Below are 112,351 nucleotides of genomic sequence, written 5' to 3'. Positions count from 1 at the left end.
CACTGCAGCGTCACCGTGCCCCACCCGGGGGCCAGGTCGGCCTCGACCACGAAGTCGACGAACCCGCCCCGGTCGCAGCGCACCTCGCTGGTGCGCCCGCCGACCTCGATGCGCACGAGCGCGTTGCTGACCGACACGGCGGTGAACGAGCGCCAGCCGCGCAGCTTCTTCAGCCGCTTGCCGGGCTTCGGGTCGATGCGGGCCAGCAGCACCCGGCCGAGGACCCGCACCCAGCCCGGCCGGGTGTCGGTCGCGGCCGAGCCGTAGCCGGTGTATGCGGTGACGGCGACCTTCCAGCCCCGCCGGCGCAGCCGCCGCTCCAGGACGCCGTGGAACGCGTCCTCGATGCGCGCCGCCCGGTGCAGCGGCAGGGGCGCGCTGGTCGGAGAGCTGGGGGTCAGGGACACTGTCCCACCCTGCCATACGCCTGCCACCCCTGCACCCGGCTAGCCGATCAACCCAACGTGACCAACAGGCGACCGTGGCATGAAACCGTGAGCCCGAACCGCCGCGGCACTTCTAGCGTGAATGTCATCAGGAACACACTGACAGCGCACAGGAGGTGCGAGATGGCTACCACATTCGAGGCCGTTCGGGCCGAGGCGCTGTTCGCCTCGGATCTGCAGGGCTCGCAGACCCCGGCGCGCGGCGAGATCCGCACGGCGATCGCGGCGACGCTGCGCCGCATGGGCGTGCAGGGTTGCGCGGCCCGGGTCGCGAGCGAGTTCGGCGACCACCCGGAGACCGCCGTCGCCCGCATGGCGTGGGCGCTGGCGCAGGTCCGGGCGACCTATCCGGCCGAGGGCTCCAAGACGCTGCGCGCGATCCACGCCCTGCGCCGGCCCGGCGCGGTCATCCGTACGGTGGCCGCCTGACCTGTGCCCGCATGAAATGTGCGGCAAAAGGGCAGTACCACGGCCATGCAGGAACTGCACGTCACCATCGACCCGGCCCACGCCGACCCCGCCGTCCAGCGGCTGCAGGAGCCGCTGGAGGCGCAGCTGACCTCGGCGCTGCAACGGGCCGCCGAAGTCATCGAGCACGACTACCACGGCGAGTCCGTGGAGCGGGTGAGCCACCGGCTCCTCGAGATCGCGCGCGCGAGCCTCCACCCCGACATCGCCGACGCCTGGCTGCCCGACGAGCGCGAGCTGCGCCAGGCGGCCCAGGCGATCGTGAGGGATTTTCACTGATTGCCCCGATCGTGCAACCTGTCCGCCCCACACTGTCTCCAGAGCCGCACCAACCCAGGAGGACAGCGTGGAGCAGCACAAACTCACGATCGACATGAACGAGGCCACGATCGACCAGCTGCGCGACCACCACTTCGCGCTCTTCGGGCTCCACGCGATCGCCACCTCGGCGAGCGGCGCTCCGACGATCTGGCTCTCCGCCCACTACCTCGAGCGGCACCTCGAGATCACGTGGAACGAGACGTACTCGATGTACACCACCCGCCAGACCCCGCACGCGCCCAGCACCAAGATCGTCGCCACCCACAACTACCCGGCCCCGCTGGGCAGCGTGCTGACCGTCTCGGGCAACGACGGCGCCGGCATCGTGACCCCGGGCGGGCCGGCCGGGCACATGGAGATCGACAACACGGGACGGATCGAGCTCGGCGCCGGGCTCTGCATCCACGACTCGCACGGGATGTACCAGCCGATGGGCGTCTTCGACCTGATCGACGTGGACCTGTTCCAGCCGATCCCGAAGGTCGCGTTCTTCTTCTCGCCGATCCCGCACATGGCCGGCGAGATCGCGACCCGCTCGCTCGGCCCCGGCGTGCTGCTGGACTACCAGATGTCGAGCAACGGGTCGCTGTCGATCGAGTACGACATCCACGACGGCTGGGCCACGAACAACCGCCCCTACGCGCGCGCGATCGCCGCCAACGAGCCGCTCAACCCGCTCCTGCTGATCCGCTCGTCGGCCCTGCAGGCCCTCGCGATGCAGCGCCAGCGGTCCGCCACCCGCGGCTAGACATTGCTGATCAAGCGGACCGAGTGCGCCTCCGTCGGGTCGGGCGGCTCCCAGCGCCCGGCCATCCGGTCGATCACGGCCGGCGGCACGACCCGGTCCCGCGCCCGGTTGCGCCGGTGCACGACGTCCGGCGGGGCCTCGACGCCGACCACCTCGACCCGCGCGCCGTAGTCCGCGGCCACCCCGATGGCCCGCGACCGCAGCGCGCGGGTCACGTTCGTGGCGTTCCAGACGTACGGGGAGCCGGCGCGCAGGTGCTCCTTCGCGCGCGCGTACGCCGCGGCCACCACCGGCCCCTGGTCCTGCGTGGGGCGCACGCCCAGCTCGTCGCGCAGGTCGTCGAGGCTCACCACGGGCACGCCGGGCCGGTTGGCCGCGACCCAGTGGTCCTTGCCGGAGCCGGGCAGTCCCGACATCACGGTCACGGTGAACTTGGTGTCGTCGAAGGCGGCGTAGTCCGGGTCCCGCCCCGGGGTCCGGAAATACTCGAACCGCGCATGATCGGAAGCAAACCCGCGTTCCGTTGCAAAACACCCCAAGCCGCAGGTGTACTCGCTGAAGAGCGCGACTTCCGCGAGCCGCGTCGGATCCCCCTCCGCCGCGGCCCTCCCCAGCAGCGCCAGTTCGTCGTTGCGGGCCAGCAGGCTCACCCGGTAGGCCGCGCGGTCGAGGTCGGGGTGCTCCAGCGCGTCGAACGGCAGACGGTGGAAACGCACGAGCGCGGCGACGTGCTCCCGCCAGGCGATCGGCGCCCCGAGCTCCCACAGCAGCTTCCGGGTGGCGTGCTCGCCGCGGTGCAGGAGCGCTGCCGCACAGTACAACCGCTGCCGTTGCTCCTCGGGTCCGCGCCGGAACTCCTCGAGGCGCTCGAGCGCCGCGGTGATCGGGGTCGGTTCCAGGCGCTCGAGGAGCTTCATGCCCGGACCCGGTTGGCCACGATCGGGCGGTCCTGCCAGTGGCTGCCCGAGTCGAGGATCGCCGTGTGGAAGCTCGGCCGCACCCACTTGTAGCGGCCCAGCACCGTGTCCGCGTCCTCGAGCTTGAGGTACAGCCCCTCCATCTCCTCGGACATGTCGGTCTCGCGCACGACCTGGTCCGGGTCGGCGCCCCCGGCCACGGCCGCCTCACGCAGCGCGTCCCGCCAGCCACCGGTGCGGCAGGTCGACGGGCCGACGAGCTTGGTCAGCGCCGCGAGATCGGGGAACGTGCCCTCGCCCAGCACCGGCACCGAGGCGATGCCGAGCCCGTCGAGCAGTTCCCGCCGGCGGTTCGTGGACAGAAACGTTTCGGATTGACGGTCGTAGACGTCGAACTCGCAGAAGTGATGCGGCAGCGCGTCATAGAAGACGGTGTGCTTCGCATAGAGCCACTCTCCGTACAGGATGAAACGCTCCCGCAACACGGGCCACAGTCCGTATTGCGCGCCCGCCGCCCACGCCTTGAACGGGGCGAACTGCCTCTCGCGCGGTCCGCCCGACAGATAGTGGCCGCGCGACTGCAGCCGCAGCGCGCCGTCGGCATCGAAGCTGATCGCGGCGTTGGCCCCGTCGAGCTTCTCCTCCACCACCAGCGCCCGCCCGGCCAGCTCGGCGAACGGCACCTGGGCGAGGTCGTGGTCCCCGGGCTGCAGCCGCGAGCCCTGCAGGTGCGGCGTCCGAGGGTACTTGCGCAGCATCACACCGTTGTACCGGAGCCCGCCGGTTGCCCGACATCGGTTTTCGTCGGGTGTTGGAAAGGGTGTTGCCGCTTCCGCGCGGCGGGCCGGGCCGAAAGCATCGGCGTGACATTGTTTGACCCGAATCAGCTGGCCACTGCACAGATTTGGGCAGATTGGGAGGGTTGTCTTGACGAAAAGAACCGTGAAGGGGCTGGTCCTCTTCACCGCCGCGGGCCTGCTCGCGGCCGTCGCCCCGGCCTCGGGCGCCCTGGCGGCACCGGGTTCGCCGAGCGCCGAGGGTTACTCGGCCTCGATCCCGTGGGGCCAGTGCGCGAGCGCCGGCATGCAGCGCCGCGGGGCCGAATGCGGCCTGCTCGACGTGCCCCTCGACTACAGCAAGCCCAACGGCAAGAAGATCCAGATCGCCGTCTCGCGCATCAAGCACAAGGTCGCGGACAAGGACTACCAGGGCGTCATGCTGGTCAACCCGGGCGGCCCCGGCGGGTCCGGGCTGACGCTGTCGGTGCTGGGCGAGTACGTCCCCAACGGCGCCGGCGAGGCCTACGACTGGATCGGCTTCGACCCGCGCGGCGTCGGCTCGAGCGTTCCCGCGCTGCACTGCGACGACGACTACTTCGCCGGTCCCCGCCCCGAGTACATCCCGTGGAACAAGAACCTCGAGAACCTCTGGCTGGACAAGTCCAAGGGCTACGCCAAGGCGTGCGGCAAGGCCGGCGGTGAGCTGCTCAACCACATGAGCACCGTCGACTCGGTCAACGACATGGAGTCGATCCGCAAGGCGCTCGGCGCGCAGCAGATCAACTACTACGGCTTCTCGTACGGCACCTACCTCGGCCAGGTCTACGGCACGCTGCACCCGGACAAGGTCCGCCGCATGGTGCTCGACGGCAACGTCGACGTGCGCAAGGTGTGGTACCAGGCCAACCTGGACCAGGACTCCGCCTTCCAGCGCAACGTCGAGATCTGGTTCGGCTGGCTGGCCAAGTACGACAGCGTGTACCACCTCGGCAAGACCGAAAAGCAGGTCGAGCTGCGCTGGTACGCCGAGCAGCAGAAGCTGCGGTCGGCCCCGGCCGGCGGCGTGGTGGGCGCGAGCGAGTGGACGGACATCTTCCTCTACGCCGGCTACTACCAGTCGACGTGGCTGGAGCTGGCCGACGCCTTCGCCGGCTGGGCCAACGACCACAACACCGAGGTCATCGTCGACGCGTACGACAACTACATCGCGCCCGGCGACGACAACGGCTTCGCGGTCTACAACGCGGTGCAGTGCACCGACGTGCAGTGGCCGCAGAGCTGGAACCAGTGGCAGCGCGACAACTGGCTGACGTTCCTCAAGGCGCCGTTCATGACCTGGTCGAACACCTGGTTCAACGCGCCGTGCCTCTACTGGCCGGCCAAGGCCCAGAAGCCGGTCAAGGTCGACGGCTCCAAGGTCAAGAGCGTCCTGTTCGTCGGCACCACCCTCGACGCGGCCACCCCGTTCGAGGGCAGCCTGGAGGCGCGGCGTCGCTTCCCGCACAGCGCCCTGCTGGCCGAGGTCGGTCAGACCACGCACGCCAACTCGCTCAACGGCAACGCGTGCATCGACGACACGATCGCGGACTACCTCTCCACCGGCAAGCTGCCGCAGCGCAAGTCGGGCGACCGCGCCGACAAGAACTGCGACTCCCTGCCGCAGCCGGACCCGACCGCGGCCGCCGCGGCGTCGGTCCAGACGCTGCGGGCGGACAACAGCGCCGTCGCTCGTGAACCGCTCTACCCCGTGCACCACTGAGCACCTCAAGAATGCAGTGAGGGGCGCGGCCATTGTGGCCGCGCCCCTCACCATTTTCGGCGCCGAGTGACCGAAGGCTGACTCTCCCGTGAACCGCACGCCTGCGGTGGCTACCTTGTGCGCCGCCGCACAGCGGTCCACCACCTACGGGAGAGGGCTCAGTGTCTGAGAAAACTGGCAACGCCGTCGAGGGACGTACGCAGTTCGTGCACAGAGGAAGCCGGACCGGCCGGGTCGCGGCCGCACTCGCGAGTGGAGCCGCCGCCGTCGCGCTCCTGCCCGCGCCCGCGGCCCAGGCCATGACGCCGGGCGGGATCATCAACGGCGGGCGCCTTTGCGCGGCGGGCCGGCAGGTGACCGGCGGCGGCGCGTCCGTGGTCGGCGAGGGCAGCGCCGACTTCGGCACGCGCATCGAGGGATCCGAGGTCCGGGCCCACTTCGACCACACCGCGAACGCGGTGGCCCGCCTGTGGGCGACCACCATCCGCAACACCGACGGCGCCTCGCACCAGATCGCGCTGTTCAGCGTCTGCGTCGACGGCCTCACCGGCTACCAGGTCGCCTCGAAGGACGTCACCGTGGCCGCGGGCGCGTTCGTGCGCGACGTCGCCGCGTGCCCGGCCGGAACGGTGGCGCTCGGAGGCGGGGCCAGCGACACCCCGTACAGCTCCAACCAGCCGGCCTCGACCGACCGCATCGTCCAGGAGTCCGCGCCCGGCACGGCCGGCAGCCAGTCGCTGTGGCTGACCGCCCTGCGCAACAACGACACGGTCTCCCACACGATCAGGCTGTTCGCCGTCTGCGCCGACGCTCCGGCCGGCTACCAGGTCGTGCACAAGGACGTCACCCTGGCCGCCGGCGGGTTCGTGCGCGACACCGCACCGTGCCCGGCGGGCTCGGTGGTGCTCGGCGGGGGTGCGGCGGTCGTCGGCTCGGGCAGCGCCGACTTCCGGACCCGCGTCCAGGAGTCGGCGCCCGGCGCGGCCGACGGCCGGTCGGTGTGGCTGACCGCCCTGCGCAACGGCGGCACCGCCACCCGCACCGTCAGCCTGTACGCCGTCTGCGCCGGCCCGCTCGCCGCATACGAGATCGCACGCTCGGACGTGTAGTCAGCACGATAAGTGAGGTTATAACCACTCTAAGTAATATCGGCCCCTATACTCGCGAACGGCGACTTCGCCGGATTTGTCGTTCGTGTGGGCGCGGGGGAGCCCGCCCACCATGGTGAAGGTGGTGGTGGGATGGTTCTCGCGCAGCGTTTGCGAGCGCGGTTGCAGCGGTCGGCCGCGGTGCTCGCCAGCGGGGTGCTGGCCGGGGGCGGGGCGTGCCTGATGTCGGCGGCCCCGGCCTCTGCGACGTCGTCGCCGTGCTCGGACGGGTCGACACCCGCCTCGCTGAGCACCGTGACGTGCACGACGGCCGGCACGTTCACCCTGGGCGTGCCGGCCGGCACCACGTCGGTCGACGTCGACGTGATCGGGGCCGGCGGGGGCGCCGGCTACCCGGCCCGCTCGCACATCGGGGGCAACGGCGCCGAGGTCGCCGGCACCACTGCGCTGCCGCTGGGAACGACCTACCTGTACGTGATCGTCGGGACGGCCGGGACCGGCGACAACCACGGCACGAGCAGCGGGGGCGGCGGCTCCGGCCTGTTCGCCCTCGACGCCGGGCACAACCTGCTGACCAAGCTGGCCATCGCGGGCGGCGGGGGCGGCGGCGCCTACAACGGCGACGGCGGCAATGCCGGCTCCGCCGGCACCAGCGACAACGCCCAGGCCACCTCCGGACCCGGGGCGGCCGGCAACGGCGGCACCGGCGGAAGCGGCGGCACCGGCAACTACGCCGCCGGCACGTCCGGCGGCAACGACAACGCCGCCGCCCTGACCATCGCGACGGGCGGTTCGGGCGGCCTGCTGCCCAGCAGCGCTCGCGGTGGTGGCGGCGGCGGGGGCTACGGCGGAGGCGGCGGCGGGGGCGCGAGCACCAACGGCATCCTCAACACCAACGTCGCCGGCGGGGGTGGCGGCTCCTCGCTGGCGTGGCCGGGCAACCTCGGCCCGTCGACGATCAGCGTCAAGAGCGGCACCGGCGGCGTCCAGCTGCCCGGCCTGGTCGCGGGCGACGGCGCGACCGGCTCGGTCACGCTGACGTTCAACGGCCCCGCGGTGCCGACCGCGCCCACGGCCGTCTCGGCGCAGCCGGGCAACACCCAGGCGGTCGTGTCGTTCACCGCCCCGGCCAGCGACAACGGCTCGCCGATCACCGGCTACACCGTCACGTCCAGCCCCGGCGGCATCACCGCCGCGTGCCCGGCCAGTCCCTGCACCGTCACCGGCCTGAACAACGGCACCGCCTACACGTTCACCGTCCACGCCACCAACGCCAACGGCGACTCGGTGGAGTCCGCCGCCTCCGCGCCGGTGACCCCGGCGCTGCCGCCCGGCGCCCCGACCGGGGCCTCGGCGACCGCCGGAGCCGGGCAGGCCATCGTGTCCTTCACCGCGCCGGGCGGCGACGGCGGCTCGCCGATCACCGGCTACACCGTCACGTCCAGCCCCGGCGGCATCACCGCCACGTGCCCGGCCAGCCCCTGCACCGTCACCGGCCTGACCAACGGCACCGCCTACACGTTCGCCGTCCACGCCACCAACGCCGCCGGCGACTCGCCCGAATCCACGGCGTCGGCCGCCGTGACCCCGATCGACGTGCCGCAGGCGCCCACCGTGACGGCCACGCCCGGCGACGGCCAGGTGTCCGTCTCGTTCGCCGCCCCGCCGGACGAGGGGTCACCGATCACCGCCTACCAGATCTCCACCGACGGCGGCACGACGTGGGCGCCGCTGTCCACCACCGCGTCGAACGGCGTGCTCACCGGCACCGTCACCGGGCTGGCCAACGGCACCGCATACTCCGTCACCGTCCGGGCGGTCAACGGCCAGGGCCCCGGCGCCGGGTCCACCGCGCAGTCCGTGACGCCGGCCAGGGTGCCGGGGGCGCCCGGCACCGTCGCGGCCACCCGCGGCAACGCCTCCGCCTCGGTCACGTTCACCGCCCCCGCCGACAACGGCGGCGCATCCGTCACCTCCTACACCGTGACCGCCACGCCCGGCGGGCTCACCGCGACCTGCCCGTCGTCGCCGTGCTCGATCACCGGCCTGACCAACGGCACCGCGTACACGTTCACCGTCCACGCCACCAACACCTCCGGCGACTCCGCCGAGTCCACCGCCTCGTCGCCGGTCACGCCGGCCACGGTCGCCGGTGCGCCGACGGCGGTCAGTGCCGCCCGCGGCGACGGCTCGGCCACCCTCACCTTCACCGCCCCCGCCGACACCGGCGGCGATGCGATCACGGGGTACGAGTACAGCACCGACGGCGGCACCACCTGGAACGCGCTGAGCACGACCGGCACAGCGCCCCTGCACGCGAGCATCACCGGCCTCACCAACGGCACCGCGTACTCCGTGCAGATCCACGCACTCAACGGCATCGGCGCCGGCACGGCCTCCGCGGCCGTCAGCGTGACCCCCTCCACCGTCCCGGCCGCTCCCACCGGCCCCTCGGCCACGGGCGGCGCCGGCCAGGCGACGGTGTCCTTCACCGCCCCGGCGTCCACGGGCGGCGCGGCGATCACCTCGTACACCGTCACCTCGGCCCCGGGCGGGGTGACCGCCACCTGCGCCTCGTCCCCGTGCACGATCACCGGGCTCACCAACGGCACGACCTACACCTTCACCGTCCACGCCACCAATGCCGCCGGCGACTCTCCCGAGTCCGCCGCCACCGCCGCCGTGACCCCGGCGGGGCCGCCGGGCGCGCCGAGCGCCGTCACCGCGGTGCCCGCGGCGACCTCGATGACCGTGAGCTTCACCGTGCCGGACAACGGCGGCTCCACGGTCACCGGCTACGAGATCTCCATCGACGGCGGCACGACGTGGACGGCCTTCGCGCCGACCGGGTCCCCGCTCACCGGAACCGTCACCGGCCTAACCCCGGGCACCACCTACCAGGTCACGGTGCGCGCCACGAACGCCCTGGGCACCGGAGCGGCCGCGGCCGCCACGACCACGACGACGCTTCCGGCACCGGTGAGCGCGCCCACCGCGACCGCGGGCACCGCCTCGGCCACCGTCAGCTGGGCCCCGTCCGCGACGACCACGGTGACCGGGTACACGGTCTACGCGAACCCCGGCCCCGCCACCTGCACCACGACCGCCCGCACCGCGACGTCCTGCGTCATCGGCGCCACCGCGGGCGTGTCCTACACCTACACCGTGGTCGCGCACACCGCCGGCGGCGACTCGGCCGCCTCCCCGGCGTCGGGCGCCGTCACCGCGGCCCAGCCCGACGTCCCGGCGAGCGTGCCGCTCAGCGCGCCGACGACCCTCACCACCACCGAGGGCGTCCTGTCCAAGGTCGAGCCCGCGCAGCGGATCACCGTCGTCGGCACGGGCTTCGCCCCGTACTCCACCGCGTCGATCATCCTCTACAGCACGCCCGTCGTGCTCGGTACCGTCACGACCGACGCCGCCGGCGCCTTCAGCCAGCCCATCACGATCCCGGCCGGCGTCGGCCTCGGCGCGCACGACGTCGTCGCCGCCGGCGTCGACCCGACCGGCACGATCCACCAGATCCGCATGGCCGTCACGGTCCAGGCCGCGAGCACGACCGGCGGCGGCACGCTTCCCGTCACCGGTCCGCAGGCGCTCATCCTGGCCGTCTGGGCCGGCATCATCACCGCGCTCGGCGCGGCCCTGCTGGCGTACGGCCGCTCCCGGCCCATCGCCTGACCGTCCACAAAGGAGGGGGCGCGGCCGTTACCGGCCGCGCCCCCTTCGTCATGGCTGCACGATGAACTCGACCCGCCGGTTCACGGCGTTGGCCGCCGCGTCGCTGCCCTGCACCTTCGGCCGGCTCTCGCCGAAGCCCTTGGAGCTCAGGCGGTCCGTGGAGATGCCCAGCGAGACGAGGGTGTCCAGCACGGTGCGGGCCCGGTTCTCGCTCAGCACCTGGTTGTTCGCCGCGGTGCCGGTGAGGTCCGTGTGGCCCTCGATGCTGACCTTCACGTCCGGGTTCGCCTTGAGGATCGAGGCCGCGTTCTCCACCACGGCCCGGCCCTGCGCGGTCAGCGTGGCGCTGTTGTTCTCGAACTCGACCGTCGGCAGCGCGATGAGCTGCTTCTGCACCTGCTCGGGCGCGGCCGCCTGGCCGACCACGAGCTCGTTGCGGACCGTCCCGGACTTGGCCGCCGCCTTGGCCGCGGCCTCGGCCTTGTCCTTGGCGTCCGGCGACGCGACGGTACCGGTCAGGGTCACGACATGCTCGGTGAGGTCGACGACCCCGGCCTTCGCGTCCTTGCCCAGCGCCGCCGCGACCGCGCTCAGCCCGGCCAGGTCGGTATCGTCGGCGGCCCGCGCCGCGTCGACGGTCAGCTCGTCCTGCACGTTCTCGGCGCCGAACGCCTGCTTGGCCGCGTCCGCGATCTTCGCGCGGTCGGCCTCGGCCGGCACGGTGCCGGTGAGCGTGATCTTGCCGTTGTCGACCAGCAGCTTCACCGACACTGACTGCTGTTGCTGGACGGCGGGGGTTTCCACCTTCGGCGGCGCCTGTACGTCCACCACGCGCACGCCCTCGACGCCGAGCGTGACCTGGCGCGCCTTGTCCTTCTCGTCCGCCGAGCCGACCTTCACGGTGCCGTCGCGACCGACGAACCGCACGTCGGCGTCGATGCCCGCGTTGGTGAGCGCGACCTTGGTGCGATCGGTGAGGTTGTCCTCGACCGAGTGCCGATGCGGTACCTCGAACGCGATCACCAGCGCCGCCAGCCCCACGACGGCGACGCCGAGCGGGATCAGGGGGTTCCGCTTGCGGATCTCCCAGCTGGTCGTCGACGTCGCCATCAGGCGCGCCCGGTGTCGCGGCCGGCGACCAGGCGCCGGGTCAGGTCGGCGAAGCCCTCCTCGTCCCCGTCGGCGAGGTGCCGCGCCTGCCGGGACCAGGTGACGATGCTCGGGGCGAAGCGCAGGCCGGCCGCCTCGATCGCCGCGCGGAGCGTGTCGACGTCGGCGTCGGCCAGCTGCTGGTACGTCTTGATGCCCGACGCGATCAACGCCGCCGACATCTTCGGCCCGATACCCTCGATGCGCTTGAGATTGTCGGGCTTGACGTCCTCGGCCGCGACGACCGGCTCGGGCTCTTCCACGACCGGCTCCGGCTCCGGCTCCGGCTCGACCACGACCGGCTCCGGCTCCGGCTCCGGCTCCGGCTCGACCACGACCGGCTCCGGCTCCGGCTCGACCGCGACAGGCTCGGGCTCGGCCACGACCGGCTCGGGGTCCGGCTCGACCGCGACCACGACCGGCTCAGGCTCAGAATCCAGCTCCGGCTCGACGTCGGCGAGCGGCGCGGACTCGGCAGCCGCCTTGGCCGCCACCTCACGGCCCGCGATGAGCCGGTCGGTCAGCTCCTTGAAGCCGGCCTCGTCCCCGTCGGCAAGTAGCCGCGCCTGCCGCGACCACGTCCCGAGGCTGGGCGCGAACCGAAGATTCGCCCGCTCGAGCGCAAGCTCCACAGTGGACCGCTCGGCGTCGGCCAGCTGCGCGTAGGTGGTGATGCCCGCCGCGCGAAGCGCCGCCGCGATCTTCGGCCCGATGCCCTCGATCCGCTCGAGCTCGTCCTGCGCCGGCTCCTCGACCGGCTCGGCCGCGAACGCCGACTCGACCTCGGCCACGAGAGCAGCGTCGACGGGCTCAGCGTCCGACTGGTCCTCGGCGACGGGCTCCGCGACGGGCTCGTCTTCAACGACGGCAACCGGCTCGGCGACGGGCTCGTCCTCGACCGCCGGCTCTTCTTCAACAACGGCGACGGGCTCTGCTTCGACAACGGCAACGGGTTCGGGCGCGGGAGCCGGCTCCGCGATAGGTTCGGGATCGGCGACCGCCGCCGCGATGGGTGCCGCCGAAGCAGGAGCCGCGACCGGCGCGACCGGCGGAACTGTGGTGGACTCGGTGGCGGATTCGGACGACCGGACCCGGCGCAGGCGCAGGCCCCACCAGAGGTAGCCGACCAGCAGACCGAGCAGGAACGCGAGCAGGATCAACAGGAGTGACTGGTTGGTGTACCAGACCACGACAGGCCTCCGGGAGAAAGTGACCTACGCGATGCATGCGCGTGAAGAGGGAGTTCGCGGGCAGCCTTGCACACCTGGATGTCCGGCAACAGGGCCCCGCTCCAGGCGTACACCTGCTCGTTATCCCGGCCCAAACCCCTGCTGATCGACGTTTCCGCAGATCGGAGCCCTTCGAAGGGGCTCTGCCGGTGTTCGGCCGACCGGAGGGCCGAGAGAAAATCGAAACGGACGGGTGCTGAACCTCACCACAACTGGAGGCGACGGAGCAATGGGCAAGACGACTCGGGTGCTCGCGTGGGCCGCGGTGGCGGCCGCCGCCGGTGGCGTCGCATGGGCGCTGCGTGACCTTCCGGCGCAGCTGGGGGCGGTCCCGGCGGGGGCGCGGGCGGAGCGCATGCGGCGCTCGCCGCAGTTCGGCGACGGCAAGTTCGAGAACTCGGTGCCGGCCGAGATCCTGCCACCGCACGCGATGCGGGACGCGTTCGTCGAGTTGCTGGTGGGCAAGCAGCGCCGCAAGCCGCTCGGCGTGATCCCGGTGACGCGCCCGCAGCTCGGCGGCCGGCTCGACCCGGACGGGCTGCACGTGACCTGGCTGGGCCACTCGACCGCGCTGGTGGAGATCGAGGGCGTGCGGGTGCTGTTCGACCCGGTGTGGAGCGACCGCTGCTCGCCGACGTCGTTCGCGGGCCCGAAGCGCCTGCACCCGATGCCGCTGCCGCTGGAGGAGCTGCCCCGCATCGACGCCGTGGTCATCTCCCACGATCACTACGACCACCTCGACCTCGCCTCGATCCGGGCGCTGCAGCGCACCCAGCAGGCGCCGTTTCTGGTGCCGCTCGGCGTCGGCGCCCACCTCGAGCGCTGGGGCGTGCCGTCGGACCGGGTGATCGAGCTGGACTGGGACGAGCAGCACGAGGTCCGCGGGATCACGCTCACCGCCACGGCGGCCCGGCACTTCTCCGGCCGCCGGTTCACCCGCGACGGCACCCTGTGGGCGTCGTGGGTGGTGAAGGGCGCCCGCCGGAGCCTGTTCTACACGGGCGACTCGGGCTACTTCGAGGGGTACAAGCAGATCGGGGAGCAGCACGGGCCGTTCGACGCGTCGCTGATCCAGGTGGGCGCGTACAACGACGCCTGGCCGGACATCCACATGAAGCCCGAGGACGGGGCGAGCGCGCACCTCGACGTGCAGGCGCGGGTGCTCATCCCGCTGCACTGGTGCACGTTCAACCTGGCGCTGCACGCGTGGTCGGAGCCGGTCGAGCGGCTGATCGAGGAGGCCCGGGCCCGGGACATCGAGCTCGTGGTGCCGCAGCCGGGTGACCGGGTGAACATCGACGCGTTGCCGGCTCTTGAACCCTGGTGGCGCGCCATTGCGTAAGGGTTAAAAGAGCAGCTCAGGACACGTGTTGCGGCCCACATGCCAGGACCCGACAAAACCCTGGCAGGGCCGCGCACGCCGACGTACTGTATCGATATAGAAGGACTGGATCGATACAGAAAGGGGGAAGCATGCCGGCCACGCTGCAGACCATCGCCGACGAGCTGGGCGTGTCGCGGAGCACCGTCTCCAACGCGTACAGCCGCCCGGATCAGCTCTCCCCCGAACTGCGGTCCCGAATCCTCGCGGCGGCGGAGCGGCTGGGCTACTCGGGCCCCAACCCGACGGCCCGCTCGCTGCGCCGTGGCAAGGTCAACGCGATCGGCGTCCTGCTCACCGACAACCTGTCGATGGCGTTCACCGACCCCTACGCGGTGGCCTACCTGCGCGGGCTGGCGGAGGCGGCTTCGGCCCGGGAGACCTCGCTGCTGCTGCTCAACCTGCCCAAGGACGAGGAGGCCGGCCGGCGGGTGGTCGGCAACGCCGCGGTCGACGCCTTCTGCCTCTACTGCGTGCCCGACTGGCACGGCGCGCTGGACCTGATCCGCGCCCGGGGCGTGCCGATCGTGATCGGCGAGGACCCGGACGCGTTCGGCCCCGACGCCGGCTACGTCGGCATCGACGAGCGGGCGGCCGCGCGCCGGCTGGGCGAGCACATCGCCCGGCTCGGCCACCGCCAGATCGCGATCGTCGCGCACTGGATCGTCGACGGGGGCGTGACCGGGCCGGTCGACGCCGACCCGGACGCGCTGCGCTACTACGTCACCGGGCAGCGGGTGCGGGGCTTCCGCGACGCGCTCGTGGCGGCCGGCGTGCCCTGGGACCGGGTGCTGCTCATCAACGCGGCGAACAACGCCCGCGACGAGGGCGGGGCGGCCGCGGCGCACGCGCTGGACCGGCTCGACCGGGCCACGGCGATCCTGACCACCTCCGACGTCCTCGCGCTCGGCGTGCTCGACGCGCTGCGCGCCCGGGGCCTGCGCCCCGGCCGGGACGTGTCGGTCACCGGCTTCGACGACATCGACGAGGCCGAGCCGGCCGGACTCACCACCATCCGCCAGCCCAGCGTCGAGCGCGGGCGGCTCGCGGGCGAGATCCTGCTCGACCCGCCCGAGGACCCGGCGCGGCGTCGCCTGACGCTGCCCGTATCGCTGGTGGTCAGGGCGACCACCGGCCCGAACACCAAGGAGCTCGCATGACCCCGATCGCCATGATCGTCTCGCTCGAGGCCGTCCGCCTGGAGGCACACTCGGCGATGCCGAACGCCCCGGTCGTCGACGACCGCCGGCCCGAGTCGGCCACGTTCAAGAAGGTGCGCGGCTTCGCCGCCCGCCAGCTGCGCGCGGCCGCCGACCGAGTCGAGCCCACGCCGGCGCTCACCTATGGGTAACACCCCGCGGTAGGCGTATGGAGAAGACAGTGGGGAGGCCGGCCACCGCCGGCCTCCCCACTGTGTGGTTTCAGCGAACCTCGACCGACTCCGCGGACTCGAGGCGGGCGGTGTTGGCCCGGGCGCCGAGGCCGATCGCGTCGTAGTCCTGCCGGTTGAGCCCGCGCAGGATGAGCGCCCAGACGATGCCGATGACCGCGGCGACGCCGTAGGCCGTCGGGAACGCCCACACGGCCGGGTTGGGGTCGTCCGGGGCGATGCCGAGCAGCAGGCCGAAGTTGTCGAACACCTGCCACATGACGTAGGCGAGGGCGATCGTCGACAGGACCGGCGCGATGAGCCGCGACCAGGCGCTCTCGCCGCGGCCGTCCCGCACGAAGTAGAAGATCACCGAGATGGACGTGGCCGCGACGAGCAGCAGCACGCCGACGCCGCCCGAGGTGCCCAGCCAGAAGAACAGGTTCACCAGCGGGTCCCAGCCGGCCACCGCGAACACGACGATGGTGGCGGCCGCGATGATCGTCTGGAACAGCGAGCCGGCCATCGGGGCGCCCGAGCGGGCCCGGGTGCGGCCGAAGAACGACGGGAGCACCCGCTCACGGCCCAGCGCGAAGGCGTACCGCGCCGTCGTGTTGTGGTAGCTCAGCGCCGCCGCCGCGATGCTCGTGATGAGCAGGACCGTGCCGACATCGCCGGCCCAGCTTCCGCCCTTCTCGATCAGGGTCGGGAAGAAGGGGCCGCCGGTCGCGAGCGTGTCCTGCGCCTTGGCCACGGTCTGGTCCACGCCCATGCTGGCCGACGCGGCCCAGCTCGTGAGCGAGTACGACAGGAACATGACCCCGAGGCCCAGGAAGGTCGCCAGGGCCACCGTCCGGTTCTTGCTGCGGGCCTCCTCGGCGAAGACCGGGGCGGCCTCGAAGCCGACGAACGCCGTGGTCGCGACCGCGAACGCCGGGCCGGCACCGTCCTTCAGCGCGCTCCAGGTCCACGGCTCGACGCTCAGCGAACCGCCGGCCGGGTGGCTGAAGAAGATCACGTCGAAGATCGTCACGACGATCAGCTCGGCGCCGAGCAGGATCATGAGGACCTTGCTGTTGACGTCGACGCGCAGCAGGCCGAGGACCGCGATGAACAGCCACAGCACCAGCGCGAGGATCCACCAGTCGACGTTCAGGTTCGCCTTCTCGGCGAGGAACTGCGACAGGAAGGCGCCGAACGCGCCGTACAGCCCCACCTGCAGCAGGTTGTAGGCGAGCAGGGCCACCATGGCCCCGCCGACGCCCAGCGGCCGGCCCAGCCCCTGCGCGATGTAGGAGTAGAAGGCGCCCGCGTTCGTGATGTGCCGCGACATCGCGACGTAGCCGAAGCTGAACACGGCCAGGATCGCGGCGATGATCAGGAACGCCAGCGGGAAGCCGGTCGTGCCGACCACGCCCCAGCCGGTCGAGACGAGCGCGCCCACGACCATCAGCGGCGCTGCCGCGGTCAGGGCGAACATGATGACGGAAGGCACACCCAGCCGGTCGCGGGCCAGTGCCTGGGATACCACGCTCGGTCGCGTCGGCGACGTTGCGGACATCGGTCCTCCAGGGGGATTTTTGAGGGGGGAAGGGGAGAGGGAAGTCCGAGGCCGCGCCGTCACCCGCGTTGCGACATCACCGCGTCGCCGATCGCCGACTCGACCTGCAGGATCAGGTCGCGCAGCGGCGGCGGCAGGGAGCTGATCGCGTGTTGAAGCCTTCTGCCGCCCGAGGGGTCGCGGTCCCAGAGGATGTGACCGGTCAGCCCGGTCGCCTCCGCCAGTCCCGCCAGGGTCGTGTCCGCGACCCGCATGGGCTCGAATCCGGTGAGCAGGCGGCGCAGGCGCACCACCCGCCCGGCCGGCAGGTTGATGTCCGTGGGCAGCCACCGGGTCTCCGACCGCAGGAGGCGCCGCACGAGAGTCTTCTCGACCAGGCCGACGCGGGCCAGCCGCGTGCCGACCTCCTCGACCGCCGAGAACCCGAAGAACTGCAGCCAGGTGCGCACCTCGCGGTGCTGCACCTCGGCGACCATCGTGGCCAGGTTGGTGTGCGCGAGCGGGTCGGCGGGCGGCTCGCTGCTGAGCACGCGCAGCCGCGGCCCCTCGACCGTGATCCGCTGTTCCAGCACGAGCTCGCCGAGCATGGCGCCGGCCAGCCCGAGCTCCACCGCGCGCGCGGACAGCCGAGGCTTGCCGTCGCGGTCGTCGTGCGCAATCAGAAAGAAGTCATCGGCCAGCAGCATCGGACTGCGTCCCCGTCACCCAATCGTCGGCCTCGAGTTCCCCCAAAACCCGAGATCAGGACAGTTAGGGCCCGAAAGACCGTGCGACCCGAAGCGAAAGCATGCCCTCTGCATTGACCGACCGCAACTATCCAGGCGCAAAATCGGATTAACGCTGACCACCAATGTCGAATTGACGGATGTTGCCCACGTAATATTTCACTCTCGGTGATGTCCGGAATTCCCGAGTTCATCGCCGCCGATTACACAGCGAATTGCCGCGCCATTGCGGAAGCACGGGTGATCGGCGGACGACCAACTCACCGTCCGCCGAATTGCTGCGCTGCGTGACCAGGGGCGGACTACAGTGTGTGACCGCCCCGATGCGGTGCCGAAGTGGTCGCCTCGGCCGCCCGGTCGACCGCCTCGAGCAGGTCGTCCAGGGAGTATCCACCGTCGTGCCGGACGCCGTTGACGAAGAACGTGGGAGTGCCGCCGACCCCGCTGCGCACGCCGCCGACCAGGTCGCGGCGGACCCGGTCCAGGTAGAGGTGGGCGCCGACCTCGTCGCCCACCTCGGCCGAGGGCAGGCCGAGGCGCTCGACGCCGACCATGAGCCGGCGCGGGTTGATGCCGGACTGGTTGGCGAAGAGCCAGTCGCGCATCGGCCAGAAGGCGCCGCGCACCGCCGCGGCCTCGGCCACCTCGGCGGCGAGGTCCGCATAGGGGTGCACGTTGGTCAGCGGGAAGTGCCGGAAGGTGTACCGCACGGTCTCCCGCCGGAGCCGCAGAAGGTCCTGCAGGATCGTGTGGGCCATGGCGCAGTACGGGCACTGGAAGTCCCCGTACTCGACCATGGACACGGGGGCGCCCGCCGGACCGGAGGTGTGGTCATCGGGGCCCACGGGGATCGTCAGCCGGGGGGTCGTGACCTGGAAGGGCGTGGTGGTCATTCTTCAACGGTTCGCCAGCCTCGGCCCCGGCACGTCACCCCGCGGGCGCGACGCTGGAGACGAGCAGCGGGCTGCCGGTGCACCCGGTCTCGCGGTTCGGGTCGGGCACGCCGGTCGCCGTGACCTGCTGGCCGTCGCGCAGCTGGGCGGCCGCGGGGCCGATGAGCACCCAGTTCAGCTGGTCGGTGATCAGCTCGACGCACGTACCGCTGACACGTATTTTGCCCTTGGCCACGACCTGCTGGAAGTCATCGGTCATCGGCTCGGACTTCGTGTTCTTGGGCAGCTTCGGCGGAAGGCTGATCGAGGGCTCCGCGCTCGGAGGCGTCGAGGCGGTCTGTCCGGGCGCGGCGCTCGGGGGCGGTGCGGCGGTCTGTCCGGATTCGTCGGTCTTGGCCGCGCAGCCGGAGAGGACCAGAACGGCCAGAAGGAGGCCCAAACGAGCTTTCATGCCCACTTGGACCTCCTCCTGGTTCAAACGGTTCCCGCTCAGCCGGTGACGAGCACCGCCATCGACGTGCCGTTCTCGAGCAGCGCGAAGATCTTCACGCCGTTCTTCGGAACCTTCACGCCGTAGTACGTGCTGGTCGCCGGGTCCTCACGGTAGTAGCTCTTGCTGTCGTCGAACAGCGGGTTGCCCCACTGCCCGCCCAGCCGGCTCGGCGCGTTGGTCGCGCCCGAGTGCAGGGTGAACGAGTCCGTCTTCGCGAACGAGAACGGCGCGTCGAAGCCCTGGACCCGCGGCCGCCACGGCGTGCCGTCGGCCTTGAGCATCAGGTCGGGGTGCGAGTCGATCGGCAGGATCAGGCCCTCACCGTGGTGCTGGCTGGTGTTGTTGTCGCGGTACGAGGTGTCCCAGTACGTGACCAGCAGGCCGGTCTCGTACGGGAAGTGCTCGACCATCTGCGGCTTGTCCGCGAAGCCGAAGTTGTACGGGCCGGTCTTCATGTACTTGTCGTACGACTCGTACGTGCGGTGCGAGGCGATGTAGAAGTTGTCGTACTCCGTCGTCAGCGACGCGCCCACCGCCGTGAAGCCCACCGCGGTCCAGCCGTTGAGCCCGTTCTCCGCGCCGTCGGCGAACACCGTGGTGGCGCCGTTGGTGATGCGGATGTCGTCGGCGAAGAAGCCCAGGCCGCCCGCCGCCGGGTCGGTCAGGTACCGGAAGCGCAGGCCGACCGTCTTGCCCGCGAACGCGGACAGGTCGAACGTCGCCGGCACCCAGCCGTTGCTGGTGTCGTCGATGCCGTTGCCCTCGTCGGCGACCGTGATGTTGCCCGGGATCGCCTTGAAGCCGGTGCCGTCGTTGACCTCGACGTACGCGTAGTCACACGCGTCGGAGCCGCACTGCTCGATGTCCCAGCTGGCCTGGAACGTCAGCGTCGTGGTGCCCGCCGGGATCGAGACGTTGCGGGTCAGCGTGTTGTCGAGCATGTTGCCCGCGCCGCTCCACCACGACTTGGTGCCCTCCGGCGGGGTCGCCAGCGGCGTGGTGACCTTCTTCTTCGGCAGGTTGACGACGACCGCCTGCGGCTTCTTGCTGTTGTACTCGTGCGGGCCGAGGTCGACCAGCTTCGTCTTGCCGGCGTTCACCGTGGTGTAGTCCAGCCAGCCGAGCTGCAGCTTGTCCCAGGCGCCGAGGTCGGCGGCGCGGGCCGCGATCCCGTTGTCGCTGGGCAGGCTGACCCGGCTCTGCGCCATGATGGTCCACCAGCTCACCGGGTTCTCGGCGTTGCCGCCCGCGCCCGAGGTGTCGTAGTGGTCCGGCAGGCCGAGGTCGTGGCCGTACTCGTGCGCGAACACGCTCAGGCCGCCGTTCTCCGGCTGCATCGTGTAGTCGCTGACCCACAGACCGGTGGTGCCGATCTGGTAGCCGCCGCGCATGTTGCCCGCCGGGCCCTGGTCGGAGCGCAGGTTCGCCTGGGAGCGGTGGCTCCAGATCGCGTCCTCGCCCTGGATCAGGTCACCGTCGGCCTGGTCGCCGCCGGCGTGCACGATCTGGAAGTGGTCGATGTACCCGTCCGGCTCGTTGAAGTCGCCGTCGTGGTCGTAGTCGTTACGGTCCCACTGGTCGTAGGAGGCCAGCGTCGCCTTGATGTCCGCGTCGGACTTGCCCTGGGCGTGCTGCGAGTCGACCCACGCCGCGATCGCGTCCTGGATCAGGGCGTAGCTGTTGCTGCAGACGTTCGCCGTGCACGGGTAGCCGTTGCTGCGGCCGTAGCGGGCCTCGTTGTACGGCACCTTCACCCAGTCGGTGACCATGCCGTCGACGCTGTACCGGCCGGAGGACTGCTTCTCGTAGTACGTCTTGAGCGACTCCGCCCCGGTGCCGGTGGCGAAGTACATGTTCTCGAAGTACTGCTTGTTGAAGTCCTGCTTCCAGATCGTCGAGTTGTCCTTGGCGCGGTCCGGCTGCGGGATCTGGTTGTGCAGCGGGCCGTCGAACTTCGCCGGGCCGGGGATGGACGGGTTGGTGTCCTGGTCCGGGTAGTTCGGGTGACGCTGGTCGCCGAACTCGGCCAGGATCACGAAGATCTTGTCGGTCCGCTCGCGGCTCAGCTCGACGTATTTGTCGACGTGACCCTTGCTGCGGTCGGCCTTGCCGATCTTCACGACCGTGCTCGCGCCGCGCTTCTCCGGCTGGGCCTCGCCCTTCAGCACCTGCGAGAGGGCGACCTCACGAGCAGCGCGCTGCTTCTGCTCGTCCGCCGAAATCAGCTCGTCGGAGGGCGACGATGCGTCGACGGACGGCGACTGCGCCGGCACGGCATGGGCCGCACCCCCGCCGACAAACACCCCCATCCCCGACGCGAGCGTGAGACTGAGCAGTCCCACGGTCAACTTACGCACAGGTACCTCCCTGGTGGGGCTTCAGCACCGAGGCCCTGCGTCGATGCCTCGATGCACCTGACGCGGAAGACTAGGGTCTGTTCAGCCCCAATGAAGATCAACAGTGCGGTATGCGCATAGTTGCAAGGGTCAAATCGAGGGTGACGGGATTATCGAGCCCGATCTCTGAGTGCATCGAGATCATGGACGATCACGTGGAGTCTTCCCGTCTGGATCAAGCCCTCTTCACGCAGCGTGCGCAGGGCCTTCGTGACCGCCTCGCGCGAGGAGCCGGTCCAGCCCGCGAGCTCGTCCTGCGACAGCGGCAGGCTGATGCGCAGCCCCTCCGGCGTCGGCTCGCCGAAGCGCTCGGCCAGTTCGACCAGCCGCGCCGCGACCCGGCCGGTGGTGTCGTAGGCGCCGAACTCGATGCGCTTGCGGTCGGCGTCGCGCAGCCGGCGGGTCAGCTCGCGCATGAGCAGGAACGAGACGCGGGCGTGGCCGAGCAGGTACCGCTCGAAGTCCGGCGACGGCACCGACAGCGCGCTCACCGGCTCCAGCGCGGTCACGGTCGCCGACAGCGGCCCGCCGTCGATCGCCGACAGCTCCCCGAGCAGCGCCCCCGGCCCCCGCACCGCCAGCACCACCTCGGTGCCCGACGCCGTGTCGGAGGAGACCTTGACGCGGCCCGAGCGCAGGATGACCACCGCCTCGGAGCGGCTGGCCTCGCGGAAGATCACCGCCCCGCGCCGCCACTGCCGGCGGTGCCCGGCGGCCTCCAGCGCGGCCTGCTCGTCGGCGTACAGCAGATCGAAGAACTCCGTCACGCCAAAGCCTCCACCACGTAGGCCCGGACTGTCTGCCGGCGACCCTTCACTTCCAGCTCCCCGAGCGGCGTGGCGGTGGCCCGCCCGGCGATCGCGTCGTACGTCACCCCGCCGATCACCACCTGCCCCGGCTCGGCGACCGTCTGCAGCCGCGCGGCCACGTTCACCGCGTCGCCCATCGCGTTGAAGCCCCGCAGCAGCTCGCTGCCGATGTTGCCGACCAGCGCCGGCCCGGTGTTGGCCCCGACGCGGAACCGCGGCCAGTCGGGGTGCCCCTCGGCGATCCCGCGCACCGCCTCCTGCATCTGCAGCGCCGCCCGCACCGCCCGCGCCTCGTGGTCCTCCTGGCGCGCGGGCGCGTTGAACAGGGCGAGCAGCGCGTCGCCGACGAACTGCACGATCGTCCCGCCGTTGTCGAGAATGCAGGGAACGGCGACGCCGTGGTACCGGTTGAGCATCTCCACGATGTCGCCCGGCTCCACCGCCTCGGAGAACGTGGTGAACCCGCGCAGGTCCGCGAACAGCGCCGTCACGTCGACCAGCCGCCCGCCGAGCGCCGCCTGGTCCGGGTCCGCGAGCAGCGCCGCGGCCACGTCCGGGGACATGTACTGGCGGAACAGGGTCGACAGCTCGCCGTAGAGCCGCGCGTTCTCCAGCCCGATCGAGAGCTGATTGGCGAGCGTCTGGCGCAGCTCGGGCCGCGTCTCGGCCGGAATCGTGACCGCGCCGGCCTTGATGTTCTTGACCGTCAGGGGCAACGAGTCCGGGCGCTCCTCGATCTCGCCGTCAGAGACAAGGGCGATTTCGACGGTACCGAATGAGCCCCGCACGGCCTCGAGCGCGCTGCGCAGGAACTCGTCCTCGCCGGCCCCGACCCGCGCCCGCTCGCCCACCGCGACCAGCGCGCCGAGCCGCTCCGACAGGTCCCGCTCCGCCACGAGGGCCGCGGCCGCCCGGTCCAGCACCGCCGCCTGCTTCTCGGTCAGCCCGAACCGCTCGGCCATCCGGACCGCCAGCCGCTCGGGCGCCGCCCCCTGCTCGGACTGCTGCAGCGCGGCCACCAGCTCCTCGAGCGCGGCCTCGTACTGCGCCTTGATCCGCCGGTTCGTCGCGGCCATCGCGATCCCGTCGAAGAGCCCGGAGGCGCTGCCCTCGCGGCGGTACTGCACGTAGGCGCTGTACGCCACGAACAGGAACGCGGCCGTCAGCATGAGGTGCCACTCCCACCAGGAGAGCCGCCACTTGTCCGCCAGCGTCACGTTCACCATCGCCTCGGCCAGCAACGCGAACGCGGTCACGACCGAGATCAGGACCGCACCGGGACTGCGCCGGTACAGCACGAAGAAGCGAACCGCCGCCGCCACGTACAACGCGACGGCCACCCACGACACCCAGACCAGCGGCCCCTCGACGTCGCGGATCTGATCCTGCCGCGACAACGGCGGCAGGTCCGACAACGACCACACGATCCACACGAACAGCAGCAGCCCGAGCGCGCCCCGCAGCCCGCTCTGCCACCCGGTGATGCGAGCCGGAAGCCGCAGCGACGAGGCCACCGCGAGCCCCGACCCGACGATCAGCCCGACCGCCATCGACTGGTCGAAGCCGGCGTTGGGGTGCCCGATGAGCACGCCCGGCGTGGCGAGCGCGTGCGCGAACAGGAACCCCGCCGCGGCGAGGAACACCAGCGACACCAGAAACAGACGCCCGTCGGCCCGCCGCTTGGCCGCGACGCTCATCGCGACGCCGACGATCACGTTGACGGCCGCGACCACCAGGACGAGCCAGAAGTGCGTCTGGTGATGCTGCCAGACGAGATCGGCTCCCGGCCGGCTGAGCAGGAACCAGAGCCCCACGAGCGGCAACGCGAGATGCGCCGCCCAAACAATGACGCGTGGCATCGTGCCCCTCCCTTTGCGCCGCCGTTCTTGCACTTGCTCTCGGCCGTGCACTTGCTCTCGGCCGTGCGCTTGCTCCCGCCGTGCACCTGCTCTCGGCCGTGCACTTGCTCTCGGCCGTGCACCTGCTCTCGGCCGTGCGCTTGCTCCCGCCGTGCACCTGCTCTCGGCCGTGCGCTTGCTCTCGGCCGTCGGCCCTGCTCAATCGACCGCGATAAGGGTCGCACCTCCACCCGGTTCCGGACCGTCTCGTTACGGACATTCAAGGCACCGGCTTCTGCGTCTTAAGACGCAGACACTCCCCCGCAACCTCGGTCTCATGGAGACGAAGTCAACCTGTGGGAGTTACCGATGAACATCAAGGCACCGCTCATCACCCTGGGCGCAGGCCTGGCCGTGGCCGGCGTGCTGTACGGCATGAACGTCAGCGTCACCAACAACGCCGCACCTGCCGCATTGCCCCCTCCCTCGGCGGGTCCCTCTTCCAGTCCCCCGGCCGGTCCCTCGTCTGGTCCGTCGTCTGGTCCCTCGTCCAGTCCCTCGGCTCCGCCGGGCGACGGCACCGGCAACGCGGCGAAGCAGGGCACCATCACCTACGCCGGCGCGGTGGACGGCGGCGCCGCCTCCTTGGGCGTGGTCGTGAACAACGGCAAGGCCATCGCGTACGTCTGCGACGGCCGATCCGCCGAGTCCTGGCTGGACGGCGAGATGTCCAACGGCGAGGCGCAACTGAACAGCGCCAAGGCGACGGGCACCCTGACCGCGACTTACACGGCGGCCCAGATGAAGGGCACGGTGACGGCCGGCACGAAGACGTGGACCTTCACCATCAAGGCCGTAGCGCCCCCGTCGGGCCTCTACCGCTCCCAGTCGAGCCTCCGCAAGAAGCTGGACGCGAGCTGGATCGTCCTGCCGGACGGCAAACAGGTAGGCGTGGAAAACAACAACGGCGTCCTACAGCCGGCACCTCCATTCGACGTGACGACCAGATCGGCATCGGTGGACGGCACCACCGTGACCATCGAACCAACCACCCCCGCGACCGGATACTGACCCAGGAGCCCGAGCGATGACCGCCCCGACCAACGAAGGCGCCCCGGAGCCCAGGCCCAGTTCCCGCCCGGACGCAACGCCGATCAAGCGCCTGGAGTTCCCCCCGATCCCCGCCCCGTCTCCACTACCTCCCTCCGGCACGACCCCCTTCGCGCTACAACCCCAGGCGTACACGGTCGACCCGCTGTACCCGGACGCAGTCACTCCTTCGCTCGCTCTTCCAACACCTCAGCCCCCGGCGCCTCCCATTCCTCCCGCTCCTCCCACAGCGCCTCCCACTCTTTCCGCTCCTCCCACGGCGCCCGCATTCGCCGCCCCGACCTCGATGCCGATCACCGCCCCGACGTCGGCGCCGACCATCGGCACTACACCGATCGCTGCCACGGCCCACGCTGCTCCGGCCATCGCCTCAGCCCCGGCCGCCGCGATCCCGGCCGCCTCGATCCCGTCGGTCGCCCCCACGACCCCGAAGACCGCAGCGACCCTGATCGTCCCGTTCCTGGTCGCCTGCCTAGTCGCCGCCGGCCTAGGCGTCTACGGCAAGCTCCACGAACCGACGGGCGTCGCCGTGAACCTCGCCGGCTTCTCCAGCCCCGCAACGGTCAAGGTCTGGCTGGCCACCCTCGCCTTCGTCCTGGCCCTCTTCCAGCTGTTCACCGCCCTCGTCATGTACGGCAAGCTCTCGGTCTTCAAGGACGCCCCCTGGCTCGGCCCCGCCCACCGCTGGTCCGGCCGCCTGGCCTTCATCACCTCCATTCCCGTGGCCCTGCACTGCCTCTACGCACTCGGCTTCGACGACTACGACACCCGAGTCCTGCTGCACTCCCTCCTCGGCTGCTTCTTCTACGGCACCTTCGCGGCCAAAATGCTGATCCTCGCCAAGAAGGGCGTCCCCAACTGGGCGCTGCCGCTGTTCGGCGGCCTGGTCTTCACCGCGTTGTCCGGCCTGTTCGTCACCTCCGCCCTGTGGTTCTTCACCACGTTCGGCGTCAAGCTCTGAGAGGGGCTCGAAGAACCATGTGCACTCCCACCCGACGTACCCTGCTGGCCGGGGCCACCGCGGCCGGCCTGGCGACGGCCCTCTCCGGCTGCGCCGCGTACGGCCTCGACAGCGCCAACCCGGCCGCCCCCGAGGACAACGCCGCCGGCACCGGCGACCAGAGCGGTGCCGGCCCGAACGGTGCCGCCGCCAACGCCGCGAGCTTCGCCAAGACGAGCGACATCCCAGTCGGCGGGGGCAAGATCTTCGCCGACCAGAAGATCGTCGTCACCCAGCCCACGGCCGGCACCTTCCGCTGCTTCACCGCGGTCTGCACCCATGCCGGCTGCGTCGTGGGTGACGTATCCGAGGGCACCATCAACTGCCCCTGCCACGGCAGCCGCTTCAAGGTCGCCGACGGCTCGGTGGCCGCCGGCCCCGCCAAGAAGGCGCTCGGCGCGATCGCCATCAAGGTGACCGGCGACGCCATCTCCAAAGCCTGACTCCCACAGGGTCGAGTGCCCGTCGACTGTCCGAAGGGGACGGACGGCGGGCACTCGGCTGCCCCCTTGGCAACGCTCCCCGGACTCACCGTCGTTCGCCCTCCCCTGGACGCGGCTGCCCTGGCACCAACCCGCATCACCGCTCGCGATCGTCCGGCTCATGACGGCATCCGGATCGCACGCTCCCGCAGCATCCGCCGAGTGGGCAGCACCCCGGCCAGCAGCGCGAGCAGAAGACAGAGCCCGACCACACCGCAGATGACCGGCCACGGCACCACGAGCTCCACGGCCGCCCCGACCTGTTGACTGAGCCCGGCCCGGATGCTCACCAGAGCCCCGAACGCGACCACCCCGCCGAGCACCGCCCCGATGAGCACGACCAGCGCCGACTCCGCCGCGACGTACCCGGCCACCTGCCTCCGCGTCGCCCCCGCCAGGCGCATCACCCGCAGGTCGGCCGCGCGCCCCTGAGCCGCCATCAGCAGCGTGCTCGCGACCGCGAGCGCACCGTAGCCGGCCGAGACCCCGATCAGCATCAGCGTGAACAGCCACACCAGCCGGTCCTCGGAGCTGTCCGCCTCGGCGGCCCACGTCGCCACGTCGATCACCCGCGCCCCGGCGCCCGGCGGCGCGCTCACCGCTGCGTCCCCGCCTCCCGGCAGATAGATGGCTGACGTCAGCGCCGACGGATCGTGCCGCCGAACGGTCTCCCGTGCCAGCAACACATCCGCTCGTACCGAGCGATCGGCCACCACCGCCACCACGCGCAACGTCACCCGCTCACCGTCGGCGAAGACGACCGGATAGGAGTCCCCCACCTCGCGGCGCACCGACTCGGCGACCACCGCCGTGTCCGTCTCCCTGAGGTCCTCGAGCGAGCCCGCGACCACCCGCGCCCCACGATCGGTACGGATGAACGCGGTCGTGTCCACCCCGAGCGCGCTCCAGGCCCGCGGGGTCGTCCCGCCCCCGTTCTCCGGCGCGAACACCGTCGTCGGCAGCATCGCGGCGCCCGGCACCGCGGCCACGGCGGCGTCGGACAACCCCGGCGTCCGGTCCGGCACCAGAACCTGCCCCGCGTCGACGTCCGCGGCCCGCCCCGCCGCGTACGCCTCCGTCGTCGTGCGCACCATCCCCGCCACCAGCACCGCGAACGCGACGGTCAGCAGCACCGGCGCGGCCGTGGACGCCGTCCGCCGCGCCGCGGTCGCGGCTCCCTCGCGCACGAGCAGCCCGATCGCGCCACCGCCCCGCCGGAGCGGCAGGCGCCACAGTCCGACGATCGGCCGTACCGCCGTCGGCGCGAGCGCCACCATCCCGGTGATCAGGGCCATGGCGGCGTACAAGGCGAACGTCGCCCCGTCCTGCGCATCGTCCGCGGTCGCCGTGCCGACCGCCAGCGCGATGCCCGACGTCGTCAGCAGCCCACCGGCAACCCACCGCAGCCGCCCCATGCGCCGCCGTTCGACGACCGCCTCACGCAGTGCCTCCAGCGGCCGGACCCGAGCCGCCCGCCGAGCCGCCGACCACGCCCCCAGCACCGCGACCACCGGCCCAAGCGCAAGCACAGCCACGAACGGCAGCAGCTCATACCGCACCTCATACGCCGCCGGCTCCAGCCCCGCCTCGACCAGCGCTCGTCCTACGGTCGGTGCGGCAGCCGCCCCGACGATGCTGCCGAGGACCGCTCCGATGCCGCCGACGAGGAGCGCCTCGCCATAGACCATCCGCCGCACCTGCCGCGGCGTGGCCCCGATCGCCCGCCGGAGCCCGAGTTCCCGCCTGCGCTGGGCAACGGAGAACGCGAACGTCGACGCGACCACGAACACCGTGACGAACCCGGCGAGCGTCGCCACCCCCGTGAGCGCCTGCATGCCGATCCATCGCGCTCGTGCGTCGTCCCGCGGCTCCAGCGCACCCCGTTCGCCGCCGGACAAGACCCGTCCGTCGTCACCCACGATGTCCCGTGCGGCCGCCGCCACCGCGCCCGGGTCCGCGCCCGGCTCGAGCACCAACCCGATTGCCCGCACTCCCGGCGCCAGCTCCGCCGCCACCGCGTCCGCCACCAGATAGCCGGGCGCGTCGACGAGTCCCGTCACGGTGTACGACACCGGCCCCGTCGCGGTCAGCAGCGTTACCGAGCTCCCGGGACGGAACCCGAGCGCCCGATCGACCACGACTTCGCCCGGCCGCCGCGGCTGCGCACCCGAGACCAGCACCAGTCCGCCGAGCCGGGCCGACGACCAGCCATGCCCCTCGTACGTGTCCTGTCGCTGCCCCTCCACCGCGGGCGGCCGCCCGTCGACGAGGGCTTGAACGTAGAAGCTCCGATCTGGCACAACGGCCTCGACACCGGGCACCGCACCAAGCCTTCGGCTGAGATCGTCGGTCTTCGCCGCCGACCACGGCACCGTTGGTGGGAAGGCCTCGGCCGGACTTCGGCTCTCGGGCGCCTGCACGACGACGGCCGTGGCGGCGAGCCGGTCCGGAACGATCGGACGCCCCGCGAGGAGCAACATCAGGGCGAGGAGGACGAGCGCGATCCCGACCACGACGGCCACGAGCGCACCGGCCATCCGGCGGATCCTCAGCACGGGTCCTCCAGGTGTGTGGTGCGTGCCGCGATCTCCTCCGCCGTGAGCGGACGGCGGACGTCGTCGGCGATCCGGCCGTCCGCGAGGAACACGATTCGGTCGGCACGGGCAGCCGCCACTGGATCGTGGGTCACCATCACCACCGTCTGGCTGTGCTCGTCGACGAGCGCCCGGAGCAGGCCGAGGATGTGGCGCGAGGTCACGCTGTCCAGCGCGCCCGTCGGCTCGTCGGCGAACACGACCGCCGGCCGGCTGATCAGTGCCCGGGCGACGGCCACCCGCTGCTGCTCGCCGCCGGAGAGCTCGCTCGGGCGATGCCCGAGCCGGTCGGCCAGCCCGACCGCGGTGAGCGCGGCCACGATGTCGGCAGTCGGCGGGCGGCGACCAGCGAGCCGCATCGGCAGTGCGACGTTCTGCTCGGCGGTGAGCGCGGAAACCAGATTGAACGCCTGGAACACGAAGCCGATCCGGTCGCGCCGCAGCCGAGTCAGGTCATCTTCGCTCAGCCCGTCGAGCACGACTCCGTCGACGGTGACGGAGCCGCCGGCCGGACGGTCGAGACCGGCCGCGCAGTGCAGCAGTGTCGACTTGCCGGAGCCGGACGGTCCCATCACCGCCGTGAAGGTGCCGCGCTCGAAGGCCACCGATACTCCGTCGAGCGCGACGAGCTGCCGTGCGCCGTCGCCAAAAGTGGCCCGGACGCTGTCCAGAACAACGGTCTGCGTCGTCATGGTCCGCAACTTTGCCCGGCGCGGCGGGGTCGCACATCGGACCGGGATGGACACTTTTCGTTCCGACCGCTGTGGTACGCCGAGGCGGAAAATGCCCGCTTCTCATACCTGGGTATGACGGCTCGCGGGCCGACGCGCAAATCCGCCCCGACCGCTACCGTCGAGCCCATGGAACTCCCACCGGTGCTGACCCGGAGGCTGACTCCGAAGGGTCTCTACGCACTCGACGCAGTCGCGGCGATCGTCGTCGCGGTGATCTGCTGGGCCGCCGCGCTCGAGGTGCCCAAGCAGGGACTGCGGGAGCCGGCCTGGGTGTCAGCACTCGTCGCGGTGGTGTTCGGTCTGAGCGTCGCACTCCGGCGGCGCTGGACCTACGCGATGGCCTTCACCGCCACGGCCGCGGCGGTGATCAGCCTGGCCACTCAGATCATCCCCGTCTTCGCGTCATTCGGACCCGCCTGCGCGCTGTCTCTGGTCTTCTACACCTTCGGCGCCTACGCGCGAAACTGGAAGGGCATGTTCGTCATCATCACGTGCGGCGCACTGGTGAGCGCGAGCATGGTCGGCTCGATACTCCTCTCTGACGAGCCGCCCTCCAGCGACTCCCCGTCGACGTTCTTCGCCGCGCTCTTCGGCTTCCTCGTCATCGCGCCGGCCCAGACACTCGGCTTCGCGATCGGTGAGCGGCGCGCCCAGACCATCGAGCGCAACCAGCACATGGTGCGGCAGGCCACCGTCGAGGAACGGCTCCGAGTGGCCCGCGAGCTGCACGACGTCATCGCCCACACGATGACGTTGATCGTGGTGAAGGCGTCGATCGGCAACCACGTCGCGGAGGCCAACCCGGCCGAGGCCCGCGACGCGCTCCAGGTCATCGAGTCGACCGGCCGAGCGGCGATGCTCGAGGTGCGCCGGGTGCTCGACATCCTGCGGGAGGACACCCCCTATGCGCCCACCCGCGGCCTGGGTGACCTGCCGGCCCTCGTCGAGCTGGCGTCCGTGGGCGGGGTTCAGGTCCGGCTCGACGTCGAGCGACCGGAGGGACCCGCGGTCGGAGAGATGCCGGAGGCGGTGGAGCTGGCGGTGTACCGGATCGTGCAGGAGGCGATCACCAACGTGGTCAAGCACGCGGCGCCGGCCCAGTGCCACGTGAGCGTGGTGGTGAACGCGGAGGAGGTGCGCATCGAGGTGAACGATGACGGGAAGCGCCCGTCTCGCCCCGATGCCGTCGGGCACGGATTGACGGGGATGCGCGAGCGGGTGACGTTGCACGGGGGGGACGTTCGCCGCCGGACCGCGGGCCGAGGGCGGCTACTCGGTGCGGGCGCTGCTACCGGCCGGAGGAGCAGCGTGAACCGACGGCCGGGCGTGAGCCAGCGAACGAACGCAAACCAGCAGACGAACGCAAACCACCAAACGAACGCCAGCCACCGGACGGACGCGGACCAGCGAACGGACGCGGACCAGCGAACGGAAGCGGACCAGCGAACGGGCGCCCACCAGCAAGGCAACGCGAATCGGCAAGGGGGAGTGGATCACACCGCGGTCGGGGGCTGGGGTGGGCGGTTGTGGGGGCGCCCGTCCGCGGTGGGTGTCGGGCACGGGGGTGGCTCGTGATTCGGGTGTTGATCGCGGACGATCAGGCTTTGTTGCGGGGGAGTTTTCGGGCGCTCATCGACCTCAGTGGGGACTGCGGCACGGTTGGGGAGGCCGGCACCGGGGACGAGGCGGTTCGGCTCGCGGGTGAGCAGCGGCCGGATGTGGTGCTCATGGATGTGCGGATGCCGGGGATGAACGGGATCGAGGCGACCCGGACGATCTGCGGGGATCCCGAGCTCGGCTCCGTGCGGGTTTTGATGTTGACGACCTTTGATCTCGATGAGTACGTGTACGGGGCGTTGCGGGCGGGGGCCAGTGGGTTTCTCGTCAAGGACACGCCGCCCGCGGAGTTGCTCAATGGGATTCGGGTTGTGGCCGGTGGGGAGGCGTTGTTGTCGCCGTCGGTTACTCGGCGGCTCATCTCGGAGTTTGCTCGGTGGCCGCAGCCGGAGCGGCCGATTCCTCGGCGGCTTGAGGGGATTACGGACCGGGAGCGGGAGGTGCTCATGCTCGTCGGGCGTGGATTGTCCAACACCGAAATCGCCGCGCATCTCGGGTTGAGCCTCGCCACGGTCAAGACGCATGTCGGGAGGGTTCTTGCCAAGCTCGAGGTGCGGGATCGGGCGCAGTTGGTGATCGTCGCGTATGAGACGGGGTTGGTTTCGGTGGGCATCTGACTACGGGTGGTGTCGGCCTCGGCGAACGGCGTGGCCCGGGCCGCCACCGGAAGGGGTGGAGTTGGGCTGGACGCGGGGAGACGGAGAAAGCAGATCCAGGGAGGAGCGAGGAGCGGGGCGTAAAGGAGAGCAGCAAAGCCGGCCGTGCGGGGAGAGTTAGCGGGCTGGGTTCAGCAAGGGGATTCGCACTCGGAAGGTGGCGCCCTCTTGGGGGGCTGTCTTCAGGGTTACCTCGCCGTTGTGGGCGGCTACCAGGGCGGCCACGATCGACAGGCCCAGGCCTGAACCGCCCAGGGCTCGGGTTCGGCTCGGGTCGGTGCGGTAGAAGCGTTCGAAGACTCTTGCCGCGTCCTCCGACGTCATGCCGGGGCCGTTGTCCGAGACCTCCAGGATGGCCTGGTCCGCCTCGGTGCCCACGTAGACGGTGACCTCGGTGCCGGCGGGGGTGTGGTTCAGCGCGTTCGACAGGAGGTTCTGCAGGACCTGGCGGAGGCGGGCCTCGTCGCCGAGGACGATTGGGGCCTCGGTGTCAGCGTCGGCGTCGTCGCTGTTCGGGGTGCGCAGGCGTAGGCGGTGGTGGTCGCCGGCCGTTACTCGGGCGTCGATCATGGCGTCGGTTGCCAGGGACAGGAGGTCCACCGGCTTCTTCTCCAAGGGGCGCTGCTGGTCCATACGGGCCAGGAGCAGGAGGTCGTCCACCAGGAGTCCCATGCGCGTCGCGTGGTGCTCGATTCGGCCGATGTTGTCGTCGTGGTGGCCGGACTGGCGGTACAGCTCGGCGAAGCCGCGGATCGAGGTCAGCGGGGTGCGGAGCTCGTGCGAGGCGTCGGCCACGAAGCGGCGCATTCGGCCCTCCGAGGCCAGCGCGGACTGCTCGGAAGCCAGGGCCGCCTGCTCCGAGGCCAAGGCCGCTTCCTCCGAGGCTCGGCGCTCCTCGAAGGCGGTCTCGATCTGGCCCAGCATGGTGTTGAGGGCCCGGGCCAGGCCTCCGACCTCGGTGCGGGGGTCGGCCTCCGGGACTCGGCGGCTCAGGTCGCCGGCGGCGATGGCCTCGGCGGTCTCCTCGACCTCGACGAGGGGGCGGAGGGTGGAGCGGACCAGGATGTAGGCGACCACGGCCAGAATCAGCAGGACGAAGCCGCCGATGGTGGCGCTCATGACGACCAGGCGGTTGACCGTGTTGTCGATCTCGTCGAAGCTGATGGCGATCAGCACCGGCGGGCCGTCATTCGTGCGGCTTCCGGGCTTGACGTGTGCCGCCACGAGCACGCGCCAGGAGTGGCCGGTGCCGTCGCGTGACTCGGCGGTGGAGTAGGTGCCGATGACGTCGGGCCCGAGCATCGACAGGCCGTCGATGCCGTCCCACGTTTCCGGGGTCACGGGCTTGGCCTGGTCGGCGGAGCTGCGGGTGAAGACCTGGTCCTCGAACGTGCCGTTACCCCGGCCGCACGCGACGAAGTAGCCGCTGCGCAGGACCGGTGCGCCGTAGCCGCGGCCCGGATTGGGGCCGTTCGAGCCGGTGTCGCAGCCGCGGGACGCGTCGTTGTAGCTCTGCAGCAGCTGGTCGTCGACCCGGTTGATCAGGTAGTCGCGGGTGCTGATGACGCCGGCGATGCCGGTTGTGGCCAGGGCCGCCGCGAGCAGGACGAGCATGAGAACGACGAGCTTGACGCGCAGCGGCCAGGATTTCATGTGCGTGGCAACCGCAGTGAGTAGCCGACGCCGCGCAGGGTCTGCAGGAGGCGGGGCTCGGTGGTGTCGATCTTCTTGCGCAGGTAGGAGACGTAGGACTCCACGACGCCCGCGTCGCCGCCGAAGTCGTACTGCCACACGTGGTCGAGAATCTGGGCCTTGGACAGGACGCGGCCGGGGTTCGTCATGAAGTACCGCAGCAGCTTGAACTCGGTCGGCGAGAGCTGGACCTCCTGGCCCGCCTTGAACACCTCGTGGGTGTCCTCGTCGAGCTCGATGTCGGCGAAGTTCAACCGCGACGTCTGCGCCGACGCGCCGCCCGCGGGGTCGGCGACCCGGCGCAGGACGGCCTGGATGCGGGCCAGGATCTCGGAGAGGCTGAACGGCTTGGTGACGTAGTCGTCGCCGCCCAGGGTGAGGCCCTTGATCTTGTCCTCGGTGGCGTCGCGGGCCGTCAGGAACAGCACCGGCACGCGGGTGCCCTCGCCGCGGAGCTTGCGCAGCACCTCGAAGCCGTCGAGCTCGGGCATCATGACGTCGAGCAGGATCATGTCGGGCCGGAAGCGCCGCGCCTCCTCCATCGCCTGGCGGCCGCTGGTGGCGCTGGCGACGTCGTAGCCGTGGTACTTGAGGCTCGCGGAGAGCAGTTCGACGATGTCCGGCTCGTCGTCGACCACAAGCAGCCGCGTCATGATTCGCTCCAGATTGCGTCAGAATTTTCCTGAAGTTCCCTTGTCACGTCTCAGACTGCCGCCGCTACCTGACGGCCCGATGCGGTTTTCCTGAAAACCGGCTGTGAACCGCCTGCGACGGCCGCGAGCAGCACCGGGAACTCGAGGTAGGCGTGGTAGGACGCGAAGGCGCCGTAGAGCGCGCGGCCGGTGGCGTAGTCGATCGCGAACGGGATCGCGAGCAGCGCGGCGAGGCCGAGGCCGAGCAGCCAGGCGCGGCGGCCCAGCAGGAAGCGCGGGGCCTCCGGGGCGTACCGCGGCAGGAAGAAGACCCACACGAAATAGTGCATGGTCTGCAGGAAGGCGAACACGACCAGGAAGCGGGTGCCGACCAGGGCCGACGACCCCGGCGGGGCGATCGACGCCACGACCGGCGACGACACCAGCCCGCGCAGCGCGAAGTCGAACGCGCCGGCCAGCACGAGCGCGGGCAGCACCAGCACCCACGCGACCTGCGTCCAGCGGAACGGCCCCGGCCGCCGCAGCCGCCCGGCCCACTCCCACAGGAAGAACAGCGGGACGACGTTGTGCAGATGAGCCAGGACGACGAAGTGGTACTGGCTGAAGGCCAGCGACACCAGGGCCGCGACGAGCAGCACCAGGAGCCCGAGGACGAGCCGGGCACCGCGCAGCGCGTGCACACAGGCGGCCGCGAGCACGGCGTAGCCGACGAGGATCTCCGCGTACCGGGCCGGGTCGCCGACGACGAGCGCGGCCAGGCGGCACAGCACGATCGCGGTGATCAGCCCGAGCAGCACCGCCAGGAAGCGCCCGGTCAGCAGGAACGAGAACCGCCCGGCGACGTACCGCAGCTCGAGCACGTTGTGCAGCGCCCCGAACGCGATCAGCCCGCCGACCGTGACCGCCAGCGGCGCGCCCAGGGCCAGCCCGAGCGCGGCGGCCGCGGCGGCGACGAAGAGCAGGCTTATCTTCATCGGGTGCTCCGGGCGCTGCTGCTGACGCTGGCGGTCGAGGTGCCGCTGTACGCGGCGGCCCTGACCGCCCTGAGGCTCGCGACCGCGACGAAGGCCCTCGTGCTCGGCGTGGTGGTCAACCTGGTGACCCATCCGGCCCTGTGGCTGTTCCTCACCCGCCATCCGGGCGCGCTCTGGCCGGCCGAGGCCGTGGCGACGGCGGTGGAGGCACTGATCCTCGCGATCGCCGTCAACAGGGACAGACCGCTGCTCGTCGCCATCGCGCTCGGGGCCAACGCCGGCTCGCTGCTCATCGGCCTGACCGTCGCCTGAGCAACCACACGAGCAGCACGACCAGCGCGGCGATGAACACCACGCAGGCCAGGCCGATCACGACCAGCGCCGACGAACCCGAGACAGACGGCTGCGGCGCCACATCAGCCAGCAGAATTTCCATGCCGAGCAGTCTGCGGCGCCGCGGCGCGAAAATGTAGCTACTCCCCGACCTTGCTCGCCGCAGGAGTGTCCGCCGGAGGGATGTCCGAGGCCTCCGGCGGCTCGGCCGGTCGCAGCCACTGCCACAGCAGGAACAGCAGCCCGAGCGTGAGCATCCCGAGCCCGATCCACAGGTTGATGCGCACGCCCGCGGCCTTGTCGATCTCGGCCTGCGAGTCGAAGATGCCGAGGACCGTCACGATCACGCCGTACACCGTGAACAGGCCCCCGATGACCCGCCGCACGTCGAACAGCCGAGCCGCCCGGGCGGTGTCGACCTTCTGCTCGTCGTCACTCATCACAACCCCCTTGGCCTACAGGAACGGCAGGTAGAAAGCGAAGGCCAGCACGAGGGCCCCCGTGCCGAGCAGCACCGGCGAGCGGTACCACGCGGTGTCCCCGGCGATCGCGTCGGCCCGCAGGTCGTGCGAGCCCACGCCGTAGACGAGCCCGTCGAGCTCCGAGTCCTCCTTCGGGCGGGTCAGCGGCGTGACGATGATGGCCACGATCGCCACCACCACGAACGCGATGCCCGCGCCCCAGAACGACTCGTCGAGGTCGGAGCCGAACGTGAACCAGCCGAACCACTTGTAGCCGGCGTAGGTGATGAACGCGGCGACCGTGCCCAGCAGCAGCCCCCAGAATCCGGCCCAGGCGGACATGCGCTTCCAGAACATGCCGATGATGAACGCGGCGAACAGCGGGGCGTTGAACAGCGAGAACAGCGCCTGGATGTAGTCCATGATGTTGCTGTAGCCGGAGGCGATGAACGCGGTGCCGATGCCGACCACGACGCCGGCGACGGTGATGAGCCGCCCGATGCGCAGGTAGTAGCCGTCCGGCTTGTCCTTGGCGATGTACTCCTGCCAGATGTCGTAGGTGAACACCGTGTTGAACCCGGACACGTTGGCCGCCATGCCCGCCATGAACGACGCGAGGAGCCCGGTCACGGCGATGCCGAGCACGCCGTTGGGCAGGAAGTCGCGCATGAGCAGCGGGACGGCGTTGTTGTACTGCAGGTCACCGGTCTCCGCCCCGAGCCCCTTCACCGTCACCAGCGCGACGAGGCCAGGGATCACCGTGACGAACGGGATCAGCAGCTTGGGGTACGCGGCGATGATCGGCGTGCGCCGCGCCGCGCTCATGTTGCGGGCCGACAGACCGCGCTGGACCTCGGCGAAGTTCGTCGTCCAGTAGCCGAAGGAGAGCACGAAGCCCAGGCCGAAGACGATGCCCCACCACGGCGCGCCGAGCGGGTTGTCGGAGCCCGCGGTGTTGGACCAGGTGTGCAGGCCCGCGTCGCCGAGCTTGGTGCTGTTGCGCACGGCGTCGAAGAGCCCGCCGATGCCGCCGAGCTTCACCAGGCCGACGATCGCGATGGGCAGCAGGCCCGCGATGATCACGAAGAACTGCAGCACCTCGTTGTAGATGGCGCTGGAGAGGCCGCCCAGCGTGATGTACACGAGGACGATCGCCGCCCCGACGACGATCGCGATCCACAGCGGCCAGCCGAGCAGCGCCTGCATGATCAGGGCGAGCGCGTAGAGGTTGACGCCCGCGATCAGCACCTGGGCGAGCGCGAAGGACAGCGCGTTGAGCAGGTGCGCGGGCCGGTTGAAGCGCCGGCGCATGTACTCGGGGACGCTGCGCACCTTCGAGCCGTAGTAGAACGGCATCATCACGATGCCCAGGAACACCATCGCGGGGACGGCGCCGATCCAGTAGTAGTGGACCGTCATCAGGCCGTACTTCGCCCCGTTGGCGGCCATGCCCAGGATCTCCAGGGCGCCCAGGTTGGCGGAGACGAACGCGAGGCCCGTCACCCAGGCCGGCAGCGAACGGCCGGACAGGAAGAAGTCCACGCTGTTGCGGATCGAGCGGCGGGCGGCGAGACCCACGCCCAGGACGGTGATGAAGTAGAGCGCCAGCAGGACGTAGTCGAACGCGTCCATCTGCAGGCGCAGCCCATCGGCGACTGTCTGCACCCGTTCCTCCCTTTGCCGGTACGAGTGGAGCGTCGAGGCTCCTACCCAACCGGGGGTGAGGATCAAACCATGGTCGTCAACGCAGATGGTTTGCGAGCAACGTCACGAGATCGGCGGCCGCATACGGTTTGTCCAGGAATGCGTCGCACCCGGCGTGCATCGCCGCGGCCCGCTCGTGCGGCAGGACGCTCGCGGTCAGCGCGATCACCGTCGGCCGCTCGGGTGCCGCCTGCAGCTCGGCGGCGAGCTCCAGCCCGTTGCCGTCGGGCAGGTTGACGTCCAGCAGCACCAGGTCGACGTCGTGCGCGGCGAGCGCGGCGCGCGCGTCGGCGATCGAGCCGGCTTCCAGCAGATCCGCATCTCGTACGGCGGCGGCCCCGGCCCGCGCCAGAATGGCCCGCACGAGCACGCGGTTGAGCTCCTCGTCCTCCACGAGCAGCACCCGGCTCATCGCACGGCCCCTTCCTGGCGGGCATCGGTCAGGGAGTTGGCCACCGCGGCCAGGCCGACCCACTCGCGCACCCCGTCGGCGGCCGAGCCGCGCGGCACGGTGCCGATGACCTTCCCGGTCAGGCGGAGCCGGTCCGCGTCGGACAGGTCCGGCTCGGTGAGCGCGAGCACCGGGATGCCCTGCGTCGACGGCTCCTGGTCGAGGCCCGCGAGCAGCGCGAACCCGTCGACGCCCGGCATCTGCAGGTCGCAGATGATCAGGTCGAAGCGCCGGTCGCGGGACAGCCGCAGCCCCTCCGCGCCGTCGTCGCAGGTGACCACGGCGATGCCCGCCTCGGTCAGGCGCTGCTCGACGACCGCCCGGGTCGTGTCGTCGCGGTCCACGACCAGTACCGATGCCGGCTCCTGACCCGGCCCCGGGCGCAGCGCGGGCGCCACGTGCCGGGCGAGCTGGGCCAGCAGCGCGTCGTGGTCCACCGGCTTGACGAAGAAGTCGGCCGCGCCCAGGGCCAGCCCCGCGCGCCGGTCGTCGACGATCGTGGCGAAGAAGACCGGGATCGCGGCCAGGTGCTCGTCGCGCTTGAGCCGGCGGATCACGTCCCAGCCGTCGAGCCCGGGCATGATCACGTCGAGCAGGATCGCGTCCGGCCGCCAGACGCCGGCCTCGGCCAGCCCGGCCTCGCCGCTGGAGGCGGTGCGCACCTCGTAGCCGGCGCCGGCCAGGTAGGCCTCGAGCAGCTCGGCCGCCCGCGCGTCGTCGTCGATGACGAGCACCCGGCCGCGGCCGGGCGCCGGTGCGGGGCTCGCGCCGGGCTCGTCGTGCGGGGCCTGGGCGGCGGGCAGCCGTACCGTGAACCGGCTCCCCTCTCCGGGCGCCGACTCGAGCGAGATGGCCCCGCCGTGCGCCTCGACCAGCCGGCGGGTGAGCGCGAGCCCGAGCCCGGTGCCGGCCTTGCGCTGGGCGGCCGAGCCGAGCTGCTGAAACTCCTCGAAGACCCGCTCCTGGTCCTCGGCCGCGATGCCGATGCCGCTGTCGGCGACGGTGATCGCCACCGACTCGATCTCCGGGGAGACCGTGACCGCGATGAGCCCGCCCTCGGGCGTGAACTTGATCGCGTTGGAGAGCAGGTTGTCGAGGATCTGCCGCAGCCGCAGCGGGTCCGCGCACACCGCGGCGGTCGGCGGCACGTCGAGGTACACCTGCAGCCCCTTGCGGTCCGTGAGCGGCCGCAGGGCGGTGATGACCTCGCCCACCGCGGCGTCGAGCGAGATCGGCTCGAGGCTGAGCTCCAGGCGGCCGGACTCGACCTTGGCCAGGTCCAGGATGTCGTTGATCAGGCCCAGCAGGTGCCGGCCGCTGCCGTGCACGTGGTCGACCCACTCGGCCGGGACACTGCGCCGGTCGCCGTCGGGCTGCTCGGCCCGCATGAGGTCGCTGAAGCCGATGATCGCGTTGAGGGGCGTGCGCAGCTCGTGGCTCATGCCGGCCAGGAAGTCGCTCTTGGCCTGGCTGGCGCGGGTGAGGGCGGCGACGGACTCGGCCAGGGCGGCGGCGAGTTCGCGCTGCTCGGCCAGCATGGCGCCGCGCTCGGCGAGCACCCTCGCCTGGGCCCCGAGCACCCCGGTGAGGCGCAGGTCGTCGGCGCTGAACAGGGACCGGTACCGGTCCAGCAGCAGCACCGTGCCCACCCCGGGCATCGCGAGCGCGGTGGCCAGGCGGGTGCCGGTGGCCCGGGCGAGCGGGTGGTCCTGCGGCAGGCGGACCGGCTGGCGGGCGGCGGCGATCGCGTCCACGTCGAAGTCGACGCGCTTGTGCGGCAGGTGGGTGCCGGAGCGGCACACGGCGGCGATGCGCTCGAGATTCCTGTCCAGGAGCAGGACGGCATCGGTACCGGTGGTGTCGTGCACGACGTGCACGAAGCGCCGCCACACCTGGCCGGTGCTCACATCGGCCGGCAGCCGCTGCAGGTCCCCGGTGGCCTCGTACCACACCGACGCCGACATCATCCGGCGCAGGAACGCGGGCGGGAGGAAGGCGAGCAGGAACAGCATCGCGCCCACGAGCCCGACCACCCGCCCGGCCGGCTGCCACCAGACCTGCTGGCCCGGGTAGCGGGCGGACGCGGTGAACAGCATGAGCATCATCACCGGGTAGAGGTAGGTGGCCCCGGCGGCGAGGCGGAGCCGGGCCCGTCCGGCGCCGGAGCGACGGGCGCTCACCCGCAGCAGGACCGTGCCCGCGATCGCCTCGGTGACCGTGAAGGTGGCGGTGACCAGGGTGAGATAGGGCAGGCTGAGCGGCCGGGGCGCGGCCGTCACCGCGGCGATGCTGCCCAGCAGGAGCACGAGCAGCGCGCCGTCCAGCCACCGCGGGACCCGGCCGAGACGTGACGCGAGGCGCACGGTGAGGTACGGCTGCAGCAGTAACAACGCGGTCGCGAACGCGCTGGCGGCGACGGGCACGGGGCGGCCGGACTGCTCGCGGATCACCGCGTTGATGCCCACGGCCAGGGTCGGCAGGAACAGCAGGGCGGTGTCGCGCTGGAGCGGATCCCGATGCCGGATGTACGCCGCCAGCGCCCGCAGGAACACGGCCGCCAGCAGGACGGTTGTGATCAGAGTTACCATGTGACTACGCCCCGTTACGTTCGCGAACGGGACTCACTTTAGCCAGCCGACGGGACGCGGGGGACCGGATGAGCGATGATGCGCTGCGCGTCACCGTCGCCACGGCCACCCACGACCTGTCCAACGCCCTCGGCGCGGTCCTGAACTACACGACCTTCCTCGCCGAGGACCTTGCCGGCTCCGGGCGCGCGCCGGAGTACCTGCCGCACCTGCAGAGCGCGGCCGAGCGTGCCCTCGCCTTAGTAGCGGGACTCGCTGCGGCTCTTGCACGCGACGCAGAGGGTGACTGACGGGAACGCCGCCAGCCGGGCGACCGGGATCTCCCCGGCGCAGGTCTCGCACGTGCCGTAGTGCCCGGTGTCGAGGCGCTCCAGCGCCCGCTCGACCTGGTCCATCCGGTTGCGGATCGACACGGCCAGCGCGAACTCCTGCTCACGGTTGAACGCCTTGGTGCCGAGGTCGGCCACGTCGTCGCCGGCGTCCACGACGCCCGCGAGCGTCATCTCGGCCACCGTCGTGGTGTACTCCGACTCCAGTTCCTCCCGCCGGCCGAGCAGGGCCGTGCGGATGTCCTGGGTACGGGTCTCAGGAAATACGAGCGTCATCGGAGGCCCCCGGCTTCAACGTCTGCGGCGGAATTGATGGCTTCCCGGGTGCCCCGCCGAGTGGTTGCCCAAACCTGACTGTTTTTTGCGACCGGCACAGGGCACCATGAATACCGTGGAGGGGGATTCGATCCAGATGGACGTGCCCGCGGGTCAGGCCCGCACGGCGCGCCGCGTGATCACCCAGGCGCTCGAGGCCTGGGGACTGCCCCATCTGACCCGCGGCGCGGTCATGGTCGGCCACGAGCTCGTCGCCAATGCCCTGCGCCACGGTCTCCCGCCGGCCGTCCTGCGGCTGCTGCGCCGGGGCGACTGCCTCGTCATCGAGGTCGGCGACAGCAGCGACCAGGTGCCTCGCATCGCCGACATCGACAACCTGACCAGCACCTCCGGCCGGGGCATGCAGATCGTCAACACCCTCGCGCGCACGTGGGGCGTCCGGCCGCACCAGGGCGGCAAGACCGTGTGGGCGGAAATCTCCTAGTTCGGCACCGACTCGCTGGTGATCGGCAGGATCTGGTCCAGCCCGGTGATCTCCAGCGTCACGCGCACGTCCTCGTTGGGGTGGGCCACGACGAGCTTCGCGCCCACGTCCTTGGCGCGCCGCCAGCACCCGACCAGCGTGCCGAGGCCGCTCGAGTCGATGAACGACAGATGTGTGAGGTCGACCACGACCTCCCGCGCGCCGGTGTCCAGCTCGGCCACGACCGCCGTGAGCAGGCTCGGGGCCGTGTCCAGGTCCAGCTCCCCGGTCAGCACCAGGTGGGCATGGCCATTGCGCCGATGGGTCGCCAGCTCCCAGATCGCCTCGTCGTCAACCACCTGGTAGTCCCTTTCTGCGTCACTGGTCAACAGTGTGGGGTACCCAATCGGTGGAGTTCAAACGCTCAGGCCTGGTTGCCCTCGATCGGCTCATCGCGCAAGACTCGGGCGTATGCGTGCTGCGTACCTGGTCGAGGCCGGAAGGCAGGTGTCCGGCTCGCTGAACCTGGCCCACACGATCCGGCGATCGCTGGCCGCCTGCGTGCCCGAGTTCGCCGACTGGGCCCAGCTCATGATCGTCGGCCGGGGCGAGGCGACGTTCACCTCCCTGCTCGACGGCGGCGTCCCCACCACGGCCCGCCGCCCCGCCCCGCCGGCCGCCCAGACCCGGCTGCTGCTCACCGGCCGGCCCGAGCTGCTGCACGTGGCGCTGACCACGACGACCGACGACTCCGCCGCCGCCGACGGGCTGAGCGCGCTGGTGCCCGACGAGGGCATGCGGGCCCAGGTGTCCGCACTGCGCCCGGCCGACGTGCTCGGCGTCCCGCTCACCGCCCGCGGCACCGCCTTCGGCACCCTGACCCTCGCCCGGCGCGCCGGGGCCGGCTTCGACGCCGCGGACGTCGAGCTCGCCGAGGAGCTGGCCGTGCGCATCGCCCTCGCGGTCGACGCCGCCCGGCGGTACACCGAGCGCTCCCACGTCGCCACCGTCCTGCAGAGCAGCCTCCGCCCGCCGGAGCTGCCGAAGCTGCGCGGCGTCGACCTCGCCGCCCGCTACCGCCCCGCGGCCGGCGACGTCGAGATCGGCGGCGACTTCTACGACGTCTGGGGCGGCGGCGAGTCGTGGTCGTTCACCCTCGGCGACGTCTCCGGCAAGGGCGTGGAGGCCGCGGTCGTCACCGGCCAGGCCCGCCACACGGTGCGGGGCGCCTCCGCGGTCGACCGCTCGCCCGCGGCCGTGCTCGGGGCGCTCAACGCGATGCTCACCGGCACCACCTCCGGGCGGTACGTCACCGCCGTCTACGGCCGCGTCACCCCCGCCCCCGGCGGCGCCGGCCTGCGCGTCGAGCTCGGCTCGGCCGGCCACCCGCCGCCGCTGCTCGTCCGCCCCGACGGCACCGTCATCCCCGTCGCCGTGCGCGGCCTGGCGGCCGGCCTCGTCGAGGACGTGCGCTACGAGCCGGTGACCGTCGGCCTCGCGCCCGGCGAGACCCTCGTCCTCTACACCGACGGCGTGACCGAGGCCGGCGAGCGCAGCGTCCGGGAGGGCACCCGGCGCCTGATCGCCCTGCTCGCAAGCTACGCCGATGCGGGCGTCGAGGCCCTGGTCGAGGCGGTGGAGATCGCCGTCGTCGAGGGGGCCGGGGCCGCCCAGCGCGACGATCTCGCCGTGCTCGCCCTGCGCGCCTCATGATGCGGCGGTACTTCCAGTGCCTCGCCGACCGTGACGCCCCCGCGGCCCTTCGCCTGTGCACCGAGCTGGTCGAGGCGGGCCGGAGCCCGGTCGACGTGCTGCTCGACGTCGTCGCCCCGGCCCAGGAACAGGTCGGCCGGCGCTGGGCCGCCGGCGAGTGGACCGTCGCCCACGAGCACGCGGCCACCGCCATCAGCGAGTCCGTCGCCGTCGCCCTGGGTGCCCGCATCCCCCAGCCCGACCCGGCCCGCGGCCACGTGGTGCTGGCCTGCGCCGAGCGCGAGTGGCACGGCCTGCCGGCCCGGCTCGTCGGCTTCGCGCTGCAGGAGGCCGGCTGGCGTACCACGTTCCTCGGCGCCTCGACCCCGCCGGCCCAGTTCGCCCGCTTCCTCGACGACGTCGACGCCGACGCGGTCGCGATCTCCTGCTCGGTCGCGGCCGCCCTGCCCGCCGCCCGCCGCATGATCGACGCCTCCCGCGAGACGGGGCTGCCGGTCCTCGTCGGCGGCGGCGCCTTCGGCCGCGACGACACCCGCGCCAGGGCCCTGGGCGCGACGGCCTGGGCGCCCGACGCCCGCGCGGCGGTGCGCGCGCTGGAGTCGATCGCCCCGCCGCCCGCGGGCCCGCCGGTCGGCCGCCGCGCGGGGATGGACGAGCACGCGGAGCTGGTGCTGCGCTTCGCGGAGTTCCGCGACTCGGCCCGGCGGCGGTGGGCCGCGGTCATCGGCGAGGACGCCGCCACCCCCCTGGCCGATGACGCGCTGGACCACGCGCTGCACTCGCTGTCGGCCGCGCTGCTGACCGACGACTCCCGTCTCCTTCGCGAGGCCGACGACTGGCTCACGGAGCTGTACTCGGCTCGCGGCGGCCCCTCGTCCGCGGTCCCCGCGCTCTGGTCGGCCCTGCGCACCGTCGTGGGCGAGCCGCTGCCCGAGGCGGCGCGGCACTTGGAGGTTGTGCGATAAGTCGGGCGCTGCGCACCACGACTTATCGGATTTATACCCTGACGCCGGTTATGTCGCTTTTTACGCTAACGCCACGCGAAATGCCGTCGTAAGGGCCTCGTCGAGATGGTCCAGCAGATCCTGCGGGTCCTCGTAGACGCCCGCCGCGCCGTGGTCGAGCAGCTCCGCCGCGCACAGCCCGCCGCTCGTCAGGCCGATGCACGGGATCGAGAGCTGCCCGGACGCGCGCACGTCCCAGACCGAGTCGCCCACGAACACCGTCTCGTCCGCCGACAGGCCCGAGCGCTCCAGCGCCACCTGCACGATGTCCGGCGCCGGCTTGCTCTGCTCGGCGTCGTCGGCGCTCGTCACCGCGGTCAGGGACCCGTCGGCGTCGAGGCAGTGCAGCAGCGCGTCCAGCTCGGGATGAGAGGCGGACGTCGCCAGTACCACCTTGAGACCCCGATCCGCGCAGGAGTCCAGCAGCCGCCGCGCCCCCGGCAACGGCCGCAGCGCGGGCCACAGCGGCGCGTAGAGCGCGGAGTGCGCGGCCCGGATCGCGTCGTCGTCCGACGAGTCGTGGCCGTCCCCGAGCAGCTCGTCGAGGATCTTGTCGGAGCCCATCCCGATCGCGCGGTGGATGCGCGCCATGGGCACGTCGTGATCGTGCTGCCGCAGCGCCTGCCACCAGGCCACGACGTGCAGGTACACGCTGTCGACGAGGGTGCCGTCCACATCAAAGAGCACACCGGTCACAGGTTTGGTCATAGGCCGGGTGATACCCACCCGGGCGGGGGTATCACTGAATCCATGACCGAGCCCGAACGAGCGGTCGCCGTCACCGAGCCCTTCCCGGGCTTCGACGAGGACGATCTCGGCGACTTCGCCACCGAGCACTGCAGCGTCACGCTCGCCGAACAGCTGGCCGGCGGCCCCGAGCACGCCCGCGAGCCGGAGAGCCCGCGCGGTCTCGCGGGCATGGACGAATAAGCGCCCGGACCCACACCTCTTCTCACATCGCGCCGCCGACTCCCAGCCCGGGAGCCGGCGGCCTTCGTCGTGCCCCGGCCGCCGACGCCGGACGAACAACGCCAATAAATGCAAATACCCCCGGGCAGGAGTAATTCGGACTTACCCTCGTCATTGCCCTATCCACCTTTCACGATCTGATGCCACCGCGTGATTGCCCCTTTTCCATGCGTGGGAAAGCTGGCATGTTGAGGCATCACCTCCACCCGTGAGAGGGGGCACGATGGGCCGACGGAGATGGGTGCACGCCGCAGTGGCGAGCGCACTCCTACCGCCTCTGCTCGTGCTTGTCTCGGCCAGTCCGAGCGAAGCGGCACCAATCCCCGCAGGCAGCTTGAAGGCCGTCGAAAGCCTCAAGCCGGTCACGCAGACCGAGATGGCCAAGGCACCCACGAGCCGCATGGCCAAAACCGACCCGTCCCTGCTCAACCGCGACGACACCGCCAAGGTGTCCATCGCGGTGAAGCTCGACTACGACTCCACCGCGACCTATTCCGGCGACATTGCCGGGTATGCCGCGACGAGTCCTTCCGTAACCGGCAAGGCGCTGTCCGGAAACGCCGACGAAAAGCGGTACGAAAACCGAATCGCCGGAATCGAGGACAAGTTCATCGCGGACCTCAAGAAGCAGGTCCCCGACGCCAAGGTCGGACAGCGGCTCCGCACGGTCTACGGCGGCATCGCGCTCACGGTGCCGGCCAACAAGGTCAACACCATCCTGACCATCGACAACGTGGTCGCCGTCCAGGCCGACAAGGCCCAGCAGCCGCAGACCGACTCCTCGCCGAGCTTCATCGGCGCGGACCAGGTCTACCCGCAGCTCGGCGGTGCTCCGAACGCCGGCAAGGGCGTCATCTTCGGCTCGCTGGACAGCGGCATCTGGCCGGAGCACCCGTCCTTCGCCGACAACGGCAACCTCGGCGCACCACCGGCCAAGGCCGACGGCACCGCCCGCGCCTGCAACTTCGGCGACAACCCGCTGACCCCGGCGAACGACCCGTTCGTCTGCAACAACAAGGTCATCGGGGGCCAGGGCTTCCTGGACACCTACAACGCGCTGCAGGAGCCGGAGGTGTACGGGTACACCGCCCGCGACTCCGACGGCCACGGCACGCACACCGCGTCGACGGCCGCCGGTGACCCGGTCGCCTCGGCGAAGATCTTCGACATCGAGCGCGGGCCGATCAACGGCATCGCGCCCGGCGCGTGGGTCTCGGTGTACAAGATCTGCGGCGCCACCGGCTGCTACCCGACCGACTCGGCCGCCGCGGTCGCCGCGGCGATCAAGGACGGCGTGAAGGTCATCAACTACTCGATCTCGGGCGGCTCGACGCCGTACACCGACGTCGTGGAGCTGGCGTTCTTCGACGCCTACAAGGCCGGCGTCTTCGTCGCGGCCTCGGCCGGCAACAGCGGCCCCGGGCCGAGCACGTCCGACCACCTGTCGCCGTGGGTGACCACCGTGGCGGCCTCGACCCAGAAGCGCTCGTTCGATTCGACGCTGACCCTGACGTCCTCGGACGGCACGTCGGCGACGATGAAGGGCGTGTCGATCACGGGGGGCATCACCGGCCCGCTGCCGGTCGTGATGGCCTCGGCAGCCCCGTACAACAACGCGCTCTGCACCAACACGCCGCCCGCCGGGCTGTTCGCCGGCAAGATCGTGGCGTGCCAGCGCGGGCCGAACCGCGTGCTGAAGGGCTTCACCGTCAAGCAGGGCGGCGCGGCCGGCATGATCCTGTTCAACAACCCGAAGGCCGACGCGCTGAGCGACAACCACTGGTTGCCGACGGTGCACCTGGCGGACGGGGCGGCGTTCCTGGCGTACGTCAGCGCCCACCCGAACGTCAAGGCCAGCTTCACCCAGGGCGAGAAGGGCACCGGCACCGGTGACGTGATGGCGAGCTTCTCGTCGCGCGGCCCGGGCGGCAACTTCATCAAGCCCGACATCACCGCCCCCGGCACGCAGATCCTGGCCGGCAACACGCCGACCCCGGACGACGTCGCCGGCGGCCCGGCCGGTCAGTACTTCCAGGCCATCGCCGGCACCTCCATGTCCTCCCCGCACATCGCCGGCTCCGCGATCCTGGAGAAGGCGCTGCACCCGGACTTCTCCCCGGGTCAGATCAAGTCGTCGCTGATGACCACGGCGACGACGAAGGTGGTCAAGGAGGACGGGGTCACCCCCGCCGACCCGTTCGACCTCGGCTCGGGCCGCGTCCAGGTCAACCTGGCCGCGAACCCCGGTCTGACGTTCGACGAGACGGCCGACCGGATGTTCGCCCTCGGCAACGACCCGGTCAACGCGGTGCAGATCAACCTGCCGTCGGTGAACGCGCCGGTCATGCCCGGCAAGCTCACCGCCGTTCGCACGGCGAAGAACGTCACGAACAAGACGCTCGTGTACCGCGTTGAGACGACGTCGCCGAAGGGCTCCACGATCACGGCGACGCCGGCTCTGTTCTCGGTCGCGCCGGGCAAGAGCCAGCAGGTCAGCATCACCATCAAGTCCAGCGCGCCGACGGCTCAGTACTTCGGCGAGGTCCGGCTCGTGCCGGTCACCGGCGGGGTGCCGACGCTGCACCTGCCGGTCGCGTTCGTGCCCAAGCAGGGCGACGTGACGGTCACCCAGACCTGCACGCCCCCCGCGATCGGCCTGCTGCAGACCAGCAAGTGCACGGTCACGGCCACCAACAACACCTTCAACGACACCACGGCGGACTTCACCACCACGTCGTCGCTGAACGTCCCGATCGCGGGGGCCAACGGCGCCAAGGTGGTCAACCCGTTCAAGGCGGAGAAGAAGGGTGCGGCCCTGGCCGGGGCGGTTCCCGGAACGCCGTCGCTGACCCCGGGCACCATCGCCGGGTACCTCCCGCTCGACCTGTTCGGGATCACCCCGACACCGATCGGCGACGAGAACCTGACGACGTTCAACGTGCCCGACTACGTCTTCAACGGCGTCACGTACAACGCGGTGACCATCTCGAGCAACGGGTACCTGTACCCGGGCAGCGATGCCAGCAACGAGAACAGCGTCTTCGATCCGAAGCCGATCCCGGACCCGTCCAAGCCGAACAACGTGCTCGCCCCGTTCTGGACCGACATGAACGGCACCGGCGCTCCGGGCCTCTTCGTGGCGACCCTGACCGACGGCGTTGACACGTGGCTCGTGGTCGAGTGGCGGGTGAACGACTACGGCACGGCGACGGCGCGGCGGTTCCAGGTCTGGATCGGCGTCAACGGCGTGCAGGACATCGTGTTCGCCTACGACCCGGCGACGGTCACCACGCTGCCCAACGGCCAGAACTTGGCCGTCGGGGCGGAGAACGTCACCGGCACGGGCGGCCAGGGCCTCTACAACACCCTGCCGACCGAGGACCTGCGCATCGTGAGCACCGCACCGGTGCCGGGCGCGTCGACCTCGTACACCGTGACGGTATTCGGCCTCATCCCCGGCAACGGCGAGGTCACCACGTCCGTCAGCACCCCGGCCGTGCCGGGCACGACGGTCGTGAAGAGCACCATCGCGGTGAGTGCCAAGCTCAACCGCATCGGCACCTGATCGCCGATTGAGTAAGGCGGCCGGCTCCCTTCCCGGGGGCCGGCCGCTTCTTTCTCACAAGCCCTTGCACGGCGGCTCCCACCGTTTCAGGATCGAGGGCATGCGGATCTTTGCGAGCGCGGGCGAACTCCTGGCCTCGGTGGGCGAGCACCTGGGGTACAGCGAATGGCAGGAGATCACGCAGGAGCGGGTCAACCTCTTCGCCGAGGCGACGGGCGACCACCAGTGGATTCACGTGGACGCGGAGCGCGCGGCGGCCGGCCCCTTCGGCACGACGATCGCGCACGGCTTCCTGACGCTGTCGCTGCTGCCGGCGCTGGTGGCGGAGATCTACCGCGTGGACAACGTCCGCATGGGCATCAACTACGGCCTGGACCTGGTGCGCTTCCCCGCTCCGCTGCCGACTGGTTCGCGGGTTCGGGCGGGCCTTGAACTGCTGGTGGCCGACGACAAGGGCGAGGGCTGGATCCAGCTGAAGAACCGGGTGACAATCGAGCGCGAGGGCCACGAGAAGCCGGTGTGCGTGGCCGAGTCTCTGACGCGCCTCCTGATCTGATCCCACGCCTTGTGTTCGGCCCCTCCACACATGGTGATTGGGGGGCGGTCGGATTTGGTCGGCCTGGGTAGCATCGAGGAATAAGGAAGCGCACGGCCGAGGCTTCATTGCTCCTGTAGCTGCTCTGTCGCCACGACTCCCAGCCGCACGGCCCGCTCGCTCCTGGCCCCGGCCGCCCGATCCCGCACGCGCGCGGGGTTGCTCGACGGTCGTCAGGCTGGGTTGGGGGCATTCGGTCGGCTTGGACTTTGGCTCGGGCGCGGCGCCGTCGTTGCCTTTGTCGTCGCCCTTTGGTTCACCTTCGGCGCCGTCCGCCTCGGCCCCGAACAGCACCGACCGCGACGTCGCCAGCCCGGCCGCGGCGCGGGAATACGAGCACCGGCGCACGCCTGTGGTGCGGCCCTGCGGTGCGCAGCCGTCCTGCGAGACCAGCCCCGCGCGCCGCGCTCACCGCAAAACCAGCCGGGCCCGATGCGTCGGCGCACCGGGCCCGAGAAACGCAGGGGACCGATCAGGCGGGGAGATCAACCAGGTCCGCGAGCAGTGCCCGATGCCGCGCCGCCGAGCCGAGGGCGATCGCGTTGGCGCGGGCCCGCTTGAGGTACCAGTGCGCCGGGTGCTCCCAAGTGAACCCGATCCCGCCGTGCAGCTGCACGCACTCCTCCGCCGCCTTCACGGCCAGCGGCGAGCAGAAGGCCTGCGCCAGCGAGGCGGCGACCGGCAGGTCCGAGTCGTCGTTCGCAAGGCAGTCGGCCGCATAGCGCGCCACCGCGCGAGCCTGCGTCGCCGCCACCCACAGATCCGCGAGCCGGTGCTTGATCGCCTGGTACGAGCCGATCTGGCGCGCGAACTGCCGGCGCGTCTTGGCGTACTCGACCGTCGTGGCCAGGCACCACTCGGCGATACCGAGCTGCTCCGAGGCCAGCAGCGCGGCCCCGGCGAGCAGGGCGCGCCCCACCAGCGGGGCCGCGTCCGGGGCCACGAGCCGCGCCGGGGTGCCGTCGAAGGCGAGATCCGCCACCGGGCGGGTCAGGTCCAACGACACCACCGGCGTCCGGCTCACGTGCGCGGCCTCGGCGGCGAACAGGCCCGCCGCCGTCGGGACCAGGAACACGTCCGCGGTCAGGGCGTCGGCCACCGTGGTCACCGAGCCCGAAAGTGCCGCACCCGCGGCGCTGACCGTCCACGATGGACTGTCCGAGGTGGACAGGGGGACGGCCAGGGTCGCGGTCCGTGCGCCGGTGGCCAGGTCGCGCAGCAGGGGGTCGTCGGACGGCAGGGCCGCCACCGACAGCACCGCGCTGCCCAGGAACGGTACCGGTGCGACGAAACGCCCCAGCTCCTCCATGACCACCGCGGTCTCGCGCCAGGACGCGCCGGCACCGCCCGCGGACTCCGGCACGGGCAGGCCCGCGCAGCCCAGGTCGGCGGCGAGCGTTCGCCACAACTTCAGGTCCACGGGTTCCGGGCCCTCGAGCCGCGAGAGGTCGACGCGGTCCGACAACAGGGAACGTACCGAAGCGCGGAGCTCCTCCTCCACCTCGGAGTACAGCAGATCGCTCACTTCGGCAGGTCCTTCCACGCGACGTCCTTGTCGGCCCGCTGCTCCTGCGGCAGGCCCAGCACCCGCTCGGCCACGATGTTGCGCAGGATCTCCGACGTCCCGCCCTCGATCGAGTTGCCCTTCGCGCGCAGGTACCGGTATCCGGCCGCACGCCCCGCGAAGTCCACCTGCGTCGGGCGCCGCAGGGTCCACTCGTCGTGGCGCAGGCCCTCCTCGCCGAGCAGATCCAGCTCGAGCGAGGAGATCTCCTGGTTGAGCCGGGCGAACAGCAGCTTCGACGCCGAACCCTCCGGCCCGGGCTGACCGGCCGCGAGCTGCTGGCGCAGGCGCATGCCGGTCAGCCGGGCCGCCTCGGCGTCGACCCACAGGCGCAGCAGCGCGTCGTGCAGTCCGGGCGAGCGGACCTCGGGGCGGGAGCGCCACAGGTCGGTCACGATGCCGATCGTGCCGCCCTCGCGCGGGACCGCCTGGCCGCCGATCGAGACGCGCTCGTTCATGAGCGTCGTCTGGGCCACGGCCCAGCCCTCGCCGACCGCCCCGAGGCGATCGGTGTCGGGGATCCGGACTCCGGTGATGAAGACCTCGTTGAACTCCGCCTCACCGGTGATCTGGCGCAGCGGCCGCACCTCCACCCCCGGCGCCGTCATGTCCAGCACGAAGTACGTCAGCCCCTGGTGCTTGGGCAGGGCCGGGTCGGTGCGGGCGATGAGGATCGCCCAGCGGGCCTCGTGCGCCATCGACGTCCAGACCTTCTGCCCGTCCACGACCCAGTCGTCGCCGTCGCGGACCGCCCGGGTGCCGAGGCCGGCGAGGTCGGAGCCGGCGCCGGGCTCGCTGAACAGCTGGCACCACACCTCCTCGCCGGTCCACAGCGGGCGCAGCCAGCGCCGGCGCTGCTCGTCGGTGCCGTGGCGCAGGATGGTCGGGGCGGCCATGCCGAGCCCGATGCCGATGCGCCGCGGGTTGTTGTCGGGCGCGCCGGCGTCGGCGAACACCTGGTCCACCTCGGGCTGCTCGGCCCGCGGGAGTCCGAGGCCGCCGAGCCCCACCGGGTACTGCACCCACGCCAGCCCCGCATCGAACCGTGCCCGCAGGAACTCCAGCGGGTCCGTACCGCCAACATCATGACCGGCCAGGAACTCCCGGGCGAGGTCCGCTGTGCTCACGTGATCCCCTCAGTTCAGTGGCCCGCCGGCCACGTAGATGACCTGGCCGGACACGAAGCCGGCACCGTCGCTGACCAGGAACGAGATCGTGTGCGCGACATCGTCGGGGCGCCCGACGCGGCGCACGGGGATCTGCTCCGCGGCCCCCTTCTGGAAGGTCTCGAAGTCGACCTTCATGCGCGCCGCGGTGGCGGCGGTCATGTCGGTGGCGATGAACCCGGGCGCCACCGCGTTCGCGGTCACCCCGAACGGGCCGAGCTCGATCGCGAGCGTCTTGGTGAAGCCCTGCAGGCCGGCCTTGGCCGCGGAGTAGTTCGCCTGGCCCCGGTTGCCCAGCGCCGAGGACGAGGACAGGTTCACGATCCGGCCGAACTTCGCGGCGGTCATGTGCACCTGGGCGGCCCGGCTCATGAGGAACGCGCCGCGCAGGTGGACGCCGATGACGGTGTCCCAGTCGCCGTCGGTCATCTTGAACAGCAGGTTGTCGCGGATGACGCCGGCGTTGTTCACCAGCACCACCGGCGGGCCGAGCTCGGTGGCGATCCGCTCGACGGCCGCGGCGACCTGGTCGGCGTCGGCGACGTCGGCGCCCACGCCGAGCGCGCGGCCCCCGGCGGCGGTGATCTGCTCGACGGTGTCCTTGCAGGCGGTCTCGTCGAGGTCGAGCACGGCGACGGCGTGGCCGTCGGCGGCGAGGCGGATGGCGGTGGCGGCTCCGATGCCGCGGGCCGCGCCGGTAACGATGGCGACGCGGTTGAGGTCAGTAATGGTCACAACACCGATCCTCGCGCGTGAGACAGGGTCTCGAAAAGTATGCACTACGAGTGCATATTTCTGCCAGCGCCAAAGTTCCGCCTCGGGAACCATTCAGGTGCGGCCCGGTTGCGCCGATGGTCGTTGCGTCACACGGATGAGACAGCACAACGGGGGGCAAGGATGAACGGCAGGACGATCACCAAGGCGCTGACGATCGCGGGCCTGACCGGCGTCGCGGCGCTCCTGAGCGGTACCGCCGCCCATGCCTCCACCGCCGGCAAGACCGTCGCCTACGTCCGCGGCGGGGCCATCTACAGCAGCACCGGCGCCACCGAGGTCCGGCTCACCGATGACGGGGTCAACGCCCGCCCGCGGTTCTCCCCGGACGGCACGAAGCTGGCGTACCTGCACGACGGCACGGTCTGGGTGATGGACGCGACCGGCGCGAACAAGCACCAGGTCAGCAACCGCCCCGCCGGCGGCCCGGCCTGGTCCCCGGACGGCACCCGGATCGCCTTCGCCGCACTGTCCTGCACCGGCGGCCCGGGCGTGTTCCTGGCCAAGGCGGGCGGCGACGACGAGCCGCTCTTCCCCGCGAGCTGCCGCGACCAGGAGGCCCCGCGGGTCACCGAGTCCACGCCGGCCCCGGCCGCCGGGAACCTGGTCGACCGCCTGCGCACCGACGACGCCGTGGCCTGGTCGCCCGACGGCACCCAGATCGCCTTCCGCGGCGGCGAGTGCGAGAGCATCGCCGACAACTGCCTGAGCATCGGCACCCTGTCGACCGGCCGCGAGCGCGCGATCGACGTGTACGGCGGCGGCGGCAACGGCACCAGCGGCTTCGGCGTGGTCCCGGCCTGGCGCGCCGACGGCAAGAAGGTCGCCTGGACGAGCTACGACGCCGACGGCGCCGCGGTGGCCGTGACCGAGGCGGACGCCGACGGCTCGAACCGCCACGTGGTGGGCAAGGCCGACGACCGCGAGATGGTCTACGAGGGCACCGGCACGGGCGTGCTGACCAGCGCGTACAACGGCCACTCCTGGATCACCGCCGTCGACCTCGCCACCGGCAGGCGCACCCCGCTGCACCAGGGCTCTCAGCCGACCGTCGCCCCGTAATCGGCCGCGAGACAGGTACAAAAGGCGCAAAATCGAACGATGAGCCACAGGTCCTTGCCCGCCGCCATCTGTTGCACCGCGGTAATGCTGAGCGGCTGCGGCGGCGACAAGATCCCGGCTCCGCAGCCGAGCGCCGCCGCGGTACAGAAGGATCTCGTTCTGACCACCGGCGACCTCCCCGACGGCTATGCGGCCAGCCCGCCCGATGCCACCCCCGAGGTGAGCACCGTGAGCAGCTCCAGCATCCCCGGCTGTGACCCGCTGCTCGACCTGTTCCAGACGGGCCCGAGGGACGCGGCCCGGTTCGAGGCCGGCAACACCGGGCCGTTTCTGGCCGAGAGCCTCACCGACGCCACGCCGATCCCCGAGATCGCGGCCAAGTGCGCCACCTTCACGGACACCGACGGCGACGGCGAGACGACGCACGTGAGCGTCAGCCCGGTCGCGGACTTTCCCGCCGTCGCGGAGAGCCAGAAGGCCTTCAAGATGGAGGCGACGGGTGGTACCGGTGACGACGCCTGGACCACGTCCGGCTATCTCGTCCAGGTCCGGGTCGACGGCCTGACCTGCACCCTCGTCCACTTCGGCCAGCCCGGCGTCGACCGCGCCGAGACCGAGTCGATCGCGAAGGCGGCGGTCGCGAAGATCAAGCGACGACAATGAGGATATGCGGCTCGGCACGTTCAACCTGATGCACGGACGCTCGCTGACCGACGGCCTGGTGGAGACCGGCCGGATCGGCTCGGCGATCGCGCAGCTCGACGCCGACGTCCTCGGCCTGCAGGAGGTCGATCGCGCGCAGCCCCGCAGCGGGCACGCGGACCTGGCCCGGATCGCGGCGGAGGCGCTCGGCGCGCGGCACGCGATGTTCGCCCCGGCGGTCGTCGGTACCCCCGGCGAGACGTTCCGCCCCGCCACCGACGCGGATGCCGAAGGGGTCGACCCGCACTACGGCGTGGCGCTGATCAGCCGCTACGAGGTGCTCGACTGGCGGATCACCCGGCTGCCGGCGGCGCCGCTGCGGGCCCCGATCATGCTCCCCGGGCCGGAGCGGATGCGGGTGATGCTGCTCGACGACGAGCCGAGGGTGCTGCTCGCCGCGGTCGCCGCGACCCCGATCGGGCGCGTGACGTTCGCGACAACCCACCTGTCGTTCGTGCCCGGCTGGAACGTGCGGCAGCTGCGGATCGTCCGCCGGGCGCTGCGCGCGCTGCCCGCCCCGCGGGTCCTGCTTGCGGACCTGAACCTGCCGGGCGGGTTGCCGAGGCTGTTCTCGGGGTGGCATCGGCTGGCGGCCGTACCGACTTATCCCGCCCCGGCCCCGCGGGTCCAGTTCGACCATGTTCTGGCGGATTCGCGGGGCATCGAGCGCCTGGGTCCCGTTGTCGACGTCGCCAGCCCGCCCGTGCCGTTTTCGGACCATCGCCCGCTCGTCGTGACCCTGCGTGGTCGTTCATAGGCCCCAGCCGACCGGTAACGATTGCGAAGAGTGCTCGTATAACTACGATTCTTCGGCGGCTTGTAGATTGGGCGTTCGTTTGTTGGGATGCGTACCGTCAGTGATTTTCAACCGAAGGTACAAGGCCAACAGAGGCCGCCGGTCCGGAGGATTAGAGCCGTGAAGGGTCGTCACCGCTCAGCGGGGTCGTCGGGCGGAGCGCTGAAGCTGGGCGCCGCCGCCGTCGCCGTGCTCATCGTCCTCGCCGGCAGCTGGTACGCGTTCAACAAGTACTCCAAGCCCGCCTGCGGCAACACCGCCGCCAAGCTCAGCATCGGCGCGGTCTCGGACATCGCCCCCGCGATCAAGGAACAGGCCGCCGCGTGGGCCGGGCAGGCCAAGCAGAACGGCAACTGCGTCGACATCGAGGTCTTCGACGAGGACCCGGCCGACGTCGCCGCCTCCCTGGCCGGCAAGAACGACAAGTCGCTGACCGGCGTCGGGCAGGCCAACGGCAAGACCCGCATCCCGGACATCTGGGTCGCCGACTCCTCGCTGTGGCTGCAGCGCATCCGCGCGGTCAACCCGCAGAGCGTCCAGGCCGGCGCGCACTCGATCGCGCTGAGCCCGGTCGTGCTCGCGATGCCCGAGCCGATCGCCGCCGCCAACTTCGGCTGGCCGAACAAGAACATCACGTACGCCGATCTGGTCACCAAGGTGGCGACCGACCAGAAGGTCAAGGTCGGCATCACCGAGCCGAGCCGCGACGCGACCGGCCTCGGCAGCCTGCTGACCCTGGCCACCGTCGCCCAGCAGGCCGGCGGCGGCAACCAGACCCAGGCCACCCAGATCGCGACCGCCGCGCTGCGGGCGCTGGCCGCCGGGCGCTCCTCGGTGCGCTCCGACCTGGTGCAGAAGTTCCCCCGCGGCAGCGACCCGGCGACGCTGAGCAATGGCCTGACCGTGGCCCCGCTGTCGGAGCAGGCGGTCATCCAGTACAACGGCCTGCAGCCGCCGGTGCGCCTGGCCGCGCTCTACGCCGAGCCGTCGGCCCCGCCGTTGGACTACCCCTTCGTGGTGCTCAGCACCGACAAGGCGAGCATGGCCGACGAGCTGCTCAAGCAGCTCAGCACCCAGGACTTCCGCGACAAGCTCGGCGCGATCGGGCTGCGCGGCGCCGACGGCGCTCCCGGCAAGGGCTTCCAGACGCCGGCGAACGCGCCCGGCGCGCTGGCGGCCGCGGCTCCGCAGCTGCCCGACGCCGGCACGGTCGAGCAGCTGCTGAGCCGCTGGCAGGCGATCACCCTGCCGGCTCGGATGCTGGCCGTGCTCGACGTCTCCGGCTCGATGCTGGAGCCGGTGCCGACCGCCGGCGGCGCGACCCGCATGCAGGTGACGCTGGAGGCCGCGCGCAAGGGCATGAGCCTCTTCGACGACTCCTGGTCGCTGGGCGTGTGGATCTTCTCGACGCTGATGGACGGCAACAAGGACTACAAGCAGCTGGTGCCGATCGGGCCGCTGGTGAGCCAGCGCGCGACGCTGTTGCAGGCGCTGGGCACGGTCCAGCCGAAGAAGACCGGCGACACCGGGCTCTACGACACGATCCTCGCCGCGTACAAGACGGTGCAGGCCGGCTACGAGAGCGGCCGGGTCAACTCGATCATCGTCATGACCGACGGCGAGAACGACGACCCCGCCGGCGGCCTGAAGCTCGAGGAGCTCATCGCCCAGCTGAAGGCGACCGCCGACCCGGCCAAGCCGATCCAGATCATCCTGATCGGCATCGGCGACAAGGTCGGCGAGGCCGCGATGCGCCAGATCACCGACGCGGTCGGCGGTGGCACGTTCGTCGCGCCCGACCCGGCGAAGATCGGCGACATCTTCCTGCAGGCGATCTCGCTGCGGGGCCAGATCGGCCAGCCGAAGTAGCGGCGGTCCGCACACTGCGGACCGAGTCGCGGCCTACCAGCGGGATTTCCGCGCCTGCGCCTCGTAGAGCAGGATCGACGCGGAGACGGACACGTTGAGCGAGTCGCCGGACCCGAGCATGGGAACGGCGACTCGCTGGTATCCGCGGCCGTACCAGCCCTTGGCGATGCCGTACCGCTCGCTGCCCACGACGAGCGCGGTGCGCCCCGCGTAGTCGGCCTGGCGGTAGTTGATCGCCTCGTCGGTGTCGGCCAGCAGCACCGTGAAGCGCCGCGACTCCAGCCAGGCGACGGCCTCGTCCACGGTGTCGAACTCCAGCGTCGGTACCGTCAGAATCGTCCCCTGGCTCGCCCGGATCACCTTCGGATGCGTGAGCCTGGTCTTGCGGTTGGTCAGCACGAGACAGTCCGCCCCGCACGCGTCGAGCGAGCGGATGAGCGTGCCGAGGTTGCCCGGGATCTCCAGCCCGTCGGCCACCAGCACCAGCCCCGTCTTGCCGAGGCTCAGGTCGCGCTCGTCCCAGCGGGGCAGGGCGGCCAGCGACAGCAGCCCGTCGGGCTTGTCCCGCTCGGAGATCTTCTCCAGCGTGCGCAGGGAGATGCGGAACGAGCGCTCCGCCCGCTCCGCGATCTCCTCCGCCCGCTTGTGGGCCTCGTCGGCGTAGATCGCCTCCGGGCACCAGAAGAAGGTGTCGATCGGCGCCCCGGCCTCCAGCAGCATGTTGTGCGCCCAGAGCCCCTCGGCGACGAAGAGCTTGTACCGGTTCGGCGCCGTGTTGTTCTGGATGTGCTGCACCTGCCGGACGGCCGGGTGTTGCAGCCCGATGGCCTGAAGTTCCATCACAGGCTGACGGTAGCCGACAGCTCCTCCGCCTCGGAGATGGCCCAGTCGCGCACGTTGCCGGCCGCGGTGAGGTCGCCGCGCACCCGCTCCAGGGTCGCGACCGGCCCGGCCACCTCCAGCCGGGCCACCTCGGCCTTCATCGACTGCTGCGCGGCCGACTTGGCCCGCCGGATCGCCCCGAGCACCTGGGCCGCGACCGTGAACGGCGCGACGTCCGCGGCATCCGGTGCCTCGGGCCAGGGCGCCCGGTGCACGGAGCCGTCCTGCCACCACGACCAGACCTCCTCGGCGACGTAGGGCAGGAACGGCGCCAGCAGCCGCTGCACGGCCGAGAGGGCAACGGCGAGCGCGGCCCGGGCCGATTCCACCTCGGCCGGCGACGCCTCGCCGTAGGCGCGGGCCTTCACCAGCTCCACGTAGTCGTCGCAGAAGGTCCAGAAGAACTGCTCGGTGACCTCGAGCGCGCGGGCGTAGTCGAAACCGTCGAGCGCGGCGGTCGCCTCGCGCACCACCGTGGCCAGCGCGCCGAGCAGCGCGAGGTCCACCGGCTCGGTCACCTTGGCCGCCTCGGGCGCGCCCCCGAAGCCGAGCACGAACCGGCTCGCGTTGAGCAGCTTCACCGCCAGGCGCCGGCCCACCTTGAACTGGTTCACGTCGATGGCGGTGTCGACGCCGCGGCGGGCGCTGCCGGACCAGTAGCGGATCGCGTCCGCGCCGAACCGCTCCAGCAGCTCCTCGGGCGAGTCCTTGGCGTTGTCCTTGGACTTCGAGAGCTTCTTGCGGTCCGGGTCGAGAATCCAGCCGGCGATCGCCGCGTGCTTCCACGGCAGCACGCCGTGCTCGAACTGGGAGCGCAGGACGGTCGTGAACAGCCAGGTCCGGATGATCTCGTGCGCCTGCGGCCGCATCGCCATCGGGAACACGAGGTCGAACAGCTCCGGGTCGTCGAGCCAGGCCCCGGCGATCTGCGGGGTCAGCGACGACGTCGCCCAGGTGTCCATGACGTCCGGGTCACCGACGAACCCGCCCGGCATGCCGCGGTCGATCTCCTCGAAGCCCGGCGGGGTGTCGCTGCTGGGGTCCATCGGCAGGGTCTCGGGCACGATCGGGTCGTCGTAGATCGGGTTGGCTTCGGCGTCGAGGCGATACCACAGCGGGATCGGCACTCCGAAGAACCGCTGGCGGCTGATCACCCAGTCACTGGTGAGCCCCTCGACCCAGTGCTCGTAGCGGGCCCGCATGTGCGCCGGCTCCCACTCGAGCTCCCGCCCGCGCTCGAGCAGGGCCTCGCGCAGCTCGGGGGTGCGGGCGCCATTGCGGATGTACCACTGGCGCGTCGCCACGATCTCGACCGGCCGGTCGCCCTTCTCGTAGAACTTCACCGCGTGGGTGATCGGGCGCGGCTCCCCCTCGAGCTCCCCGGAGGAGCGCAGCAGCGCCACGACCTTCTCGCGCGCCTGGTTGACCGTCAGCCCGGCGACGGGCGCGTAGAGGTCCTCGTCCACCCCGTCGGGCGGCTGCAGCCCGAGCCGGCCGTTGCGCTGCATCACGGTGCGGGTCGGCAGGTCCAGCTCGCGCCACCAGATCACGTCGGTGAGGTCACCGAACGTGCACACCATCACCAGCCCGCTGCCCTTCTCCGGGTCGGCGAGGTGGTGCGCCAGGATCGGCACCTCCACGTTGAAGATGGGGGTCCTGACCGTGCCGCCGAACAGCGCCTTGTATCGCTCGTCGCCCGGGTGCGCGACGAGCGCCACGCACGCCGGCAGCAGCTCGGGGCGGGTCGTCTCGATGCAGTGCTCGCCGAACCTGATGCGGTGGAAGGCGCCCGGCCGCTCCCGGTCCTCGAGCTCGGCCTGCGCCACCGCCGTGCCGAACGACACGTCCCACAGCGTCGGGCCGTCGAGGGGATACGCCTCCCCGCGCGCGAGGCTGTTGAGGAACCCGCGCTGGGCCGTGGCCCGGGCTCGGTCGCCGATCGTGGTGTAAAGGTGCGACCAGTCCACCGACAGGCCCACGTGCTTCCACAGGCGCTCGTAGGACTGCTCGTCGATCTCGGTCTGGCGCTGGCACAGCTCGATGAAGTTGCGGCGGCTCACGAGCACCCGGTCCTTGCCGGGCCTCGCGGGCGGGGTGAAGCCGGGGTCGTAGGGCAGCGTCGGGTCGCACTGCACCCCGAACGTGAGCTGCACGCGGCGCTCGGTCGGCAGGCCGTTGTCGTCCCACCCCATCGGGTAGAACACCTCGCGGCCGCGCATGCGCTGGTAGCGCGCGATGATGTCGGTCTGCGTGTAGGAGAACACGTGGCCGATGTGCAGCGCGCCGCTCACCGTCGGCGGCGGTGTGTCGATGGAGAACACGTTGTCGCGGGCGGCGGTGCGGTCGAAGCGGTACGTGCCCTCAACCTCCCATACGCGCGCCCATTTCTCCTCGAGGCCTTCGAGGGTGGGACGCTGCGGTATGCGGTCGATTTCAGGCATGCCCCGATGCTAGGGCCGGGGGCTTCTAAGCGCCTTTCAATTCCCTTACGGACCGTGGTCGCCGGCCCGTAAGCGCCTCGACATCGCCGGTGACCTCGGCGAGCTCGCCGTTCGCGATCGCCTGGTAGGACGTCACCCATCCAGCGACCTCGAAATCCGGCGCGCCGTAGTGGGCCCGCGACGCGTAGGCCTCCTCCACCGTCTCGGGGACATATGTCTTCCCGAGAACGGCCGCGGCCTCGTGGAGGGTAAACGCTTCCGGTCCGGTCAAGGTGTACGTCCTGTGCTCGTGCGACTCCGCATCCTCGAGCACGGCCACGACGGAGGCCGCGATGTCGTCATAGCTCACGGCGGCGACGCGCCCGTCTCCGGCCGGCCCGCGAATGACCCCGTCGGCCCCCGCGAGCCGCGGGATCATCTCGAGGTACAGGTTGTCGCGCAGGAATGTGTAGCGGAGTCCGGTGGCGCGAATGTACTGCTCGGTGTGCCAATGGTCCCGCCCGAACGTGAACGTGCAGTCATCCGCGGCCCCGGCGAAGCTGAGATAGACGACCCTTCCGATCCCGGCTTCCACGGCGGCGTCGACGGCCGTCTTGTGCGCCTGGAGCCGGTGCGGATCTTCGCGGCCCGATACCAGGAACAGCGTGTCGGCATCGCGCAGCGCCTCGACCATGCCCGGCTTGTCGGCATAATCCGCACTTCTTTCGGCTTCGGGCATCTTCGCGCGGTCCCGCACCAGCCTTACGTGCGGCTTGGTCAGCAGCTTGGAGACCCGCCCGCCGACCTGCCCCGACGCTCCGCTCACCACGATCATGCCTCCAGTATCCGCCCTGCTGGACGCGCGTATGACGGGCGTCGTACATTGGGTTCATGCCCTACCGCTGGTGGCCGGCGACCTTGGCGGCCCTCAGCGGAATCGACCCGCTGGAGGCGCTGGAAGCCCTCAACGCGGACCGTCGACTCCCACGGGCAGGCGAGGCCCTGGGCCTACCGGTCCTGAGCGTGTGGGCCCGCACGAAGGCGGGACGGCCCTTGATCGTCGTCCTGCGACACGAAGGCGGCCTGGAGTGGCTCATCGTCGGCGCGCTCGACATGACCCCGGCCCAGCGGGCAGAGTTCGAGGAATGGGAGGCCGACCAGTGAGCGAGTCCCACGCCCGCGCGACGGACGACCAGCTGGACCAGCTGGCTTTGGCCGTGGCCGCGGGAAACATCACGTATACCGACGCTCCGGCCGCCCTCCCCCCGAAGCCCGACGGCGAGACCATGGCCGTGTATTCGGTACGCCTCCCCACGGACACCGCGGAGCAGCTGGCGACCTTGGCGAGAACCCGCGGCGTGAAGCCGTCGACGCTGATGCGCCAGATGATCGAACAGTGCCTGGCCACGGAGGCCGACGACCACCCGATCTCGCTGGCCGACGCCCTGCGGGCCCTGACCACCCTGCGCAAGGTCGCCTGAGCCGCACGAGCCTGTTCCCAGGCCCCACGAGCCTGTTTCAAGCCGCACGGGCCTGTTTTACGAACGGCGCGTGCCGCTTTTACGAACGGCGCGTGCCGCCAACGCTCGACTTCGGTGCCGGACCGGTCCCGATGCCACTCGGCGGCCAGGTGCTGAACCTGAGCAGCGGCGCAATCCCGGTCCCCGCGGACGGCCCGGTCGACTGGTCCCAACTCGACGAGCTGCCGGACTGCATCACGCTGGAGTGGCGCGGCGCCGAGCGAGGTGTCGTCGAGGCGGTCGCCGCCCATCCCTCCATCAAGGTCGGCACAGTTCGCTTCAGCGGACCCGGGCTGCGCAGCGTCAAGCTGCCTCGCTGATTCGACGAGGACCGCAGGTTCTGACCACACGACCGTCCTCGCCGCCGGAACGGGTCGGACATCGACCATGGACTACTCGCCAACGCGCGTAATCAGCGCCACAGGGCCAGTACGTATTTCGACGCAGAACACCCTTGTCGGCATGCCTAGTGTCGAGCGCATCAACCAGCAAGCGAATTGGAGCAATTATGCGCTCACGCCTCATGGCGCTGTCCGCCGCCGCCCTGCTCGTCATCACAAGCGTGGCGGCAACCAGCGCACAGGCATCCGCCGAGAATGCTCTCGCGGAGACCAAGACCGAGAGCATCCAGCCGGTGGAAATCGACGCTCCGCCGCCGCCCGGCTTTTCCTCCTGGGAGGAAGTCCTGGCCGCACAGGGAAAACTCGATGCGGCGGCCGAGCGGCTGAGAACCGCCGGCGGCGCCGATGAAGGGTTCGGCAAGGTCATCGAATCGGTCGAAGAGCACCGGGTTCGTCTTCTCTGGAAGGGGGAGGTGCCGGCCCAGGTTCGGTCGGTCGTCTCAGAACTGGGCGACATCGTCGAAGTGGTGCCCGCCCGGTACTCCGCTCAGGAACTGGACCGGGAGAGCAAGCGCCTACGACGGCTTGCCACCGGCACGGACGGTTTCCAAATCACCGAGATTCACCGGTCCCCGCAGGACGGACTGTGGATCGGGGTGACCGGATCGACCGCCGACGCCGCCGCGTCCAGCGCCGTGCGGGAGGCGGGCGTCCCGGTTGCGGTGACCGCCGCCAAGCAGGCCGAGTCGTTGTCCCGGGCCGCGGACAGTCTCCCGTTCTGGGGCGGCGCCGCCGTCACAGTCGATCCCAACGACCGCCAGTTCTGCTCCACCGGTTTCGGGATGCGTGACCTGTCGACCTCGGCCACGTTCATGCTCACGGCGGGGCACTGCGGCAAGAACAATCGGTCCGTCCTGATCGGCGCGGTGTGGCCGGGCACCAACGGCAACGCGATGGGCACGACCGCGGGCAACAACGTCGAGCTCGACTCAATGAAGATCAAGACCAACGCGGGCGCGGCGATCTACAACAACAACTCCACCACCGAATTCAGCAACCCGGTAATCGGCTCGAAGTACCCGTTCGAGGGCCAGTTCCTGTGCACCAGCGGCGCATTCTCCGGCACGCGATGCAACGCAAAGGTCGGCGAGGTTGACATCGAGTTCGGCGATCGGTACCCGCTCGCGCAACTCGACAGCCTCACCAGCAACATCCTTGCCGGCGAGGGAGACAGTGGCGGTCCGGTCTTCCAGGTGAACCCGCAGAACACTCGCCAGGTGTACGCCGTCGGCTTGATCAGCATGGCCAACCCCTGGGCTCCGGGCTTCCTGTGCAACCTCGTCGGCGGGGGGAATCTGTCGACCCCGCCACTCCCGGGCAGCCATTGCTTCAGGAGCATTTGGTTCCCGTACATCCAGGAGATGGAAGACGCCTACAACGCGGCCGTGCTCACTTCCAACGCGCCGTGACAGCGTGGCACTGACCCCCACAGCCAATCCCCACCGGGGACAGGCCGGAGTTTGATGGATGCGGCGGGGCCCCGGCAACATGCGGGGCTCCGCCGTCAAGGGTTCCTCCACCGGCCCGGCGGCATGGGGTTCGTCAGGCGATGTCGCCGTCGTCGAAGTAGATCGCCTGATCTCGCCGGCGGCCTGCAGAACCCTGGCGCGCCGCGGCAGGTTAATGGCGCCCGGAGACCGAGCCGCAGAACTTCCTCGCAGCGACCGCGAGCGAAGGCGCCCGTTTGTGTCGTCATGCGGTCGGCGACTTGCCGTGGGGCAGGCTGCGGCACGCCACGGTGACCGTCCGCGGTCCGGCAACCAACCTTCGCGACGAACTGCACACAGACAAAGGCCCCGACCGCGTTGCCGCTGGTCGGGGTCTGTAAGGCTAGGCGAAGAGCTTTGCGGCAGGGGCGGGGTCGAACCGCCGACCTTCCGCTTTTCAGATCAACGCAGCCACGTGGCGGCAATGGCCTTGAGTCGAGACCGGGCCTGGATGCGGCTCGCAGTGGAGGTGGCTGTGCGAGGCCGTTGCTACACGGCCGGCCTCATGAGCCGGAATTACCGGAACAATCTGCCGGCACGTTCAGCGGCGCATCAGGTCGCGGGTGTCGATGGCAATGGCGAACGGCACCTCGGACGAGAGGACCTCGCCGTGCTTGGCGACCGCGTGCTCGACGTAGTGGCCACCGTCGAGCCGCAGCAGTCGCAGCGTCACCTGGACTTCCTCGTCGCGCTCGGCCAGGAGGTACCACCCGATCCTGGCGGCCGCGTAGAGCTGCATCTTCACCAGCCGGTCCGCGGCGGCGTTTTTGGGCGACACCACCTCGCCGACCAAGGTCACGTCGGACACGTCGAATGTGGTCGGCTCGTCGGTGTCGGTGACCGCCAGATCCGGAATCACGATCCGATCGGTCTGCAGCCGCAGGTTCACCGCTTCGAACGTCCACAGGTCAGCCGCCGATGCCCCGGGCTCCAGCGCGTTGGCCAGGCGTCGTGAGAGGTGCTGGTGGCGCGGGGTGGGCGCCGGGCTCATCAACAAGCTCCCGTCGATCAGTTCGAAGCGGTTCGTCGTCTCGCCGAGCGCGAAGTATTCGTCTTCGGACCACGGCCCGTTGTGCTGGTCGAGTGCGTTGACGCTCACGCTGGTCCACCTCCTCGGTAGCTGCCATGACAGTGTCCCACGCAGACGACATCAGGTAGTTGCCCTCGCCGGCCTGGATGATGATCCCGGCCATGCACCGACTGTCCGCCGTGGAAGTTCTGCCGTTGCTACATAACGATCTTGAGACGAGCGGCGCACAGACAAAGACCCAGACCGCGTTTCCGCTGGTCAGAGTCTGCAAAGCCCGGCGAAGAGCTTCGTGGGCAGGGGCGGGGTCGAACCGCCGACCTTCCGCTTTTCAGATCGACGCAGACGCGCGGTGGCGAAGGTGTCGGGCTGGGGTTGGGTCCGGCGGTGGTTGACGTTAGACGTGGCCGTGCGGCGCCGTTGCTACACGGCGACCCGCAAAATCACGTCGCGAGGAGATCGACCCCTACGGCTGCGGGGGCCGGTGGGGGCGCCCCGTTCGCCGAGCAACTCCAAGTGAAGCTTGATCGCCTCCCGCATTTCGGCCACCGCCTCATCAACCGTGCCGCCCAATGCGACACACCCGGGAACGTCTGCGACCAAGCCCTGCGGCCTTGCGCCAGTTCAGGATGGCTGGCGACCGACGATCGCCGCATAAATCTCGTCGTACCTGTCCTGAACGCAATCGAGGATGCCGTCATCGTCGAGCACGTACGCCGAGCCAGCGAAGCAGGCGCAGAAGAATTCGACCATCTGCTCGATCGTGTCGAACTCCAGCTCGGCGGGGCCATCCTCCGGCATCACGCACGCCACGGCCGGCGGCCCGCCCGGAGACCACGCCGCACCGTACAGAAACGTGCCGCCATCCATCAGCAGCGGCACCCAGGCGCCTGCGAGGAGCGGGTCGTCCGGGTCGTCGTAGATGCGCTTGAGTCGAGCCACCTCGTCGAGCTCGACCGGCCAGAAACCCGGCACCGTCCATGAGTCGCCGATCGTCTGCCCCGGTGTGGCATCCACGCCGTCGCACCACTGGAACCACTCGACCACCGCCGACGGAACGTCCGGACCGAGGGTCTGCGCGATGCGCCCCGGCGATGCGCCAGATCGCAAGACCGGCGCCACCGGGGCGCCGAGGCGCGCCAGCCACGCGCGCCACTCGTCGAGGCGCTCGGTCAAAGGCACGGCCCATCATGACACCGCACGCACGTTTTCATCGGACCCGCATGATGCTATGACCCGCCAGTGAGTCGACCGTCCGCCGTGCGGATATCCGGCCGTTGCTACACGGCTACGGCTGCCCAGGTTCGGATAAACAGAAAACCCCGACCGCGTTTCCGCTGGTCAGGGTCTCCGAAGCCCGGCGAAGGACTTGTGGGCAGGGGCGGGGTCGAACCGCCGACCTTCCGCTTTTCAGGCGGACGCTCGTACCGACTGAGCTACCTGCCCATAAACCCCAAAAGGGGCCAAGCGGTCCTGACGGGACTTGAACCCGCGACCTCCGCCTTGACAGGGCGGCGAGCACTCCAACTGCTCCACAGGACCTAGCTATCAAACATGTACCACGTGCCCCCAACGGGATTCGAACCCGTGCTACCGCCTTGAAAGGGCGGCGTCCTGGGCCGCTAGACGATGAGGGCGGCCCCGCAATCATCGCATATCGCGCGACTCGTGCGGTGTTGCTCCCATCCGGCCCCGCCGGAGGCTTTCAGAGCATACGTGACCCCTCCAGCGTTCTCCAAATGAGTATCCGCCCGTGGCGTGGCGGAGCCAGGATGCGCAGGTCAGACCGGCATTGCCACGAGCGTGAACTTGCCCTTCAGCTCCGGCAGGAGGGTCTTGTAGGCGGCCATCGTGGCGCTGCGGTCGCCTCCGCCGTCGTGTGAAAGGACGATCGAGCCCGGCTTCGTGTTGTTCCTCACGTTCGAGCAGATGTGGTTGGTCATCTGCTGGCCGGACCACTTCTTGATGTTCCAGTCAGACGGGTCGACGCTCCAGCCCAGGGACTTCATGCCCAGCTCGGAGGCGATCTCGACCGCGGTCGGGGTGAAGTTGCCGGCTGGGTGGCGGAAGTACTTGATCTGGGCGTCGGGGACGGCCTTGTGGATCTCGTCGTTGGTCTTCTGCAGGTCGGCGCGGATCACGTCGGCCGGCTTCTTGCCCAGGCTCTCGTCGTGCTTCCAGGTGTGGTTGCACAGCGTGTGGCCGTCCTTGACGATCTCCTGGACGTACTGCGGGTACTCCTGCACGTTCACGCCGATGACGCAGAACGTGGCCTTGATCCCCTGCTCGCGGAGCATCGCGAGGATCTTCGGGGTGTCCGGGCCGGGGCCGTCGTCGAAGGTCAGGGCCACCGTCGAGTCGCCGGTGGTGTGGATGATCGACGAGGCCGGGGCGGAGGACGACGGCGACTCGGACGGGGAGGCCGAGGCCGACGGGGACGCCGAGGCGGAGGCCGAGGGCTTGGCGCTGGCGGAGGAACCGGTCGAGCCGACGGCAGGATGTGCGCCCGGGTCGCCGCCGGCCTGGCCGGAGGCGCCCGGGTAGGACCCGGAGCCCGACTGTGCGTGCCACGAGGCCGCACGCGGAGTGGCGCTGGAGTCGCAGCCCGCGAGGAAGAGCGTGAACGCGCTGATCACCACCGCGGCGAGTCGTACACGAGACATGAGGGGCTCCGAGGGGTCTTTGAGGTTTCTCTGACGGAGCCACACGTTACTGATTCGAGACCGTCGACGTCCTCCCGCGTTCGGCCCATGGCACGAACCCGGGAGTGGTGGCACAAGGGACTTTTACGTGGATGAGCGGTCGAGTACCGACGTCAGCATCCCGAGGGCCTCGCCGAGGCTGTCCGGAAGGACCACTCCCTGCGGTACGGACGGTCGCGGCCAGCCGGGGCCGCCGGCGGCGAGAACCAGGGGGCGGGCGCGCTCGGCCAGGACCGCCTCGAGCTGCTTCGGCGAGCCGGTGGACTGCAGCTGCGACCAGACGAGCACGGCCGCGGGGCCGGTGCGGCGCACGGCGGCCAGCAGCGCCTCGGAGGGCACGCGGGCCCCGAGCGAGCGGGCCGGCACCCCCTCGGCCGCCAGGGCCGCCGCGACCGCCTCGATCGGCAGGCTGTGCTGCTCGTCGTCGGCACAGGCCAGAAGAATGTCGATCGGTACTCCCGAAGGCGGCCGCGGCACCGCCCCGAGCACGGCGGAGACGCACCCCGAGACCAGGTGCTCGACCTCGACGAGTTCGCCCGTCACGGCGTGGCGATCCCCGATCCCGGCCAGCACCGGCCGCAGCACGCCGTCCCACGCCGCGACCACCCCGAGCTCGCGAACGGACTCGGCGACGCGCTGGCGCACGGCGGGCGCGTCGAGGCGCAGCGCCGCCCGGTTCAGCCCGCGCACCGCCGCGGCGAGACCCGGGATCGGGCCGCCGGCCGGCGACGGGCGCGCCGTCGGGCGCCGGGCCCAGCGCGCCGCCTCGGCCGGGGCGACGCCCTCGACGATCAGGCGCTGCATGAGCTCGAGGCGCTGGATGTCCTGCTCGGTGTACCGCCGATGATGCCCCGGCTCGTGCAGCGACGGGCCCATCCCGTACCGCTGGTGCCACGTACGCAGGGTCGTCACCGCGACGCCGAGCCGCCGGGCCACGGCCCCGGCCGAGTAGGCGGCGGCGCCGTTCATCTCGCGGCCGACCGCCAGACGTCGAGGACTCCGGCGAGCCACGGCGAATAGAAGTCCGGGAACCGGCTGATCCGCTCGGCGAGCTCGTCCGGGGCCACCCACTCGGTCTCGGCCACCTCGGCCGGGTCGGCGTGGACCGGGCCCTCGAACGGGCCGGTGAGCACGTGGTCGTACTCGAACTCGACGCGCCCGGAGTCGGGGTCGGCGGCCTGGTACACGTACACCCCCACCTCCCGCAGCGGCGCGGAGACGCCCAGCTCCTCGTCCAGCCGGCGCGCGGCCGCGGCGACGACGGACTCGCCGGGGCCCGGGTGCCCGCAGCACGAGTTGGCCCAGCGCAGCGCGAACCGGGTCTTCACCGCGGCGCGCTGCTGGAGCAGGACCCGGCCGTCGGGCGCGACGAGCAGCACGGAGAAGGCGCGGTGGAGCCGGCCGGGGGCCTGATGGGCGGCCTCGACGGTCGCGGTGCCCTCGGCGCGGCCGTCGGCGGCGACGAGTTCGACCAGTTGCTGTTCGCGTGACAAGACTCAGGACTCCCCCGTGACACGGCTCGCCGCGAGGCGGCCGGAGATGAGCACCATGGGCACGCCGACGCCGGGCTGCGTGCCCGAGCCGACGAAGACCACATTGGACAGTGTGGGGTGGAGGTTGCCCGGCCGGAAGGGGCCGGTCTGGCGCAAGGTGTGGGCGGCGGCGAACGGGGTGCCGGCGGCCATGCCCTGCTCGGCCCAGTCGGCGGGCGTGATGAACCGGGAGACCTCGATGGCGTCGCCGAATCCGACGTACCCCCGCTGCTCCAGCGTCTCGATGAGCTCGCTGCGATAGATGCCCGAGAGCGCGCCCCGCCAGTCGAGCAGCGGGGCGGTCAGGTTCGGCGTCGGGGCGAGCACGTAGTAGGTCTGGCGCCCGTTCGGGGCGAGCGACGGGTCCGTGCGCGTCGGGTTGGTGACGAGCAAGGACGGGTCGCTCATCAGCCGGCCCTGGTCGATGACCTCGTCGAAGGTCTCGCGCCACGACCGTCCGAAGTGGATGTTGTGGTGCGCGATCGCGCCGTAGGCCTGGCGCGAGCCCACGTGGAGCACGACGCAGGACGGCGAGTACCGCAGCGGGCCCAGCAGCGGGCTGCGCCATCGCGCGGGGGGTAGCAGGTCGCGGTACGCCACCGGAAGGTCGGGATTGAGCACCACCACGTCGGCGGGGAAGCGGCGGCCGTCCGAAGTGGACACCCCGACCGCGCGTCCGTTCGCGGTCTCGACGCGGCTCACCTCCGCGCCGTAGACGATCTCGACGCCGTGCTTCTCCGCGACCCCGGCGAGCGCGCGGGACACGGCGTGGATGCCGCCCTGCGGGAAGTAGACCCCGGCGACGGAGTCGAGGTAGGCGATGACCGCGTAGAGCGCGAGGGCCTGGTGGGGCGCGACGCCCGCGTACATCGCCTGGAAGGAGAAGATGCGGCGGGTGCGCGGATCCTTGAAGTACGAGTCCACCTTGGACTGCAGCCGGCCGAACCCGCCGCGGCGGATCAGCCGCCACAGGTTGGCCGTGACGAGGTCCCGCGGGCGGTCGAGGTTGCGGTCGATGAAGTCGTGGCGCTCCAGCTCCCACAGCTCGCGGGCGTGGTCGACGAAGCGGAGGTAGCCGTCGGCCTCCCGCGATCCGCAGACCCGCGCGACCTCGCCGGCCATCCGGGCGGTGTCCGCGATGACGTCCAATGTGGACCCGTCGGGGAAGTGGGCGCGGTACGCCGGGTCGAGCTTCGACATTGGCAGCCACGCCGCGAGGTCCTCGCCGACGGTGCCGAGCAGGTCGGCGAGCAGCTCCGGCATGGTGAGCACGGTCGGGCCGGTGTCGAACTCGTAGCCGTCCAGGACGAGCCGCCCGGCCCGGCCGCCGGGCTGGTCCTCGCGCTCCAGCAGGGTGACGGTGCGCCCGGCGGCCGCGAGACGGATCGCCGCGGCCAGGCCGCCGAGCCCGGCGCCGACGACCACGACCCGATCCGTTCGGCCCCCAACGGTTCGCATGTCGTCCCCCAAGTGCGTTTCGGGTGGCTGTGCCGCCCAGCGTAGCGTAGGCTCGGGATTGCGTCGATTGCTGCGTCGATTTGGCGCACACCTGGAGGAAGAATGGATGCGTCCCTGGCCGCCGCCTACGAGCGGTGCCGCGAGCTGCACCGCTTTCACGGTCGCACCTACTACCTCGCGACGCGACTGCTTCCGGGGTGGAAGCGGCGGCACGTCCACGCGCTCTACGGGTTCACCCGCTACGCGGACGAGATCGTCGACCGCTGCGAGGGCGGCACCCCGCAGGAGCGCGCCGCCGAGCTCGCCGCCTGGTCGGCCGAGTTCCTGCGCGGGCTGCGCGGCGGGCACACCGACGACCCGCTGCTGCCGGCGGTGCTGCACACGATCCAGGTGTTCGACATCGACCTCGAGGACTTCCGCAAGTTCCTCGACAGCATGGCGATGGACCTGACCGTCACCCAGTACGAGACGTATGACGACCTCCTCGGGTACATGGAGGGCTCGGCGGCGGTGATCGGCACGATGATGCTGCCGATCCTCGAGTCGTCCGACCGCGCCGCCGCCCGCGAGCCGGCCCGGCAGCTCGGCCTGGCCTTCCAGCTCACGAACTTCATCCGGGACGTGGCCGAGGACCTCGAGCGCGGGCGCGTCTACCTGCCCCAGCGCGACCTCGCCGAGTTCGGCGTCACCCGCGCCGACCTCGAGGCCGCGCTCGCCGCCAGGCGAAGTTCGGACAAGATCAAGAGCCTGATTCGGTACCAGCTGAGCCGAGCCCGTCACCATTACGCCCTCGCCGCCCCGGGGATCCCGATGCTGGCGCCCACGTCGCAGTCGTGCATGCGCGCGGCGTATCGGCTGTACGGCGGAATCCTGGACGAGGTCGAGGCGCAGGACGGCGACGTGTTCGCGCGCCGGGCCACGGTGCCGAAGTGGAAGCGGCTCGCGGTGGCGCTGTCCTGCATCCTGGCGCGCCCGGGCGCCCCGATGCCGGCGCCGGGCCCCGCGGAGATTCCGCTGCAGCGGGACGGGGCGGCGTTGCTGGACCTGCGCGGTACGGCCGCATGAACACGTGCGTCGTGCTCTTCACGCGCGACCTGCGCGTGCACGACAATCCGGCGCTCGCCCAGTCCGTGCGCGCGTTCGAGGCGGTGGTGCCGCTGTTCGTGCACGACTCCTCCCTGGCCGCCGGCGCTCCCCGGGCGCGGTTCCTGCGCGGGGCGCTCGACGACCTGCGGGGCGCGCTGCGGGAGCGCGGCGGCGACCTGGCCGAGCTGCGCGGCGACCCGGTGCGCGAGGCCGTCCGCGCGGCCAAGTCGGCCGGCGCGTCGGCGATCGCGGTCGCGGGCGACGTGAGCGGGTATGCGCGCTCGCGCGAGCAGCGCCTGGCCGCGGCCTGCGAGTCGGAGCGCCTCGCGTTCAGGACCTTCCCCGGCGTGACCATCCTGCCGCCGGGCGAGGTCCGGCCGGGCGGGGGCGGCTCGCATTACAAGGTGTTCACGCCCTACTACCGCGCGTGGACGGCGGCCTCGTGGCGGGCCCTGGAGAGCGCCCCGCGGCGCGTGGTGCTGCCCCCCGACCTGTCGAAGTCCTGGTTCAAGAGCACCACGGGCTCGGACGGCGAGACGGCGGCGCGCGAGCGGCTGACGTCGTGGCTCTCGCGGCTGGAGTCGTACGCGGAGATCCACGACGACCTCGCGGCGGACCGCACGTCGCGGCTGAGCCCGTACCTGCACTTCGGCTGCCTCTCCCCGCGCGAGGTCGCGGAGAGGACCCGCGGCCGCGAGGGAGCCGAGCCGTTCGTGCGGCAACTGTGCTGGCGGGACTTCTACCACCAGGTGCTGCACTCCTTCCCGGATCTGCGGCGCAAGGCGTACCGCGCCGGCGCCGAGGACCGCTGGCGCGACGAGAAGGACGCGCTGCAGGCCTGGCGGGAGGGGCACACGGGGGTCCCGGTCGTCGACGCGGGGATGCGGCAGCTGCTCGCCGAGGGCTGGATGCACAACCGCGCCCGGCTCATCACGGCGTCGTACCTCACCAAGCACCTGAACTGCGACTGGCGGGCCGGCGGCGACCACTTCTTCGACCTCCTCCTCGACGGCGACGTCGCGAACAACTTCGGCAACTGGCAGTGGGTCGCCGGCACGGGCAACGACACGAAGCCGTACCGCCGCTTCAACCCGATCCGCCAGGCCGAGCGCTTCGACCCGGACGGCGACTACGTGCGGCGCTACGTGCCCGAGCTCGCCCGCATCCCCGGCAAGGCCGTGCACGAGCCCTGGAAGCTCCCGGCCTCGGCGCATCGCGGCTACCCTTCCCCGCTGACGCTGGACGCACACTGACGCGGGTTGACGAGCCACCCGCATGAGTTGTGATCGGCGCGCGCCCATCGTCTCGCGCGCAGGTCGACGCCGGCCGCGCGCAACGTGGCGCCGGGAACGCGCGTGGGCAACAGCCCGTAGGCGTTGAGCGTCCGGTCGGCCGCGCTGCGGAACACGCACGGGAACACGTCCCGGCACGCCGAGCACCGCTCGCCCGTGAGGGTCGGAAGGTGATGCCTGACGACCTGCTGCGCCGCCCGGACACCGGCCGGGGAGTAGCCCATGGTGTTGAACCACCTCTCGTGCGCGCACGTAGGTTGCAGGTAGGAGGGCGGGCGCCCGAGCGGCCAAGGGTCAGTTGGCCGATCCGGACGCCCGCCCGTTTTCACCCGGCCGCGCGGACCCCTTGTCAGCACGCGGCCGGGGAATCGAGCGCTGCACCGCATCACCAGGAACACCGGGGATCTTCCAACATGCACATGCAGAATCGCAATGACGTGTGGCCATAATGCGAGTTGAGCTGGACTCACATCACCCGTCCGGGTGACGCCGGGGCCCCAAGTGCGCGACGGGTCGACGGTCGCCCGCACACGTCGCGGGTCGACAATGCCCGGGCGCTGGCGGAGGATGTGGTTCCGCTCCTCGACGTCGGTAGGTGCCGTGACAATCCCCGAACCGCTCGCCGCCCCTGTCCCGCGGCAGCGACCGTCGGAGGAGCAGGAGCGCAGCCCCTCCGTCTACGGCGGCGGCGCCCCCAGCCCGTGGTACCCCCCGCTCCAGCTCCCGCCCCAACCGGCCCGCGGCTACCTCTGGCCCATCCTCTCCGCGTTCCTCGTCGCTGCCACGCTGATCGCGTTCGCCGGGGCCGGCGCCACGGCCTGGGCGCTGCGCGGGCACGGCAACGCGCCGACCGCGGCCACCTGGGTCGGCGTGGACCCGGGCGCGATCGACGCGCTGCTGCGGCGGCGGGCCGAGGCCGTGCGCAAGCAGGACCAGGCCGAGTGGATGGCCGACGTCGACCAGACCGACGCGGGATTCGCGCAGCGGCAGCGGCAGGAGTTCGAGAACCTCACCAAGGTGCCGTTCGCCGAGCTCGGGTTCGAGCGAACCGGTCAGCCGGCCGTGAAGATGGCGGCCTTCCTGCCGCCGGCGCTGCTCGAGCGGTACCACGCCGCCGTGAAGGTCGTGCCCGTCACCGTCCGGCATCGGATCGAGGGGGTCGACAGCAAGCCCGTGGCCACGCCCTGGCTGGCCGTGTTCGGGTATGCCGGGGGCCGGTGGCTCGTCGTCGGCGACGGGGTCGGCAAGGATCTGCCCACGGGCGAGGCCGGGCAGCCCTGGGACGCGTCCGGGCCGATCACCGTCGTGCGCAGCCAGCGGGTCGTGGCCGTGCTCTCGGCGGACAACGGCGGCGCCGGGCAGGGGCTGCTCGACCTCGCCGAGAACGCGCTGCAGCGGGTGGCCGCGGTGCGGCCGGGCGGGTGGGACGGGAAGGTGCTCATCACCGCCGTCGGTGACCGGAAGATCTTCGACACGTACTTCGCCGAGTCCCAGGACCGCATCGGGCAGGTCGCCGCCATCGCGGTGCCGTACTACTCGACCGTCGCGGAGTGGACGAACCGGCCGGCATACGCGACCACGCGCATCGTGTTCAACCCGAGCGAGCTCACCGCGGCCAAGGCCGAACTCCAGCACGATCTGACCCACGAGTTCACGCACGCGGCCATGGGGCCGGTCACCGGGCCCTACACGCCGCGCTGGGTGGTGGAGGGCTTCGCGGAGTACGTCGCCTACAAGGACGGGCGGTTCAGCGCGTCGGGCATCCGGCAGGCGCTCGGCGGCCTCGCGATCACGACGTTCCCGGACGACAAGCAGTTCTACGACGAGCCGCGCAACTACGTCAGCGGGTGGCTCGCGTGCCGGATGATCGCCGACAAGTACGGCCAGGACAAGCTCATCGCCTTCTACGAGGGCTTCCAGGGCATGTCCGAGGTCGAGTCGGTGGCCCGCTCGGTGCTCGGCGTCGGCCGGGTGCAGCTCGAGCAGCAGTGGCGCGACTACGTGGAACAGCAGCGGCGCGGGTGACCGGTTCACCCGCGCCGCTCCGCACAGAAGAACTAGGCCGGGGGCAGGCCGCCGTCGCCGTCGACGACCTCGTCCGGCGTGCCGTCCTGGTCGAGGTCGCTCATCGTGATGTCGACCTTGCCGTCGCCGTTGGTGTCGAACTGGAACAGGTCCGCCTTGCCGTCCCCGTCGGTGTCGATTGCCCAGAGGTCGGGCTTGCCGTCGTTGTTCGTGTCGCCGACGAGAAGCTCCACGCGCTCATCGCCACGGGTCTCGACGGTCTCGTTGTCGGTCATCTGGTGGGTCCTCTCACCTGACAAAGGGGCAATCCGGTTCACCGTAGGCCTTGCGACACCAACGCGCGAGCCCAGAACGTGACACCGTCAGGCCTTGACGCCCGAGGTCACCAGCGACTTGATGGCCATCGCGGACTCGTCGAAGCCGACCACGAGGATGCCGGTGGCGCCGAAACTCTTGATCTCCCCGGCGATCGGGTCGAAGAGCTTCGGACCTTCCGATTTGTCGTACTTGTCCTTCGCCTCGTACTTCTTGACGAGAATGTTCTCGGGCCGGATGCCGGCGGACTGCAGGTCGGCCTTCACGCCCTCGGCCAGGCCGCTGCCGTAGTTGTCGTCGCGCGCGATGATCGCGACCTTGGTGTGCCCGTCGCGCATGATGATGTCCGCGACGGCCTTGGCCTGCAGGGTGTCCGGCGGCGAGGTCCGGAAGAAGAAGCCCTTGTCGTCGACCTTGGTGAGCGCGTCCGACGTCGCCGACGGCGAGATCATCACCCGGCCCGCCAGCGCGACCTGCGGGATCACGGCCGCGCTGACGCCCGAGGCGCCCGCGCCGATGATCACCGCGACGCCCTGGGCGATGAACTGCGCGGCGGTCGCCTTGGCGATCTCCGGGTTGGTGCCGTCGTCGCCCTCCACGACCTGCACCTGCTGCCCGAGCACGCCGCCGGCCTCGTTGATCTCCTTGATGGCGAGCTTGGCCGCGGCGAACATCGGCGGGCCCTGGAACGCGAGCGCGCCCGTCTTCGGCAGCAGCAGGCCGTACTTCAGCGCCGGCTTCTGCCCCTTCCCGCCCGCCGTGGACGAGGGAGCCGGTGGCGCGGTCTTGTCCTCGCTGGCCTGATCGCCCGCGCCGACGAACTCGGTCTTGGCGTCGTCGATCTTGTTGCTGGTGCCGAAGTTGAGCACGCCGTACATCGCCGCCGACGGCTCCCCGACGCTCGTGAAGCCGCTGCTGCGCATGGAGACGCCGCGGTACTTGAAGTCCTTGCCCGACTTCGCGGCGGCCAGGCACGCGGCCACCCCGTCGCAGGTGTTCTCGCCCGTGGTGACGCCGATGATCTGCTTGGCGATGACGGCCGGGTCGGCCGACTTGCCGGTCTCGGCGGCCAGGGCGGCGATGACCACGGCGTCGTAGGACTCGCCCGCGTAGTTGAAGTCGGTCAGCGTCGGGTCGATCGCCTTGACCCGGCGCTTGAAGTCCTCGCTGAGCGGCGTGAGCGGAGTTGTTCCTTTCATGCCGTTCAGGACCGCCGGGGAGTCCTTGAGCGCGTCTCCGAACGAGTTGGCCATGTTGCCGTCGGTGCCGTACAGCCGGATGTCGGCCGCGGCAACGGCGTCGTCGTCACTCTTCGTGCCGGAGGCGCAGCCGGATGCGGCGAGCAGCACTCCTATCGCCGTGATCGCTCCCACGATGGCGGTGGCCGACCGTGCGCGCATTGGCGTCTCCTCCCCAAAGGCCTCCCCAAAGGTGCCGTGCGCACCTTAGCGCGGGCAGCCCCCGGGTTTCAGCGGGGGCGCGGGTACGCTCCCGGGTATGGCTGATCAAGAATCCGTGACCACGAGCGAGACGCCGGGCGGCCTTTCGATGGAGGGTCATCTGCCCGAGCGGATGGGGATCGTGATTCTGGAGGCGTCGCCCGAGCGGGTCGTGGCGACCATGCCGGTCGACGGCAACACTCAGCCGTACGGTCTGCTCCACGGTGGCGCCTCGGTCGTCCTTGCCGAGACGCTCGGCTCGATCGGGGCCGCCATGCACGCGGGCCGCCTCTACAACGGGGTCGCGGTCGGCATCGAGGTGAACGCGACCCACCACAAGTCCGCCAAGCGCGGGCTGGTGACCGGCGTGGCCACGCCCCTGCGGCTCGGAGGCCTGATCGCCAGCTACGAGATCGTCGTGACGGACGAGGACGGCGAGCGCATCTGCACCGCGCGGCTGACCTGCGCGCTGCGGCGGGGATGAGCCCGGGGTCACCCCGCGAATCCCTCCGAGTGCACGCAGGGGCTTGACGGCGCGACATACGGTTGCGGCGTGGATGACCCGGGAGACGAGACGTATCAGGACGCCGCACAGGTCCTGGCCTCAGCACTCGCGGGCGACGAGGACGCGGTGACCAACACCTTCGACTCGGTGGTGGATCGGCGCGGCATGAGCGCCGCGTACGACGTCGCGTGGCGCCTGGCCGGCGAGATGGTGGGCGACAACCTGGCGCGTGGCCCATGGCGGCTGGACTTCCCGGACATCGACGACGCCAACTACGACAAGCGCTGGGTGGCGCGGTTCGTGAGTGCGTACGTCAACGAGGACGCCCCGAGCGCCACGGCCCTGTTCACCGTGGCGCTGGTCGACGGCAAGCTGCCGGAGTGCCTGCTGACGCTGGCCGGCTCGGCCGTGGCCACCCTGAAGCGGCGCGGCGCGGCCTGACGGTGTGCTCGAACCGCGCTCAGCCGCGGGTCGAGAGCTCCGCGGTCAGCACGTTGGAGAGCACGGCGCCGTCGTTGCGGACCTGCCGCAGGTACCACCGCTGCAGCGGCGTGCGGGTCTGCGTGAACTGCCACCCGCCGCGGGGGCTGTCGATCTGGCCCAGACGCCCGATGGCCGCGTTGAGCTGGAACGAGTCGAGGTTCTTGGTCGCGTCCGTGATCGCCTTGTCCAGCACGGCGGCCGCGTCGAAGGACGACATCGCGAACGTCGAGGGCACCGAGCCGAACGCCTTCTGGTAGTCGGCGATGAACCGGCGGTTGGCCACGTTGTCCAGGTCCGGCGAGTAGTTGAGCGCGGTGTAGATGTCGCGCGCGGCGTCGCCCTGCTGCTTGAGCACGTAGCCCTCGGTCAGGCTGCCGGTGCCGAGGAGCTTGAAGTCGGCGGGGAAGTGCATGTTGCGGTACTGCTTCACGAACTCGATCGCCGCGGCGCCGTTGAACAGCGCGTACATGCCCTTCGCGCCGGACGTCTTGACGGCGTTCAGCATCGCGGTGAAGTCCTTGGTGCCGTAGGCGACCGTGCGCGCCTGCCCCGCGATCTGGCCGCCGACGCTCTTGTACGTCTCGACGAAGCTGGCCACGTCCTCGTCACTGCCGGCCGGGTCGGTCTGCCCGCAGATGGCGAGGCCGCCGTCGACGTTGCCCGCGGCCCACCGCGCGATCGCGGTGCCGGGCTCGTCCGACACGAAGGAGGTGCGCCAGATGTACTTCGGGCCGAGCGTCTGCAGCGCCTTCGGCGACGCGTTCGACCCGATGAGCGGGATCTTCGCGTTCTCGATGTCCTCGCGCATCGCGAGCATCGCGGCCGGGTTGGCCACGCCGGTGATCGCGAGGACCTTCTCGTCCTTGATGAGCTTGTTCGCGGCGGCCTTGCCACTGTCGGCCGTCTCGCCCTCGTCCGCCTTCACGAGCGTGACCTGACGGCCGCCGAGCTTGCCCTCGTGCTGCTGGAGATAGAGGCTGAAGCCGTTGTCGAGCTCGTTGCCGAAGTCCTTGAACACACCGGTCTGCGGGACGATCATGCCGATCTTGATCGGCGGTCCGCTCGGCACGGCGGTGCTGTCGGTCGAGTCGTCGGAGCTGCTGCAGGCGGACAGGAGCGGCGCGGCCATGCCCGCCGCACCCGCGGCCGCGAACAGCCGGAGCGCCTGGCGGCGGTTCAGGTGGGACACGTGCTTTTCCTCCCCGGGACCCCGCGCTACGCGGGCGTCGACTGGCCCGCGCTCCTCGCGAGCCACGAGCCTACAACCCACGGTGCGTTCTACCGCCATCGCGCCGGACAGTCAATCGCCGTCCGCCGCCCCGCCCCTGGTCAGGGCCGCTGCGTCGCCGCCGGCCGACTGCTTGCGTCGCCGCAAGTGGCCTCTTCGCGTCGTTGTCGGCGACCTTGGCCCTGGTCAGCGCCGGTCACTCGCCGTCGGTGGACTCGCCCCTGGTCAGTGTGCCGAAGGCGGCCAGAACCGCGGGCCAGGCCCCGGACCGGGGGTCGATGACGCCGAAGTGCTCCACGCCGGCCAGCTCGACGAGGGTGGCGTCGTCGCCGGCCCGGCGCGCGGACCGGCAGTAGTCGCGCGACAACTCCACGGGCACGATCTCGTCGAGCGTGCCGTGCACGACCACGGTGCGCACGCCCGAGGGCAGGTTGCGCATCGGATCCGCCGACCGGTACGCCTCCGGCACCGCGTCGGGCGCCCCGCCCAGCAGGTCGGCCACGGCCCCGGAGTCGAGATCGAGCTCGTACGCGCGGGTGAGGTCGGCCACCGGCGCCAGCGCCACGACCCCGCCGACGGCGTCGGGGGCGACGGAGGCGTACCACAGCGCGAGGTGCCCGCCCGCCGAATGACCCGCGAGGATCGGCCGGTCGACCGACACGGGCAGCAGGCCCCGGTGCGCGACCTCCTTCGCCAACTGGTCCGGCACCGCCACCGCCGCCGCGGCCACGTCGGAGAACGTGCCGGGCCAGCCCCCGCCGGGCTGGCCGGTGCGCCGGAACTCGATCGTCGCGACGGCATAGCCGCGGGCGGCGAGGTCGGCGGCGAGCGGCCCGGCGTGCGCGCGATCCCACTCGTGACGCCAGAAGCCACCGTGCACGAACAGGACGAGGGGCGCGTCGGGCACGGCGGGCAGGCGCACATCCGCGACATGATCCGGGTGCTCGCCGTAGCGCAGCGTGAAGTCCGGCGCCGGGGCGGGGCGGCTCAGCACGTCCCGGGGATCGCTCGTCACCGGGAGACGTTATCGCGTCACGAAGGGTGGCAACAGTGGCCGGATCGGCACCCCTTCTTGGTTGCCCCCGGAGGGCGTGGGTAAAACTTGGAGCCATGGCAGAAGAGGCGCAGGACGAGTCGCGAACCGTGCTCGTCGTCGGCCCGGACGGGCGGCCGCTGGGCACGATGTCCACCGGCGACGACGACAACGCGGAAGACCCGAGCAAGCTGATCGAGCAGCCGGCCAAGGTGATGCGCATCGGCAGCATGATCAAGCAGCTGCTCGAGGAGGTCCGCGCCGCCCCGCTGGACGAGGCCGGCCGCCAGCGGCTCAAGGAGATCCACCGCCGCTCGATCACCGAGCTCGAGGACGGCCTGGCCACCGAGCTGCGCGAGGAGCTGGAGCGGCTCTCCCTGCCCTTCGACGACGACGCGACCCCGAGCGAGGCCGAGCTGCGCATCGCCCAGGCCCAGCTCGTCGGCTGGCTGGAGGGGCTCTTCCACGGCATTCAGGCCGCGCTGGTCGCCCAGCAGATGGCCGCCCGGGTCCAGCTCGAGCAGATGCGGGGCCGCCCGGCCCTTCCCGGGGCACCGGGCGTCGCTCCCGGCCAGCCGGGCAGCCCTTCGCCGTCGGGGACCGGGCAGTATCTCTGACACGGCTCTTCGCGGGCCCGACCGGCAGCCGGTCGGGCCCGCTTTTTCGCTGCTCGGGTGGTGGGCGCGATATGTCGGGCGCTTCGCGCCCCGACATATCGGACTTATCGCCTGACGGGGTATGCGCGGCATAGGCCCGAATTCACGGCACGCGGAGCACTGATCGAGCAGATCCGGGAGCCGGCGTCGTGGCCGCTCGAAGGCCGTCGGAAGGCAGCTGGGGAGAGCGGCCGGCGGATTTGGTCGGGTGCCGGTGGGGCTTGAAGATGCGCATACACGGCGGTCGGAAGCCGCGAGCGCTGAGCCCGCCGCCGCGCTCCGTGCGAGAGGGCTCCTAGGGCGCGGTTCAGAAGCTGAAGACGCGCTCGAGGTATTCGGCGACGCCGTCGTCCTCGTTGCTGTGCTTCGTCACGTCCGAGGCCGCCGCCCGCACCATCGGGTGGCCGTTCGCCATCGCCACGCCGCGGCCGGCCCACGTCAGCATCGGCAGGTCGTTGGGCATGTCGCCGAACGCGATCACGTCCGCCGCCTCCACCGAGTGCGTCCGGGCCACCAGCGCGAGCGCCGAGGCCTTCGTCACCCCCGCGGCCGAGACCTCCACCATCCCGCTCGACGACGAGTTCGTCGCCTCCGCGAGGCCGGCCAGGCATGCGCCGACCCGGGCCGTGAACTCGTCGGGCGACTGCACCCCGGCGCGGACCAGCAGCTTCGCGGCCGGGCGGGTCAGCAGCTCCTCGGGAGTGCACGGCCCGACGGACTCGTGATCGGCCTCCCACGGGCCGACCGGGAAGCCGGGCTCGTGGCGCATCTGCCGGCCCCCGTCGCGCTCGACGGCGAAGACCACCCCGGGCACCTCGGCCCGCAGCCGCGCGCAGGCCTCGGCCAGGACGTCGGCCTCGAGCGGCTCGCTGTGCACGATGGTGTCGGTGGCCGGGTCGTAGGTCGCGGCGCCGTTGGCGCAGATGGCGAGGGCGGGGACGCTCAGCTGGGAGTACACGGGGAAGATCCAGCGGATCGGGCGCCCTGTCACGAGGACGATCGCGACGCCGGAGTCGTGCAGGCGCCGGAAGACCGCGACCGTGCGCGGGCTCACCGTGCGGTCGTGGCGAACCAGCGTTCCGTCGAGATCCGTCGCGACCAGTCTCACGAGTTCAACATAGCGTCACGACGGGGCGCGAGGCCGTCCACGGTGAGCGTCGTCTCGTCGGCAATCGCTCTCCGCCGGAACCGGCCTTCACCGCTCACAGCCACGCCAGGCGCTGGATGTCGGCCGTCTTGGCCGCGTCCGGGGTCGCGCGCCGCCGGAGTCCGTCTCGGCCCGTCTCACAGCTTCAACATGGCGTCGAGGTACTTCGCCACGCCGTCCTCGTCGTTGGTGAGCGTGGTCTCGTCGGCGATCGCGCGCAGCTGGGGGTGGGCGTTGCCGACGGCGACCCGGCCGAACCCGGCCCACCGGAACATCGGGATGTCGTTGGGCATGTCGCCGAAGACGAGCACGTCGCCGGGGTCGATGCCGAGCGCGGCGGCCACGATCATGAGCCCCGTGGCCTTGTCGACGCCGGGCGGGCAGATCTCGATGTACCCGAGGCCGGCCTGCGTCACCGTGGCCATGTCGGGCGGGATGAGCCGCTGCGCGGTGGCGAGCAGGTCGTCGACGTCGCACGCGGGGTGACGCGCGAAGCCCTTGATCACCGGGCCGGTCAGGCACTCGGCGCGCACCCGGGCCTCGACGGCGTCGTAGCGCCAGTTCGGGTCGGTGTCGCCCCACAGCGGAGCCTCGTGGTGGTCGCCGGCCTCGACGAGCACCGACAGCGTGCCGAGCTCCCGCTCGAGGCGGCCCAGCACGTCGGCGAGCACCTCGCCGTCGAGGCGCTCGTCGCGCAGGATGACCGGGTGCTCGGGGTCGCGCACGTCCAGCACCCGGCTGCCGCCGCCCATGACCAGGAAGTCCGCGGCCGGGATGTCGTGGCGCACGAGCTCGGTGAGCCGCGGGCCGCGGCCCGTCGCGCCGACCACGTGGATGCCGGCCGCTCTGGCTCGCTCGAGGACCTCGCGCGTGTATGGGCTGACCGTCTCGTCGCTGCGCACCAGGGTGCCGTCGAGGTCGGTCGCGATCAGCTTGGGAAGGCTCGAACCGCGCATTGTTGCTGCTCCTTCCGCTTGAGCGGGGCAGCAACCGTACCTCTCGGATCCCGACCGGTGACAGGCTGCGAATAAAACTCGACCGAACGTTTACTGGAACGTCGTCGGTACGGGGGTCACCGTGAGCTCTCCCCGACTGACACCGCGAGACCGAACGCTTACTGGAACGTCGTTGGCACGGGGGTCACCGTGAGCTCTCCCCGACCGACACCGCGAGACCGAACGCTTACTGGAACGTCGTCGGCACGGGCGTCACCGTGAGCTCCAGCGGCTCGCCGCTCTGAGGCTCGTCGGCACCGCGGCGGGACCCCAGCGACACCGGCCGCACCGCGAGCACGAGCGCCGCGGCGAGCAGGACGAGGGCGGCGAAGGCCAGCGGGTACCCGGGCCCGGTCTTCGTCTGCGGGTTGGCCACGAGCAGGAACGAGAAGTCGGAGCTGCCCATGTGGTCGATGACCGTCTTGAACCCGACCAGCACCAGCAGGTTCGCGGCGAGCAGACCGCCGGCGACCGCGGCCGCCACCCGGCGCACCCCGGCGCCGCGCACCGCCAGGACCACGGCCAGCGCGGTCAGGGCGCCGGCGAGCGTGAGGAGGTAGACGGTGACGTGGGCGGCGCTGAGGTACGTCAGCGGCACGTCGACCGACCGCTGCACCGTCGAGTCCGGCGCGAGCACGAACTCCTCGTCCGTCGTGCCCGACCGGGAGCCGAGCGTGAACGACCCCCAGGGCATGTACTGCGCCGAGATCGCCAGCCCGAACCCGACCGCGAGCAGCCCGAGCGCGAACACGTTCGGCCGGTGCCGCTCCCGTTCCTCGGCCGGTGCCGCGGCGGTCGCCCTCGGCGGGTCCGCGGGCACGGGCGCGAGGATCTCCGGCATGGAGCTGGGCTGCTCAGGCATGCCCCGCATCGTAAGGGCCGGAGGTGTCCGATGGCAGCCTCGACAGGGCGCCGGCCCGGCCGATGGCGATCAATCCGCAGGCCAGGCCCATGAGCGGCAGCGACACGAGCCCGAGCCAGCCGCCCGCCGCCACGGCCGTGTCCGTCACCCGGCCCGCCGCGGGCGCCTTGCCGTCGAAGGTGGTGATGAGGCCCACGACCACGAACGCGGTCACCAGCGACAGGATCGGGCCGGCCACCCCGGCGAGCTTGCGTCCCCGGTCGACGCCCATGGCAGCGGTGCCGACCAGCGCGAACAATGAACAGAGGAACAACACGTACCAAAGACCGTGCGGCAGGTTCAGGACCGTGACGCTCTCCACTCGCGACTCCGCACGCCGCCCGGAACCGGTCACGACCAGCTGCCGCATCCACGGCACGAAGATGGACGCGCCCCCGCCGACCAGGCCGAACAGCGCCATCACCCCGCCGATCCGCACCAGTTTGCGTCCCATCGACTTTACCCCCATCCGTCTGCCGGGCTCGTCCCACGAGGGACACGCGATGGGCTAGCGTCTGGTTCATGCCTACTCGCACTTCATCTGCTCGCTGGGAGGGGGACCTCCGGTCCGGCTCCGGCACGGTCTCCACCGGTTCGGGCACCTTCCAGGGCAACTACTCGTTCCCGTCCCGTTTCGAAGAGGGCAAGGGCACCAACCCCGAGGAGCTCGTGGCGGCCGCGCACGCCGCGTGCTACTCGATGGCGCTGTCCAACGGCCTCGCCAAGGCTGGTTTCACGCCGACGTCGGTCGAGACGTCCGCGGCGGTGCAGTTCGGTGCGGTCGAGGGCGGCTTCGCCATCACCCGGATCGACCTGACCACCCGCGGCGACGTGCCCGGCATCGACGCCGCCGAGTTCGAGAAGCAGGCCCAGGACGCCAAGGCCGGCTGCCCGATCTCCAAGGCCCTCGCGGCCGTCGAGATCACGCTCGACGCTCAGCTTGTCTGAGCCTTTGCGCAAACGTTCTTGAGAGGGTCCCCGTTTTCGGGGACCCTCTTCGCATGCCGGTGCAGATGAGCAAGGAGCGCTTCGAGGAACTCGTCGGGGAGGCCCTCGACGAGGTGCCCGAGGAGCTGCTCGATCTCATGGACAACGTGGTGATCCTGGTCGTCGACGACGCGCCCCCGGAGGATCCGGACCTGCTGGGGCTCTACGAGGGGCACGCGCTGACCGAGCGCGGATGGGACTACGCCGGCGTGCTGCCGGACCGGATCTCGATTTTCCGCAAACCGATCCTCGCCATCTGTGACGATGAGGACGACGTGGTGGACGAGGTCGCGATCACCGTGGTGCACGAGATCGCGCACCACTTCGGCATCTCCGACGAGCGGCTGCACGCGCTGGGCTGGGACTGATAGCCGACGGAACACCCGGCTTCGGATGGCCCCGGTTGCGTCAACCATCTACCGTCACTGTGCGGTTCAAAGTACGTCTGGGAGAGGACTACTCACGATGCGCAGTGCCCTGTTCGCCGCCGAAAACATGGAGAAGGAGTCGCAGCAGCCCGGTCTGCGGCTGCAGAACTCCAAGCTGCTCAAGGCCGAGCTCAACGGCGAGATCATGGCCCGCCAGGGGTCGATGGTCGCCTACCAGGGGCAGGTCCAATTCAAGGCGCTCGGCTCGGGCGGCATGGGCAAGTGGCTCAAGTCCAAGCTGACCGGCGAGGGTGTGCCGCTGATGTCGGTCTCGGGCCGCGGGGACGTCTTCTTCGCCGATCGGGCGGCGGACGTACACCTCATCGACCTCGACCAGGGCGACGCGATCTCGATCAACGGGGCGAACGTGCTCGCCTTCGAGAGCTCGCTGCAGTACGACATCAAGATGGTCCAGGGCATGGGCATGATGTCCTCGGCCGGCCTCTTCAACTGCGTCTTCTCCGGCCGCGGCCGGCTCGCGATCACGACCAAGGGCACGCCGGTCGTGCTCACCGTGGACCAGCCCACCTACGTCGACCCGCAGGCCGCGATCTGCTGGTCGGCGAGCCTGCAGACCGGCTACCACCGCGCCGACCAGATCGGGCTCGGCACCCTGATCGGCCGCTCCACCGGCGAGGCCTTCACGATGAGCTTCGCCGGCCAGGGTTTTGTGGTCGTGCAGCCGTCCGAGGAGCCCCCGCCCGGCGCGGGCCAGCGCCAGCAGCAGCAGGGCGGGGTCCTGGGCGGTCTGCTCGGCGACTGACACCAGCTCGATAACGGCCCCGAGACCAGCAGGTCGCGGGGCCGTTGTCGTTCGCTACGCTGCCCGTCGTGCGAGGTGACATCTTCAAGGCCGAGAACATGGCCCAAGCCCCTACCCAGGCAGGCATGAGTCTGCAGCACTCCAAGTGCGTCAAGTACGCCGTCAACGGCGAGGTCCTGGCCCGCCAGGGCGCGATGATCGCGTTCCGCGGCAACCTCGGCTTCGAGGTCAAGAGCCAGGGCGTCGGCAACTTCCTCAAGCGCGCGGTCACCGGCGAGGGCGTCTCCCTCATGGCGGTGCGCGGCCAGGGCGAGGTCTGGTTCGCCTCCGGGGCGGCCGACTGCTTCATCCTGGACATCGAGCCCAACGATGCCCTGTCGATCAACGGCCGCAACGTGCTGTGCTTCGACCCGTCGCTGCGCTACGACATCCAGATGGTCCGCGGCGCCGGGATGTTCGGCGGCGGCCTCTTCAACTGCGTCTTCACCGGCCAGGGCCGGCTCGCCATCGTCTCCGAGGGCGCGCCGCTCGTGATCCCGGTGACCCCGCAGGCGCCGGTCTGCGTCGACACCGACGCGGTCGTGGGCTGGTCGAGCAGCCTGCAGACCACTATCCAGAAGAACCAGAGCCTCAAGTCGATGCTGCGCGGCGGCTCCGGCGAGCTCTTCCAGCTGGCGCTGCAGGGCCAGGGCTTCGTGATCGTGCAGCCCAGCGAGGGCAAGCCGGCCCCGGCCCAGTCCAGCAGCGGCGGCGGCCTGCTGGGCAACGTCCTCGGCGGCTGACCCACCGCAAAGCGACAGCACCTCGCGCGGCGCCGCGTCCCTGAGGGACGCGGCGCCACCGCGCAAGAGGGGCTAGGAAGTCTCGCCGAGCCGGACCCGCGACAGCCAGGAGGCGGCGTCGGCGAAGTCGGCGTCGGACAGCCCCGCGGCCGGCCGGGGCGGCGGGTCGCTGTGCGGGGCCCGCGCATACGAGCCCAGGAAGCGCACGTCGGCGCAGATCCGCCGCAGCGCCTGCAACGCCTCCCCCATCTGCAGATCCGCGACGTGCCCGCCGCAGTCGAGGAAGAAGACGTACCGCCCCAGCCGCTCCCCCGTCGGGCGCGACTCGATCCGGGAGAGGTTGATGCCCCGGACCGACAGCTCGGTGAGCACCTGCAGCAGCGCCCCGACGCGGTCGTGGGCGATGTAGACCGCGAGCGTCGTGAGATCGTCCCCGGTCGGCGGGGGCGGCGGCCCGGGCCGGGACACGAGCGCGAAGCGCGTCATCGCGTCCGGGTTGTCGGCAATGTCCGTGGCCAGGATGTGCAGCCGGTAGCGCTCGGCCCCGATCTGCGCGCAGACGGCCGCGTCGAACTCGCCCTCGGCCGCGCCGATCGCCGCCGTCGCGTTGGACAGCACGTCGACCACGGTCGCGTTGGGCGTGTGCGCGCGCAGCCAGTCGCGGCACTGCGTCCCGGCCTGCGGGTGCGCCGCGACCGAGCGGATCTCGTCCAGCGGGCGGGCCTGCCGGGCCGCGAGCACGAACTGCACCGGCAGGACCACCTCGCGGGTGATCACCAGCGGCTCCCCGGCGGCCAGCTCGTCGAGCGTCACGCCGACCTGGCCGCCGATCGAGTTCTCCAGCGGCACGAGCGCCGCGTCGGCGTCGCCGCTGCGCAGCGCGTCGAGGCACTCGGGGACGCTGCGGGCGGGGCTCAGCACGCCGCGCTCGGCGGCCGGAATGGTCTTGAGCGCCTGCTCGGAGAAGGTGCCCTCCGGACCCAGGAACACGAACCGCGTCGGCGGCACACCAGGCATACGACCAGCCTAGTTAATGCCGGTCAGTCGCAGTCGACCGCATCGAGGAATGCGACGGGCGCCGCCGCGCGCACCTCGACCGTGCACGGATCGGTGCCGACGGTCACGACGGTGAGCGAGTCAGTTGCAGTCGACCGCATCGAGGAATGCGATGGGGGCCGTCGCGCGCACCTCGACCGTGCACGGATCGGTGCCGACGGTCACGACGGCGAGCGAGCTCGGGCTGCCCTTCGTGATCACCCGCAAGGGCTCGCTGTCGGTGACGCTCAGGATGGTGTACTGCCACACCCCCGCACACACCGGCTCCGTCTGCACCTTCACGCCGCCGCCGGAGGGCAGGTTCGGCCGCGCCTTGCGCACCGCCGCGAGGACCTGGGCCCCGCTCGGCCTGCCGTTGCAGTAGCTCACCTGCGTCTCCGGGAACCCGGTCGGGCTCGGGCTCGAGCTCGGCGACGTGAGGGGGTCGGCCGGCGCCGTGGTGGTCTCGGGGGTCGGCGGCAGCACCGGGACGAGCGGCTGCTGGCTGAGCAGGCTCGGCTTGACGGTGGGCGCGGCCGGGGGCTCCTCGTGCCGGCAACCGGCCAACAGGCATCCAAGGCCGACGATCGCCAGCAGGGCCGCCGGGGTTCGCATGCGCCCATCGTAGGAGGGCCCGTGCTGGGCCGGAAGGAGCGGGCCCGGTCAGATTCGATCTTCGCAAGGCATCAACGGCTCTGACTGGATGCTCAGGTGGTCACGCGGTGCCCGGCCGCGCCCAGTGCGGCCAGCGCCTCGTGCAGCCGCACGGCCGGGACCAGCAGATAGTCGGTGTCGAAGGTCGAGAAGGCGAAGATGTTCACCCGCGCGTCCGCCAGCGGCGAGATGATCGACGCGAGGATGCCCGTCAATGCCAGCTGCACCGGTCCGGCCACCCGGAGGCATCGCCACGGCGTCTCGACGGTCGCGCCCGGGGGCACCCGGTCGGCCGGGCAGAGGATCGACACCTCCTCCGGCGTCCACGTCACCGAGAGGACGGCATCGCCGGACATCGCGGCCTCGGCGAACCCGGCGGGCATGGCGGATCCGGCCGGCAGACGGCAGATCGCGTAGTCGCCCGGCAGGAGCGCAAGGTCCAGCATGACAAGAGATTACGGTCTGAACGCGCTCCGTGGCGGCGTCCGTGACGACAGTAACTCCGTATTGACGATCCCTCGCCGCAACCGGCAGTGAGCTCAGTTGATCAGCGAGAAGAAGGTGAGCGACCCGACCGTCTTGCCGCCCTCGGTCAGCGGCGTGGCGATGGCGTCGAAGGTGCACGGCCCGGTGGCGCACTCGATGCGGATCAGCCCGCGCGCGAGGCGGCCCGAGATCAGCGCCAGCACTATGGGCATGCGGGCGACCTCGGTCTGCTCCAGCGGTTGGCCGTCGGCGAAGTCGAGCAGTCGCAGCACTCCGTCCTCCGCGAGCAGGGGCCGGCTCACCGGAGACTCGGTGAGGCCGAGCATCTGCTCGAACGACGCGGACATCGCCACCACGACCTGCTCGGCGTCGATCACCAGGCAGGCCTCGGCGGCACCGTCCACGGTCGAGCCCCAGCGCTCCAGGCCGGGTTCCGCGGAGGGAAGATCGGAGATGGAGAATTCGACGTGCTGCGGCACAGCGCCTCCTCAGGCACCGGTCATGCGAATGCGAGCAGCCGGCAACCAAGCCCGATCGTGAATCTTCATCGCATCGCGTCCGGCCACCTCGAAGAGGCTACTCCGAGTGACCTCGCTTGTCAGTGCCCACCTGTTCACCGTCGCGGTACCACCGGTAGCCCTCGGCCACCGCGTCGTACCCCGGCTGGAACCAGGTCGCGGGGTGCACGGCCAGGTCGAACACCTTGTCGACGGTCTCCGTCGCGAGCCGCTGCCCGCGGGCGTTGAGCACGCGCGGAAGCTCGTGGTAGGCGGTGACCAGGCAGCCCTTGGGCACGCCGTAGAAGCTGATTTTTCCGCTACCGGCGAACGCGAGGACGGGCATCACGGGGATCGAGACCCCGGCACTGCGGGACAGCGCCTCCGTGGCGGCACGCGCCTCGCGGCGGGCCTCCTCGACGTAGCGCGGCCGCTTGCCGTCGATCTGGACCACGTCACCGGCGAACGCGACCCGGCTGCGGCCGTGGTCCTTGACCGTGACGGCGAAGACGCCGCCCGGCCCGACCGCCAGGAAGCCGGTGCGCTCGGCCCCGCCGAGCTCGCGGAGGTCCAGGACGTGCCACTCGTCGCCAAGGTGGCCGATGAGGGAGCCGATCCGGCGGTACTGACGGCTGTGCGCCGCCTCTTCCCGGCGCGTCTCGCGCTCTGCCCTCCGAGTTCGAACCCAGTCGATGGGGGTCGGCCGGCCCGCGTCAACGATGACGCGTTCTTCGAACCCTTCGGGCTGCGAATCTTGACCGCGGTACAGGACGTCGGTCATGTCGCACACCTCCGATGTCGCCGCTTCGGTTGCGTGTGTGTCCAAACACCGTACGTGAGGGTCCCCACAGTCGGCATCATCTAGTGGTCGGAATGACATGGAGTGACTGGGATGAATGCCGCATTCACGACCCTTCATGAATTTCACATAGCGACAACCAGACGATATCGGATCGACCGTTAGGGTGACCCCATGAGTGTCGACACGGAGGTCGGACGCCTGGTCACGGTGCTGTTGCACCGCCCGGGAGCGGAGCTGGCCCGGCTGACGCCGCGCAACAACGACTCGCTCCTCTTCGACGGCATTCCGTGGGTCGGCCGGGCGCAGGAGGAGCACGACATCTTCGCCTCCGCATTGCGCGCACGCGGCGTCGAGGTGCTCTACGTGGCGACGCTGCTCGCCGAGGCGCTCACGATCGAGGCGGCGAGGGCCGAGGTGAGCGCCGCGGTGCTGGCCGACTACCGGCTCGGCGACACGCTGCGCGAACACGTCGCGACCCACCTGTCCGGCCTTTCGCCCGCGGAGCTGGCCACCACGCTGGTGGCCGGGCTGAGCCGCGCCGAGCTGGGCCTGGGCAAGCGCGACGGCGGGCTGGTGCACGCGCTCATGGAGCCGGGCGAGTTCGTCATCGACCCGCTGCCCAACCTGCTGTTCACGCGGGACTCATCCGTGTGGATCGGCCCGCGGGTGGCGGTCACGAGCCTGGCGATGCACGCGCGGGGCCGCGAGACCACGCTCACGCACGCGATCTATCGGCACCATCCCCGGTTCGCCGGCACGGAACTGCTCTACGACCCGTCCCTGGAGCACCTGGAGGGCGGGGACGTGCTCCTGCTCGCCCCGGGCGTGCTGGCGGTCGGCGTCGGCGAGCGGACCCGCCCGGCCGGCGCCGAACGGCTCGCCCGGCGCTGCTTCGCCGCGGGGCTGGCCCACACCGTCCTGGTGGTGCCCATCGCCCAGGAGCGCGCCACGATGCACCTGGACACCGTGTGCACCATGGTCGACGTCGACGCCGTCGTGATGTACCCCAACGTCGCCACCAGCCTGCGGGCCTGGACGGTCACGGCCGAGTCGTGCACCGGCCCGGCCCCGTTCCTCACCGCCGCGGCCGCCGCGATGGGCATCGACACGCTGCGGGTGATCGACACCGGCCTCGACCCGGTGACGGCCGAGCGCGAGCAGTGGGACGACGGCAACAACACGCTCGCGATCGCTCCTCGGCTGTGCGTGGCCTACGAGCGCAACGTCGAGACCAACGCGCAGCTGGAGCGGCAAGGCATCGAGGTCATCCGCATCCCGGGCTCCGAGCTGGGCTCGGGGCGGGGCGGACCGCGCTGCATGTCCGCCCCGATCCACCGCGATCAGAGGCTGTAAGGCCTAACGGAGGGGCTGCTGGCGCCCGATCAGGCCCTGCTTGGCCCGGCGCTCGGCGGAGGTCAGCGGGTCGGTGACCGCGAGCGCCTCCTGATACCGCTTGGCGAACTGCGCCACCGGCGTCTCCCAGTGCTCGGCCGGGGTCTCCAGCGGCAGGTCCCACACCGGGGCGAGGAGCCCGTGCGCGCGGAACATGCCCGCGAACTTGGTGTCGTCGCCGAGCAGCAGCCCGCCGCCGGCCGACAGGCGCGACAGCGCGTCCAGGGCGCGGTCCTCGTCGTCGCCGAGCACCAGGCGCACGTGCGAGCGGTCGGTGACCTGGCACCAGTAGGTGGCCGGGGCGGCGGCCAGCTTCACGGTGGGGAAGATGCTCGCGTTGGCCCGCTCGAGCGAGGCGCGGACGTTGGGGTCGTCGGCGGCGTTGTCGTCGAGCCAGAACTCGAACCCGGTGTGCACCGTGATCTCGAGCGGGGCGTTCTCGATGACGTCCTGGAGGCGGTCGCCGAGGCCGGGCAGGGCGGGGATGTCGACGGACTGGCCGCTCGGGGTCTCCAGGCCGCACTGCAGCGCCACGGCGAGGTCGCGCGAGACGTCGCCGGACTGCACGTGCCGCTGCAGCCCGATGAACACGCGCCCGTCGGGCTTGGTCATGGCCGGCCACGCCATCGGCAGGACGGTCGCGAGGGTGACCTGGCGCTCGCCGTACTTCTCGGCGAACGCGGGCGACAGCTTCAACGGGGCCGAGGCGGCCGGCACCAGCTCTCGCAGGGCGACCCACTCGGGCTCGTCGGCCAGGCCCTGGAACGGACGGCCGACGTACACGTCGCGGATCTTCTCGCGCTTCTCGCCGCCGGCGCGGCCACGGGGGGTCTTCGCACGCTTGCTCACGGCGATCCAGCCTAGGCCTTCACGCACCGCGACGCGCAGACACACCCACTACACGCGCATCACTCACCCGCGCAGGTCCCACAAATCCGGCATATCGGACGGTCAGAGGGTCGCCCAGACGCATTGACCGAGGCCGTCGCGCTCGACGCCCCAGCCGGTGGACAGGGCGGCCACGATCGTCAGGCCGCGGCCGTCGATGGAGTCGGGGCCGGCCACGCGCAGCTGCGGGCCGGCGGGCGAGCCGCCGTCGGTCACGCGGATCTCCAGGGTGCCGTCGACCAGGAGGCGCCAGGCGACCCGGATGACGTCGCCGGGCAGCGGGGCCGCGTGCCGGACCGCGTTGCCGACCAACTCCGCGGCGATCGCGATGGCGTCGTCGAGCCGGTCGGCGGGGACGAGGGCGTCCAGCTCGTCGGCCAGGCGGTGCCGGGCGACGTGGGCGCCGCGGGCGTGGTGGGGCACCACGACGCACCAGGCGCGCGGTTCCGCGACGGTTGTGGACACGCTCTCAAGCCTCCCCGGGGCCGTCGGCGTCAGCTCGGGGCAGCCGCACCTCGGCGACGGTCCCTCCCCCTCGACGTGGTCGCAATGATACCCATCCATGTTGACGCTCGACGATCCGGCGAACCAGGTACAAGCCCAGGCCGACCCCGCCGCTCGTGCGCTGGTCGCCGGTCTCCAACTGCCAGAACCGGTCGAAGGCGCGCTCGACGTGCTCCGGCCTGATGCCGATACCCCGGTCGGACACACGAAACCAGACCGTTTGCGGGTCGGCACCCGCTGTCAGCTCGATCTGTACCCAATTCGGGGAGTACTTACCAGCATTTGTCACCAATTCCGCCAGTACAGTGGCGAGGCTCGCCCGGTCCCCCCTCGTCTTGGGCAGCACGGCGGGCACGTCCACGCTCAGGTGCCGCCGCTGGTCGGTGTTGAGCTCCTCGACCGCGGCGGCGAGCGATTCCACCAGGTCGAAGGGCAGCAGGGTGGTCGACTCGACGCCGGAGCCGTCGTCGCCGACCGCGTTGAGCAGCCGGTCCACGAGCCGGCTGAGCTCGCGGGCGCGCTGCCCGACGACCTGGATGGCCTCGCGGCGGGCGTCCTCGGGCAGGGACTCCCAGTGGTCGACGAGCGTGTCGGCGTACCCCCGGATCACCGTCACCGGCGTGCGCAGCTCGTGGCCGGTGAGCGCGATGAACAGGTCGCGGCCGTCGGGCGGCTGCTCCGGGCGAGCCCGGAACGACACCGAGAGGTCCTCGGAGCCGGGCACGCGAGCGGTGCGGATCTCGATCCAGACGCCCGAGGGCAGCTTGTGGGCGATCGTCGCGTCGCCGGCCGGCAGCGGGAACGGCCACGGCTCCCCGAGCACCGTCTCGGCGGGCCGGGAGGTCAGCAGGGCCGCGGGCGGGTTCCAGGAGCGCACCCGGTGCTCGGGGTCCAGCAGCGCGAACGGCTCGGCCGAGGGGGTGACCGCCGGGCCGTCGGTGTAGACGGGCAGGCCGCGGCCCAGGCCGTACTGCAGCGCGATGAACGACGCCAGGAACCCCAGCGCGGCCCGTTGGCGCTCGTCGGCGGCCCCGTCGGCATCGGTGTAGCTCACGAAGAGCACCCCGGCGCCGGTGCCGTTGGCGGTGACCTCGGAGGCCATGACGCGGTGCAGGCCCCGGCTGTCGAGCTGCTGGCCGCCCGCGGTGCCGATGAGGCTGCTCGGGAACTCCCGGACCCGCGTGCCGAACTGCAGCAGGGCGCGCACCGCGGGGTGAATGAGGTCGATGGGGCGCCCCAGCGCCCACTCGAGGTCGCCGGCGGCCGCGACCACGCGACCGCTGTCGGCCGCGTATTCGATGAACGCCGCCCCGGCCGCGTCGGTGACCTCGGCCGCCACCTCGACCGAGCGCTGCAGGCCCGGAAGGCCGCCGCCGCCGGAGTTCAGCGCCTCCGTCACCTCGGCCAGGCCGGTGAACGCGCGACCGCCGGGGACGAGGCCGCCGGACCCTTCCGCGGCAGCATCGACCATGGTGCGAGTCTGCCTCGCATCCGCCGGACGCGAAAGGTCGCGCTCTAAACTTGTCCGACTCAAGTCAGGCGGAATCCGTGGTCAAAGCCGAGGTCAGGGCCTATGTCCGGCCTCGCGCAGGCGCTCGATCACGTAGGCCGGGCGGTCGGAGATGATGCCGTCGACGCGAAGCTTCATCACCAGGTCGACCTCGTCCGGCTCGTTGACGGTCCAGACGTAGACCGGGTACCCGCGCCGGTGCAGCCGCTCGACGATCTCCGGCGAGGCGCGCAGGAGCTGCACCCCGGGGCCGCCGATCGAGCTGGCGGGCGGCAGCCATCCGATGCGGCTCGGCACCGACCAGACGTCGATGAGCATCACCGTGGGCAGCCCCGGTGCCCGCTGCCGGACGCGCTTGACGGCGTTGGCCGAGAACGACATCACGGTCACCTGCAGGGCGCGCTCGGGATCGGGGCGATCCAGGCCGTACCGCCGCAGCAGTCGCAACAGCGCCAGCTCGACCGCCCCGCCGTAGCGCACGGGGTGCTTGGTCTCGATGAGCAGGCGCACCGGGCGCCCCGCGTCGGTCGCGACACCGAGCAGCCGGTCGAGCGTGAGCAGCCTGCCCCGCCACTTGTCGTCGACCTGGGAGCGCTCGACGATCAGCTCGTCGGGCGACTCGGGCAGGTCGGCGCGCCAGGACGAGAAGTCGAAGCGGTCGAGCTCGGCGAGGGTCTGGGCGCTCACCCGGCCGCGCCCGTCGCTGGTGCGGTCGATGCGCGAGTCGTGCAGGCACACCAGGTGGCCGTCGCGGGTGAGCCGGACGTCGCACTCGAGCCCGTCGGCGCCCTCCTCGATGGCGAGGAGGTATGCGTCCAGCGTGTGCTCCGCGTGCCGGCGCGACGAGCCACGATGCGCGAAGACCAGCGGCCGCCAGGAATCCGGCGGCTCAGACGACGCGGGGAGCACCGCCGTCCTCGCTCACCATGGCGCGGCCCGCCGCGGCCCAGCTCTGCATGCCGCCGTCGAGATTGATCGAGCGGTCCAGCCCGTTCTGCTGCAGGAACGCGACCACCTGCGCGGAACGGCCGCCGACGCGGCAGACCACGACCACGTCGCGATCGGTGGGGAGGTCGCCGAGCCGCGCCGGGATCTCCATCATCGGCACGTGGACGGCGCCCGGTGCGTGGCCGGCCGCCCACTCGTCGTCCTCGCGCACGTCGAGGAGAAAGGCCTCGTCGGGAACATCCCCGGCCGCGACGGCCGGAATGGAGCTTCGCCTGAACACCAAAACAGGCTACATGTGGTTGACCCACGTGGGGTTTTCGACCGCCCAGGAGTCCAGCAGGTCGTCGCGCATGGCCGTGTAGAGCCCCTCGGACTCGGGCAGCGCCACCACGTAGGAGATGCCGCCGATGTCCTGCGGCTCGGACGGCACCTGCAGGCCCATCAGGTTGCCGGGCCTCACGTTGCGCAGCGCGAACATGAGGTCGGCCAGCGAGACGCCGTTGGTGTCGACGGTCAGCGCCTGACCGATCGCCCGGATGAACTTGTCCAGCGCGATCGGGTTGGTGGTGAGGTCCTTCTCCTGCGCCTTGTCGAGCATCGCCCGGATGAACTTCTGCTGGTTCTTCTGGCGGTCGTAGTCGCCGTTGGCGAGGCTCTTGCGCTGCCGCACGAGGTCCAGCGCCTGCCACGACTCGAGGTGGTGGCAGCCGGGCTCGTAGACGGCCGGGTGACCGCCGTTCGCGGGCGAGAGGTAGTTGCCTTTGTCGTCCCAGCCGAGGTGGATCGAGGTGACCTTCTGGTCGATGCACATGTCGACCCCGCCGAGCAGGTCGACCGCGGTCTTGAAGCCGTCGAAGTCGACGATCGCGGCGCCGTCGAACCGGATGCCGAGCACGTTGTGCAGGGTCTCGGCGAGCAGCTGCACGCCGCCCTCGCCCCCGCCGCCGTGCTGGAACGCGCCGTTGATCTTCTCGTGGGACGAGCCGCGGAAGCCCGTCGCCGCGAAGGCGGGGATCGGCACCCGCAGGTCGCGCGGGACCGACAGCAGGTAGGCCCGGTCCATGGTGGCCGGGATGTGCAGGATGATGATCGAGTCGGAGCGCTGGCCGTCCTCGGGGTCGAGGGCGCGCAGGTCCGAGCCGAGCAGCAGGAAGTTGAGCGGGCCGTCGATCGCGGCGTGGCGGGTCTCGTCGGGGTTGCCGGCGCGCGAGCTGTCGCCGAGCAGCGTCTTCTGGTTGATGCTCGCCGTGTAGCGCCGGTTGAGCACGTTCACCCCGACGACGGCGGTGGCCGAGAGCAGCACGACGACGAGTCCGAAGGCGATGAGCAGCCGGGCCCAGATGGGGTCGCGGCCGGGGAGCTTCACCCTGTTGGGTTTCCCGGCTCGCTTCGCCGCAATCGGGGATTCAGATGGCGCGGATTCGGCGGATTGCGCGCTTTTCGGGGTATTCTCACTCTCGGCGGTGACGGCGTCATCGGTGGACGTGCCGGCCTGTCCGTCGAGCTCCTGCTGCATGCGCTGCCCCCGAGCCAACCCGCCCGCGCGTCGGCGGGAATTCATTCGAGTCTACGTCCGCGGCCACAGGTCCGCTGACCGAGCCACCCGGGCGTGGTCCCCTGTGTGGCCATCGATGGGCGATTTCTACTCGTTCACTCGGCATTCGGGCAATGAGATCTAAACGACAGCCCGGGCATGCAACCCCACTCACGGGGAGACATGCCCGGGCTTGCCCGATTTACGCGCGCTACTTGGTCTTGGTCGACGGCGCCGTCGAGGGCTTCGGGCCGTTGGTCGCCATCCAGTCGGACATCTTGTCGGTGCGGACGGCCTCGTAGAGCGAGGTCGCCTTCTCCTTGTCCGGCACCACGACGTCCTCGCCGCCGATCTTCTTGCTGCCGTCGTTCGGGCTCACCATGAACGTGAGGTCGTCGCTGCGCAGGTTGCGGAACTGCAGCGCCATGTCGGCCAGCGAGAAGTCCTTGTCGACGGTCATCGCCTTGGTGACGGCCTTGAGGAACGAGTTGAGCTTCGACGGGCTGGTCACCGTGCCGGAACTGACGGCCTTGTCGAGGATGGCCTTCATCATCTCCTGCTGGTGACGCATGCGGGCGAAGTCGCCGTCGGGGAACTGGTAGCGCTGCCGCGCGTAGTCCAGGGCCTCGTCGCCGTTGAGGTGGTTCATGCCCTTCTTGAACTGCCGCTTCGGCGGGTGGATCGAGGTGATGTCCTTCTCGATGTTCATGTCGATGCCGCCGAGGGCGTCGATCACCTGCTTGAAGCCGCCGAAGTCGATGAGCAGCACGTGGTCCATGCGGACCTTGGTGTACTCCTCGATCGTCTGCACGGTCAGCGGGGTGCCGCCCCACGAGAACGACGCGTTGAGCTTGGCGTTCGTGTTGCCGTACTGCGTCGTCTTGCTCTTGGGGATGTGCACGTAGAGGTCGCGCGGCATCGAGATCAGGTAGGCCTTCTGGTGGTCGGCCGGGATGTGCATCATGATCATCGTGTCGGTGCGCCACTCACCCGCCTTGCCCTTGTTGTCGGGGTCGCGGGAGTCGCTGCCGAGCAGCAGGATGTTCAGCGCGCCGTCGGCCACCTTGGGCGGGCGGCCGTCGGTGATCTGCGAGAACGGGTCGTCGCGGTTCAGGCCGGCGTCGACGTTGCGGTAGTAGATGTAGCCGCCGAGGCCGGCCAGCAGGGCCAGCACGACGATGCCGGCGCCGGCGACGAGCGCGATGCGGCCCCAGCGCGGACGGATCTTCTTGCGGCCGGAGTACTGGCCGCCGTTGCCCGGGGTGCGACCCGGGCGGTTGGGCGGCGGCGGTGAACCCGGCCGGCCGTACACGCCTGGCGACGCGGGGCTGGTCGGGGCGTTGGCTGCGGAAACTCGGGCGCGGGCGCCCGACGTCGGAGCGAGCGCGCCGGGCACCGAGGCGCGACCCGAGGAATTTGGGCCGCGTGAGGCAGGCGTGGTGGGCATAACACCACGATACGAACCAGGCGCCCTCGCGCCACGTAACCGCGACGGGCGCGGCACGAACCGGGGAGTGTCAGCGGCTGCGGAAATACTCGACCGTGCGCGCGAGTCCCTCTTCGGGCCCGACGACCGGCTCGTATCCCAGCAGCTCACGCGCCTTGGTCAGGTCGGGCCGGCGCCGCTCGGGGTCGTCCGCCGTCCGGGCGACGAGCGCCACGCGGGAGGAGCTGTCGCAAATCCGCACGATCGTCTCGGCGAGCTCGAGCATGGTCATCTCGTGCGTGGTGCCGCAGTTGATCGGGCCGGTCTCGTGGGAGTCGAGCAGCGTCAGGATGCCGCGCACGAGGTCGGAGACGTAGGTGATCGAGCGCGTCTGCGTGCCGGTGCCGTGCACGGTGATCGCCTCGCCGCGCAGCGCCTGGGAGATGAAGGTCGGGATCGCGCGCCCGTCGTCGGGGCGCATGCGCTCGCCGTAGGTGTTGAAGATCCGCACGATGCCCACGTCGACCCCGCGGCCGCGGTGGTAGCCCATGACGGCCGCCTCCGAGAAGCGCTTGGCCTCGTCGTAGACGCTGCGGATGCCGATCGGGTTGACGTTGCCCCAGTAGGACTCCGGCTGCGGGTGGACCAGCGGGTCACCGTAGGCCTCGGACGTCGAGGCCATGATGAACCGGGCCCCGTCGGCCGCGGCCCGCTCCAGCAGCTGCAGGGTGGCCAGCGAGCCGACCCGCAGGATCTCCACCGGCAGCGACGCGAAGTCGGTCGGGCTGGCCGGGGAGGCGAAGTGCATGATCGCGTCGAAGCGCGCCGTGAGGGCGTCGACGGCCGGCAGCGGCTCGGTGACATCCGCCTCCACCAGGGTGAACTTGGGGTTCTCCTGCAGGTGCGCGACGTTGTCCTTACTCCCCGTGAGGAAGTTGTCGACAACGACGACCTCGGCCCCTCGGGCGACCAGGGCATCCGCGAGGTGGGACCCGACAAACCCGGCTCCACCGGTCAGAAGGACGCGGTGACCCTCGCCGTAACGCTGCGCAACGACCATGACCGACAGCCTAGCGTGTCCCGGCGCGGGGCCCGGGGGCTCGGCGGCGCCCCCGGACCCGGCACACTTCGGTGAACTTCGTCAGTGCGCGCCGGCGCCGGTCATCGACCGGGCCTCCAGCTCGCTGTACTTGTCCGGGTCCCGCTCCTTGCTGGTCATCGCGCCGATGGCGGCGAAGATGAACCCGATCGGGATCGAGATCAAGCCCGGGTTCTCCAGCGGGATCGGCGCCGCGGTGGTGCAGCTGAACAGCGCCGTGGCGTTGGACACCTCCTTGGAGGTCTGCGCCACCCCGCAGTCCTTGGCCTGGGACGCGGTGAGCGTCGCCGGGGTGCGGGCGTCGCTGACGCCGCCCCAGGAGATCGGGCTGAGCAGCACCACGCCGACGGCCGAGATGAGGCCGGCGTAGATGCCCCAGGTCGCGCCGCGGGTGTTGAACCGCTTCCAGAACAGCGAGAACAGGATCGCCGGCAGGTTCGCCGACGCGGCGATCGCGAACGCCAGCGCCACCAGGAAGGCGACGTTGAGGTTGCGGGCCACGATGCCGAGCACGATGGCCACGGCGCCGATGACGAACGCCGAGTACCGCGCGACGACGACTTCCTGCCGCTCGTCGGTCTGGCCCCGCTTGATCACGTTGGCGTAGAGGTCGTGCGCCAGCGACGAGGACGAGGCCAGGGTGAGCCCGGCGACCACGGCGAGGATGGTGGCGAAGGCGACGGCGGCGATGATCGCCAGGAGCAGCGATCCGCCGAAGTCGCCGCCGAGGTACCGCTTGCCCAGCTCCTGCGCCAGCTGCGGGGCCGCGGTGTTGCCGGCCGCGTCCTGCGCGACGATCGCCTGGCGGCCGACCAGCGCCGCGGCGCCGAAGCCCAGCGCCAGGGTCATCAGGTAGAACACGCCGATGAGGCCGATCGCCCAGACGACGCTCTTGCGGGCCGCCTTGGCGTTGGGGACGGTGTAGAACCGGATCAGGATGTGCGGCAGGCCCGCGGTGCCGAGCACCAGCGCGAGGCCGAGCGAGATCAGGTCCAGCTTGCTCACCAGCGTCGCCGTGGCGTTGCCGGCGAACTCGCGGCCGTAGCGCAGCCCGGGCTCGAGGAACGCGTCGGTCGGGCTGCGGCCCGACTTCGCCGCGGCCTCGCCGAGCAGGCTCGACAGGTTGAACTTGTAGTGCGCGAGGACGAGCAGGGTCAGCACGAGCGCGCCGATCATCAGCATGAACGCCTTGACGATCTGCACGTAGGTCGTGCCCTTCATGCCGCCGACCGTGACGTACACGATCATCAGCACGCCGATGAGCGCGATCGTGACGATCTTCGCGGTCTCGGCGCTCATGCCCATGAACGTGTCGCCGGCCTTGATGCCCAGCAGGAGCGCCACGAGCGCGCCGGCGCCGACCATCTGGGCGAGCAGGTAGAAGATCGACACGATGATCGTCGAGATGCTGCCCGCGGTGCGCACCGGCGCCTGCCGCATGCGGAACGCGAGCACGTCGGCCATCGTGTACCGGCCCGAGTTGCGCATCAGCTCGGCCACCAGCAGCAGCGCGACGAGCCACGCGACCAGGAAGCCGATGCTGTAGAGGAAGCCGTCGTAGCCGTTGAGCGCGATGATGCCGGCGATGCCGAGGAAGCTCGCCGCCGACATGTAGTCGCCGCCGATCGCCATGCCGTTCTGGAAGCCGCTGAACGAGCGCCCGCCGGCGTAGAAGTCGGCGGCGGTGCGGTTCTGCCGGCTCGCCCAGATGGTGATGCCGAGCGTGACGCCGACCAGGACGACGAACAGCGTCAGGGTCAGCGTGCGCTGGGTCGTCACCGACGTCGCGGCGAGATACACCTGATCAGGCATCGCCCTCTCCCTCCGTCGCCGCGGCGGCCGCGGTGCCGGCGGCCGGCGCACCCTCGATCTTGGCCCGCAGGTCGTCGGCCAGCGGGTCGATGCGACGCTCGGCGTAGCGCGCGTAGAGCCACGCGATCAGGAACGTCGACACGAACTGCAGGAGCCCGAAGATCAGGGCGACGTTGATGTGCCCGACGACCTTGGTGCTCATGAAGTCGCGGGCGTATGCGGACAGGAGCACGTAGAGCGCGTACCAGATGAGGAACGCGGCGGACACGGGAAAGACGAACTTGCGCAGCGTGCTGCGCAGGGCGTCGAACTCCGGCGTGCGGGCGACGGCGACGTAGCGGTTCTCGCCGATCTCCTCGGAAGCCGGGGTCTCGGTGCTCATGGTTGATCACCACCTGCCATTGGGGGTGTGGTGCGGGTAACCGCGCACGGTAGGAACCCGGCAGGCATCTATAAAGATCTTTACCCGGCATCGGTACCGCACGTGCGCCGAACGGCACCGCCCGTGCGCCCAGTGACACCCGTCACACCGGTAACCGGTGGTATCGAAACGTTCTCAGCGGCGGTAGCGGCCGCGCTCGTGCACCAGCGGCTCCCCGTCGGCGTCGAGCAGCTCGACGTGCTCGATCTCCGCCTCCACCAGCAGCGACCAGCCCTTGGGCGCGGCGCCGGCCAGGCGGCACCCCGCCCAGCTGCGCCCGCGCGGCACCGGCCCGAAGCCGGTGCGCTCCCACTCGCCGGTGGCGAAGAGCCCGCCCGGCGCCGGCATCAGGCCCGCGAAGCGGTCCGCGAGCTGCCGGTCGTCCGCGGCCAGCAGGCTCACCGCGAACCGCCCGCTCTCCTCGGCCGCCGCCCACAGGTCGCTCTCGTCGTCGACCAGCCCGAGCACCCGCCCCGGCTCGCCGTCCACGACGAGCAGCGACGAGACGGTCAGGCCGCGCTCGCCGTGGCGCTCGCTCGCGGCGGTCCACAGCGTGACGGCGGCCGGCAGCCGCCCGCGCAGCCGCCGGACGGGCGACTTGCGCTCGTCCGGCGTGGCGAACGGGTCGGAGGCGTGGATGCTCACGCCCCCATTGTCGCGAACTTCAGGCCCGCTTCGGGGTCACCGCGGCCAACACCTCGGGAGCGCGCCGCTGCAGCAGGTTGCCCGCGATCCGGGTGCCGACCCAGGCGATGGCGGAGCCCCACGCCAGCCCGATCGGCAGGACGACCCAGGTGAGCCCGTCGGGCAGCAGCGCGAACGCGACGGCCACCGGCGCGGTCAGGATCCAGGTGCTGAACATGCTCACGAACGACAGCAGGCCCTTGGCCCCGCCCCGGCCGCTGTTCATCGCGAACGGGTTGGTGGACTCGGGCATCGGGTAGGGCGCCAGGACGGACGTGATGCCGGCGGCCCCGACCGAGATGCCGAAGGCGCACAGCCCGACCCCGACGGCCGCCGGAAGCTCGGCGGCGTGCCCGCTCAGGATCGAGGCGGCCACGGTACCGACCAGCAGCAGCGGGAACGCCAGGACACCCACGGCGACGGCGCGGGCCGCGAGCTCGACCTGACCGGGGACCTCGGTGAGCATGTGCAGCGCGTAGGCCGTGCCGTCGTTGCCGAACTGGTTCACCAGCACCAGGCCGACGAACGCGCCCGCGAACATCAGCGAGAACACGAGCGCGTGCTCGCTCAGCCCGGGGGTGCCCGAGCGGCCGCCGTTGGCGCCGAAGGTGAACGCGAACGGGATGACCACCGACGCGGCCAGCAGCGAGATGAGGCTCGCCCGGCGGCGGGGGTCGCGCAGCCAGTAGCGCATCTCCCGCGACAGCAGCGCCGTGAACCGCCCCGCTGGCAGGAACCGCACGACCCGCGGGATGAACGCGCGCACCGGGGCCTCGCCGGTCGCGGCCCGCCGGTCGGCGCCCGGGCCCGCGGCGCTGCCGATCATCGCCGACTCGATCGTCTGCTGCCACCACCACAGCAGCAGCACGATCCCGGCCACCCCGATGAGCAGCCGGACCGGGACCAGCGCCCAGTTGCCGTCGATGGCGTCCACGTACGCCACGTAGGGCGCCGCCAGCGGGGTCCACGACAGCACCTCGCCGACCAGCGTCGCCTGCCGCGACTCGCCGCGCTGGACGAGCGCGAAGACGAGCTGGAACAGCGGGTTGCACGAGATGCCCAGGAGCGCGATCAGCAGCGCGGCCAGGTCGCGGACCCGGCGCGAGCGCAGCATCCGCGCGAACGCGCTCGTCACCGCCCGGCTCGCGGCCACGCACACGCCGATGCCGACGACCGCGCCGAGCACCGCGACGATCGCGGGCGCGAGGCCGCCGTCGAACGCGGCTCCGATGACCGAGCCGAGGGTGGCCAGCAGCGTGACGGTCGGCGGGATGCCGACGAACGCGGCGGCGAGCATGCCGCCGATCAGCGTGCGGCGCGGCACCGGCAGCAGCGCGAAGCGCGCCGGGTCGAGGGTCTCGTCGACGCCGAAGAACAGCAGCGGCACGAAGACCCAGGCGAGCACGACGGCGGCCCCGGCGAACGCGGCCACGGTCGGGCGCAGGTGTCCGGTCGCCAGGCTGCTGGCCGCGAACGCGGCGAAGCCGCCGAACGCGGCCCAGAGCCCGAACAGCGCGCCGAGGATGAACAGGATGAGCCGCGAGTGCCGGCCGAGCCGCTTGCGCGCCGAGTCGGCCGGGTGCGAGCGGCCGGGCCGCAGCGAGTTGCCCAGGATGCGCAGCTTGAGGCGCACGAAGTACGAGATCCGCGGTTGGCCCGTCGCGATCGGGTCGTGCGGGCGCAGCGTGGGCGCGTCGGGCGGTGCGGGCCGCGGCGCGGGCACGCCGACGGCGGCCGGGTGCGCGGTGCCCGGGTGCGCGGTGCCCGGGTGCGCGGTGCCCGGGTGCGCGGTGCCTGGGTGCGCGGTGCCTGGGTGCGCGGTGCCTGGGTGCGCGGTGCCTGGGTGCGCGGTGCCCGTGTCCGGCCACAGCGGCCCCGAGTCGGCGCCGGGGCGGGGCTGCGGGATCGGGGCGTCGGAGCCGCCGGTCACAGCCACGACAGCTCCGCGCCCGTGGAGACGCGGCCGCCCACGATGTCGACGAAGACGTCCTCGAGCTCGCGGCCGCCGCGCACCTCGTCCGTGGTACCGACGATCTTGATCTGCCCGTCGGCCAGGATCGCGATGTGCGTGCACAGCTTCTCGACCACGGCCATCACGTGGCTGGAGAAGACGACCGTCCCGCCGTTGCGCACGTAGCGGATCAGGATGTCCCGGATGAGCGCGCCGGAGACCGGGTCGACGGCCTCGAACGGCTCGTCGAGCACGAGCAGCCGCGGCGCGTGCAGCAGCGCGCAGGCCAGGCCGATCTTCTTCTTCATGCCCGCGGAGTAGTCGACGACCAGGGTGCGCCCGGCGTCGGCGAGGCCGAGCACGTCGAGCAGCTCCGCGGCCCGGGCGTTGACGACGTCCTGCGGCAGCCCGCGCAGCAGCCCGGTGTAGGCCAGCAGCTCGCTGCCGGAGAGCCGGTCGAACATGCGCGCCGAGTCCGGCAGCGCGCCCAGGCGCCGCTTGGCCTCGACCGGGTCCGACCACACGTCGTGGCCGAGCACGTAGGCGTGCCCGGCGTCGGGGCGCAGCAGCCCCACGGCCATGGACAGCGAGGTGGTCTTGCCGGCGCCGTTCGGGCCGAGCAGCCCGAAGAACGATCCCGTCGGCACGTCGAGGTCGACTCCGGCGACCGCGACCTTGTCATCGAAGCGTTTGGTGAGCCCCCGCAGCGCGAGAGCCGAATTCGGCCCGCCTGTCACATTCTGAACGTAGGTCACGCTGTCCACCCTCGCCACTACATACGCAGCGCATCGGGCGCGTGCAGGCGAAGCATGATCGCTCCGACGCCCGCGGGCAAACGGTGCCTTGTCAGCAGGGAGACCAGAATCATGACCAGAAAGGCTAAAGGCACCGACCATGCGGCCGGTTGGGTCGTGAGCACGCCGGCCCAGCCCTCCAGCGGGCCGCCCAGCACGGTGAGCAGCACCGCGGTCGCGGTCGCCCCGCCGCCGACGACGATCCCGGCGGCGGCGCCGATCGCAGTGAGCCCGCGCCACCAGATGCCGAGCACCAGCAGCGGGCAGAAGCTCGACGCGGCGACGGCGAAGGCGAGCCCGACGACCTGGGAGACGTCCAAGGTCGCGACGAACAGGGCGAGCAGGAGCGGTACGACGCCGGCGACCAGCGCGGAGCGGCGGAAGTCGCGGACCGAGCCGTGCCCGAGCACGTCCGTGGACAGCACCCCGGCGACGCTGGTGAGCAGGCCCGAGGAGGCCGAGAGGAACGCGGCGAACGCGCCGGCCGCCACGAGCGCGCTCAGCAGCCGGCCGGTGACGTCCCCGCCGAGCGCGGCCGAGGGCAGCAGGAGCACGACGGCGTCGGTGTTGCCGGTCATGAGCAGCTGCGGGGTGTAGATGCGGCCGAGCGCGCCGTACAGGGTCGGGGTCAGGTAGAACACGCCGACCAGGCCGAGCACGACGAGCGTGGTGCGGCGGGCGGCGGCGCCGTCGGGGTTGGTGTAGAAGCGCACGAGCACGTGGGGCAGGCCCATCGTGCCCAGGAACGTCGCCAGGATGAGCGAGTAGGTGCCGAACAGGTCCTGCGCGGACTCGCCCGGGCGCAGCCACTCGAGCGGGGAGTCCGCGGAGACGGCGGCCACCCGCGGTACCGCCGCCGCCTGGTCGAACACGAGAACCGTGCCCTCGGTGACGGCGTGCTCGCCAGGGGTGAGCACGAGGACGCCGTTGGTCAGCACGCCGTCGACGAGGCCGTGGCCGGTGACCGTCGTCGGCTCGGCCACCGTCAGCCGGGTGTCGTGGTCGATGCCGACGGTCGTCACGGCGGGGAAGCGGGGCCCGTCGGGCGCGGTCAGGGCGGGGCGGCCGTCGTGCTGCCACTGCATGATCAGGAACACGAAGGGCACGGCGAGGGCGGTGAGCTTCAGCCAGTACTGAAACGCCTGCACGAAGGTGATGGAGCGCATCCCGCCGAGGGCCACGTTGAGCGTCACCACGACCCCGACCAGCAGCGCACCGAGGGCGTAGGGCGCGCCGGTCACCGTCTGCAGGGTGAGCCCGGCGCCCTGCAACTGCGGCACCAGGTAGAGCCAGCCGATGAACATCACGAACGCGGTCGCGAGCTTGCGCAGCCGCTTCGAGCGCAGCCGCACCTCACAGAAGTCCGGCAGCGTGAACGCGCCGGAGCGGCGCAGCGGGGCGGCGACGAAGAGCAGCAGCGCGAGGTAGCCGGCCGCGAAGCCCACGGGATACCACAGCAGGTCGACGCCGTGCTTGAGCACCAGACCCGCTACGCCCAGGAAGCTCGCGGCGGAGAGGTACTCGCCGCTGATCGCGGCCGCGTTCCAGGTCGGGCTGACCATGCGGGAGGCGACCAGGAAGTCGGACGTGGTGCGGGCGAAGCGCAGGCCGTAGAGGCCGATGGCGACGGTCGCGAGCGTGACGAGGACGACCGCCGTCACCGCGTAGGAGCTCACTTCTGGCCGCGGTCTTCGACCAGGGCCACGAACTCCTGCTCATTGCGCTCGGCCAGGTGCACGTAGACGGCGCCGACCAGGTAGAGGAACGGATACGCCAGCACGCCGAGCAGCAGCCACGGCAGCGACACCCCGAAGAGCCGCGCGTGCGCGACCGCCGGCACGACCGCGAAGAGCAGCGGCAGCCCGCCGAGCCCGATCGCGACCACGGCCGCGAGCCGCACGGCCACGGACAGCTGGGCGCGCACCAGCCCGCGGGCGAGCGCGGCGCCGACCGGGCTCTGCTCCTCCAGCTCCGCGCGGGCCCGCGCAGGGTGGATCGGGGCCCGGGAGACGTCACCGAGCACCACCCGGACACGCGGAGTCGACGGCTCCATGGACCGCAGTCTCGCAACGCACGCGAAACAAAAGCAAGGGCCGACATCCCCCGTTTGAATGTCGGCCCGTGCCCCTTTTCTGATGTTTCCTTCAGTACCGCCGGTAGCAGGGGTAGTCCCCCGGCCCGATCGGCTCCGGAACGATCTGACGCGCGCGGGCCCGGCCGAGGTTCCATCCCCGCCAGTCGTCCGCGTCGTCGGCGAGGTCGCCGGAGATCCCGGACAGCGCGCACTCGCGCTGGCCGGCGGGCAGCCGGTCGAGCTCGGGCGTCGCGTCGGCGGAGAGCGTGCTGAGGTACCAGATGTCGGCGTTGCTGCGATTCGCCCGCTCGACGTTGTGCGCGGCGATGAGCCGATCCGGGTTGAGCACCGCGAGCCCGAGCAGCACGACCACCCACACCGCGACCCCGGCGCGGCCGAGCCACCTCGCCGACGGGGTGAGGCCGGCGACCATCACGAGCACGAACAGCGCGCCCAGCCACAGCTCGACGGCGCTGACGAAGACGCGCAGCCGCGTGAACCCGTACGCCTCCTCGTACACGTTCATCCGCCACAGCGCCGAGCCGACCACGACCAGCGAGCACAGCGCGAGCAGGCCGAGCAGCAGCCGGAGGAGCCCGCGGTCGCCCGGCGGCACCTTGCGGACGGTCACACCCATGACGCACAGGGTGAGCAGGGTGATGACGAGGAGCTGCCAGAAGCCCTTGCGGGCGTATTCGGCGAACGTCAGCCCGACGGTCCGCATCACGTACGCGCGGTCGCCGAACAGCACCGTGAGCTGGACGGCCACGAAGACCGCGAAGAGCGCCAGCAGGGCCCCGACCGGCACCAGCCACTCGACCCGGCGCACGGGCCGGGCGTTCGCGTCCCGATCGCCGATCGCGGACGGGTTCGCCACGAGGAACGCCCCGCCCAGCGAGAGGCCGGCGGCCGCGGTCGCGACGAGCGCCCACCGCACGATGGTGCCGGCGTCGATGGACGGGATGACCGCGTCGACGACCTTGGCGAAGCCGGGATCGGCGCTGGCGAAGAGGGCGCCGAACACGATGACGAGCGCCACGCCGATGCCGATCGACAGGAGCAGCCGCAGCCCGTTGTTCCCGGCCCGCACCGCTTGGGGCTCGGCGGGCTTGGCGGGTTCGGCAGGTTTGGCAGCAGGGGCGGCCGGGGCGGCGTTGGCGCGCGGGCCGGGGCGGGTCACGCCCGCGGCCGACCATGGCAGCGCCCGGAACGCGGCGAAGATCAGCGTGAACGGTGCGGCCAGGACGGCCGGGATGCGGCGGTGCCGGCCGACCGCGAGCGCCATGCAGCCGAAGGCGGTCAGCGCGCTCAGGGTGAACAGCCAGCCCGCGGCCCGGAAGAGGCCGACGCCGAGCAGGGCCAGCGCGGCCGCGCACCACAGCACCGCCTCGATGCGGGCCCCGAGCCGGGCCGGCGCGCGGGTCACCAGGATCAGGGCCAGGGGGAGCAACACGCCGAGGCCCGCGATCGGCCAGCCGATGCCGGGGCGGTCCGGCGGGAGGGCGGCCGCGGCGATCACGGCGGCGGTGAGCGCGCCGTAGAGGACCGGGGTGCCGGCGGCGGGGGTGCGCGTCGGCCACGCGCGCTGCCACAGGGTGGGCGCCGGCGGGCCGAGGCGAACCGGGCTGATCAGGGCGGGATTCGGCAGCAGCGGCGTGATCGGGCGCGGAGGCGGGGGCGCCAGGGCGACCTGACCCGGCGGTCGACTCAGTGGTTGACTCGCCGGTTGACTCGGCACCGCAAACGCCCCGGGCTCGGCCCGGCCGGGTGTTCGAGGCCCGTCGGGAGTGCTTGGCGGGTCGGCCGGCTTCGGAGGCTGCTCAGGGGTTTTGGACATAGTCGGCTCCTGAAACGCGCAAAAGGCGTAAATCGCTGGCAAGCGGACGCGCGGCGTTGCGCGGCCGGGGCTGGTGCCCGGTCACGAGAAAGGGAAAGCGGAGCGTCAGGCGGGTAGGGTCACGCGGATTCGGCAGCCCGGCAGGTTGTCCGGCTGCTCGACGACCGCGATGGTGCCGTCGTGCAGCTGGGTCAGCCACTGGGCGATGGCCAGGCCGAGGCCCGTGCCGCCGCCCGAGGGACGGGCGCCGCGGGTGAAGCGCTCGAAGACGCGTTCGCGCTCGGCGGTCGGGATGCCGGGGCCCTCGTCGGCGACCTCGATCATGACGCGGCCGGGCTCGCGGCGGCCCACGATGGTCACCGTGCCGCCGTCCGGGCTGTGGCGCGCGGCGTTGTCGACGAGGTTGGTCAGGACGTGGTGCAGGCGCGCGCGGTCGGCTTTGACCAGCGCGTTCTCCGGGAAGGAGCAGGAGAGGTATTCGACCTTGTGCCCGGCCGCCACGGCCTTCACCTCGGCCTCGGCGACGACCTCGTGCAGCAGGTCCTCGATGTGGAACAGCTCGCGGTCCAGCGGCACCACCCCGGCGTCCAGCCGCGAGATGTCCAGCAGCTCGGTCACCAGCCGCCCCAGCCGCTCGGTCTGGGCCAGCGCGGTGCGCAGCGTGGCCGGGTCCGGCTCGGCGACGCCGTCGACGATGTTCTCGAGCATCGCCTGGAGCGCGGAGATCGGGGTGCGCAGCTCGTGCGAGACGTTGGCGATCAGCTCGCGGCGCTGCTGGTCGGCCGCGGCGAGCTCGCCCACCATCTGGTTGAAGGCGACCGCGAGCTGGCCGACCTCGTCCTTCGACGTGGCGCGGACGCGGGTCGAGTAGTCCCCGCGGGCCATGGCGCGGGCGGCGGCGGTCATCTCGCGCAGCGGGCGCGTCACCCCGTGGGCGAGCACCTGGGAGGTGAGCAGGCCGGCGGTGAGCGCGATGTACGTCGTGTTCGGCGGAATCCACCCGATCCCGATCCAGAAGACCCCGAGCCCGGCGCAGGCCGAGGCGAGCAGCAGCACCGCGAGCTTGAGCTTGATCGACCGCAACGGGTCGAGCGGCCGCGGGAGGAGGTCGACGATCGTCTTCAGCTTCATGCGGACTCCAGTGCGTAACCCACACCGTGGACCGTGCGTATGAGGTCGGCGCCGAGCTTGCGGCGCAGCGCCTTGATGTGGCTGTCGACGGTGCGGGTGCCGGAGGCGTCGGCCCAGCCCCACACCTCGGCGAGCAGCCGCTCGCGGGGCAGCACCGTGCGCGGCCGGGCGGCGAGGTTGACGAGCAGGTCGAACTCGGTCGGCGTCAGGTGCGCCTCGACGCCGGCCCGGGTGACGCGCCGCTGCGCCCGGTTGATCTCGAGGTCGCCGAGGACGATCGGGGTCTGGTTCGGGTCGGGCTGCACCTGGGCGAGGCGCTCGAGGCGGCGCAGCAGCACGTGCACCCGCGCGGCCAGCTCCCGCATCGAGAAGGGCTTGGTCAGGTAGTCGTCGGCCCCGACGGCCAGCCCGACGAGCAGGTCGTTCTCGTCGTCGCGGGCGGTCAGCATCAGCACCGCCACCGGCCGCTCGGCCTGGATTCGGCGGCACACCTCGAGGCCGTCGAAGCCGGGCAGCATCACGTCGAGCACCACGAGGTCGGGGCGCATGAGCCGGGCGGCGGCGACCGCGGCGGGCCCGTCGTGGGCCGTGTCGACGGAGAAGCCCTCGGCCCGCAGGCGCACCGCGATCGACTCGGCGATCATCCGCTCGTCGTCCACCACGAGCACGCGCCTGCGCTCCCCAGCTGTCATAAAGAGGAGCGTAGGGCCCGCACGTGCAGGCACTCAGTCGGCAATGTGCAGGAATTGTGGAGAACCTCAGCCCCAGGACTTCGCCGCTCGCACCAGGCGATCCTTCAGCTCCCGTGTGTGACGCCGGGAAACGGGCAGTTCGTGCTCGTCGATCAGCACGACATAGCCGGTGTTGGTCATGCGCAGCTCGGTGATGAGCTTGAGCTGCACGAGGTACGACCGATGAATCCGAACGAACCCGGCATCCGCCCATCGCTCGGCCAGCGTGGCCAGCGAGACGCGCACGAGGTGCGAGGCGTCCGCCGTGTGCAGGCGTGCGTAGTCGCCCTGCGCCTCGACCCACCGCACCGACGAGCGCGGCAGCATCCGGGTCGTGCCCGCGAGCTCCACCGGGATCGTCGGGTCGTCCTGCCGGTCCCGGCGCGCGGCCACGGCCGGATGGGCGGGGACGAGCCGGGTGGCGAGCACCCGGCGGATGGACTCGGCGAGGCGGTCCGCGCGCACGGGCTTGCGCACGTAGTCGGCCACGCCGAGGTCGAACGCCTCGGCGGCGCGGTCGTCGTACGCAGTCACGAACACGACCGCCGGCGGCTTCGCGAACCGGCCCAGGACGCGGGCGAGCTCCATGCCGTCCAGCCCGGGCATGCGGATGTCGAGGAACACCGCGTCGACGTCGGCGTCGCGCAGCACGCGCAGCGCCTCGGTCGCGTCCCCGGCGC

General features: G+C 71.2%; 111 protein-coding genes and 3 tRNA genes (2 of these 114 running past the window's edge). 41 read left to right on the top strand and 73 right to left on the bottom strand.

The genetic code is table 11. The annotated features are described in order from the left end of the window. Window positions 1-401: the beginning of an App1 family protein phosphatidate phosphatase gene (locus AC6JBM_RS45060; RefSeq protein ID WP_350614034.1), read on the bottom strand. 661 nt of this gene lie to the left of the window's left edge; only the first 401 of its 1,062 coding nucleotides appear in the window; it begins with the start codon at window positions 399-401; its stop codon lies beyond the left edge, outside the window. A 168-nt stretch (window positions 402-569) separates the two neighbouring features. On the opposite strand from AC6JBM_RS45060, the gene AC6JBM_RS45055 reads away from it, so the two are divergent. The 3 genes from AC6JBM_RS45055 to AC6JBM_RS45045 all read left to right on the top strand — a co-directional run bounded on the left by AC6JBM_RS45055 (window position 570) and on the right by AC6JBM_RS45045 (window position 1,983). Continuing rightward, window positions 570-875 (top strand): hypothetical protein, encoded by a 306-nt coding sequence (locus AC6JBM_RS45055; protein WP_350613748.1) that lies wholly within the window; start codon window positions 570-572, stop codon window positions 873-875. A gap of 45 nt (window positions 876-920) precedes the next feature. Continuing rightward, window positions 921-1,193, top strand: a complete 273-nt coding sequence (locus AC6JBM_RS45050; RefSeq protein ID WP_497979811.1) for a hypothetical protein — start codon at window positions 921-923, stop codon at window positions 1,191-1,193. Between the two features lie 67 nt (window positions 1,194-1,260). Further along, window positions 1,261-1,983, top strand: coding sequence for a hypothetical protein (locus tag AC6JBM_RS45045; protein ID WP_497979810.1), 723 nt, complete (start codon window positions 1,261-1,263; stop codon window positions 1,981-1,983). Here the strand turns inward: AC6JBM_RS45045 and AC6JBM_RS45040 are convergent. Together AC6JBM_RS45040 and AC6JBM_RS45035 are read right to left on the bottom strand one after the other, a co-directional pair. Further along, window positions 1,980-2,900 carry an AAA family ATPase gene (locus AC6JBM_RS45040; protein ID WP_497979809.1) on the bottom strand — a complete coding sequence of 307 codons (921 nt, stop codon included), beginning with the start codon at window positions 2,898-2,900 and terminating at the stop codon, window positions 1,980-1,982. The two genes, AC6JBM_RS45045 and AC6JBM_RS45040, sit on opposite strands and share 4 nt — an antisense overlap. Next, window positions 2,897-3,658, bottom strand: a complete 762-nt coding sequence (locus AC6JBM_RS45035; protein ID WP_497979808.1) for an RNA ligase family protein — start codon at window positions 3,656-3,658, stop codon at window positions 2,897-2,899. The genes AC6JBM_RS45040 and AC6JBM_RS45035 overlap by 4 nt, the downstream gene beginning before the upstream one ends. A 169-nt stretch (window positions 3,659-3,827) precedes the next feature. On the opposite strand from AC6JBM_RS45035, the gene AC6JBM_RS45030 reads away from it, so the two are divergent. From AC6JBM_RS45030 to AC6JBM_RS45020, 3 genes are all read left to right on the top strand, one after another. Further along, window positions 3,828-5,438, top strand: a complete 1,611-nt coding sequence (locus AC6JBM_RS45030; protein ID WP_497979807.1) for an alpha/beta hydrolase — start codon at window positions 3,828-3,830, stop codon at window positions 5,436-5,438. Window positions 5,439-5,599: 161 nt separating this feature from the next. Continuing rightward, window positions 5,600-6,547 (top strand): hypothetical protein, encoded by a 948-nt coding sequence (locus AC6JBM_RS45025; RefSeq protein WP_497979806.1) that lies wholly within the window; start codon window positions 5,600-5,602, stop codon window positions 6,545-6,547. Between the two features lie 132 nt (window positions 6,548-6,679). Further along, entirely contained in the window at window positions 6,680-10,228 is a 3,549-nt protein-coding gene (locus AC6JBM_RS45020; RefSeq protein WP_497979805.1) for a beta strand repeat-containing protein, read from the top strand. A gap of 48 nt (window positions 10,229-10,276) precedes the next feature. Here AC6JBM_RS45020 and AC6JBM_RS45015 read toward each other — a convergent pair whose 3' ends face one another. Next, on the bottom strand, window positions 10,277-11,338 hold the full coding sequence (locus tag AC6JBM_RS45015) for an OmpA family protein (RefSeq protein ID WP_497979804.1): 1,062 nt from the start codon (window positions 11,336-11,338) through the stop codon (window positions 10,277-10,279). After that, window positions 11,338-12,567, bottom strand: coding sequence for a helix-hairpin-helix domain-containing protein (locus tag AC6JBM_RS45010; protein ID WP_497979803.1), 1,230 nt, complete (start codon window positions 12,565-12,567; stop codon window positions 11,338-11,340). The genes AC6JBM_RS45015 and AC6JBM_RS45010 overlap by 1 nt, the downstream gene beginning before the upstream one ends. 268 nt (window positions 12,568-12,835) lie before the next feature. On the opposite strand from AC6JBM_RS45010, the gene AC6JBM_RS45005 reads away from it, so the two are divergent. The 3 genes from AC6JBM_RS45005 to AC6JBM_RS44995 all read left to right on the top strand — a co-directional run bounded on the left by AC6JBM_RS45005 (window position 12,836) and on the right by AC6JBM_RS44995 (window position 15,338). Beyond that, on the top strand, window positions 12,836-13,948 hold the full coding sequence (locus AC6JBM_RS45005; protein WP_497979802.1) for an MBL fold metallo-hydrolase: 1,113 nt from the start codon (window positions 12,836-12,838) through the stop codon (window positions 13,946-13,948). Window positions 13,949-14,079: 131 nt separating this feature from the next. After that, a complete protein-coding gene (locus tag AC6JBM_RS45000) occupies window positions 14,080-15,147 on the top strand; it encodes a LacI family DNA-binding transcriptional regulator (protein ID WP_497979801.1) in 1,068 nt (355 codons plus the stop codon). Beyond that, the gene (locus AC6JBM_RS44995; protein WP_497979800.1) at window positions 15,144-15,338 is read left to right on the top strand and encodes a hypothetical protein; all 195 of its coding nucleotides are present in this window, start codon (window positions 15,144-15,146) and stop codon (window positions 15,336-15,338) included. The genes AC6JBM_RS45000 and AC6JBM_RS44995 overlap by 4 nt, the downstream gene beginning before the upstream one ends. Before the next feature lie 70 nt (window positions 15,339-15,408). Here the strand turns inward: AC6JBM_RS44995 and AC6JBM_RS44990 are convergent, their stop codons facing one another. From AC6JBM_RS44990 to AC6JBM_RS44960, 7 genes are all read right to left on the bottom strand, one after another. Then, window positions 15,409-16,887 carry an APC family permease gene (locus AC6JBM_RS44990; RefSeq protein WP_497979799.1) on the bottom strand — a complete coding sequence of 493 codons (1,479 nt, stop codon included), beginning with the start codon at window positions 16,885-16,887 and terminating at the stop codon, window positions 15,409-15,411. A gap of 89 nt (window positions 16,888-16,976) precedes the next feature. After that, entirely contained in the window at window positions 16,977-17,603 is a 627-nt protein-coding gene (locus tag AC6JBM_RS44985; protein WP_497979798.1) for a GOLPH3/VPS74 family protein, read from the bottom strand. 341 nt (window positions 17,604-17,944) lie between these two features. Further along, on the bottom strand, window positions 17,945-18,535 hold the full coding sequence (locus AC6JBM_RS44980; protein WP_497979797.1) for a DsbA family protein: 591 nt from the start codon (window positions 18,533-18,535) through the stop codon (window positions 17,945-17,947). A gap of 34 nt (window positions 18,536-18,569) precedes the next feature. Beyond that, a complete protein-coding gene (locus AC6JBM_RS44975; protein WP_497979796.1) occupies window positions 18,570-18,992 on the bottom strand; it encodes a hypothetical protein in 423 nt (140 codons plus the stop codon). Between the two features lie 32 nt (window positions 18,993-19,024). Further along, window positions 19,025-21,385 carry an immune inhibitor A domain-containing protein gene (locus AC6JBM_RS44970; protein ID WP_497979795.1) on the bottom strand — a complete coding sequence of 787 codons (2,361 nt, stop codon included), beginning with the start codon at window positions 21,383-21,385 and terminating at the stop codon, window positions 19,025-19,027. A gap of 149 nt (window positions 21,386-21,534) precedes the next feature. Further along, complete coding sequence (locus tag AC6JBM_RS44965; RefSeq protein WP_497979794.1) at window positions 21,535-22,191, bottom strand: Crp/Fnr family transcriptional regulator; 657 nt, start codon at window positions 22,189-22,191, stop codon at window positions 21,535-21,537. Then, window positions 22,188-24,092, bottom strand: coding sequence for an adenylate/guanylate cyclase domain-containing protein (locus AC6JBM_RS44960; protein ID WP_497979793.1), 1,905 nt, complete (start codon window positions 24,090-24,092; stop codon window positions 22,188-22,190). The genes AC6JBM_RS44965 and AC6JBM_RS44960 overlap by 4 nt, the downstream gene beginning before the upstream one ends. Before the next feature lie 348 nt (window positions 24,093-24,440). Between AC6JBM_RS44960 and AC6JBM_RS44955 the strand changes: the two genes are divergently transcribed. The 3 genes from AC6JBM_RS44955 (at window position 24,441) to AC6JBM_RS44945 (ending at window position 26,624) form a co-directional block, all read left to right on the top strand. Then, window positions 24,441-25,142 (top strand): hypothetical protein, encoded by a 702-nt coding sequence (locus tag AC6JBM_RS44955; RefSeq protein ID WP_497979792.1) that lies wholly within the window; start codon window positions 24,441-24,443, stop codon window positions 25,140-25,142. Between the two features lie 325 nt (window positions 25,143-25,467). Next, a complete protein-coding gene (locus AC6JBM_RS44950) occupies window positions 25,468-26,142 on the top strand; it encodes a DUF6529 family protein (protein WP_497979791.1) in 675 nt (224 codons plus the stop codon). Between the two features lie 17 nt (window positions 26,143-26,159). Then, window positions 26,160-26,624 (top strand): Rieske (2Fe-2S) protein, encoded by a 465-nt coding sequence (locus AC6JBM_RS44945; protein ID WP_497979790.1) that lies wholly within the window; start codon window positions 26,160-26,162, stop codon window positions 26,622-26,624. 158 nt (window positions 26,625-26,782) lie between these two features. Here the strand turns inward: AC6JBM_RS44945 and AC6JBM_RS44940 are convergent, their stop codons facing one another. After that, a complete protein-coding gene (locus AC6JBM_RS44940; protein WP_497979789.1) occupies window positions 26,783-29,218 on the bottom strand; it encodes an ABC transporter permease in 2,436 nt (811 codons plus the stop codon). Further along, window positions 29,212-29,949 carry an ABC transporter ATP-binding protein gene (locus AC6JBM_RS44935; RefSeq protein ID WP_497979788.1) on the bottom strand — a complete coding sequence of 246 codons (738 nt, stop codon included), beginning with the start codon at window positions 29,947-29,949 and terminating at the stop codon, window positions 29,212-29,214. Before AC6JBM_RS44935 ends, AC6JBM_RS44940 begins: the two co-directional genes overlap by 7 nt. Window positions 29,950-30,117: 168 nt before the next feature. Here AC6JBM_RS44935 and AC6JBM_RS44930 point away from each other — a divergent pair, with 168 nt between their 5' ends. Both AC6JBM_RS44930 and AC6JBM_RS44925 read left to right on the top strand, forming a co-directional pair. After that, window positions 30,118-31,566, top strand: coding sequence for a sensor histidine kinase (locus AC6JBM_RS44930; RefSeq protein ID WP_497979787.1), 1,449 nt, complete (start codon window positions 30,118-30,120; stop codon window positions 31,564-31,566). Beyond that, on the top strand, window positions 31,563-32,225 hold the full coding sequence (locus tag AC6JBM_RS44925; RefSeq protein WP_497979786.1) for a response regulator: 663 nt from the start codon (window positions 31,563-31,565) through the stop codon (window positions 32,223-32,225). The genes AC6JBM_RS44930 and AC6JBM_RS44925 overlap by 4 nt, the downstream gene beginning before the upstream one ends. A 156-nt stretch (window positions 32,226-32,381) precedes the next feature. Here the strand turns inward: AC6JBM_RS44925 and AC6JBM_RS44920 are convergent, their stop codons facing one another. From AC6JBM_RS44920 to AC6JBM_RS44910, 3 genes are read right to left on the bottom strand one after another with little or no spacing between them, the layout of a single operon-like run. Next, a complete protein-coding gene (locus tag AC6JBM_RS44920; RefSeq protein ID WP_497979785.1) occupies window positions 32,382-33,917 on the bottom strand; it encodes a sensor histidine kinase in 1,536 nt (511 codons plus the stop codon). Further along, a complete protein-coding gene (locus AC6JBM_RS44915; protein WP_350613780.1) occupies window positions 33,914-34,609 on the bottom strand; it encodes a response regulator transcription factor in 696 nt (231 codons plus the stop codon). Before AC6JBM_RS44915 ends, AC6JBM_RS44920 begins: the two co-directional genes overlap by 4 nt. A 50-nt stretch (window positions 34,610-34,659) precedes the next feature. Then, window positions 34,660-35,583, bottom strand: coding sequence for a hypothetical protein (locus AC6JBM_RS44910; protein ID WP_350613781.1), 924 nt, complete (start codon window positions 35,581-35,583; stop codon window positions 34,660-34,662). Between the two features lie 3 nt (window positions 35,584-35,586). Between AC6JBM_RS44910 and AC6JBM_RS44905 the strand changes: the two genes are divergently transcribed. Then, window positions 35,587-35,895: a hypothetical protein gene (locus AC6JBM_RS44905; protein WP_497979784.1), complete on the top strand. Its 309-nt coding sequence runs from the start codon at window positions 35,587-35,589 to the stop codon at window positions 35,893-35,895. Here AC6JBM_RS44905 and AC6JBM_RS44900 read toward each other — a convergent pair. The 5 genes from AC6JBM_RS44900 to AC6JBM_RS44880 all read right to left on the bottom strand — a co-directional run bounded on the left by AC6JBM_RS44900 (window position 35,873) and on the right by AC6JBM_RS44880 (window position 41,120). Then, window positions 35,873-36,019 carry a hypothetical protein gene (locus AC6JBM_RS44900; RefSeq protein ID WP_497979783.1) on the bottom strand — a complete coding sequence of 49 codons (147 nt, stop codon included), beginning with the start codon at window positions 36,017-36,019 and terminating at the stop codon, window positions 35,873-35,875. The two genes, AC6JBM_RS44905 and AC6JBM_RS44900, sit on opposite strands and share 23 nt — an antisense overlap. 37 nt (window positions 36,020-36,056) lie before the next feature. Continuing rightward, on the bottom strand, window positions 36,057-36,356 hold the full coding sequence (locus AC6JBM_RS44895; RefSeq protein WP_497979782.1) for a hypothetical protein: 300 nt from the start codon (window positions 36,354-36,356) through the stop codon (window positions 36,057-36,059). Window positions 36,357-36,371: 15 nt separating this feature from the next. Further along, window positions 36,372-38,009, bottom strand: coding sequence for a sodium:solute symporter family protein (locus AC6JBM_RS44890; RefSeq protein WP_497986687.1), 1,638 nt, complete (start codon window positions 38,007-38,009; stop codon window positions 36,372-36,374). 109 nt (window positions 38,010-38,118) lie between these two features. After that, window positions 38,119-38,493 (bottom strand): response regulator, encoded by a 375-nt coding sequence (locus AC6JBM_RS44885; RefSeq protein WP_497979781.1) that lies wholly within the window; start codon window positions 38,491-38,493, stop codon window positions 38,119-38,121. Further along, window positions 38,490-41,120, bottom strand: a complete 2,631-nt coding sequence (locus tag AC6JBM_RS44880; RefSeq protein WP_497979780.1) for an ATP-binding response regulator — start codon at window positions 41,118-41,120, stop codon at window positions 38,490-38,492. The genes AC6JBM_RS44885 and AC6JBM_RS44880 overlap by 4 nt, the downstream gene beginning before the upstream one ends. A gap of 68 nt (window positions 41,121-41,188) precedes the next feature. Here AC6JBM_RS44880 and AC6JBM_RS44875 point away from each other — a divergent pair, with 68 nt between their 5' ends. Continuing rightward, a complete protein-coding gene (locus tag AC6JBM_RS44875; protein WP_433081549.1) occupies window positions 41,189-41,410 on the top strand; it encodes a hypothetical protein in 222 nt (73 codons plus the stop codon). Here the strand turns inward: AC6JBM_RS44875 and AC6JBM_RS44870 are convergent. Beyond that, on the bottom strand, window positions 41,360-41,725 hold the full coding sequence (locus AC6JBM_RS44870; RefSeq protein ID WP_350613788.1) for a TraR/DksA family transcriptional regulator: 366 nt from the start codon (window positions 41,723-41,725) through the stop codon (window positions 41,360-41,362). The two genes, AC6JBM_RS44875 and AC6JBM_RS44870, sit on opposite strands and share 51 nt — an antisense overlap. 115 nt (window positions 41,726-41,840) lie before the next feature. Here AC6JBM_RS44870 and AC6JBM_RS44865 point away from each other — a divergent pair, with 115 nt between their 5' ends. After that, window positions 41,841-42,209 (top strand): ATP-binding protein, encoded by a 369-nt coding sequence (locus tag AC6JBM_RS44865; RefSeq protein WP_497979779.1) that lies wholly within the window; start codon window positions 41,841-41,843, stop codon window positions 42,207-42,209. Here the strand turns inward: AC6JBM_RS44865 and AC6JBM_RS44860 are convergent. Next, a complete protein-coding gene (locus AC6JBM_RS44860; protein ID WP_497979778.1) occupies window positions 42,206-42,547 on the bottom strand; it encodes an STAS domain-containing protein in 342 nt (113 codons plus the stop codon). The genes AC6JBM_RS44865 and AC6JBM_RS44860 overlap by 4 nt on opposite strands. Window positions 42,548-42,659: 112 nt before the next feature. Here AC6JBM_RS44860 and AC6JBM_RS44855 point away from each other — a divergent pair, with 112 nt between their 5' ends. Together AC6JBM_RS44855 and AC6JBM_RS44850 are read left to right on the top strand one after the other, a co-directional pair. After that, the gene (locus AC6JBM_RS44855) at window positions 42,660-43,901 is read left to right on the top strand and encodes a PP2C family protein-serine/threonine phosphatase (protein WP_497979777.1); all 1,242 of its coding nucleotides are present in this window, start codon (window positions 42,660-42,662) and stop codon (window positions 43,899-43,901) included. Further along, window positions 43,898-44,866 (top strand): cobalamin B12-binding domain-containing protein, encoded by a 969-nt coding sequence (locus AC6JBM_RS44850; RefSeq protein WP_497979776.1) that lies wholly within the window; start codon window positions 43,898-43,900, stop codon window positions 44,864-44,866. The genes AC6JBM_RS44855 and AC6JBM_RS44850 overlap by 4 nt, the downstream gene beginning before the upstream one ends. 60 nt (window positions 44,867-44,926) lie before the next feature. On the opposite strand, the gene AC6JBM_RS44845 is transcribed toward AC6JBM_RS44850, so the two are convergent. Then, window positions 44,927-45,613: an HAD family hydrolase gene (locus AC6JBM_RS44845; RefSeq protein ID WP_497979775.1), complete on the bottom strand. Its 687-nt coding sequence runs from the start codon at window positions 45,611-45,613 to the stop codon at window positions 44,927-44,929. 42 nt (window positions 45,614-45,655) lie between these two features. Between AC6JBM_RS44845 and AC6JBM_RS44840 the strand changes: the two genes are divergently transcribed. From AC6JBM_RS44840 to AC6JBM_RS44830, 3 genes are all read left to right on the top strand, one after another. Beyond that, window positions 45,656-45,835, top strand: coding sequence for a hypothetical protein (locus tag AC6JBM_RS44840; RefSeq protein WP_497979774.1), 180 nt, complete (start codon window positions 45,656-45,658; stop codon window positions 45,833-45,835). A gap of 373 nt (window positions 45,836-46,208) precedes the next feature. Next, the gene (locus tag AC6JBM_RS44835; RefSeq protein ID WP_497979773.1) at window positions 46,209-49,439 is read left to right on the top strand and encodes a S8 family serine peptidase; all 3,231 of its coding nucleotides are present in this window, start codon (window positions 46,209-46,211) and stop codon (window positions 49,437-49,439) included. Between the two features lie 100 nt (window positions 49,440-49,539). Continuing rightward, entirely contained in the window at window positions 49,540-49,995 is a 456-nt protein-coding gene (locus AC6JBM_RS44830) for a MaoC family dehydratase (protein WP_350613798.1), read from the top strand. Between the two features lie 511 nt (window positions 49,996-50,506). Here the strand turns inward: AC6JBM_RS44830 and AC6JBM_RS44825 are convergent. From AC6JBM_RS44825 to fabG, 3 genes are read right to left on the bottom strand one after another with little or no spacing between them, the layout of a single operon-like run. Further along, complete coding sequence (locus AC6JBM_RS44825) at window positions 50,507-51,559, bottom strand: acyl-CoA dehydrogenase family protein (RefSeq protein ID WP_497979772.1); 1,053 nt, start codon at window positions 51,557-51,559, stop codon at window positions 50,507-50,509. Next, complete coding sequence (locus AC6JBM_RS44820) at window positions 51,556-52,725, bottom strand: acyl-CoA dehydrogenase family protein (protein WP_497979771.1); 1,170 nt, start codon at window positions 52,723-52,725, stop codon at window positions 51,556-51,558. The genes AC6JBM_RS44825 and AC6JBM_RS44820 overlap by 4 nt, the downstream gene beginning before the upstream one ends. A 9-nt stretch (window positions 52,726-52,734) precedes the next feature. Then, window positions 52,735-53,493, bottom strand: coding sequence for a 3-oxoacyl-ACP reductase FabG (gene fabG / locus AC6JBM_RS44815; protein ID WP_497986686.1), 759 nt, complete (start codon window positions 53,491-53,493; stop codon window positions 52,735-52,737). Between the two features lie 168 nt (window positions 53,494-53,661). Here fabG and AC6JBM_RS44810 point away from each other — a divergent pair, with 168 nt between their 5' ends. The 4 genes from AC6JBM_RS44810 to AC6JBM_RS44795 all read left to right on the top strand — a co-directional run bounded on the left by AC6JBM_RS44810 (window position 53,662) and on the right by AC6JBM_RS44795 (window position 57,967). Next, entirely contained in the window at window positions 53,662-54,600 is a 939-nt protein-coding gene (locus AC6JBM_RS44810; protein WP_497979770.1) for a hypothetical protein, read from the top strand. Window positions 54,601-54,639: 39 nt separating this feature from the next. Further along, on the top strand, window positions 54,640-55,263 hold the full coding sequence (locus AC6JBM_RS44805) for a hypothetical protein (protein ID WP_497979769.1): 624 nt from the start codon (window positions 54,640-54,642) through the stop codon (window positions 55,261-55,263). Between the two features lie 4 nt (window positions 55,264-55,267). Next, on the top strand, window positions 55,268-56,059 hold the full coding sequence (locus AC6JBM_RS44800; RefSeq protein ID WP_497979768.1) for an endonuclease/exonuclease/phosphatase family protein: 792 nt from the start codon (window positions 55,268-55,270) through the stop codon (window positions 56,057-56,059). Between the two features lie 159 nt (window positions 56,060-56,218). Beyond that, on the top strand, window positions 56,219-57,967 hold the full coding sequence (locus tag AC6JBM_RS44795; protein WP_497979767.1) for a VWA domain-containing protein: 1,749 nt from the start codon (window positions 56,219-56,221) through the stop codon (window positions 57,965-57,967). Window positions 57,968-58,000: 33 nt separating this feature from the next. On the opposite strand, the gene AC6JBM_RS44790 is transcribed toward AC6JBM_RS44795, so the two are convergent. Genes AC6JBM_RS44790 through AC6JBM_RS44780 form a run of 3 tightly spaced genes read right to left on the bottom strand, consistent with a single transcriptional unit; the run spans window position 58,001 to window position 62,104 of the window. Continuing rightward, window positions 58,001-58,807 (bottom strand): TrmH family RNA methyltransferase, encoded by an 807-nt coding sequence (locus AC6JBM_RS44790; RefSeq protein ID WP_497986685.1) that lies wholly within the window; start codon window positions 58,805-58,807, stop codon window positions 58,001-58,003. Next, the gene (valS, locus tag AC6JBM_RS44785) at window positions 58,807-61,272 is read right to left on the bottom strand and encodes a valine--tRNA ligase (protein ID WP_497986684.1); all 2,466 of its coding nucleotides are present in this window, start codon (window positions 61,270-61,272) and stop codon (window positions 58,807-58,809) included. Before valS ends, AC6JBM_RS44790 begins: the two co-directional genes overlap by 1 nt. Window positions 61,273-61,315: 43 nt before the next feature. After that, complete coding sequence (locus tag AC6JBM_RS44780; protein ID WP_497979766.1) at window positions 61,316-62,104, bottom strand: SDR family oxidoreductase; 789 nt, start codon at window positions 62,102-62,104, stop codon at window positions 61,316-61,318. Between the two features lie 56 nt (window positions 62,105-62,160). Here AC6JBM_RS44780 and AC6JBM_RS44775 point away from each other — a divergent pair, with 56 nt between their 5' ends. From AC6JBM_RS44775 to AC6JBM_RS44760, 4 genes are all read left to right on the top strand, one after another. After that, the gene (locus tag AC6JBM_RS44775) at window positions 62,161-62,433 is read left to right on the top strand and encodes a hypothetical protein (protein ID WP_497979765.1); all 273 of its coding nucleotides are present in this window, start codon (window positions 62,161-62,163) and stop codon (window positions 62,431-62,433) included. Continuing rightward, window positions 62,430-62,750 (top strand): ribbon-helix-helix domain-containing protein, encoded by a 321-nt coding sequence (locus tag AC6JBM_RS44770; RefSeq protein ID WP_350613816.1) that lies wholly within the window; start codon window positions 62,430-62,432, stop codon window positions 62,748-62,750. The genes AC6JBM_RS44775 and AC6JBM_RS44770 overlap by 4 nt, the downstream gene beginning before the upstream one ends. A 92-nt stretch (window positions 62,751-62,842) precedes the next feature. Further along, on the top strand, window positions 62,843-63,109 hold the full coding sequence (locus AC6JBM_RS44765) for a hypothetical protein (RefSeq protein ID WP_497979764.1): 267 nt from the start codon (window positions 62,843-62,845) through the stop codon (window positions 63,107-63,109). 203 nt (window positions 63,110-63,312) lie between these two features. Then, window positions 63,313-64,599 (top strand): chymotrypsin family serine protease, encoded by a 1,287-nt coding sequence (locus AC6JBM_RS44760; RefSeq protein ID WP_497979763.1) that lies wholly within the window; start codon window positions 63,313-63,315, stop codon window positions 64,597-64,599. Between the two features lie 619 nt (window positions 64,600-65,218). Here AC6JBM_RS44760 and AC6JBM_RS44755 read toward each other — a convergent pair. From AC6JBM_RS44755 to crtI, 10 genes are all read right to left on the bottom strand, one after another. After that, complete coding sequence (locus tag AC6JBM_RS44755; RefSeq protein ID WP_497979762.1) at window positions 65,219-65,776, bottom strand: Uma2 family endonuclease; 558 nt, start codon at window positions 65,774-65,776, stop codon at window positions 65,219-65,221. 351 nt (window positions 65,777-66,127) lie between these two features. Next, window positions 66,128-66,307, bottom strand: coding sequence for a type II toxin-antitoxin system HicB family antitoxin (locus tag AC6JBM_RS44750; protein WP_497979761.1), 180 nt, complete (start codon window positions 66,305-66,307; stop codon window positions 66,128-66,130). 21 nt (window positions 66,308-66,328) lie between these two features. Then, complete coding sequence (locus AC6JBM_RS44745) at window positions 66,329-66,880, bottom strand: SMI1/KNR4 family protein (RefSeq protein WP_497979760.1); 552 nt, start codon at window positions 66,878-66,880, stop codon at window positions 66,329-66,331. 196 nt (window positions 66,881-67,076) lie between these two features. Next, window positions 67,077-67,150 (bottom strand) — tRNA-Phe (locus tag AC6JBM_RS44740). 22 nt (window positions 67,151-67,172) lie between these two features. Beyond that, window positions 67,173-67,246 (bottom strand) — tRNA-Asp (locus AC6JBM_RS44735). A gap of 22 nt (window positions 67,247-67,268) precedes the next feature. Then, a tRNA-Glu gene (locus AC6JBM_RS44730) sits at window positions 67,269-67,341 on the bottom strand. Between the two features lie 144 nt (window positions 67,342-67,485). Beyond that, the gene (locus AC6JBM_RS44725; RefSeq protein ID WP_497979759.1) at window positions 67,486-68,367 is read right to left on the bottom strand and encodes a polysaccharide deacetylase family protein; all 882 of its coding nucleotides are present in this window, start codon (window positions 68,365-68,367) and stop codon (window positions 67,486-67,488) included. 123 nt (window positions 68,368-68,490) lie between these two features. Beyond that, complete coding sequence (locus tag AC6JBM_RS44720; RefSeq protein ID WP_497979758.1) at window positions 68,491-69,375, bottom strand: MerR family transcriptional regulator; 885 nt, start codon at window positions 69,373-69,375, stop codon at window positions 68,491-68,493. Beyond that, complete coding sequence (gene idi, locus AC6JBM_RS44715) at window positions 69,372-69,899, bottom strand: isopentenyl-diphosphate Delta-isomerase (RefSeq protein WP_497979757.1); 528 nt, start codon at window positions 69,897-69,899, stop codon at window positions 69,372-69,374. The genes AC6JBM_RS44720 and idi overlap by 4 nt, the downstream gene beginning before the upstream one ends. Before the next feature lie 3 nt (window positions 69,900-69,902). Then, a complete protein-coding gene (gene crtI, locus AC6JBM_RS44710; protein ID WP_497979756.1) occupies window positions 69,903-71,396 on the bottom strand; it encodes a phytoene desaturase family protein in 1,494 nt (497 codons plus the stop codon). 102 nt (window positions 71,397-71,498) lie between these two features. Between crtI and AC6JBM_RS44705 the strand changes: the two genes are divergently transcribed. The 3 genes from AC6JBM_RS44705 (at window position 71,499) to AC6JBM_RS44695 (ending at window position 75,799) form a co-directional block, all read left to right on the top strand. Beyond that, window positions 71,499-72,461 (top strand): phytoene/squalene synthase family protein, encoded by a 963-nt coding sequence (locus AC6JBM_RS44705; protein WP_497979755.1) that lies wholly within the window; start codon window positions 71,499-71,501, stop codon window positions 72,459-72,461. Continuing rightward, entirely contained in the window at window positions 72,458-73,735 is a 1,278-nt protein-coding gene (locus tag AC6JBM_RS44700) for a cryptochrome/photolyase family protein (RefSeq protein WP_497979754.1), read from the top strand. Before AC6JBM_RS44705 ends, AC6JBM_RS44700 begins: the two co-directional genes overlap by 4 nt. 639 nt (window positions 73,736-74,374) lie before the next feature. Continuing rightward, window positions 74,375-75,799 (top strand): hypothetical protein, encoded by a 1,425-nt coding sequence (locus tag AC6JBM_RS44695; protein ID WP_497979753.1) that lies wholly within the window; start codon window positions 74,375-74,377, stop codon window positions 75,797-75,799. A gap of 32 nt (window positions 75,800-75,831) precedes the next feature. Here the strand turns inward: AC6JBM_RS44695 and AC6JBM_RS44690 are convergent, their stop codons facing one another. Continuing rightward, window positions 75,832-76,074, bottom strand: coding sequence for a hypothetical protein (locus tag AC6JBM_RS44690; protein WP_350613844.1), 243 nt, complete (start codon window positions 76,072-76,074; stop codon window positions 75,832-75,834). A gap of 87 nt (window positions 76,075-76,161) precedes the next feature. Then, window positions 76,162-77,514, bottom strand: coding sequence for an ABC transporter substrate-binding protein (locus AC6JBM_RS44685; RefSeq protein ID WP_497979752.1), 1,353 nt, complete (start codon window positions 77,512-77,514; stop codon window positions 76,162-76,164). A gap of 97 nt (window positions 77,515-77,611) precedes the next feature. On the opposite strand from AC6JBM_RS44685, the gene AC6JBM_RS44680 reads away from it, so the two are divergent. Beyond that, window positions 77,612-78,037 carry a hotdog fold thioesterase gene (locus AC6JBM_RS44680; protein ID WP_350613848.1) on the top strand — a complete coding sequence of 142 codons (426 nt, stop codon included), beginning with the start codon at window positions 77,612-77,614 and terminating at the stop codon, window positions 78,035-78,037. A 69-nt stretch (window positions 78,038-78,106) separates the two neighbouring features. After that, complete coding sequence (locus AC6JBM_RS44675; protein WP_350613849.1) at window positions 78,107-78,499, top strand: hypothetical protein; 393 nt, start codon at window positions 78,107-78,109, stop codon at window positions 78,497-78,499. Between the two features lie 19 nt (window positions 78,500-78,518). Here AC6JBM_RS44675 and AC6JBM_RS44670 read toward each other — a convergent pair whose 3' ends face one another. Further along, window positions 78,519-79,730 (bottom strand): ABC transporter substrate-binding protein, encoded by a 1,212-nt coding sequence (locus AC6JBM_RS44670; RefSeq protein WP_350613851.1) that lies wholly within the window; start codon window positions 79,728-79,730, stop codon window positions 78,519-78,521. A 235-nt stretch (window positions 79,731-79,965) separates the two neighbouring features. After that, the gene (locus AC6JBM_RS44665; protein WP_497979751.1) at window positions 79,966-80,784 is read right to left on the bottom strand and encodes an alpha/beta hydrolase family protein; all 819 of its coding nucleotides are present in this window, start codon (window positions 80,782-80,784) and stop codon (window positions 79,966-79,968) included. A 95-nt stretch (window positions 80,785-80,879) separates the two neighbouring features. On the opposite strand from AC6JBM_RS44665, the gene AC6JBM_RS44660 reads away from it, so the two are divergent. Then, the gene (locus tag AC6JBM_RS44660) at window positions 80,880-81,419 is read left to right on the top strand and encodes a bacterial proteasome activator family protein (RefSeq protein WP_433081638.1); all 540 of its coding nucleotides are present in this window, start codon (window positions 80,880-80,882) and stop codon (window positions 81,417-81,419) included. A gap of 346 nt (window positions 81,420-81,765) precedes the next feature. Here the strand turns inward: AC6JBM_RS44660 and AC6JBM_RS44655 are convergent, their stop codons facing one another. From AC6JBM_RS44655 to AC6JBM_RS44640, 4 genes are all read right to left on the bottom strand, one after another. Next, window positions 81,766-82,566 (bottom strand): HAD family hydrolase, encoded by an 801-nt coding sequence (locus AC6JBM_RS44655; RefSeq protein WP_497979750.1) that lies wholly within the window; start codon window positions 82,564-82,566, stop codon window positions 81,766-81,768. 176 nt (window positions 82,567-82,742) lie between these two features. Then, on the bottom strand, window positions 82,743-83,561 hold the full coding sequence (locus AC6JBM_RS44650) for a Cof-type HAD-IIB family hydrolase (RefSeq protein ID WP_497979749.1): 819 nt from the start codon (window positions 83,559-83,561) through the stop codon (window positions 82,743-82,745). A 226-nt stretch (window positions 83,562-83,787) separates the two neighbouring features. Continuing rightward, the gene (locus tag AC6JBM_RS44645; RefSeq protein WP_497979748.1) at window positions 83,788-84,462 is read right to left on the bottom strand and encodes a hypothetical protein; all 675 of its coding nucleotides are present in this window, start codon (window positions 84,460-84,462) and stop codon (window positions 83,788-83,790) included. Next, window positions 84,455-84,940: a hypothetical protein gene (locus AC6JBM_RS44640; protein WP_497979747.1), complete on the bottom strand. Its 486-nt coding sequence runs from the start codon at window positions 84,938-84,940 to the stop codon at window positions 84,455-84,457. The genes AC6JBM_RS44645 and AC6JBM_RS44640 overlap by 8 nt, the downstream gene beginning before the upstream one ends. 83 nt (window positions 84,941-85,023) lie before the next feature. On the opposite strand from AC6JBM_RS44640, the gene AC6JBM_RS44635 reads away from it, so the two are divergent. The 4 genes from AC6JBM_RS44635 (at window position 85,024) to AC6JBM_RS44620 (ending at window position 87,461) form a co-directional block, all read left to right on the top strand. Then, a complete protein-coding gene (locus AC6JBM_RS44635; protein ID WP_350613861.1) occupies window positions 85,024-85,449 on the top strand; it encodes an OsmC family protein in 426 nt (141 codons plus the stop codon). Between the two features lie 59 nt (window positions 85,450-85,508). Continuing rightward, the gene (locus tag AC6JBM_RS44630) at window positions 85,509-85,856 is read left to right on the top strand and encodes a metallopeptidase family protein (RefSeq protein WP_350614045.1); all 348 of its coding nucleotides are present in this window, start codon (window positions 85,509-85,511) and stop codon (window positions 85,854-85,856) included. Between the two features lie 97 nt (window positions 85,857-85,953). Then, window positions 85,954-86,679: an AIM24 family protein gene (locus AC6JBM_RS44625; RefSeq protein ID WP_497979746.1), complete on the top strand. Its 726-nt coding sequence runs from the start codon at window positions 85,954-85,956 to the stop codon at window positions 86,677-86,679. Window positions 86,680-86,804: 125 nt separating this feature from the next. Continuing rightward, window positions 86,805-87,461, top strand: coding sequence for an AIM24 family protein (locus AC6JBM_RS44620; RefSeq protein ID WP_350613864.1), 657 nt, complete (start codon window positions 86,805-86,807; stop codon window positions 87,459-87,461). Window positions 87,462-87,533: 72 nt separating this feature from the next. Here the strand turns inward: AC6JBM_RS44620 and pheA are convergent, their stop codons facing one another. The 5 genes from pheA to AC6JBM_RS44595 form a co-directional block, all read right to left on the bottom strand. Further along, entirely contained in the window at window positions 87,534-88,478 is a 945-nt protein-coding gene (gene pheA / locus AC6JBM_RS44615) for a prephenate dehydratase (protein ID WP_497979745.1), read from the bottom strand. Between the two features lie 120 nt (window positions 88,479-88,598). After that, complete coding sequence (locus AC6JBM_RS44610) at window positions 88,599-89,111, bottom strand: hypothetical protein (protein WP_497979744.1); 513 nt, start codon at window positions 89,109-89,111, stop codon at window positions 88,599-88,601. Window positions 89,112-89,203: 92 nt separating this feature from the next. After that, window positions 89,204-89,596 carry an ACT domain-containing protein gene (locus AC6JBM_RS44605; protein WP_497979743.1) on the bottom strand — a complete coding sequence of 131 codons (393 nt, stop codon included), beginning with the start codon at window positions 89,594-89,596 and terminating at the stop codon, window positions 89,204-89,206. A 93-nt stretch (window positions 89,597-89,689) separates the two neighbouring features. Next, complete coding sequence (locus AC6JBM_RS44600) at window positions 89,690-90,115, bottom strand: hypothetical protein (RefSeq protein WP_497979742.1); 426 nt, start codon at window positions 90,113-90,115, stop codon at window positions 89,690-89,692. A gap of 97 nt (window positions 90,116-90,212) precedes the next feature. Beyond that, entirely contained in the window at window positions 90,213-90,914 is a 702-nt protein-coding gene (locus AC6JBM_RS44595) for a hypothetical protein (protein WP_497979741.1), read from the bottom strand. A 192-nt stretch (window positions 90,915-91,106) separates the two neighbouring features. On the opposite strand from AC6JBM_RS44595, the gene AC6JBM_RS44590 reads away from it, so the two are divergent. Further along, complete coding sequence (locus tag AC6JBM_RS44590) at window positions 91,107-92,288, top strand: arginine deiminase (protein WP_497979740.1); 1,182 nt, start codon at window positions 91,107-91,109, stop codon at window positions 92,286-92,288. A gap of 3 nt (window positions 92,289-92,291) precedes the next feature. Here the strand turns inward: AC6JBM_RS44590 and AC6JBM_RS44585 are convergent, their stop codons facing one another. The 19 genes from AC6JBM_RS44585 to AC6JBM_RS44495 form a co-directional block, all read right to left on the bottom strand. Then, window positions 92,292-93,176, bottom strand: a complete 885-nt coding sequence (locus AC6JBM_RS44585) for a DUF5926 family protein (RefSeq protein ID WP_497979739.1) — start codon at window positions 93,174-93,176, stop codon at window positions 92,292-92,294. Window positions 93,177-93,278: 102 nt separating this feature from the next. After that, a complete protein-coding gene (locus AC6JBM_RS44580; protein ID WP_350613876.1) occupies window positions 93,279-93,680 on the bottom strand; it encodes an ATP-binding protein in 402 nt (133 codons plus the stop codon). Between the two features lie 4 nt (window positions 93,681-93,684). Beyond that, complete coding sequence (locus AC6JBM_RS44575; protein WP_497979738.1) at window positions 93,685-95,190, bottom strand: sensor histidine kinase; 1,506 nt, start codon at window positions 95,188-95,190, stop codon at window positions 93,685-93,687. A gap of 93 nt (window positions 95,191-95,283) precedes the next feature. Continuing rightward, window positions 95,284-96,138: a glycerophosphodiester phosphodiesterase gene (locus tag AC6JBM_RS44570; protein ID WP_497979737.1), complete on the bottom strand. Its 855-nt coding sequence runs from the start codon at window positions 96,136-96,138 to the stop codon at window positions 95,284-95,286. Next, a complete protein-coding gene (locus AC6JBM_RS44565; protein ID WP_497979736.1) occupies window positions 96,119-96,457 on the bottom strand; it encodes a rhodanese-like domain-containing protein in 339 nt (112 codons plus the stop codon). The genes AC6JBM_RS44570 and AC6JBM_RS44565 overlap by 20 nt, the downstream gene beginning before the upstream one ends. A 9-nt stretch (window positions 96,458-96,466) precedes the next feature. Next, the gene (locus AC6JBM_RS44560) at window positions 96,467-97,543 is read right to left on the bottom strand and encodes an LCP family protein (RefSeq protein WP_497979735.1); all 1,077 of its coding nucleotides are present in this window, start codon (window positions 97,541-97,543) and stop codon (window positions 96,467-96,469) included. A 379-nt stretch (window positions 97,544-97,922) separates the two neighbouring features. Continuing rightward, entirely contained in the window at window positions 97,923-99,158 is a 1,236-nt protein-coding gene (locus AC6JBM_RS44555; RefSeq protein WP_497979734.1) for an LCP family protein, read from the bottom strand. Window positions 99,159-99,228: 70 nt separating this feature from the next. Then, on the bottom strand, window positions 99,229-100,197 hold the full coding sequence (locus tag AC6JBM_RS44550) for a UDP-glucuronic acid decarboxylase family protein (protein WP_497979733.1): 969 nt from the start codon (window positions 100,195-100,197) through the stop codon (window positions 99,229-99,231). An 81-nt stretch (window positions 100,198-100,278) separates the two neighbouring features. After that, on the bottom strand, window positions 100,279-102,048 hold the full coding sequence (locus AC6JBM_RS44545) for a monocarboxylic acid transporter (protein WP_497979732.1): 1,770 nt from the start codon (window positions 102,046-102,048) through the stop codon (window positions 100,279-100,281). Continuing rightward, window positions 102,041-102,430, bottom strand: a complete 390-nt coding sequence (locus AC6JBM_RS44540) for a DUF485 domain-containing protein (protein ID WP_350613887.1) — start codon at window positions 102,428-102,430, stop codon at window positions 102,041-102,043. The genes AC6JBM_RS44545 and AC6JBM_RS44540 overlap by 8 nt, the downstream gene beginning before the upstream one ends. 174 nt (window positions 102,431-102,604) lie before the next feature. Continuing rightward, the gene (locus AC6JBM_RS44535; RefSeq protein WP_497979731.1) at window positions 102,605-103,114 is read right to left on the bottom strand and encodes a flavin reductase family protein; all 510 of its coding nucleotides are present in this window, start codon (window positions 103,112-103,114) and stop codon (window positions 102,605-102,607) included. Between the two features lie 19 nt (window positions 103,115-103,133). Next, window positions 103,134-105,089 carry an ABC transporter permease gene (locus tag AC6JBM_RS44530; RefSeq protein WP_497979730.1) on the bottom strand — a complete coding sequence of 652 codons (1,956 nt, stop codon included), beginning with the start codon at window positions 105,087-105,089 and terminating at the stop codon, window positions 103,134-103,136. Beyond that, a complete protein-coding gene (locus tag AC6JBM_RS44525; protein ID WP_497979729.1) occupies window positions 105,080-105,859 on the bottom strand; it encodes an ABC transporter ATP-binding protein in 780 nt (259 codons plus the stop codon). The genes AC6JBM_RS44530 and AC6JBM_RS44525 overlap by 10 nt, the downstream gene beginning before the upstream one ends. A gap of 17 nt (window positions 105,860-105,876) precedes the next feature. Next, window positions 105,877-107,574 carry a sodium/solute symporter gene (locus tag AC6JBM_RS44520; RefSeq protein ID WP_497979728.1) on the bottom strand — a complete coding sequence of 566 codons (1,698 nt, stop codon included), beginning with the start codon at window positions 107,572-107,574 and terminating at the stop codon, window positions 105,877-105,879. Next, the gene (locus AC6JBM_RS44515) at window positions 107,571-107,951 is read right to left on the bottom strand and encodes a hypothetical protein (protein WP_497979727.1); all 381 of its coding nucleotides are present in this window, start codon (window positions 107,949-107,951) and stop codon (window positions 107,571-107,573) included. The genes AC6JBM_RS44520 and AC6JBM_RS44515 overlap by 4 nt, the downstream gene beginning before the upstream one ends. Before the next feature lie 91 nt (window positions 107,952-108,042). After that, on the bottom strand, window positions 108,043-109,710 hold the full coding sequence (locus tag AC6JBM_RS44510) for a DUF4153 domain-containing protein (RefSeq protein WP_497979726.1): 1,668 nt from the start codon (window positions 109,708-109,710) through the stop codon (window positions 108,043-108,045). A 204-nt stretch (window positions 109,711-109,914) separates the two neighbouring features. Continuing rightward, the gene (locus tag AC6JBM_RS44505) at window positions 109,915-110,940 is read right to left on the bottom strand and encodes a HAMP domain-containing sensor histidine kinase (protein WP_497979725.1); all 1,026 of its coding nucleotides are present in this window, start codon (window positions 110,938-110,940) and stop codon (window positions 109,915-109,917) included. Continuing rightward, window positions 110,937-111,632 carry a response regulator gene (locus tag AC6JBM_RS44500; RefSeq protein ID WP_350613901.1) on the bottom strand — a complete coding sequence of 232 codons (696 nt, stop codon included), beginning with the start codon at window positions 111,630-111,632 and terminating at the stop codon, window positions 110,937-110,939. The genes AC6JBM_RS44505 and AC6JBM_RS44500 overlap by 4 nt, the downstream gene beginning before the upstream one ends. 66 nt (window positions 111,633-111,698) lie before the next feature. After that, window positions 111,699-112,351, bottom strand: partial view of a LytR/AlgR family response regulator transcription factor gene (locus AC6JBM_RS44495; RefSeq protein ID WP_497986683.1) — the 3' portion only. The gene runs 109 nt beyond the window's last position; only the last 653 of its 762 coding nucleotides appear in the window; its start codon lies beyond the right edge, outside the window; the stop codon is at window positions 111,699-111,701.

The organism is Dactylosporangium thailandense (assembly GCF_059739745.1).
Note: the sequence above shows the minus strand (reverse complement) of the source record. Positions and strands in the feature narration are given on the sequence as shown.

Excerpts from the sequence above, each read along its gene's own strand:
- AC6JBM_RS45055 (WP_350613748.1), top strand. The coding sequence starts at position 570 with ATGGCTACCACATTCGAGGCCGTTCGGGCCGAGGCGCTGTTCGCCTCG.
- AC6JBM_RS45050 (WP_497979811.1), top strand. The coding sequence starts at position 921 with ATGCAGGAACTGCACGTCACCATCGACCCGGCCCACGCCGACCCCGCC.
- AC6JBM_RS45040 (WP_497979809.1), bottom strand. The coding sequence starts at position 2,900 with ATGAAGCTCCTCGAGCGCCTGGAACCGACCCCGATCACCGCGGCGCTC.
- AC6JBM_RS45035 (WP_497979808.1), bottom strand. The coding sequence starts at position 3,658 with ATGCTGCGCAAGTACCCTCGGACGCCGCACCTGCAGGGCTCGCGGCTG.
- AC6JBM_RS45020 (WP_497979805.1), top strand. The coding sequence starts at position 6,680 with ATGGTTCTCGCGCAGCGTTTGCGAGCGCGGTTGCAGCGGTCGGCCGCG.
- AC6JBM_RS45015 (WP_497979804.1), bottom strand. The coding sequence starts at position 11,338 with ATGGCGACGTCGACGACCAGCTGGGAGATCCGCAAGCGGAACCCCCTG.
- AC6JBM_RS45005 (WP_497979802.1), top strand. The coding sequence starts at position 12,836 with ATGGGCAAGACGACTCGGGTGCTCGCGTGGGCCGCGGTGGCGGCCGCC.
- AC6JBM_RS45000 (WP_497979801.1), top strand. The coding sequence starts at position 14,080 with ATGCCGGCCACGCTGCAGACCATCGCCGACGAGCTGGGCGTGTCGCGG.
- AC6JBM_RS44995 (WP_497979800.1), top strand. The coding sequence starts at position 15,144 with ATGACCCCGATCGCCATGATCGTCTCGCTCGAGGCCGTCCGCCTGGAG.
- AC6JBM_RS44985 (WP_497979798.1), bottom strand. The coding sequence starts at position 17,603 with ATGCTGCTGGCCGATGACTTCTTTCTGATTGCGCACGACGACCGCGAC.
- AC6JBM_RS44980 (WP_497979797.1), bottom strand. The coding sequence starts at position 18,535 with ATGACCACCACGCCCTTCCAGGTCACGACCCCCCGGCTGACGATCCCC.
- AC6JBM_RS44960 (WP_497979793.1), bottom strand. The coding sequence starts at position 24,092 with ATGCCACGCGTCATTGTTTGGGCGGCGCATCTCGCGTTGCCGCTCGTG.
- AC6JBM_RS44955 (WP_497979792.1), top strand. The coding sequence starts at position 24,441 with ATGAACATCAAGGCACCGCTCATCACCCTGGGCGCAGGCCTGGCCGTG.
- AC6JBM_RS44950 (WP_497979791.1), top strand. The coding sequence starts at position 25,468 with ATGCCGATCACCGCCCCGACGTCGGCGCCGACCATCGGCACTACACCG.
- AC6JBM_RS44945 (WP_497979790.1), top strand. The coding sequence starts at position 26,160 with ATGTGCACTCCCACCCGACGTACCCTGCTGGCCGGGGCCACCGCGGCC.
- AC6JBM_RS44935 (WP_497979788.1), bottom strand. The coding sequence starts at position 29,949 with ATGACGACGCAGACCGTTGTTCTGGACAGCGTCCGGGCCACTTTTGGC.
- AC6JBM_RS44930 (WP_497979787.1), top strand. The coding sequence starts at position 30,118 with ATGGAACTCCCACCGGTGCTGACCCGGAGGCTGACTCCGAAGGGTCTC.
- AC6JBM_RS44920 (WP_497979785.1), bottom strand. The coding sequence starts at position 33,917 with ATGAAATCCTGGCCGCTGCGCGTCAAGCTCGTCGTTCTCATGCTCGTC.
- AC6JBM_RS44915 (WP_350613780.1), bottom strand. The coding sequence starts at position 34,609 with ATGACGCGGCTGCTTGTGGTCGACGACGAGCCGGACATCGTCGAACTG.
- AC6JBM_RS44910 (WP_350613781.1), bottom strand. The coding sequence starts at position 35,583 with ATGAAGATAAGCCTGCTCTTCGTCGCCGCCGCGGCCGCCGCGCTCGGG.
- AC6JBM_RS44900 (WP_497979783.1), bottom strand. The coding sequence starts at position 36,019 with ATGGAAATTCTGCTGGCTGATGTGGCGCCGCAGCCGTCTGTCTCGGGT.
- AC6JBM_RS44895 (WP_497979782.1), bottom strand. The coding sequence starts at position 36,356 with ATGAGTGACGACGAGCAGAAGGTCGACACCGCCCGGGCGGCTCGGCTG.
- AC6JBM_RS44890 (WP_497986687.1), bottom strand. The coding sequence starts at position 38,009 with ATGGACGCGTTCGACTACGTCCTGCTGGCGCTCTACTTCATCACCGTC.
- AC6JBM_RS44885 (WP_497979781.1), bottom strand. The coding sequence starts at position 38,493 with ATGAGCCGGGTGCTGCTCGTGGAGGACGAGGAGCTCAACCGCGTGCTC.
- AC6JBM_RS44880 (WP_497979780.1), bottom strand. The coding sequence starts at position 41,120 with ATGGTAACTCTGATCACAACCGTCCTGCTGGCGGCCGTGTTCCTGCGG.
- AC6JBM_RS44875 (WP_433081549.1), top strand. The coding sequence starts at position 41,189 with ATGAGCGATGATGCGCTGCGCGTCACCGTCGCCACGGCCACCCACGAC.
- AC6JBM_RS44870 (WP_350613788.1), bottom strand. The coding sequence starts at position 41,725 with ATGACGCTCGTATTTCCTGAGACCCGTACCCAGGACATCCGCACGGCC.
- AC6JBM_RS44855 (WP_497979777.1), top strand. The coding sequence starts at position 42,660 with ATGCGTGCTGCGTACCTGGTCGAGGCCGGAAGGCAGGTGTCCGGCTCG.
- AC6JBM_RS44850 (WP_497979776.1), top strand. The coding sequence starts at position 43,898 with ATGATGCGGCGGTACTTCCAGTGCCTCGCCGACCGTGACGCCCCCGCG.
- AC6JBM_RS44845 (WP_497979775.1), bottom strand. The coding sequence starts at position 45,613 with ATGACCAAACCTGTGACCGGTGTGCTCTTTGATGTGGACGGCACCCTC.
- AC6JBM_RS44840 (WP_497979774.1), top strand. The coding sequence starts at position 45,656 with ATGACCGAGCCCGAACGAGCGGTCGCCGTCACCGAGCCCTTCCCGGGC.
- AC6JBM_RS44830 (WP_350613798.1), top strand. The coding sequence starts at position 49,540 with ATGCGGATCTTTGCGAGCGCGGGCGAACTCCTGGCCTCGGTGGGCGAG.
- AC6JBM_RS44810 (WP_497979770.1), top strand. The coding sequence starts at position 53,662 with ATGAACGGCAGGACGATCACCAAGGCGCTGACGATCGCGGGCCTGACC.
- AC6JBM_RS44805 (WP_497979769.1), top strand. The coding sequence starts at position 54,640 with ATGAGCCACAGGTCCTTGCCCGCCGCCATCTGTTGCACCGCGGTAATG.
- AC6JBM_RS44800 (WP_497979768.1), top strand. The coding sequence starts at position 55,268 with ATGCGGCTCGGCACGTTCAACCTGATGCACGGACGCTCGCTGACCGAC.
- AC6JBM_RS44790 (WP_497986685.1), bottom strand. The coding sequence starts at position 58,807 with ATGGAACTTCAGGCCATCGGGCTGCAACACCCGGCCGTCCGGCAGGTG.
- AC6JBM_RS44780 (WP_497979766.1), bottom strand. The coding sequence starts at position 62,104 with ATGATCGTGGTGAGCGGAGCGTCGGGGCAGGTCGGCGGGCGGGTCTCC.
- AC6JBM_RS44775 (WP_497979765.1), top strand. The coding sequence starts at position 62,161 with ATGCCCTACCGCTGGTGGCCGGCGACCTTGGCGGCCCTCAGCGGAATC.
- AC6JBM_RS44760 (WP_497979763.1), top strand. The coding sequence starts at position 63,313 with ATGGCGCTGTCCGCCGCCGCCCTGCTCGTCATCACAAGCGTGGCGGCA.
- AC6JBM_RS44725 (WP_497979759.1), bottom strand. The coding sequence starts at position 68,367 with ATGTCTCGTGTACGACTCGCCGCGGTGGTGATCAGCGCGTTCACGCTC.
- AC6JBM_RS44720 (WP_497979758.1), bottom strand. The coding sequence starts at position 69,375 with ATGAACGGCGCCGCCGCCTACTCGGCCGGGGCCGTGGCCCGGCGGCTC.
- crtI (WP_497979756.1), bottom strand. The coding sequence starts at position 71,396 with ATGCGAACCGTTGGGGGCCGAACGGATCGGGTCGTGGTCGTCGGCGCC.
- AC6JBM_RS44705 (WP_497979755.1), top strand. The coding sequence starts at position 71,499 with ATGGATGCGTCCCTGGCCGCCGCCTACGAGCGGTGCCGCGAGCTGCAC.
- AC6JBM_RS44700 (WP_497979754.1), top strand. The coding sequence starts at position 72,458 with ATGAACACGTGCGTCGTGCTCTTCACGCGCGACCTGCGCGTGCACGAC.
- AC6JBM_RS44690 (WP_350613844.1), bottom strand. The coding sequence starts at position 76,074 with ATGACCGACAACGAGACCGTCGAGACCCGTGGCGATGAGCGCGTGGAG.
- AC6JBM_RS44685 (WP_497979752.1), bottom strand. The coding sequence starts at position 77,514 with ATGCGCGCACGGTCGGCCACCGCCATCGTGGGAGCGATCACGGCGATA.
- AC6JBM_RS44680 (WP_350613848.1), top strand. The coding sequence starts at position 77,612 with ATGGCTGATCAAGAATCCGTGACCACGAGCGAGACGCCGGGCGGCCTT.
- AC6JBM_RS44660 (WP_433081638.1), top strand. The coding sequence starts at position 80,880 with ATGGCAGAAGAGGCGCAGGACGAGTCGCGAACCGTGCTCGTCGTCGGC.
- AC6JBM_RS44650 (WP_497979749.1), bottom strand. The coding sequence starts at position 83,561 with ATGCGCGGTTCGAGCCTTCCCAAGCTGATCGCGACCGACCTCGACGGC.
- AC6JBM_RS44645 (WP_497979748.1), bottom strand. The coding sequence starts at position 84,462 with ATGCCTGAGCAGCCCAGCTCCATGCCGGAGATCCTCGCGCCCGTGCCC.
- AC6JBM_RS44635 (WP_350613861.1), top strand. The coding sequence starts at position 85,024 with ATGCCTACTCGCACTTCATCTGCTCGCTGGGAGGGGGACCTCCGGTCC.
- AC6JBM_RS44625 (WP_497979746.1), top strand. The coding sequence starts at position 85,954 with ATGCGCAGTGCCCTGTTCGCCGCCGAAAACATGGAGAAGGAGTCGCAG.
- AC6JBM_RS44620 (WP_350613864.1), top strand. The coding sequence starts at position 86,805 with ATGAGTCTGCAGCACTCCAAGTGCGTCAAGTACGCCGTCAACGGCGAG.
- pheA (WP_497979745.1), bottom strand. The coding sequence starts at position 88,478 with ATGCCTGGTGTGCCGCCGACGCGGTTCGTGTTCCTGGGTCCGGAGGGC.
- AC6JBM_RS44610 (WP_497979744.1), bottom strand. The coding sequence starts at position 89,111 with ATGCGAACCCCGGCGGCCCTGCTGGCGATCGTCGGCCTTGGATGCCTG.
- AC6JBM_RS44605 (WP_497979743.1), bottom strand. The coding sequence starts at position 89,596 with ATGCTGGACCTTGCGCTCCTGCCGGGCGACTACGCGATCTGCCGTCTG.
- AC6JBM_RS44595 (WP_497979741.1), bottom strand. The coding sequence starts at position 90,914 with ATGACCGACGTCCTGTACCGCGGTCAAGATTCGCAGCCCGAAGGGTTC.
- AC6JBM_RS44590 (WP_497979740.1), top strand. The coding sequence starts at position 91,107 with ATGAGTGTCGACACGGAGGTCGGACGCCTGGTCACGGTGCTGTTGCAC.
- AC6JBM_RS44575 (WP_497979738.1), bottom strand. The coding sequence starts at position 95,190 with ATGGTCGATGCTGCCGCGGAAGGGTCCGGCGGCCTCGTCCCCGGCGGT.
- AC6JBM_RS44555 (WP_497979734.1), bottom strand. The coding sequence starts at position 99,158 with ATGCCCACCACGCCTGCCTCACGCGGCCCAAATTCCTCGGGTCGCGCC.
- AC6JBM_RS44550 (WP_497979733.1), bottom strand. The coding sequence starts at position 100,197 with ATGGTCGTTGCGCAGCGTTACGGCGAGGGTCACCGCGTCCTTCTGACC.
- AC6JBM_RS44545 (WP_497979732.1), bottom strand. The coding sequence starts at position 102,048 with ATGCCTGATCAGGTGTATCTCGCCGCGACGTCGGTGACGACCCAGCGC.
- AC6JBM_RS44540 (WP_350613887.1), bottom strand. The coding sequence starts at position 102,430 with ATGAGCACCGAGACCCCGGCTTCCGAGGAGATCGGCGAGAACCGCTAC.
- AC6JBM_RS44515 (WP_497979727.1), bottom strand. The coding sequence starts at position 107,951 with ATGGAGCCGTCGACTCCGCGTGTCCGGGTGGTGCTCGGTGACGTCTCC.
- AC6JBM_RS44505 (WP_497979725.1), bottom strand. The coding sequence starts at position 110,940 with ATGAAGCTGAAGACGATCGTCGACCTCCTCCCGCGGCCGCTCGACCCG.
- AC6JBM_RS44500 (WP_350613901.1), bottom strand. The coding sequence starts at position 111,632 with ATGACAGCTGGGGAGCGCAGGCGCGTGCTCGTGGTGGACGACGAGCGG.